This is a genomic window from Pseudomonas sp. yb_9 (assembly GCF_043103635.1).
GTDB classification, from domain to species: domain Bacteria; phylum Pseudomonadota; class Gammaproteobacteria; order Pseudomonadales; family Pseudomonadaceae; genus Aquipseudomonas; species Aquipseudomonas monteilii.
Map to the genome: position 1 here is coordinate 1 of NZ_JBICKA010000010.1, position 87279 is coordinate 87279.

Sequence of the window (87279 nt, forward strand, 5' to 3'; positions counted from 1 at the left end):
ACACAATGCTACCGTTTCATGCACCGCTGGTAGCGCTCATCCACCCGCCCGGCAAACCACGCCGTGGTAAGCTTGCGGGTGATCTTTGGGCTCTTCAGCTCGATCCCAGGCAACACCGCCCGTGGCACCGGCTTGCCAGCCTTGGCATCTGCCAAGGCAAATACCCCGCTGTACAGCTTGCTGTCCTCGAACGCCAAACGGTCGCCCTCTTCCAGCTGGCTGCGAATCTGCGGATTACGCAGCCCCAGCTTCACCCCCAGCTTGCGCGCAGCCAGTTCAGTGCTCCCCGGCATGATCGCCCCCGGCGCAATAAGGTCGCCATCCAAAGCCAGCGTCACGCCAGTCGCCTTGCTCAGTGCCGCCTGGAAGGCCGCGTTACGGCTGGCGTACCAACCGGCGTTGAAGTCGGCAAAACGGTAAAGCTGGCGCTCGTAGTTGACCGGGTAGCCCAACAGGTGGGCAATACCGAAGTACATGCCGCCACGCCGGCTGAATACCTCCTGGCGAATACTGCCATCGTGGCTGTAGGGGTAGCCCTGCGCGTGCTTTTCGGCAAAATCGATGCTGACCTGCATCGGACCACCGGTATGCACCGGGTTGAGCCCGCCCAGTAACGTCTTGCCCAACGGCACACGGGCTATCACCTCGTCGTACAGCTCGCTCAACTGCTTCTCGCTGCGCACCGCCTGCAAGCGCTGCTGGTAGCTTTGGCCGTTGCCCGAGGGTGTCTTCAGCGCACCGTCGACCAACAATTTGGGGATATGCAGGCGCGCGGCACGGCGGTCGATTTCCTCGCGCGCGATCCGCCCCAGGTTGGGTACCTGCGGGTCGGCGCTGAAAGTGGATTCCTGTTCAGTCACGGCCAGCACCGCGCACAGGTTGCTTTTGCTTGGGGTAATGCGCTGGGTTTCGAACGCCACCTGAATGTCCCTGGCCCAGCCCTCGCGGTCCTTGGTCTGGGCCGGCAGTAGCCGCAACAGTTGCGCACGGACCTTGGCCGGGTCCGCCTCGGGCGCTTCCTCACGGTGCCCGACGCAGCCTTGCAGCAGAGCCAGGGCCATCAACCCGGCACCCAGTAACCGGCCGTTCAGGGCTGTTCACCGACCAGCAGTGCGGCCTTGTGTGGATCGATCAGCATTGTCTGCCCCTTGCCTGGAAAAAGGCCTAGCCTCCCCCAGGCAAGCGGCAACGTCAATCAGGCAGACAGCCGAAGCGGCTGCAGTGCTGCGGTCAACGCGTCGAGCACGGGGTCTTCGTGCTCATGGATGAAGAAGTGGCCACCCGGGAACATCTGCAGCGAGAAGTCACCCTGGGTTTCCTTGCGCCAGGCCTGCAACTGCTCTTCGCTGGCCCGGTCGTCCGCGCCGCCCAGCACGTGCAGCGGGCACTGCAGGGCCGGCCGCTGACGGTAGGCGTAAGTACCACAAAGCAGAAAATCCGCGCGCAAGATCGGCAAGGTCAGGCTCATCAGCTCGGCGTTGGCCAGCACTTCCTCGGGCGTACCCTGAAGCTCGCGTAACTCGCTCATCAGCTCGGCGTCGCTCTTGGGCTCGCGCCAGTCCTTGCCATCGTAATCCTCGCGCCGGGTCGGCGCTGCGGTACCGCAGGCAAACAATGCCAGTGGCGACGGACAGCCCAGCGCTTGCAGTTCATGAGCCAGCTCGAAGGCCAGCAACGCCCCCAGGCTATGGCCAAGCAACGCATAGGGCCCATTGGCCGCCAGGCGCTGCTCGGCGGCCAGTTGCCGGGCCAGCGCCTGCATGTCGGTGTGCAACGGCTCGGCCAGGCGTGCGCCACGCCCGGGCAGCTCCACCGGGCGCACCTGCAGCCACGCCGGCAGCTTGCGCCGCCAGCGGCTGTAAACCATGGCGCTGGCCCCGGAATACGGCAGGCACAGCAGGTTCAGTGCGGTCACTGGGCGGCGGCTTCGGCCATTTTCTTGCGCAGGCTCAGTGGCCGCATGTCGGTCCAGACCTCATCGATGTAGGCCAGGCATTCCTTCTTCAGGCCGCTCTTGCCCACGGCACGCCAGCCGTTGGGGATGGCCTTGTAGTCGGGCCAGATCGAGTATTGCTCTTCGTGGTTGACCACTACCTGAAACTGGATATCGTCGCGGTCGAAAACGGAAGTCATTGTCTGTCTCCTTGAATGATGGATGCCGCTGTGCACGTGGTGCAGGGGGGCTTTCAAGTAGACGTAGGGCGCTGCGGGAAAATTAGTGCGTTCAATGCAGAGAAATGATCGCGCAACCTTTCAGGTTTTGTGCAGGACACGCGCCCGGCTATCGCGCGACATTGGCGCCATCAGCCACCCTGCACTAGCGTTGTGCTACCAGCCAGCCCCAACGTTCATGTGGAGCCCTTACCCATCATGCCGGACCTGCGCCCGAACCCGACGCTGTGCCTGGAGTACCGTGCCGAGCAGCCTATTCACCACGCGTTCCTCGAGCAGGCCGGTCGCTGCCCGGATGCCACCGCCATCATCGCCCAGTACACCACCTGCAGCTATGCACAACTCGCGCAGATCAGCCAGGGCGTTGCCGCCTATCTGGTAGAAAACGCTGCCAGCGGCACCGATCGTGTGGTCATCGTCGCCAGCCGCAGCGCCGCCCTGGTATACGCCATGCTCGGCTGCCTGCGGGCTGGCCTGGCCTTTACCGTGGCCGACGCCGCCTACCCGCCTGCGCGTGTTGCACAGATCGTCCGCACATTGGGGCCGGCCGTGGTCCTGCGCTGTGGCGAGGCAACCGTCGATAGCGACGGCTCTCTTGTCGTTACGGTGCCGCAAGCCCCCGCAGACGCACTGCAAGCCTTCCCCAACCTGCCTGTGGCGCTGCCCGTCGTAAACCCCGAACACCCCGCCTACATCACCTTCACCTCGGGCAGCACCGGCGAGCCCAAGGGCATCGTCACCCATCACGCACCGCTGGTGCACTTCATCGACTGGCATGTACGCCAGCATGGCTTCACCCAGGCCGACACCTTCTCCCTGCTTTCCGGCCTGGGCCACGACCCGGTGTACCGCGACGTGTTCACGCCTCTGTCGATTGGCGCGACCATCGCCTGCCCTGCCCAGTCAACCCTGACCGACCCGTCCCGGCTGGCCAACTGGATTCACCAGCACAACGTGAGCGTGATCCACCTCACCCCGCCACTGGGCAAGCTGATCGAAACCGGCGCACACCTGAATGGCCAGGTACTCGACCGGCTACGCTTCCTGTTCTGGGGCGGCGATGCGCTCAGCCCGGCGCTGTACCAACAGATCCGCGCCATTGCGCCCAACGCCGTCAACGTGAACTTCTACGGCACCACCGAAACCCCCCAAGCAATGGCCTTCCATACGCTTGATCCGCACGCCGACAATGCGCGTGTCCCGTTGGGCAAGGGCATCGCCAATGCACAGTTGCTGGTGGTCAACCCGGCCAACCAGTTGGTCAGCGAAGGGGAAACGGGCGAAATCCTGATCCGCAGCCCGTACCTGTCCCAGGGCTACTGGGGCGACCCGGCACTGACCGAGGCCAAGTTCGTCACCAACCCGTTCACCGGCGACCCAAGCGACCGCTGCTACCGCACGGGTGACCTGGGCACCTACCTGGCCGATGGCAGCGCCCGTTTTCTGGGACGCGGCGACAGCCAGGTGAAAATCCGCGGCCATCGCATCGAGCTGGCGGAAATCGAAAACGCCATCACCCGCCACCCACACATCGGGCAATGCGTGGTCGTGGCCAATCACGACAGCGCCTCGATCCGGCTGGTTGCCTATTGCGTCAGCCGCAAGCCCACCACCGCCGATGAACTGCGCCAGGCGCTCAGCGGCCAACTGCCGGACTACATGGTGCCGGCGCTTTTCGTGTTCCTCGATGCCCTGCCGCTCACCCCAAACGGCAAGCTCGACAAACGCGCCCTGCCTGCGCCCTTTGACGACACGGCCAACGTGCTCCTGTCCCCACTGGCGGAAAAGCTGAGCACCGCCTGGGCGCGCATCCTCCAGGTGCCACGCCTGGACGCCAGGTTGAGTTTCGTCGAGCTGGGCGGCGACTCGCTGTCGTTCGTGCAGGCCTCACGCGTGCTGGAGGAGCTGATCGGTCACCTCCCGGAACGTTGGGAAACCCTGCCGGTGTGCCAGCTGGCCGAGCTGAGTGCACCGCCCAAGGGCCCTTGGCGGGTGATGGAAATGCCGGTGTTCGTGCGCATGCTCGCCATCATCCTGATCGTGGTCGGCCACCTGAGCGCGCTCGACCACTGGCTGATCGTGGGCGAAACGTCGGTGCTGTTCCTGGTTTCCGGCATCAGCCTGGCGCGGTTCCAGCTCAAGGCCATTGAGGAACGTGGCGATGCGCGCACACTGCTCAGGTCGCTGGCAGCCATCGTGGTGCCAACGGTGCTGTACACCGCGCTGATCCAGCTGGTGTTCGACCATCTGCACTGGCAATCGCTGCTGCTGGTTTCCAACTGGTTCCCGGCCAGCGAGGTCAGTGTGTTCAATTACTGGTACATCGAAGTGCTGGTACAGATGATCCTGATCATCGGCCTGGTGTTGTCGATCCGGCGTGTACGCCAGGTGGTCCTTGCCGACCCGTTCCGCTACCTGATCATTGCGACCTGTGCGCTGGTGGCAGTGGATGTGCTGGTCAGCCGCTTCGTGTTCGACGCCGGTGCGCTGTTCAACCGGGTACCCCAGCACTTCCTGGCCGTCATGGTGTTGGGCATGGCGGTGCACCATGCCGACACTACCGCGCGTAAATGGGTGGCCAGCGCGGTGGCGGTGCTGGTGGTCGGCGAGCTGGACCTGATGGCAATTGCTGGCGTGGGCTGGCAGGCGTTCTCGCGCTATATCGACATTGCCCTACCGGCGATGCTGACCCTGATCTGGGTGCGCTCGGTGCCAGTGCCTGCCCTAGTGGCGCGGGCAGGGGCGTTGATTGCCTCGTCAACCTTGTATATCTACCTGACGCATTTCCAGTTCCAGTCGCTGGCAGACCGTATTTTCAATCATCCTCTGTTCGAGGTAACCCTGGCACTGGCCGGCGGAGTGCTTGTGGCGTACTGCTGGAATACCCTGTTGCGCCTTCTACTCACCCGCAGGAACAAGCAGGACCCGGCCCGCAGAGCAGATGCGGCCGAGCGCGCCACCTCCGCTTGAGCTGACGCACCCGGGGGCTGCTGCGCAGCCCCAGTTGCTCAAACGGTTTACCCCGCCTGCACGATGATCTGGCTCTGCAGGTCGCGGACCATCGCCTCCAGCGCCGGTTTCATGGCCATGAAATCCTCAGGCGTACATACCAGGTCCGGCCGGCTGAACCTGAAACGCCGCTCCACCACCACCGCATTGCCCTCCTGGGTGTAGCGAGCGCTGTAGTCGACGTTGCCCTCCTGCAACTTCACAGGTTTGGGAATCGCCAGTACATTGACCTGGGCCGGGAACTCGAAGCGCGAAGTTTCCACCACGTCGTTGGAAATGCACACGAAGCGCTGGCTGCGTTCCTTCTCCAGCGTGAAGCTGTACACGCTCTGCGAAATACCGCCCGCCAGGCTGGTCAGGGTCGCCACGCCCACTGGCCCTGGCAGGTTGACCAGGTTTTCAGTGTGCCCGTCCACGGTGCTGACAAAGTCGCCGTTGGCAGCAGGCGGTGCAACCTTGAACGAACCACTGCCACGCTGGCCATAAGCAGCCAGTACTCTTTCCACCAGCATGTCGCGGTCTGCCGGCTTCATCAGTTTCACGCCAAAGCGGCTCATCTCGCTGGCCCATCCCTTTACCGTCGACACGTGGGTGAAGTCGGCGGCGCCATCAGCCTTTACCTTGAACAACAAGTCACTGGAAACCTGGTTCAGCTGCATGGCCGGGGTTTTGCCAAACTCGCCGGTGGCCGTCAGCAGCACACGCTTGTTCAGCACGGTCAGCGGCAGGTAACCCGCTGCTATCGACGGGTCGGTCGAGTCGAGGTACAGGTCCAGGCTCGGCACATAGGTGATCACATGGTTCAGTACACCCAAGGTCGGCACTTTGGGAAACACGTAGGCATTTCCCTGGTTCACCAGCGCAGGTGTGCTCTTGAGACCCGCCGCGCTCAACAGCGCTTCCAGTAACGCGACATGGTCCTTGCAGTCACCGTAGCGGTTGTCCAGCACGGTTTGCGCGGCATGCGGCACTACCCCGCCAGCACCGACATACACCGCCACATAGCGGATGTTCTCGCGCACCCAGTCACTGAGGACAAGCGCCTTTTCCCGCGCAGTGGGCAACCCCGCTGTCAGGCGCTTCGCCAGATCGTTGATCGGTGGGGTGACCTCGACCGTAGCTCTGGCCTGATACGCCTGGGCGAAATCCTTGAAGCCGGAGAAGGTCGACACCGCCAGGTAGTAGCCGTAGTCCAGGTACGACACCGCCCCGGTCTCGATCCGCGCCCGCGCAGCCGGCACATAGTCCCAGCGATGAACCGTGCGCCCTTGCCCGGTGGCAGGTGACGATGCCTCGAAACCGCGGGCATCGGCCTGCAGCGGCATATCCTGCGGCAAGTCATAGGTCAGCGAAAACTGCCCGACCGGGTGAAACGGCGGCGCAGTAATGTCTTCGAAGTGCCCTGGGAACAGCGGTGTCGTGCGGTTACGTTGATAACGCAGCACCAGCCGGTCGCCCACCGCCACCTCGGGGAAGATGACCACCTTGTTGACCGAGTCCTGGAACATCGGCGCCTGCGCAGAGGCGCGCTCCTGCTGCTCCTTGATGTGCGCGGCATCCACCTGCACCTTGCGGCCGTCGGGCTTTTGCGTGTACGCCTCCAGCACCTCCAGCGTTTCTAACGAACGGTTGTAGCTTAACGGCTGTTCGGCATTGGCCTTGATGGCGCGCTCTTCGTTGATCAGCATGACGCTGTCTACGTCCACACGGTAGCTACCGTCCTTCTGCACCACGAATGTCTGCGCGGTCTTTTCCAGGGTGACAGAACGGTCAATGCCATCGGTAAAGGCATGGGCAAGGCTGCCCCAGAGCATTGCAACAGGCAGCAGGACAGCTGCCAGGTAAGGCTTTTTCAGCATGGAGATCCTTCTCGATCAACGGGCAACAATCGACAATGATAATCATTGGCGCCCATTGGTGGCAAAGTGATTCCATTCGTCAGGCCTGTCCGGCCTGTCCGGCCAGTTCGGCCAGTACTTCTACCGAGGTGGTGACTTGGCGGAAGTGATGCTGCCACAACGCGATGCCCAGCTTGCCCGAACGGTCCAGCGAAGAGCCTACGGTCATGTCCGTCACCAGGGTAGGCGTCAGCCCCGCATCGAACAGGGCAAAGCCAGCGGCCAGCACGCAGGTTTCGGTCTGCAGCCCGCACACCAGCACCCGCTCTACACCCAGCTGCCGAATGTACGCGATAGCTTCGGCGCTCTGCCCGTAGCCATGCTTGATAAAGACCTGGTCGGCCTCGACCAGGCTCTCGTCCTCAGCCGCCGGGTGCCAGCCGAGTTGCCGCTCGAACGGTGTGACCTGTTCGTCATGCAGCTCGACCGAGGCAATGGTAGGGATATTCGCTGACAACCGCCGCAAACCATCGACCAGCCACTCGGGCGGGCTGAAGGTGGACTGGACATCGACGATGAGCAAAACCTGGCGCATAGCGTACTCCGGCCATTGGCAAAATGGCGCGGAGTATAACGCGTGGCCAAATCGGAAACCCTAGGCCCCAATACTTCTGTTCATGCCCTGGGCCCACGCTGCGGCCATCTTCTCCCCCAAGCACTCAAATGCCGGATGGCTGTTGCGATAATCTGATAGCTCCGCCATCGCACGGTTGATGCCGACTTCGACTCTGTTGAGCAACTCATCGCAGCGCAATTGCGTAAGGTTGCAGGCGGTGCGCCCGAACTGCACCAGCATCTTGCGTTTGGGCCAGGCCTTGGAGCCGCCCAGCAACAGCCCCATGATGTCATGGCTGTTGTACACCGTCGTGGTCACCAGATCGTAAGCGGGTGCAAGCCGGATGTCGGCATCTTGCGCACAGTTCTCGTACAGCAGGCCGAAGTTCTTCAAGTGAGCATCGCCGTTCTGGATGCCCGCACAAAGCGCTACCAGCGTGAAGAAGCTTTCCAGCGCGTCCGGTACCCGGCCGGGGGTGACATAAAGCTTGATCAGTTGCGCGCAGCCTTGGTAACTGCCGTCGTACTTCTTGCGCGTCCCCCACCCGGACAGCACACACATGTCTTCAAACCCGAGGTAGCCGTCGCAGCCGATATCGAAGCGCTTCACAACCAGAAATTGCCCATGCTGGCTCAGTTGAAATTCTGGTACTTCAAGGCCACAGTGCAAGGCCGCCCGCATGCAGAAAAACTCGTTGGCGGCCAACTGGGGAAACTCTGCTTCATTGAACGCTTTTACTAAGTGCGTAGCACCGCGATGCGTGAACCGGCCACCTTCGGCGCCAGGTTCGTCGATATCGCGCACCAGCACCTTGGGCTGAACACCCGATACCCCAGAGTAGATCGCGTAGGTACTCATGAGGTCATTGAACAGCTCTTTGGCACCGTCGTGTATAAGCAGATTGGCGAGGTTGATGCCAGGTAACGGCTGGTCGCTGGCTTGTTGGGCAGTACTGATGCGGCCAAGCTGGTGCGGACCGACAATCCCCAGCAGGGCAAAATCGTCAAAACCCCGCACCGACTTGCTGAAACGGCGCATCAATTCCTCTTTGAGGTGCCCTTCCGGGATATGCATTTCGAACAGTGGGTGTATGCCGTACTCCCACGTGTAGCTTTCAAGGCGCACCGGCATCGTCAGGGAAACAGCCTGTTCCTCAGTGACCGCCGCGTTGTAAACAAAGACCGAATCACGCAGGTTATCCTCGCTGCGGCCAAATGTTCCGACAGCCTCACCGCTGGCGCCAATGTACAAACGATCACGCTGGCTGGTCATGGATACCCCCGGCCTTCAACTCGTCAAGGGTCTTGCGCCGACGCCTGGGCGTTGCCGTCAACTCGTACCCCAGGCCCTCAAGGATTGCGGCGACCTTGCGGATCCCGACTTCGGGAATCGTGTTGTTCTCGATGCCCGAGATGGTCGCCCGGCTCATACCATGCCGCTGCGCAAGTTGTGCCTGTGACAGGCCAGCCTCCTTACGCAGTTTTTTTATCAGATTGCCTAGTTCATTCATTCTTTAGTGCATCGAATACAGTGCAAAAATAGAAAAACCTTAAAAATGCATCGTATTCAATTCATTGTGCGTTGTTTACGGCACTACATGCCGGCGCACGCTTCCCGCTGCTGGGTGAGATGGAAGGCATCCTCGAAAACGCCACCAAGGAAGCCACCATTCAGGGGCCGTTGCGCCACAACGCAGTGGGAACCTTCATCGAGAAGAACACCGGCACCAACACCGGTTCGAAAATCCCGTGGCTGGACTGGGAGATCATCCCTGATGCCGATCACTGCATTGTCGATGTGTACATGGCCGGTGGTGGCAGGACCTTGGCATGCCGGAGCCCCTCTGAGTGAACCGTGTGCGTGAGTTCGGGGCGGTGATCGACAAGATCAACAGCCAGGTGCGGTTCATCACGTAACCGAAATCTGTGCGGCCATTCGCTCCCACAACATTTCCATGAGGTCAGCACTCTATGCTTTTGTCAGTTCGCCTATCTTCTCCAGCCGCGCCCGCACGATATTGCGGCTGATGTTCAGCAACCGCCCCGTCTGCAACTGGTTACCGTGGCAATAGCGGTACGCCGCCCTGAACACTGTCTCCTCGATATGCTCATACAGGTTTGGCACATTCTGCTCGAACAGCGCCAGCAATGCGCTTTCCAGGTCGGGCGGGGCCGCACTCGCTGCCGGCAAGTAGGCCTGTGGCACGGGCGCCGCTACCTGTGGCCGCATATCGACCAGGTGCAAGTCCGCTGGCGCCACCACCTGATACCGGCACACCAGCAACGCATGGTGAATGGCGTTCTCCAGCTCGCGAATGTTGCCCGGCCAGCTATGCGCCAGCAGTTTGCGTTCAGCATCCGGGCTGAGCGAAGCGCTCTCGTACCCCAAACGCCGGCAATGCTCTTCGATGAAAAATTCCGCCAACGGCAGGATGTCCCCCGGCCGCTCGCGCAGCGGCGGCAGCCGGATGGTCGCGACGTGCAGGCGGTAGAACAGGTCCTCGCGGAAATGCCCCGCCACCACCGCATCGGCCAGGTTGACGTTGGTTGCCGCCACCAGCCGTACGTTGATCGGGATCGGCGTGCGTGAGCCCAGGCGCACCACTTCACGCTCCTGCAGCACCCGCAGCAACTTCACCTGCATGTTCAGCGGCAGGTCACCGATTTCGTCGAGAAACAGCGTGCCGCCATTGGCCGCCTCGAACCAGCCGGCCTTGTTGCTGGTGGCACCGGTAAACGCGCCTTTCTCGTGGCCGAACAGCTCGCTCTCCACCAGGGTTTCGGCAAAAGCACCGCAGTTCACCGCCACGAATGGCTCACGCCCACGGCGGCTGAGGTGATGGATGTGGCGGGCGACCAGCTCCTTGCCGGTGCCGGTTTCGCCGATGATCAGGGTATTGGCCTCGCTGGGCGCCAGGCGCTCGATACGGCTGAGCAGTTCCTGGGAGCGCGGATCCTTGAACACAAGCACGGTGGCACGTACCGACTTCGTCAGCTCGCGGGCATTGGGGTGGGTGATCAGCGACATGGGGGCATTCCTGGCAGTTGACGCGCCAGCCAATAGTGCATGAAACAAATTAGATCAAAAAATTATTAATTAGTATTTATATATTCGAATTGGAAATATTCAATATTTCAACAGTCAACTGCTGCTACAGCAGCAACCCGCCAGCACTCCCCTGCACGCCGTTCAGCAAGCCAACCCCTGCCCGTTTCAGCAACACCTGATCCAAAGCCCCGTCAACCTTGGCCTGCAGGCCATTTTCAAATGGCTGGCATGCATTTCGCTCCAGGCCTGTCAAACCTTTGCCTGGAGCCGCACATGAACAACCCCTGGCGTCATGCCCTTACCCTGCTGCTTGGCCTGTTCACCAGCCTGGCTGCACTGGCGGCGGAGCAACCGGCGGCAGTGCGCATTGCCATTGTCGCCTTCACCCAAGGTGGTGCGCCGGTGTTCGGCGGTATCCCCGGGCGGGTGATCGAGGAAGGCTGGCTGGAACAGCAACTGGCCGCTCGCGGCGTGAAACTGCAATGGACCGCCCTGCCCCATGCCGGCGCCGGGCCGCAGATCAACGAAGGCTTCAGCAACGACAGCCTGGACTTCGCCGTGCGCGGCGACCTGCCCTCGGTGATCGCCGGGGCCGGCCAGGTGCCGGGCAAACTGGTAGTGCCCGGTGGCAGCGGCAACAACATCTACCTGGTGGTGCCAAGCACTTCCACGGTCCGCAGCATCCAGGACCTCAAGGGCAAACGCCTGGCCCTGCACCGTGGCCGGCCTTGGGAGTTCGCCTTCAGCAACTTCCTGCAAAGCCAAGGCCTGCAACTGAGCGACTTCAAGATCGCCAACCTCAACCCGCAGGTCGGTGCCGCTGCGGTGTCCGCCGGCAAAGTGGACGCCGCCGTGCTGCTCAACGAAGCCTATGCCCTGGAAGACAAAGGCGTGGCACGCATCCTCTGGTCGACCAAGCAAGGCGCCAATGACTGGCGGCTGGTGTCGGACCTGTGGGGCACCGACCGCTTCGTTCAAGAGCACGCCGACCTGACGCAACTGGTGGCCACCGCCTGGGTGCGTGCGGCCTGGTGGATCTCCCAGGAGCAGAACCGCGACGCGTACTACGCGCTGTCATCGCGTGCGGGCGTCAGCGAAAGCGTATTGCGCCGTGACGACCAGGACGACCCGGTGGCGTGGAAAGCGCGCTGGGCACCGAAAAGCGACGCCCAGCTCAAGGCCCACTACGACGCGCTGGGCCAGTATGCCCTGGCCAATCGCCTGATCCGCGCGCCCTACGACATCACCCACGACCTGGCCACGGGCTTCACCCGCCAGGCCCTGATCGACCTGCAGCTGACCCACTACTGGCCGTCATCAGACGCTCAACTTAGCCAACAACCTTGAGACCCTGACTCATGAATCTGCCTGCATCGCTCATCTTCGGCCTCAGCGCCCTGGCCTTGTCCATCGGCGCCATGGCAGCCGAAACCTACGCACCCAAGCCCGACCCGCAACAGGGCGATGGCCGCGTGTCAGCCTTCTACACCTGGACCAAGGCCATCCCCGCCACGCCCGGCAAACTGTTGCGCAGCGAGCCGCTGGAACAGGCCTTGAGCCTGCCCAACGCGGCCAGCGCCCAACGCATCCTCTACACCTCGCTGGACGGCATCGACGGCAAGACCCCAGTGGTGGTGTCCGGCGCGCTGTTCATCCCCAAAGGCAAGGCGCCAGCAGGTGGCTGGCCGGTCGCCAGCTGGGGCCATGGCACAGTCGGCGTGGCCGATATCTGCGCGCCGTCCTGGGCCGGGCGCAGCTACCGCGACGTGCGATACCTCAACCGCTGGCTCGAAGAAGGCTACGCCATCGTGGCCACCGACTACCAGGGCCTGGGCGTACCCGGTGGCCATCCGCTGCTGAACAACCGCATGGCCGCCTACGGCATTCTCGATGCAGCCAAGGCCGTTGTGGCCGGCGTACCGGGGCTGGCCGACAAAGTGCTGATCATCGGCCAGTCCCAGGGCGGTGCCGGGGCGTTTGCCGCTGGCGCTTACGCGGCCACCTATGCGCCCAAACTGGGGGTCAAGGGCAGCATCGGCACTGGCGTGATTTATACCATCGGCGCGAAAAATGTCGGTGAGCAAGACCAGGACAAAGTCGACCCGGCCTTGGCCTATGGTTTCTACACCCTGCTCGCGGCCCAGCAGTACGACCCGAGCATCGACCCACGCGACTTCTACACCGACAAAGCTCTGCCGTTGTTCGAACAGGCACGTACCAGCTGCCTGTCATCGCTGGTCAGCGACGTGGTCGGCACCGGCCTGACCCCGGCCAATGCCAAGAAAGACTACAAGGGCGACAAGCTCAAACCATGGCTGGCGCAGGTGTCGTACCCGACCCTGAAGCTGGCCCAGCCAATCTTCATCGGCACCGGCGCCGAAGACAAGACCCCCGCCGCCGCCACCCAGGTGGCGCTGATGCAGGACGCCTGCAAGGCCGGCTCCGTGGTGCAAGGCCACTTGTACAAGGGCTTGGGCCACAGCGAAACGGTGAATGCCTCGCTGAAGGACTCGATCCCCTTCGCCCGCCAGGTCATCAGCGGCCAGCCGGTCACCCCCAATTGCAGCCCAAGCGTCCAGTAAGGAGGCCACCCCATGAGTATCGAATTCTTCACCCGCCTGCCGTTGCACGGCGAAACCCAGTTCCTGCCCGGCGACCCGCGCAACCGTGGCGACTGGCATGCAGGCGGGGCTAGCACCGGGGCGGTGTCGGGGTTTGCCGTAGGTGATCACTTCACCTATATCGACTACCTCGGCCAGATCGCCCGCGCGGCGGAAATCAACGGTTTCGGCGGCGCGCTGATGGTCAACGCGCCGACCGGCGAAGAACCGTGGACGGTGTGCTCGCTACTGGCCCGGGAAACCCGCACGCTGAAGTTCGTCACCGCGTTCCAGCCCTACCATTACACCCCGTGGGTGGCCATGCAGCAGGCCGCGACCTACCAGCGCGCCACCGGCAACCGCCTGGTGTGGAACATCATCAACGGCGGCTCGGATGCCATCCAGCGTCAGGTCGGCGACTTCGAGGGCCATGACGAACGCTACGCTCGCGCCACCGAATTCATGGACGTGGTGCGCGGCTATTGGCACAACGAGCAGTTCCACTACGAAGGCACCTATTACCGTGCCGAAGGCGGCGGCCTTCGCGGCCCACTGAAAAAGGCCGAACTGCCGCTGATCTGCACGGCCGGCTCGTCGGTGGCTGCGCGGGAATTTGCTGCCAAGCACGCCGACTTCTACCTGATGCGCGCCGAACACCCGGACGAGATCGCTGCGCTGATCGCCGACATCCGCGCCCGCGCGCTGAAGTGGGGACGCACCGATATCCGCTTTGGCCTGTCCATCGACGTCATTGCCCGCGACACTGAAGAGGCGGCGTTGGCCGAGGCCAAGCGCTTCTTCGACGAAGGCGTGGCCAACGGCACGGTCAAAGCCCGCGCGGCTCACGCTGGCCTGCGCACGGCACGCAAGCTGAGCTACGAACATGGCTACAACGACAAGGACGAGCAACAGGCCTTCGACGACTTCTTCATCCACCCCAATGTGTGGACCGGCTTCGGCTACATCGGTATACCGCCGGGCTGCGCGCTGGTAGGCAGCTACACCAACGTGGTGGCGCGCATCCACGAGTACCACGGCATCGGCATCGACCTGTTCTTCCTGGCCGGCTACCCGCACCTGGAAGAGGCCTACCGCATCGGCGAGCACATCCTGCCGCACTTCCATGCGCAGCGCGCAGCCCTTGCCCGCCCGGCAACCGAACCCGTGCAACTGCACGCCAGCACCGGAGCCTGACGCCATGGCCAGGGACGGTTACCCACTGAGCCGGCGCAGCTTCCTTGGCCACGCCGGCGTGCTGGCCGGCGGTTTGCTGGCCGGCTGCGGCCCCGCCGACAGCCCGAGCCATGCCGTGGCCGACCAGCCGCGCCATGGCGGGCGGCTGCGTTTAGGCATCATCGACGGCAACCAAAGCGGCAACCTCGACGCCCACAAGCCCATCGGCAGCGGCATCGTGCGGGGCTTTGCGCTGTATAGCAAGCTGTGGGAATGGGACGAGCAGATGCAGCCGCGCCTGGCCCTGGCCGAGTTCGCCGAGCCCAACGCCGATGCCAGCAGCTGGACCCTGCGCCTCAAGCCCGGGCTGGAGTTCCACCATGGCAAGACCATCGACGCCGATGACCTGATCTTTTCCATCCGCCGCCTCACCGACCCTCAGCTGGCCTCGCCCTACGCGGCGCTGCTGCACTGGGTGGACCGCGACAACCTGGTCAAGCTTGACGAGCGCACCGTACGCCTGAGCTTTCGCGAGGGCCGCAGCTACCTGCCGCTGCCGGAGACCTGGGTCAACTTCGGCGGCATCGTGCCGGTGGACTACCACCCGGTCACCAACCCGGTCGGCGCCGGGCCTTACAAACTGAAAAGCTTCACCCCGGGCCAGCGCTCGCTGTTCACCCGCTTCGACAACTACTACAAACCCGGCAAGCCCTACGCCGATGAACTGGAGATCATCGACTTCAAGGACCAGACTGGCCGCCTGGCGGCACTGCGCGCCGGGCAGATCGACATGGCCAACGTGATGTCCACCGAGCACCTGCAGGTGCTGCAGGCCGACCCACGGTTGCGCCTGCTGAAGTCGGTGAGCGGCAACTGGCTGTCGTTCGACATGAACACCGCCAAGGCCCCGTTCGATGACCCGCGCGTGCGCGAGGCGTTCCGCCTGCTGGCCGACCGTGACGAGCTGGTGCGCCGTGCGCTGAATGGCCAGGGCCGGGTGGCCAATGACCTGTATGCACCGTTCGACCCCACCTTCGACCACAGCATTGGCCCACGCCCCTATGATCCGCAGCGTGCAGCGCAGCTGCTGCGTGAAGCCGGCCACGAGCAGTTGCAGGTGGAGCTGGTGACCACGGCCGGGCCGGGGCTGGCTTCGGCACTGGTGCTGGCCGAGCAGGCCCGGCGCATCGGCGTGACGATCAACGTGCGCCAGGTTGACCTGGCTACCTTCCAGGGCCCGCAGCGGGATGACTGGACCCTGAGCACCGGTGGCAGCATCGGCGCGCCGTTCCTGGCCAGCGCGATTCATACCGACGCGCCGTTCGCCGTGGCCAACAAGACCCACTTCAACGACCCCGAATTCAGCCAGGCTTTTCTCGCCGCCATGGCCCAACCGGACCTGGAAAAGCGCAAGGCGCTGGTGCACCGGGCGCAACGCATCCAGTACGCGCGTGGCGGCATGCTGATCTGGGGTTTTGCCGACCTGCTCGACAGCGTCAGCACCCGCGTGGGTGGCGCGCAGGCAGAGCAGTCGCTGTTCAGTACCTGGCGGTTCGAGAGTTTGTGGCTCAAAACCTGACTTTGTAGCGCCATACACCTCCCACTGAGACCGCATCAACCCATAACCGCAGGCGCGGCTGCGCCCTCGCTTTTCCCAATTCCTACTGTCGAACGAGGCCCAGCCAATGCCCCGCGTTACCTTGCTGCACCCAAAATTCCAGCCCAGTGCCCTTGCGCTGGCGATTCTGGCCACCAGCACGTCATTGGCCCACGCCGAGGACACCCAGCTGCAAACCGTCACCGTGCAGGCCGAGCAGAGCGACGACGACGCCCTGCCCACCCGCCCGCCCGCTTCGATCTATGGCGGCCTGGAAGCCAAGGTGCTCGACACCCCGCGCTCGGTCACCCAGATCAACGCCGAACAGCTGGCCAACGACCCCATCCGCAGTTCCGACGACCTGGTCAAATACGCCCCCGGCATCACCCGAGGCGGTGGCCAGAACGCCGGGATCGCACCGCAGATGCGCGGGCAGAACACCGAGGTGTTCCAGGACGGCCAGCGCGCCTACGGGGTTCGCCACCCCGCCAACTTCAACGCCTACGAAGGCGCCGACATCGTCGCCGGGCCGTCGTCGGTGACCTATGGATCGGTCAGCGGCAGTGGCGGCTACGTCAACTACCTCAGCAAGAAACCCGACTTCAACCGATTCCGCACCAAGCTCAGCGGTGAGATCGGCAGCTGGATCCCCGATGGCGAATCACGCGATGCCACCAAATTCAGCATCGACAACACCGGCCCGCTCACGGACAACCTGGCCTACCGGGTCAGCATCACCCGCCAGCGCCAGGAAGACTTCTACGACAACGTCGAGAACAACTTCGACGCCTTCTACGGCGCGTTGGCCTGGCGCAACGACAACGTGCGGGTGGACTGGAATGCCGCCTACGACGACTACTACGACTACAACATCACCCACGGCTGGAACCGCGCCACCCAGGACCTGGTCGACCACGGCAAGTACTACGCCGGCCACGCCACGCCGATCATCCAGAACGGCAACACCCTGTGGTCGCCGGTGCTGTCCTCGGGCGCAGCCGACGCCCAGGTGCTCGGCTGGGTGCAACGCCAGCGCAATGCCCAGGGCCAGTACGCAGTGGTGGACGGCAGCTTTCAGGGCGCTTCGCCCAATACCCAGGACAACCCCGGCAGCCTGCGCGGCTGGGTCTACGACCCGTCGTTGGCAGGCAATGGCCTGACCTCGTTGTCGTCACAAACTGGCCAGCGTGCACAGGATGAAAACCGCTCACGGCGCTTTACCACGCAACTGCGCGTCGAAGGTGACCTGACCCCGTCGATCACCCTGGCCAACAGCACCTTTTACCAGCACTCCACCGACACAACCGATGCTGTGGGTGCGTTTCAGGTGCAAGGCAAGGACGATATCTTCGACAACCGCTTCGAGTTCCGCGCCCGTGGCCAGTGGCAGCTGGGCGACCTGACCCTGGTCGACGACAGCAATACCGGGCTGATCTACCGCCGCGAGCGCAACGAGTCGATCGCCGCCAATAACAGCTTCGGCAGCACCATCAACGCCTATGACCTGACCCTCGACCCCACCTTGAAAAACCCAGGTGACCTGCTCGGGCTCACCGGCCGCAACCCCGCAGGCGGCAACGCTGCGTGGATCGGCCAACCCGGCGTGCCGCAGTTCTCCAGCTACTACGGCTGGCTCAACCTGCCGGCCATGTACCCGGCCGGGCATGGCCTGTATGCCGAGTCGGTGGCGCCGTACACCGCCGACAGCACCTGGACCACCAAGACCCTGTTCAGCCAGCACAACCTGCGCCTGGGCGAGCGCGTGGGCCTGAACGTGGGCGCCAGCCGCAGCTGGATCGATGCCCGTATCGAAAACCCCTTCGTGCTGCCCGGCGGCAACCCACGCAAGGACTCGGACAACTACCGGCTGTTCTCGGTGCAGGTCAGCCCCTATGTCAAACCCACGGAAAACAGCACGCTGTACTACACCTTCGACCGCTCGCTGGCGGTTAACACCGGCTTCTTCACCAACGGCCTGGGCTGGGGCAGCGGCACGGGGGCCAACCAGCTCAACCCGCTGGCCTTCGAGAGCCTGAGCGTGTTGCATGAGGTGGGTTTGAAAGTGGAGGCCGTGCCCGACCAGCTGTTCCTCACCCTCGCTGCCTACAAGCAGGCCCGCGACCAGTCGCCGGACAGCAACAACAACATCGCCCGGTTGATCGTCAAAGGCTGGGAGGCAACGCTGCGCTACCAGGACCAGCACCTGCGGGGTGGCCTTAACCTCAGCCGCATCAGCGCCTACAACGAGTTCACCAGTCAGGCCGGGTTCGCCTCGGCCGGGTTCATCCCCGACAACGGCACGGTATTCGGCGACAACAACAGCCTCAACCAGCGGCCATCCGGCAAGTTCGATGCGGTGCAGATCCCCGAATACAACGCAGGCGGCTATGTCGACTACCGCTTCGATTCAGGGTTTGGTGTGGAATTGTCGGGGTGGTGGACCAGCAGCTGGTACCTGAACCTGAGCAAGACGGTGAAAGTGCCGGACGAATACAACCTTGACCTCGCCGTTTACTACCGCCAGCCGCAATGGGGCGTGACGGTGCGCATGCTCAACGTCACCGACGAGCTGAATTTCGTCAGTGGCCTGGCCGGCTCTACCAACACCTTCCTGCAACCGATGCCGGGGCGGACCTTGTTGGCGCAGGTGGATTATCAGTTTTAGAGGTTTGTTGTCTGGGAGATCGAGCGCCGCGCGGGTGGCGCTCGATCTCACCAGGCGCCAAACTTCTTCAGACAAACCACCATCAAAACCGGGCAAGGCTCGGCGAGTGCGCCACCAGGTTGCGGGTATAGGCGTCCGCCGGCCGCTCCAGCACCTGCCCGGCACTGCCCTGCTCCACCACCCGCCCCTGGCGCAACACCAGCACGCGGTCGGCTATCGCCCGTACCACGCCCAGGTCGTGGGTCACGAACAGCAACGTCAGCCCCTCGCCCTGCAAGCGCCGCAGCAAGGCCAGAATCGAGGCCTGCACCGACACATCCAGCGCCGAGGTAATCTCGTCACACACCAGCAACTTCGGTTCACAAATCAACGCCCGGGCAATCGCCACGCGCTGACGCTCGCCGCCGGAAAGCCCCTGCGGGTAAAGGTCGGCTACTCGCGCCGGCAATGACACCCGCGACAACACGGCTTCGACCCGCTGCCGGGCCTCGGCACCCCGCACGCCAAAAAAGTGCGCCAAGGGCGCACTCAAGGTTTGTCCCACCGTCTGCCGTGGGTTGAGTGCACGGTAAGGGTTTTGGAACACATACTGAACCTGGTGCCGCAACCGTGCATCACGCTGCCGGGCAGCGAAAGCCAAGGGTTTCCCGGCATAGCGCATTTGCCCCTGCACGTTCTCGCCCAGCCCGGCAATGGCTCGGGCCAGGCTGGTCTTGCCCGAGCCGGACTCACCGACCAATGCCAGGCATTCACCCTGGCGCACCTGCAGCGACACATCGAACAGCACCTGGCGGTCATAGGCGACGTCCAGACCCTGCACCTCCAGCAGCACGTCGCCGGGGGCGGCCAGCGCTTCGGCCTGCACCTCACCCACGGCCGCATGTGCGTGCGCTGGCACCAGGCACGCCACCTGATGGCTGTCTGCATGCGCCAGTAGCGACGGCGCAATCACTGAACACTCGGCACGGCGCCGGCCGCAGCGCGGCGCAAATGCACAGCCATCCGGGCGCTGCCCGGGTGCCGGTGCATGCCCGGCAATCGCTTGCAACGGCTGGCGCCGGGCTATGTCGGGAATCGCGGCGAGCAAGGCGCGGGTGTAGGGGTGCGCAGCCGTGCGGAACAGCACCTCGCGCCCGGCCACTTCCACCAACCGCCCGGCGTACATCACCATCACCCGGTCGACCAGGTCACGCACCACTGCCAGGTCATGGGTCACGTACAGTGCCGCCACGCCCTGGCCACGGCACAGACGCTTGAGGGTTTGCAGCACATGGGCCTGGGTGGTCACGTCCAGCGCGGTGGTGGGCTCATCAAGCACGATCAGCTTCGGTTTCAAGACGAACGCAAGGGCCAGCATGACCCGCTGTTGCTGCCCGCCAGACAGTTGATGCGGGAAACGCCGCAGGAAGGCGTCCTCATCGGGCAAGCCCACATCCCGCAATGTTTCGCCGACACGCAAGCGCACGGCGTCACGCGACAGTGCAGGCTGATGCGCCAGCAGGGTCTCACCCAGCAAGGCACCGATGCGCAGCGCGGGGTTAAGCGCCGTGGCCGGGTCCTGGGCCACGTAACCGACCAACCCGCCACGGGCAAGGCGCAACGCCTCACCTTCCAGTTCGAGCAGCGATTGCCCGGCCACCACTACTTGCCCACCCACAATGCGTGCCCCCTGCCGGGCATGGCGCAGCAAGGCGGTGGCCAACGTGGTCTTGCCCGAGCCGGACTCGCCCACCAGGCCAACGATTTCCCCAGCCGCCAGGCTGAAAGAAACTTCGGCCAGCACATCGACCTGCCCGGCCAGTTCTACCCGCAGGTCACTGACCCGCAACACTTCACTCGCAACATTCAACGGCACGTTCATGGCTGCTTCTCCCCTATCCGTGCGCTGGCCCGGCCAATGCCTTCGGCCAGGATGTTGGTGCCATAGGCAAACACCCCGATGAGCAAGGCAGGTGCCAGTACGGCCCAGGGCTGTACCAGCAGGCCTGCCTGGTTTTCGTTGATCATCAGGCCCCAGTCCGCAGCAGGCGGCGCCACCCCGTAGCCCAGGAAACTCAGGCCCGACAGCATGCCCACCGCCCAGGTGAGCATGTTGCCGAAGTGCACCAACAGCGGCGTGAGGATGTTCGGCAGGATTTCCTGAAAGAGGATGCGCCAACGTGGGTAACCCATCATCTGCGCCGCCTCGACGAACTCCTGCCCCGCCACCGCCACCGCGCTGCCACGGGCCAGGCGGATGACGCCGGGGGTGAAGGCGATGGCCACGGTCAACACGATCAGCCACGGCGCCCGGCCGAGCATGGACACGATCAGCAGCACCAGGATCAGGTCCGGGAACGCCAGCGACACGTCGGCCGCCCAGCTGATGGCCTGGTCCAGGCGCCTGCGCGAGAACCCGGCCAACAGGCCCAGGCTACCGCCGACCAGTAACGCGAGGGTGGCCGCCGCCACCGACATCCACAACACCGACAGGCCGCCACTGAGCAACCGCGACAACAGGTCATGGCCCAGAAAATCATGCCCCAGCGGTGCCCCGGCAGCTGGCGGGCCATACACCGGCCCAACCATTGCCGTGGGCGCATGCGGCACCAGCCAAGGGCCGAGTGCTGCCAGCAGTGCCACCAGCAACGTGATCACTGCGCCGCGCCGCACCTGCGGGTCGGCCAGCCAACGCGATTCAATCATGGGTCGCCTCCTGGGCCAGGGTGCTGCGTGCACGGCGCCACCACGGGCGGATACCACGCCGGACACGGCGGATCATCCGCACCCGGCGTGCAGTGCGCAGCTTGGGGGTGAGCAATACCGTCAGCAGGTCGGCCAGCAGGTTGATCAGCACCACCGCCAGGGTGATGACCAGCACCACGCCCTGGATCATCGGCAGGTCGCGCATCTGGATCGCCGCGTTCAGCGCGGTGCCAATGCCCGGGAAACTGAAAATGACCTCGGCCAGCAGCGCACCACCGACCAGCGTGCGCAGGGTCAGCGCCACGCCTTGAATGGCCGGGGTCAGGGCATTGGGTAACGTATGCCGCCAGACAATGCGCCGCTCGGGGATACCGCGCAGGCGCGCGGCAATCACATACTCGGACTCCAGCGCCTCGATCATCGAAGCGCGCACCATGCGCGTGAGGTACGGCAGTGCCGTCAGGCTCAGGGCCAGCACCGGCAGCACCAGCGACGGCCACTGCCGCCACAACGGCAGCTGCGGGTCGAGGATCGATACCGCCGGCAACCAGCCCATGCCGGGCATGGAGAACAGCAGCACCAGGCCGATGGCCAACAGAAAGCCCGGTGTGGCCTTGAGCAGGATCAACGCCGACAGGCTCCAGCGGTCCAGCCGGCTGTCGCGGCGCAGGGCCAGGCTCACGCCCAGCAACAGGGCCACCGGCACCACCAGCGCCAGCACCCCGGCCAATAAGGCCAGGGTGTGGCCCAAGCGGCCGAACAACAGCTGCGCCACCGGGACCTGGGAATCCAGCGATACCCCCAGGTCCCCGCGTAGCGCAGCGCACAACCAGCGCAGGTACTGCACCAGGATCGGCTGGTCGAGGCCCAGCTGGCGCTGCAGGGTGAGGATGCTTTCCAGCGGCGCATCCGGGCCAAGGATCACCCGCGCCGGGTCGGAAGGCAGGGCCTGGGTGGCAATGAACACCACCAGGCTGATCACCCAGGCCGTCAGCAGCCCGTAACCGAGGCGGCCGATGAACCAGGCCAGCCAGGCCGGTGTGCGGGGCGTGTGTCGAGTATCAGGCATTGGGGTTCAACCAGAGTTCGTCGAAGCGCCAGGAGGCAAAAGTGGTCTGTTCCGGGGTGAGGCCACCCACCTTGGCCGACGCGGCATCGAGCACGTCGGAAAAGCCCCAGATCAGCAGCCCGCCACGTTCGTGCTGGATGGCCTGCGCTTCATGCACCAAGGCCTTGCGCTGCGCCAGGTCGGGCTGGGCCAGGGCCTGTTGGTAGAGTTCGGTAAAGCGCGGATCATGGAAGTTACTGCGGTTATAGATGGCCTGCGGCGCATCGTTGTGCAGCGCCGAGGCAAGAAAACCGCGCGCCGGGGTCGAGCCTGGCGACAGTTGCCATTGCTCACGTTGCGGGCCGTTGAAGACAGACCCGTCCACCTGATTGACCTTCACTTGCACCCCGGCCTTCAGCGCCTGCTGGGCAAACACCAGCGCAGCGTTTACGCCGGGGCCTGGCGTGGTGGTGAGTTCGACGCGCAAGTCCTGCTGCCCGGCCTGGCGCAGCAGGGAACGGGCCTGGTCGAGCTCGTACGGGCGCTGGGCAATACCGTGGTTGTAGGTGGGATCGTGGGGCGAATACAGGTCGTTGGCCACCCGGCCAAAGCCATTGAGCCCACGCGCCACCAGCTCCTGGCGGTCAGCCAGCAGGCGGAACGCCTGGCGCACACGCACATCTTGGAACGGTGCCTTGGCCAGGTTCAGGTTGAAGCCGGTGAACGAGGTGGTCGGCGAGGCATACAGGCGCAGCCGTGGGTCGGCCTTGAGCAACGCACTGTGCTCGGCCTGCACGCCACTGGCCACGTCGATCTGCCCGGCGCGCAGGGCGGCGGCACGCGATACCTGGTCTTTGAATTCGATGATTTCCAGCTCGTCCGCATAGGGGCGGTTGGGCTTGTAGTAGTTCTCAAAGCGAGTGTAGAGCGAGCGCTGGCCGGGGATGAAACTTTTCAGCCGGTACGGCCCCGCGCCCACCGGGTTGTTGACCGGGTGGTAGTCGGTGGGCACGATGCCGCCGAAGCTGATCAGCGTTTCATCCAGTGGGTAGAAGCTTTGGCCCTGTTTAAAACGGATCTCTATAGTGCGCTCGTCCAGCTTGCGCAGGGCCTGGCGATCGATGGAGCCGACCAGCCCGGCAAATGGCGATGCCAATTGCGGGTTGGTCAGGCGCAGGATCGAGAACAGCATGTCGTCGGCAGTGATGCTTTTGCCGTGATGGAACTCCAGCCCCGGCTTGAGGCGGATGGTCCAGGCGCTGGCATCGGCATTCGGCTCGGCGAACTCGGCCAGTGCCAGGCGCGTGCTGACATCGGCATTCCATTCCCAGAACTTGGCGTACAGCGCCCAACCTCGAATAATGCCACCGCCCACCGGCTTGTGCGCATCGAGGTTGCCGGCCTGGTCGCCGTCGATAATACCCACGCGCAAGCGCCCACCGCGCACCGGCGTGCCCGGCAACGCCGCACTGGTGGCTGCCGGCACGCCACTGTCGCAACCGCTGAGCAGCCCGCCGCCGAGCAGCAGGCCGCCACCGACGGCCAGGCTGTTGCCGAGAAACACCCGGCGCGAAAACAGCTCGCTCATCACCCTCTCCTTATGCCGGTTGCGCCACGACCGGCTTGCTCGCCGCGCCCAGGCGCGGTACGTCGAAGCCGTGGTCCAGGTCCAGCAACGGGAACAGCAGGTCGGCCACCCGGTGCGCCTCGTCGATCAGCGGGAAGCCCGACAGGATGAACGCCGACGTGCCCTGGGCTTCGTACTCGCGGATGCGCTCAGCGACCTGCGCGGCGCTGCCGACCAGGTAAGTGCCGGCAGCCGGGCCGAGCAGGTTGAAGCCGAACAGGCTGGGGCCCAGCCAGACGTTGGGGTAGATCTCCAGCTCGCGGGCCGTGGGCAGGCGCCCGGCGCGGATGCTGTCGAGGTTGCGTTGGATGCGCGGGTCGTCGCTGACATAGCTGTCGAAGGTCTGGCCGGGAGGCAACTGGCGTTCGATGGCCGCGCGCGCGGTGGCCAGCGAGGTGCGTTGCAACAGGCGCTCCGCGTGGGCCCAGGCTTCCTCCTCGGTCTCGCGCACGATCACCTGCAGGCGGGTGCCGTAGGTCAGCTCGCGGCCGATCTTCGCCGCCTCGGCACCTACCCGGCGGAACTTGTCGCCCAGCTTTTGCGGGGTGTCGGCGAAGCTCAGGTACACATCCAGCAATTGCACCGAGTGGGCTACGCCCGGTGCCGAGGTACCTGCGCCCCACAACGGTACGCCGGGCTTTTGCTTCGGTGGGTGCCAACCGCCCAGCGGGTGACGGGCAGCGGCTGGCGAGCGTGGTGACAGCTTGACGTAGCGGCCATCGTAACCGGCAGTTTCACCTGCGTAGAAACCCTGGAAGGCGCGCCAGTACTCCAGGCTGAAATCGTAGCGTTCATCGTGCGGGTAATGCACGCCCAGGGTAGCTAACCCTGCGTCGTTGCCGTTGACCACGTTGAATAGCAGGCGGCCGTTGGAAAACTGGTCGAAGGTGAGCGCCCACTTGGCCAGCACTGCCGGCGACAGCTCGCCGGGGTGCTGGGCGACCAGGAAGCGCAGGCGCTTGGTGGCGTCGATCAACGCTGCCGACACGGCCAGGCTTTCGTTAGGGCTGGAACCGAGCAGCGAGCCGTAGAAGCCCAGGCGGTCGGCGGCGATGGCCAGTTGCTTGAGGTGTTCGAAATCGGTGTGCCAGCGGCCTTCGGGTTCCCAGGGATAGGGGCCGTCGGGGGCGGTGAGGTACCAGAGGATTTTTACTGCCATTGGGTGGGGTCCTTATCTTGGGGTGGAGTGCAGGGGCGCACAGCGCCCCAAAGATCAGCCGCGCCGGTCGATGCCTGGCACCAGGCCCAACTCGGTTGCGCGCTCATACAACCCGCTCATCTTCCACTGCTGGGTCAGCACTCCTGGCCCGTAAGGGCGCGACCCACCCAAGGCATCAGCCAGCAATTGAATTTGCGCCCCCTCTTCCAGCAACAGGATGAACTCCGCCGTGGCGCGCAACCCCTGCTTGCCCCACACGGTGGAGCCGCCGTTGGCTTCCAGGATCGCCAGGTTGAACGGGTTCTCGGCAATTTTGTCGAGGATGAAATCCACCTCGGCCTGACGCCGGTCGATGTACACCGGCAACTCGCGGGCCAGCTGGTAGCGCTGCACCGGCACGTAGTGGAACGGCAAGGTGCGGTGGGTTTGCGCCCAGGCACCCAGGTACGGGCTGTGCACGTGTGACACGGTGGTGACATCGGCATGGGTCTGGAAAAGCTTGGTGTAGCGGCCCAGGCCACCTTTGCCCTTGCCGACGATGACGTTGCCGGAAAAATCAGTGACGGTCGCCTGCAACGGCTTGCGGTGGTTCCATGGCCCGCCGTAGTTCACCGATACCAGCAGCTCTTCACCGGGCACGCGCTCGATGAAGCCGACGGTGCCATTGGCGGTGATGGTGTTGGTTTCGCGAAATACGCTGAAGGCCGCTTCGGCTTCGGCCACCACCTGGTCGATGAAGGCTTGCAGTTCGGCAGTGACGGGGCGTTCGTTGATCAGTACGGTCATGTTCAATCTCCAGTCAGGTCAGGCGCGGCGCTGGGCCAGCAGTTCATGGGCAGCTTGCAGAGGCCGCGGGTCGACCCAGTCGGCGATGTCGAAATCGGCTTCGAGGAAGCCGTGCAGGTACAGAAAATCTTTTTGCGTGCCGAGGAAGGCCAGGCGTTGCGCGGACAGGTCCGGGGCCAGGGTGGTGTGGAAGTCGCCGCGATAGGCCTCGGCTACGCCCTGGCTGCCGGCGCGGGTTTCTTCTTCGAGGATGCTGTTGAGCGCGGCGCGGTTGCCGGCGGCCCACTCGGCGGCACGCAGCGTTTGTGCAAGGAAACGCACCACCAGGTCGAAATGGTTGTCGAGCAGGCGCTGGTGCACGGTGATTGGCCGCGGCGTGCCGTTGTTGATGCGGTGGCGCGGGTCGGGCAGCAGGTCGAGGTCGACGCCGACCACCAGCCCCAGCCGGCGCGCGGCATCGGCAGCGGCCGCGCCCTTCACGTACACCGCATCGACTTCACCGCGTGCCAGGTACTCAAGCCCCGACCACAGCCGTTGCAGGCCCAGTTGCGGGGTGGCGGCCCCGGCCTGGTCGAGCAGCGCTACCTCTACCAGTTGCACGTCATCCAGGTGCAAGCCTGCCGAAGCCAGCGCGCCTTTGTACCCATGCAGGCTCATGGCACGGGCAATGCTGCCAGGCCGGGTATCGCCCCAGGCCGGCAGCGCCAGGCGCTTGCCACGCAGGTCGGCGGCGCTGCGAATGCCGGAATCCGGGCGGACCAGAATGGTCTGCCACTCCTCGATCCAGGTCAGGCCGATCAACCGGCTTGGCGAGCCGGCCGCACGGGCGGCCAGCGCCGGCACGTTGCCGCCTTCACGAAACAGCCCGGGCAACTGATGATCGTAATGGTGGTGGCCAAGCTGGCGGGCCTCCTGCAGGGTCGAGACTGGCAGGCCGTCGGCAGCGAACTCCTGCTCCAGCCAGCCGAGCTTGTAAGCGATGCCTGAGGCAGTGGGCACGGGGCAGCGGGTGAACCAGATACGCTCCAGGGCGGACGGGTCGTCTGCCAGGCGTTTTGCGATGGGGGTTGCGAGGGTCATGGGGTGGCTCCTTGGGCGTCGTGAAGGCAGCATTGCAGTGTGCGTGCCAACCGCTGGAGACCCTGATTTACACGGAGTTTGCCTTTGGTTGCGGGCGCTGTTTGCTGGGCTGGGAGCAGGATTGCGGGCGGGGTGCTGCCAGATCAGCAGGGCGTGTGTTGCTGGGGCAGCAAACAGTCTTGGAAGCCACGCAGGATGGGGCCTACAGAGGGGTGGCAAAGATATTGCTCAAGGGGTTGGGACCGCGGTGTGGCCATTCGCGGGCATGCCCGCTCCCACAAGGGCCAGCACAACCCTCAAGGGCAGTGCAGGTCCTGTGGGAGCGGGCAAGCCCGCGAAGCAGGCGCACTGGCCCCATCAGACAAACCGAGCCCCCTCAATGAGTGCACTAGAAACCTCCCCCGCCCGCCGCCTGACCAGCGAAGCCGAGGCCATCGAAACCGCCCGCCAGGTCGCCGCGCGAATCGCCGAACTGGCCGCCGACCCAAGCAACAACGGCCAACTCCCCCGCCGCCAGGCAGAGCTGTTGTCCAGCAGCGGCCTGACCGCGATCGCCGTACCCGCCCAGTTCGGCGGCCTGGGTGCCTCGGTGCAGACTGTGGTCGAAACCGTACGCCTGGTCTCCACTGCCGACGGCGGCGTCGGCCAGCTGCTGCAGATTCACAACGTGATGCTGCGCGGTATCTTTGCCGGCTACCCGGATGACGTGCGCGACCGGCTGATTGCCGACGTGCTGGCCGGCAAGCGCTTCGGCAACGCCTTGGCCGAAGTCGGTGGCAAGAACAAGTTCGCCCTCAAAACCCGCGTCGAGCGCCGCGCCGATGGCCAGTGGGTGCTCAACGGCAGCAAGTTCTACTCCACCGGTTCCTACCTGGCCGAATGGATCTCGCTGACCGCCGCCAGCGAAGACGGTGGCGTGGGCGTGCTGTTGCACCGCGACACCCCAGGGCTGACCCTGGTCGATGACTGGCAGGCCTTTGGCCAGCAGAACTCGGTGAGCGGCACAGTGAACTTCGACGACATCGTGCTCGACGAGCGCTACCTCACCCGCCGCAGCGGGCCGATGAAACGCACCGGCCTGACCTTCCCGCAAATCCTCCACGCCGCCATCGACACCGGCATCGCTGCGGGCGCCTTGCAGGCGGCTGTCGAGTACCTGCGCGAGCATGCGCGGGCCTGGGTGGAGAGCGGCGTCGAACGCGCCAGTGACGAGCCGCATGTGATTCGCCAGATTGGCGAGTATGCCGTGGCGCTACGCGGCGCCGAGTCGGTGTTGCGCGAGGCCGCGCGGGTGTTCGACGACCACGAGCGCGACCCGGAGAACAAGGCGCTGCAGGATGAGCTGATCTTGTCGGTAGCAACGGCCCGGGCACATTCCGATGCCGCATCGCTAAAAATTTCCAGTGATCTGTTTTCGCTGCTGGGGGCCAGCGCTTCGCTGAGCAAGTGGAACCTCGACCGCTTCTGGCGCAATGCCCGGGTACACACCACCCACGACCCGATCCGCTGGCGGCTGCACAACGTGGGCAACTACTACCTGAACGGGGCTGACCCGGGTGAGTACACAGCGGTGCTCAATGCCAAGGAAACCCAGGGCGCTACTCGCCGTTAAAACCCCATGCGGCCCAATCGCCGGCAAGCCAGCTCCCACAGGACCACATCAGGCCCAAGGCCAGCGCTACCTAAGGAAATGCTCTCAGGATGGCAACAGGCTCAAGGGCACTGCTATCACTGTGGGCGCTGGCTTGCCTGCGATGGGCTGCGAAGCAGCCCCCTTTGAGTGATCTACATGAACCACCCGCTCCTTCGGGCATTGGCCATCTACCGCCAAATGCCTTGGCGCTTCGCCTTGGTCACCGCCCTTTATATCGCCGGCAACCTCGGCCTGGCCTGGCAGCAGTGGCTGATCGGCCATGCGGTCGATGATGTCAGCACCGGCCGCGCCGTGCAGCGCCTGGCCGACGGTAGTCTGGACGCCAGCGTGGGCTGGCACTGGCTGTGGTTGCTGCTGGCCATCGCCCTGGGCCGTGGCCTGCTGCAATATGCCGCCGCCATGCTGTCACTGGTACTCAGCCAGGCCCTGCTCACGCGCCTGCGTGAACGCATCCTCCTGCAGGTGCAGCGCCTGCACCTGGGGTATCACTGGCAACACGGAATGGGCGAACTGGTTACCCGCACCACCCGCGATGCCGACAAGGTGCGCGACGCGCTGATCACCTTCTGGCGGCAGATCATCGAAACGCCGCTGGTGGTGGTCGCTGCCGTTGGCCTGTTGAGCTGGTATGACCCGTTGCTGGGCCTGATACCCCTGCTGCTGACCGGCGCCGGGCTGTGGCTGTTCGTGATACAGACCGATCGCTTGGTCACGCTGGACCGCGCCGTGGCCGCCGCCTACGACCAGGTCAGCCAGGACCTGGCTGAAGGCATCGGCGGGGTGCGGGTGATCAAGGCGTTTGGCCTGGAACAACAACGCATCGCCCGCTTCGCCAGCCAGGTCGACTTATTTAGCGGCCACGCCCGCGCCGCCCTCGCCTACGCCAGTTCACGTATTCCGCTGCCACAGGCCGTAGTGGCGCTGGGGCATGTGTGGATCCTGGTGTACGGCGCCCATCGCGTGGCGGCCGGCGCCCTGGGCATCGGCGAGCTGGTGACCTCGCTGCTGGTGGCGACCACGCTGGTGTTTCGCATCGAGGGCATTGGTCGGGTGATGCAGACCTTCGCCGATGCCCGGGCCAGTGCCGAACGCATCTGGCAACTGCTGGACGAACGCCCGGCCATTGTTGGCGGCCACGCAACTCTGCCTGCCGGGCCGCTGGGGCTGAAGCTGAACCGGGTGCAAGTGGGTGCCGTTGAAGCTGGCCGGCCTGTCCTGCAAGGCTGCTCACTTACCCTGAGGCCCGGTGAAGTGGTGGCACTGGTAGGCGCCACTGGCACCGGCAAGAGCCTGCTGGCCAGCCTGCTGCCGCGACTGACCGATGTGCAGCGCGGCAACGTGCAGGTTGGCAGCGATGCCGGCGGTTGGCACGACGTGCGCGACCTCGACCTGGCCGACCTGCGCCGCCGTGTGCAGGTGCTGCCGCAAGAAAGCTTTCTGTTCTCCGACAGCCTGGCCGCCAACCTGCGCATGGCCGCGCCGCAGGCCAGCGACGCCCAGTTGCGTGAAGCGTTGCGCCTGGCCGCCGCCGAGGACGTGCTGGAGCGCCTGCCCCACGGCCTCGACACGCCACTGGGTGATCGTGGCGTGACGCTTTCTGGCGGCCAGCGCCAACGCCTGTGCCTGGCCCGGGCACTGCTTGGCGCGCCCGACATCCTCTGCCTGGACGACGCCACCAGCGCCCTGGATGCCCTGGGCGAACGCCAGGTGCTGCATAACATCCGCCGCCTGCACAGCACAGGCAGCCAGGGCCCGACCTTGCTGCTGATTACCAGCCGCCTTTCCACGTTGCTGTTGGCCGACCGCGTGCTGATGCTGGAAAACGGCCGCATCAGCGCCAGCGGCAGCCATGCCGAGCTGAGCGCGCACAACGCCCATTACCGCGACCTGCTGGGGATCGACCATGACTGATGTGCAGCACTCCCCTGCCAGCGATATCGACATCGAGCAACGCCTGGCTCGCCAGGCGCTGGACCGGGGCATGTTCCACCGCCTGTTGCCGCTACTGCGGCCCATTTGCCGGCAAATCGTGGCAGTGATCGGCATCGAGCTGCTGCTGGTGTTCACGGTTTTCCTGCGCCCGTGGTTCGTGCGCGAACTGCTGGACCGGGGCCTGGTGCCCAGCGCCGACCACTGGCTGCTCGACGAGCGCCTGGTGCTGTGGCTGGGCCTGGGGCTGGCAGCCAGCTGGCTGGGGCGATTTCTGTTGGCGGGCGTGTCGCAGTTCATTGCCGGGCGTGCGGCAATCGGCGTGCTCAACAACCTGCGGGTTAACGTGTTCGCCCATGTGCAAGCACTGTCGGTGAGCTACTTCGACCAGACCCGCGCCGGGCGCATTATCGCCCGTGCCGACCGTGACGTGGATGCGCTGGAGCCCTTGCTGGTGCAAGGCCCGCCCGAGCTGCTGGGCGCCCTGCTACGCTGCGGCCTGGCGGCAGTGATGCTTTGGCGCATCGAACCCGGCTTCTTCTACAGCCTGGCGGCCACGGTACCCCTGCTGGCCGTGGCCACCTGGCGCTTCAAGCGGGTGTCGCAGCGCAACTGGGCCAAGGTGGCCGAGCAACGCAGCCGCTTCACCGCGCACCTGGTGGAAAGTGTCAGTGGCGTGCGGCTGATTCAGCAATGCGGCCAGGAGCAGATCAACCAGGCCCGCTATCGCCGTCTGCTGGAAGACTTCAACCAGGCACTGATACGCGGCAGCCTGCGCGCGGGCTGGTTCGCGCCGTTCACCGTGTTGCTGAGCACCGCCGGCATGGCCGTGCTGTTGCTGGTCGGCGCCCATGGCCTGGCGGAGGGCAAGGTTACGGTTGGCCAGGTGGGTGAGAGCCTGTTCTATGTGTTCCTATTCCTTGGCCCACTGCAGGAGCTGTCGGACCTTTTCGAACGCTATTCCACCGGCAGCGCATCCGCCCAGCGCATCTTCCTGCTGCTCGACACGCGGCCACAAGTGCTCGACCCGTCCGCGCCACACCCACTGGCCAGGGCACGTGGCCAGGTGGACTTTGACGCGGTCGGTTTTGCCTATGTGCCGGACAGCCCCCGGCCAGTGATCGACGGGCTGAACCTGCATATCCGCGCCGGTGAAGTGCTGGCCATCGTCGGCCCCTCGGGGCATGGCAAGAGCACCCTGGTGCAGTTGCTGACACGCTTCTACGAAGTGCAGCAGGGCGCCGTGAAACTGGACGGTATCGACCTTCGTGCGCTGGCCCAGCACGACTTACGGCGCAACGTGGGTGTGGTGCTGCAGGACAATGTGCTGTTCAGCGGCAGCATCCTCGACAACCTGCGCCTGGCGGCACCGGCTGCCGACGATGCGCAGTTGGTAGCTGCAGCCCGCGAGTTGGGCGCCGACGAGGTACTGGAACGGCTGCCGCAGCGCTACCACACCGAAGTCGGCCCGCTGGGCGCGCACCTGAGCCATGGCCAGCGCCAACTCGTGTGCCTGGTGCGGGCGTACCTCGCCGACCCGGCTGTGCTGGTGCTGGACGAAGCCACCTCGGCGGTGGACGTGCACACCGAACGGCGCATACAGCGTGCGCTGCGCCGGCTGTGCCAGGGGCGCACGGCTATCATCATTGCGCACCGGTTGGCGACTATTCGCGATGCGGACCGGATTGCCGTGGTACGGCACGGGAAGGTGGTCGAGCAGGGGCCGCATGCCGAGTTGATCGGGCAAAGTGGTGCTTATGCGGCGCTGTACGACGCGTATCTGCGCAGTGCCGGAGAAGTTGCATCCGAGGAGGTCAAGATCTGACTTACCGGCCTCTTCGCGGGCAAGCCCGCTCCCACAGGTTTGGCGCCAACTTCCAATCCAGCGCTGTACCTGTGGGAGCGGGCTTGCCCGCGAAGAGGCCGGGCCTGCTCATGCTGCTCTCCCAGCATCCACTGCTGCCCGATTGCTGCCTCAGCAGCACCCCATCACATGCCGACCCCGCAAACCACCACCCCACAGGCCCTGCGCCGTCCATGGCATAGCCGTTGCACCACCCTCCCCACTCGCACACTCTCCCCCTTCAGGAGCCCCCATGACCACCGAATTCTTCTGGCGCCTGCCGCTGGGCACCGACGGTCCGCAGCTGTCCACCGATCGCCACAACCGCGGCAACCCCGTGCATCGCCCCGGCAACATTGCCCCCGGCCGGCTGTCGGGTGGCCAGGCCGACGGTTTCACCTACATCGACTACATCGCCCAGGTAGCCAAGGCTACCGAACTGGCCGGCTTCGAAGGCGCACTGCTGCCCACCGGCCCGGAGCCATGGATCGCCGCCGCTGCGCTGGCCCGCGAAACCCGCCGCATCCGCTTCCTGATCGCCTTCCAGGCCACCTGGACGCTGCCCGCCTATGCCGCGCAGCAGGCAGCGATCCTGCAAAACCTCAGCGGTGGCCGCCTGGACTGGAACATCATCACCGGCGGCAACCCGGCCAGCCAACGGGCCAATGGCGACTTCCTGGAACACGACCTGCGTTACAAGCGCACCGGCGAATTCCTCGACGTGATCCAGGGCCTGTGGCAGAACGACACGTTCTCCTACGCAGGCGATATCTACCGTCTGGAAAACGGCAGCCTGCCGCCGGGCCTGCAACACGAACGCAAACCGGGTGTGTACTTCTCCGGCTTTTCCGATGCTGCGTTGGACGTGGCCGCGCTCCATGCCGATGTGTACCTGAACTGGGCCGAGCCGATTGACAAGCTCAAGCCGCACATCGAACGCGTACGCGAGCTGGCCGACAAGCAGGGCCGCACCGTGCGTTTCGGCCTGCGGGTCGACCTGTTCGCCCGCGAGACCGAAGAACAAGCCTGGCGCGAACTGCGCCAACAGTTCGAGCGCCTGGAAGGCAAGGCCAGCGCCTCGGCCAAAGGCTTCATAACCGGCTCGGACTCCGTCGGCGGTGCACGCCAGGCAGCCTATCACCAAGGTTTGCAGGGCTTTGAGGAACTGGTCCTGGCACGCAACCTGTGGGCCGGTTTCGCCAAGGCCAAGCCTGGCCCCACCGTAGGCCTGGTGGGCAGCCACCAGCACATTGCCGAACGCCTGGCCGAATACCGCGATGCCGGTTTCAGCACCTTCATCCTCGCCGCCAACCCGCACCTGGAAGAAGCCCTGCGCATCGGCCAGGAAGTGCTGCCGCTGGTGCAGCAAACCACCCCAGCCCCCTTGCAGGCCAGCGCCTGAACCTACCGGAGCACACCATGAGCCAACCCCTCGATACCCTGTGGTACACGCGCTGTCCGGTGCCCACCGGCCTGGGCATCGCCGTGCAGCAAGGCTGGCTGCAGGACGACCTGGCCAGCCTTGGCACCCAGGTGCAGTCCTTGCGCGAAGCCGACCAGCAGGCCGTGCGCGAATCGCACTTCGACCACAGCTTGCTCAATTCGGTACGCCACGGCGGCAGCATCCCGGCCATCTGGGCCCGCGCCCAAGGGCGTGACACCCGTGTGATCGGCCTGTCGTGGGCCGATGAAGCGCAGTTGATCCTGACGCGACCAGACAGCGGCATCCACACCGTAAAAGACCTCAAAGGCCGCCGCTTTGGCCTGCCTGACTGGGCCTCGGCACAGATCGACTTTACCCGCGCCCAGGCCCTGCGCGGGCTGGAAAATGCCCTGAAGCTCGAAGGCCTGCAAGTGGGCGACGTGGAGCTGGTCAACTACCGCTACGACGGCACATTCAGCGACCGCCCGGTGCGCAACGTGGCCGGTACACCGGTGTCCAGCACCCAGAGCGAAGGCCGCAACCTGGAACTGGCCGGCCTGCTGCGCGGCGAGGTGGACGCCATCTTCCTCAAGGGCGCCAGTGCCGCGCAACTGGCCCACGCCTTTGCCCTGCGCACGGTGATCGACACCGGCAGCCACCCCGACCCGCTGATCCGCAGCAACAATGGCACGCCGCGCACGCTGGCGGTAGACAGCCACCTGCTTGAGCAGCATCCGCAGGTGGTGCGTACCTTGCTCGGCTCGGTACTGCGCGCCGAACATTGGGCCCACCAGCACCCGGATGAAACCCGCCGCTACCTGGCGCGGGAAACCAACAGCAGCGAATACTGGGTGCAAGTGGCCTACGGCGCTGACGCCCACCTGCGCCTGAGCACCCGCCTGGACGAGCAGGCCATCGACGCCCTGCAGGACTTCGTCGAGTTTCTCAAGCGCTGGCGCTTCATCCCTGCCCGCTTCGAGGTGCGCGACTGGATCGCCCGCCAACCCCTGGACCAGCTGCTGGCCCCCCTTCCCATGGACAGGAAACCCGCGACCCCATGACCAAGCCCCTGGAAACCCTCTGGTACACCCACAGCCCCGTGCCCACCGGCCTCGGCATTGCCGTGCAGTCAGGGCGACTGGCCGAGGCCTTTACGCCGTTCGGCACCAATATCCAGTCGTTGCGTGAGTCCAGCGAACGCGAAGTACGCGAAGCCCACTACGACCACCACCTGCAGAACTCGGTACGCCATGGCGGCAACATCCCGGCGATCTGGGCCTACGCCAGTGGCGTCGAGACCCGTGTACTGGGGCTGTCGTGGAGCGATGAAGTGCAGCTGATTCTCACCACCGAAGAAAGCGGTGTGCGCAGCATTCGCGACCTGAAGAACCGCCGCTTCGGCCTGCCCAAATGGGCCAATGTGCAGATCGACTTCACCCGCGCCCAGGCCCTGCGCGGGCTGGAGAATGCCCTGAAGCTGGAAGGCCTGGCGGTGGCCGATGTCGAGCTGGTCGACTATCCCTACGGCGGCACTTACAGCGACGATGCCAAGCAGCACCTGTATGGCGCCGAAGTGAGCCTGGACACCAGCCGCTTCAGCCGTCGCAACAACGAGCTGATCGGCCTGCTGCGTGGCGATATCGATGCCATCTTCCTCAAGGGCGCCCATGCGGTGCACCTGGCCCACGAGTTCGGCCTGCGCGTGGTGGTCGACACCGGCAGCCATCCCGACCCGCTGATCCGCAGCAACAACGGCACCCCACGCACCCTGACCGTGGACCGGCACTTGCTGGAAAACCACTTCGATGCCAGCTGTACCTTGGTCGATACGGTGCTGCGCACCGAACAGTGGGCCTGGGCCAACCCGGAAGAAACCCGGCGCTTTCTGGCGCGCGAGCTGAACACCAGCGAGTACTGGGTGGCGGCGGCCTATGGCGACGATGCGCACCGGCGTTTGCGCACGACGCTGGACAGCCGCTCGATCGAAGCGCTACAGGACTTTACCGAGTTCCTGTTCAGGTGGGGGTTCATACCGCGCCGCTTCGATGTCCGGGAGTGGATTGATTTTCGGGTGCTGGAGCATGTGATCGGCTCGACGTCTCGGTTGGCGGTTTGAATGCCGGGGCGCGCCTTGCGCCCCTAAGCCACACACGTGCGCGCCAGGCGCGGGTCAGTGCGCCAGTGCCTGGCGGAACCGTCGGGTGCTGGCAACCGCCAGCACCAGCCCGATGACTGCCACGCTACCGCCCACAAGGCCGATATCCGCCACGTCCATCTGGCTGCTGACGATACTGCCCAGCAGCGCGCCACCACCAATACCGATGTTGTAAATGCCCGAGAACAACGCCATGGCCACATCGGTGGCGTCGGATGCCAGCTTCAACGTCTTCGACTGCAACGACAGGCTGAAACTGAGAATCGCCACACCCCAGAACATGCTCAGTACCGCGAACGCATAGAAGTTGCCCGACAGCGGCAGCAACAACAGCAGGCACGCTGCCAACAGGCCGATCGAACCCACCAGGAAACCATGGGGGAAGCGGTCGCTGTAGCGGCTGAACAGCAACGAACCGAACACCCCGGCACTGCCAAACAGCAGCAGCAACAGCGTGGTGCGCTCACCGCCAATCTGCGCCACATGCAGCGCGAACGGCTCAATGTAGCTGTAGGCGGTGAACTGCGCCGTGATCACCAGCGTCACCAGCGCATAGGTAATGACCAGCGCCTGGCGCTTGAACAGGATCGGCAGGCTGCGCAACGAGCCGGAGTTCTGGCTGGGCAGCAGCGGCAGCGATTTCATCAGGCACAGCATGGTGGCCAGCGCCACCCCGGCAATGCTCAGGAAGGTGATGCGCCAGCCCAGCGCCTCACCCACCACGCGGCCCAGCGGAATGCCCAGCACCATGGCCAGGGTGGTGCCAGTGGCCAGCAGGCCCAGCGCCTTGGCCTGCTGGCCCGGTGGTGCCACGCGCACCGCCAGCGAGGCCGTGATGGCCCAGAACACCGCATGCGCCAAGGCAATACCGATACGGCTGACCAGCAGCATGGCAAAGCTCTGCGACAGCCACGACAACAAGTGGCTGACAATGAACACCAGGAACACGCACAGCAACAAGCGCCGCCGTTCGACGTTACGGGTCAGCAGCATCATCGGCAGCGAGGCCAGCGCCACCACCCAGGCATAGATGGTCAGCATCAGGCCGACCTGGGCAGTGCTCATGTCGAAGCTGCGGCCAATGTCACTCAACAACGCCACCGGCACGAACTCGGTGGTGTTGAAGATGAAGGCTGCCAGGGCCAGGGCGATGACGCTCAGCCAGCTGCCGCCGCCCGCCGTGGGTGGCTGGTGGGTGGGTATGGGTCCGTTCATGGGTGCAAACCGCTTCTCCGCAGACAAGGCAACAGGTCGCACGCCAGCCACCCGCTTGCAGGGGCGCCGACGCACGCTTTGTTATTGATAGGAATGCCCGGCATGGTACGCGTCAAGCCGGAGCCTCACAACCGCGTGGTAGGCAGAAGGAGTACCATGCGCGTTTTGTGTGAAACGCGCGTGCAACAAGGAGCCCGATCCGCTCATGGACAAGCAGCACCCCCAGCAGCAGTGGCAGCAGGCGGTAACTGCCTACGCCCAAGCCGTCAACGACTACGTCGCGCAGGGCCGTGCGCAAGGCTGGGATAACCTGGAAGCGCCACAGGCGCCAGCCACCGGGCACTTGCTGGACGCCTGGCTGGCTGCCCTGCAGGCCGCCAATCGCCCTGGCGTCGACGAACAGCAGCGCCGAGCGTTTCGCGAGGCCTGGCCACCCGCACACCACCCCTTGGCACCGTTGCTCGATGACCACGGCCAAGGGATCAGCCATGTCCTGCTGCTGGAGGACGGCAGCCTGCTGGCCCGCATCGGCATGCCTTACGACAAGGGCCAGATCGTGCGTATCGACTGCCATGGGGTGACGCCGGTGATCGGCATCGAGCACTTCGGCCGCTGCCCGGCCCGCCGCTACTTCGCCCTGGCTAATGCCGAGGGCGTGCGTGTGACCGACGGCTGGGGTGGCCCGCAAGTACAGCGGTTGGCATGGCCAAGCGGGCTTGAGGGGTTGCCGTCGGGGTACCCGTTCGAGCCGTTCGACCTGCCGCCCGCGCCAACCGCGCTGGTCCCCTTCCCGGATGGCCAGCGCGTGCTGCTGGTAAGCGCCGAAGGGATCTTCGTGCTGACCACTCAAGGTGCGACTCGCCTGCTGCCGCAACAAACGCGGGTGCTCGACGAGCTGGCCGAAGGCACCGACCCGGACGACATCAGCCTGAGACTGAGCATGGAGCATGGTGCGGTATCGGCGGATGGCCAGCTGATCGTGGTGGGCGAGCAAGGCACCCGCCACCAGGTGCTGGATGCCCAGCTCAGGCCGGTTGCCGAGATCGGCCCAGGCAGCGAGTACCCGCACTTTGCGTTGTTCAACCGCACGGGTGACCAGTTGATCGTCAATGCCTGCCATTTCCATAGCGGTGCAACGCTGGCAGTGAAGGTGGCGGACTTGCCGGGGCTGGATACCGATTACTACAGCCAGGACCCGCGTACCCCGCTGGTGCAGGACGGCGCCAGGGTCTATGCCGGGGTGGCGCGCGATGGCGAGTACATTGTAGGGGATGCCTATGGCTACCTGCGGGCGTTCGGCGAGGATGGTACCGAACATTGGCAGCATTACCTGGGGTCGACCATCAGTGCGATGGATATCAGCGCCGATGGGCAAACGCTGGTGGCGGCGAGCCATGCGGGGGTTGTGTCGGTGATCGCGCTGGACAGCGGGCGGCCTGAATGGCAGATCGGCACCGGGGCGCATGGCGAGGTGCGGCGGTGGTTGTTCTGGAAAGGTTGGGACAAGGCGATGGCCTGGTAACGGCTCCAGCCGCTTTATTGCCTGTACTGGCCTCTTCACGGGCAAGCCCGCTCCCACAGGGACCGCACAGACTTTGAAAACTGTGCAGTACCTGTGGGCTTGCCCGCGAAGAGGCCGGTACAGACAACCGAAAATAATCAGCCCTGCAAAGTGGCCATGTCGATTACGAACCGGTACTTCACATCACCGGCAATCATACGCTCGTACGCCTGGTTGATATTGCGAATATCCAGCATCTCGATATCGCAACGGATGTTGTGCTCGGCGCAGAAGTCCAGCACTTCCTGAGTCTCGGCAATGCCCCCGATCAACGACCCCGCCAGCACCCGGCGCTTCATCACCAGGTTGGCCGCGTGCACCGCCGGGTCGATCGGTTCGATCAGGCCGACCAGAATGTGCACACCGTCGAACTTCAGGGTTTCAAGGTACGGGTTGAGGTCGTGCTGTACCGGAATGGTGTCCAGCAGGAAATCGAACCGGCCGGCAGCAGCGTGCATCTGCTCGGCATCGGTGGACACGATCACGTGATCGGCGCCTTGGCGGCGGGCCTCTTCGGCCTTGGCCTGGGACCGGGTGAACAGGGTCACTTCGGCACCCAGGGCCTTGGCCAGCTTGATGCCCATGTGGCCAAGCCCACCCATACCGAGGATGCCGATTTTATGGCCCGGGCCGACGCCGTGGTGCTTGAGCGGCGAATAAGTAGTGATGCCGGCGCACAGGATAGGCGCCGCGCTGGGCAAGTCCATGCCAGCCGGAATGCGCACCACGAAGTGCTCGCTGACCACGATGCTGCTGGAATAACCGCCCATGGTGTTGCTGCCGTCGACCCGGTCCGGGGTGGCGTAGGTCATGGTCGGGCCTTCCAGGCAATATTGCTCCAGGTTCTTGGCGCAGGCTTCACAGTGGCGGCACGAGTCGACCATGCAGCCGACGCCCACCAGGTCACCGACCTTGTGCGCAGTCACCTGGCCGCCCACCGCCGTGACGCGGCCGATGATTTCGTGGCCGGGCATCAGCGGGTACACGGCAATGCCCCATTCGTTGCGCGCCTGGTGGATATCGGAATGGCACACGCCGCAGTAAAGGATTTCGATGACGACATCGTCCGGGCGTGGGTTGCGGCGCTCGAAGGTGACAGGGGCCAGGGGGCTGGTGGGGGTTTGGGCGGCGTAACCGATGGCGGTATACATGCAGGGCCTCGCAGTAAAGTGAAACGATTCAGGCGGCGCATTTTGCGCGCCGTTTGCTGCCTCGCACACGGCTGATTCTCCGGCATGCATGCCTGATTCTCCGAAGATTCCCCCCAGCATCTGGCGCTACACCTTCAATCTGCGATGATTAGGCTGTCCGATTCTCTGCCCCTGGTTCACCATGCAACTGACCCGCCACGTCGACGCCAACGCGCCGCTCTGCGCGCTGATCCGCAGCCTCGCCACGCGCCCTGGCTTCGTCCCCACGCACCTGCCCCAGGTACAGGTGCTGAGCTGGGACCACTATGTGGCCAGCAGCCCTCAGATCTACGAGCCCAGCCTGATGATCCTGGCCCAGGGCAGCAAGCTGGCGCGCCTGGGGCCGCGTACCCTGGAATATGGCGCCGGGCATTACCTGGTGCAGGCGTTGTCGGTCCCGTTCATGTGTGAAACCTTCGCCACACGTGAAGCGCCCTTGCTGGGCGTGGCGGTAGACATCGACCGTGGCGTGCTGAGTGAACTGGTGCAAAGCATGGACCTGGCACCGGACGCTGCAGTGCAGGCACAAACCCCGCAATCAATGACTTCGGCAGCGCTGGATGCGCCGATGCGCGACAGTGTGGAGCGGCTGCTGCACTGCCTGCAGGACCCGCTGGATGCCAAAGTGCTGGGCCCGGCGCGCGTACGCGAAGTGCTGTACACCGCCCTGCGCGGCCCACAGGCCGGTGTGTTGCGGGCACTGGTGGAGCAACAGGGGCACTTCGCCCGCATCGGCGCCGCCCTCGCCCACCTGCGCGCGCACTACAGCGAGCCGCTGAGCGTGGAGGCACTGGCTGCGCGGGCAAACATGAGCGTTTCGACCTTCCACGAACACTTCAAGCGCTGCACCGACATGGCACCGATGCAGTACCTCAAACGCCTGCGGTTGTTAAAGGCGCAGCAGATGCTGATCGGTGAAGGCCTGGGGGTGGCACAAGCTGCGCACCGGGTGGGCTACCAGAGCACCTCGCAGTTCAGCCGCGAGTACAAGCGCCAGTTTGAACGCAGCCCGGGGGATGAGTCGCCGTATCAGAGCTTGCCGGTGTAGCAGACCATCACCGCGTTTAGAGCCATGGCATTGATTGCGGGCTTGCGCGCAGCTTTGCCCAGCGTCAACTCGAAAGCGGCCACTGTTCCAATGGCCAGTAAGATCCCTTACGCGACTCGTATAGCGTGAAGTGGCGTGCCGAGAGGTAGAACTCCGGCGCGCTGCAGGCTTCGGGCGGTTGCCCACGGTAATCCCTGGACAGCGTCAAGTGCGGGCGATATTCACGGCTGGCGGCCTCCACCCCCAACGGCAGCAACGCCTGCTGCAACCCGTACACCAGTTGCAACAGGGCCGGCGGTGTCTGCTGTGCCTCCAGCACCAAAGCGCTGGCCCGCTGCCACACCTGCAAACGGTCGAGCAACAGCCGTGGCGGCGCAGTCGGCAGCGCCAGTTGATCGACCGCCGCACAGATCGCAGGCACCTGCGCGGCATCCACGTCACCAAGAAACAGCAACGTGACATGAAAGTTGGCCGCCGACACCGGTTTGCCGCTGCGCAGGTTCAAACCCCGGCGCCACTGCGCCAGGGCACGGCGCTGTACATCGCTGACCGGCAGGGCGAAAAACAGCCGTTTGAAGGGGCTACCGCTGGGTCGTGCATCCTGAACCATACAAACTCCCGAACATGAAACGTTTGCGCAAGACTGTAGGGCATTACACCAATGTCGCCCCGTCGTTTCGTAACAATAAGTACAAACTGCCCCCATGATTGTTTATGCTGGCTGGCTTATGCCATGGCGCATGGCCATTTTTCGACAAGTAAACGTCCATGAAAATTGCACTCGTACTTATCTTCGTCCTCTCGATCGCCTATGTTCACCTTCGCGGTCGGGTTCGTCACAAGCTGACCCGCCAGCTGGGCGACCATTCCAGCTTCCTGGCCCCGGTCAACAGCTTCCTGTACCTGTTTTCCAAGCTGCCGGCCAAGCCTTACCTGCCGGTCGAGGCCTTCCCCGAACTCAAGCCGCTGCAGGACCACTGGCAGGAAATCCGCGAGGAAGGGCGCCAGTTGCTGCATGTGGGCGAAATCAAGAAGTCCGACAATTACGATGACGTCGGTTTCAACTCGTTCTTCAAGACCGGCTGGAAGCGCTTTTACCTGAAGTGGTACGGCGAAAGCCACCCGTCGGCAATGGCCCTGTGCCCACGTACCACCGAGCTGCTGCAAGGCATCGGCACCGTCAAGGCCGCCATGTTCGCCACCCTGCCGCCGGGCGCCAAGCTGGTGCGCCACCGTGACCCGTATGCCGGCTCGTACCGCTATCACCTGGGCCTGGATACGCCAAACGACGACGGTTGCTACATCGACGTGGACGGCGAGAAGTACTCGTGGCGCGACGGTGAGGGGGTGATCTTCGACGAAACCTACATTCACTACGCGGCCAATACCACCGAACACAACCGCATCATCCTGTTCTGTGACGTCGAGCGCCCGCTCAAGTACCGCTGGGCAACGGCGTTCAACCGCTGGTTCAGCCGCAACGTCATGGCCGCCGCCGCCGCGCCCAACGGTGACGGCGACAAGACCGGTGGTATCAACCGGCTGTTCACCCGCATCTACAAGATCCGCGAGCGTGGCAAGGCACTGAAGAAGCGCAACCGCATGCGTTACTACCTGGAAAAATGGGCCGTGGTCGCGGCGTTGGTGCTGGTGTTCATCTACATCTGACCGGTTTATGCAGGCCCTTCTACCATCGGCCTGCGTACACCCACCAAAGTACAAGCCTCACACTTGCCACACTTCGACTAGCCTGAAAGCTCCACTCGCAACCACCCCAAGGTGAAGACGATGAGCATGATGGACTGGGACGCCTACCGTAAGCAGTTGATGGCCGGCATCGGCGATCTCAAGCAACTCTCCCCCGACACCGTGGCCGGCTACATGACCGCCAGCGGTGCGGGGGCCAAGACCAACCACCTGGACGCCAAGACCCGCGAGCTGATCTCTCTGGCGGTGGCTGTGACCACCCGCTGCGACGGCTGCATCGCCGTGCATTCGCAGCAGGCGGTCAAGCATGGCGCCAGCCGCGAGGAAATTGCCGAGGCCCTCGGCGTGGCCGTGGCCATGAATGCCGGTGCCGCGCTGGTCTACTCGGCGCGGGCCATGGATGCTGTGGGCAAGGCCAACGGCTGAGCACAAACGGCGCCGCCGCCCTTGCGCGACGGCGCCGCGCGACCCAGACTGGGCGGCTTAGCCCGCGCAGGAACCCGCATGATCCACATTCGCCCCATGACGCCCGACGATTTCGATCGTTTCTGGCCCACCTTCCAGGCCATTGTCCAGGCCCGTGAAACCTATGCCTTCGACCCCGCCCTAAGCTTCGAACAAGCCCGCCAGTTGTGGCTGGAACTGCCCTTGCACACGCTGCTGGCCGAAGAAGATGGCGAGCTGCTGGGTTCGTATTACCTCAAGGCCAATGCTGCCGGGCCTGGTGCGCATGTGGGCAATTGCGGCTACATGGTCTGCGAACAGGCGCGTGGCCGTGGCGTGGCGCGCCTGATGTGCGAGCACTCGCAGAAGCTGGCACGTCAGGAGGGCTTTCTGGCCCTGCAGTTCAACTCGGTGGTGGCCAGCAATGAAGTGGCCGTGGCGCTGTGGCGCAAACTGGGCTTCGAGACCGTTGGCCGCTTGCCCAAGGCTTATCGCCATGCCCGCCTGGGGCTGGTGGACTGCCTGGTGATGTACAAATGGCTGGCGGACGAGCCGGTGGTGGAGAAGCCGCCATTGCTGATCGGGCGCAAGAATATCGAAGCGCGGGTGTCGCGCCGGCGCGGGCGCTGATCGGCCAACCGCGCTCACCCACACCGCGCATTTGACGCCCCGGCGTTTCAATGGTCAGATGCGCGCCAGTTTCAGGTGCCCTGTACCGCCGCGTGCAGGGTGAAACGGGAAGCCGGTGCGTCGTATCGACCACGACAAGTCCGGCGCTGCCCCCGCAACGGTAAGCGAGCGAACCCTTCGACATACCACTGTGCATGAGCATGGGAAGGTGAAGGTTTCATGCCCCTCGCAAGCCCGGAGACCGGCCTGGAGCTTCACTTGGCAACCCGCGGTGGGCGGGCGCAGGCCGGTATCCGTGCGCGCGCCTGCCTGCACGGTGCGCCTTTGCGTGTTTTCCACCGGGATCCATTCATTCCTGCAGCAGTGGAACGACATGTCCCGTATGTTCAAGCTTCATCCCCTGGCGGCCTGCCTGGCCGTCGCCCTGCCAGCCCTGGCCGATGACCAGGACCGACAGCCCCTGGCCCTGCCCTCCACGGCCATCACCGACACCCTCGACAGCCACGCTATCGACCTGGTCACGCCGACCCAGGCCGGCTCGCGCCTTGGCCTCAACGCCCTGGAGACGCCGGCCAGCACCAGTAGCATCAGCACCGAGCAGATCCAGCAGCGCAACAACCTCACGGTGCAGGACGCCGTGACCCGTTCGCCGGGCATCACCTTTGTCGGCTCCCCGGGCGACGGCGGCACGGGCCTTTCTGCTCGCGGCTTTGCCGGGCACAGCTCGGTGATGACCCTGTTCGACGGCGCACATCTGTACACCGGCGCCGGCACCCAGACCTTCCCTGTCGACCCGTGGATGGTCGAGCGCATCGACGTGATTCGCGGCCCGGCTTCGGTGCTGCATGGCGAGGGCGCCACCGGTGCGGTGGTCAACGTGATCCCGAAAAAGCCGTTTGCCGGCGAAGTGCGTAACCACCTGCGCCTGGGGTACGGTTCGTGGGACCGCCAGCAGCTCGGCCTGGACAGCGGTGGCAGCCTCAGCGAACGCCTGAGCTACCGCCTGACCCTGAACCAGCAAGGGGGCAATGGCTGGGTCGACCGCACCCCTTCGCGCAGCCTGGCCCTGAGCGCCGCGCTGCGCTTCGACGCCAGCGACGACCTCAGTTTCACCCTTGCCCACGACCGTGGCGATGCGGAGCCAGCCAACTACTACGGCACGCCACTGATCGATGGCCACTACCGCAGCAGCCTGCGCAAAAAAAACTACAACGTGCAGAACGACGTGCAGCACTACGTCGATGAATGGACCCGGCTGAACACCGACTGGACGCTGAACGACCACCTCAGCGCCAGCAACCAGCTGTACTACATCAAGAGCCGCCGCCACTGGCGCAACGCCGAAGACTACAGCTGGGACGCCGAGCGCCAGCAGTTGCAACGCGGCAGCTACCTGGAGATCAAGCACAACCAGGAGCAGTTCGGCGACCGCCAGACCTTTACCTTCGACCACACCCTGTTCGGCCTGGCCAGCAAGACCGTGGTGGGCGCCGAGTACAACAAGGTGCGTTTCAACGTCGACAGCAATGCCCCCTACAACGACGTGGGCGGCGACTACATCGACCCGTGGCAGCCGCAACCTGGGTGGTTCCACAGCGCCTCGCCCCTGCGCCCGCAAACCTTGTCCACCACCCACACCTTCGCCTTGTTCGCCGAGAACCGCCTGCAGCTGAGCGATCGGTTGTCGTTGGTCACGGGCGTGCGCCGCGACCAGAACCACATCGACCGCGACAACCTGGTCGATGGCAGCCGCAGCGACCACAGCCTGCAAGGCGGCAACTGGCGCGTCGGCCTGGTGTATGCGTTTACCGACGACCTATCGCTGTACGGCCAGTACTCCACCAGTGAGGATGGGGTGAACAACCTCATCAGCCTCAGCCCGGCCCAGATGCGCTATGACCTGACCGAGGCGAAACAGACCGAGGTGGGCCTGAAGCAACGCTTCTGGGACGGTCGCGGTGAATGGACGTTGGCGGCCTACCACATCGTCAAGAAGAAGCTGCTGGTTGACGACCCGATCACCCACGAGAGGCAGCAGGCCGGGCAGCAGACGTCTGATGGCCTGGAAGCAACCCTGGAACTGGCGCTGGCGCATCAGTGGCAGGTGTCGGCGAACGCATCGCTGGTGCGCGCCAAGTATGATGACTTTGACGAAATGGTCGGTGGTGCAGCGCAGGACCGTGCGGGCAATCGCCCGGCCAATGTGCCACGGCGGACTGCCAACCTGTGGCTGAGCAAAGGCTTCGGGCAGCAGGTGGAGGCCGGCATTGGTGCGCGTTATGTGGATGAGCGCTTTGCCAATACTGCCAATACCCAGAGCGCGCCTGGGTACACCGTGGTCGATGCCAGTGTTGCCTGGCAAGTGCTACCGGACGTGCGGCTGGGGTTGCAGTTGAACAACCTGTTTGATCGTGAGTATGTGCAGTCGGCGTTCAGTGGGCAGCAGTGGTTGATGGGGATGCCACGATCGTACTTTGCGACGGTGGATTACAGCTTCTGATTCAGGTTGCCTGTACCGGCCTCTTCGCGGGCTCGCCCGCTCCCACAGGGATATCACAAACATTGAAAACTGTGGTGTACCTGTGGGAGCGGGCAAGCCCGCAAAGAGGCCGGCACAGGTAACACAAAACCCTCTACCAACCTCTAACCAATTAGCTATAAGATAACGTTTTACATGACATTCATTCCTATCAGCGACCCTCCATGACAAGCGCCAGCGCCACCCCCACCCTGCTCACCCAGCGCCTGCAGAGCATCGACGCCCTGCGCGGCCTGGTGATCCTGTTCATGCTCCTGGACCACGTCCGCGAAACCTTCTTCCTGCACCGTCAGGTCAGCGACCCGATGGCTATCGACACCACCGAGCCGTCGCTCTTCATCAGCCGCACGCTGGCCCACCTCTGCGCGCCAGTGTTTGTCCTGCTGACCGGCCTTTCGGCCTGGCTGTACGGCGAAAAGCATCAGGGCCGTGGCGATGTGTCGGCGTTCCTGTTCAAACGCGGTCTGTTTCTGGTGGCGCTGGAGTTTACGCTGGTCAACTTCGCCTGGACCTTTCAGCTGCCGCCCAGCGTCATCTACCTGCAAGTCATCTGGGCGATTGGCATCAGCATGATCGCCCTGTCGCTGCTGGTATGGCTGCCACGCGCCGCCCTGCTGACCCTGGGCGCAGTCATCGTCGCCGGCCATAACCTGCTCGACGGCCTGCACTTCGGCGTGGAATCGGCCTTGCATGTACCGTGGGCGATCCTGCATGACCGTGGCTGGCTGGCGTTTTCCGATACCCTGCGCCTGCGCACGTCCTACCCGGTGCTGCCGTGGATCGGCGTCATCGCCCTGGGCTACGGCCTGGGCCCGTGGTTCGCCCGTGGCAGCGAGGCCGGCGAACGTCAGCACCGCCTGCTGCTGGCCGGGCTGGTCGCGTTGCTGGGCTTTGTCGTGTTGCGAATGTTCAACGGCTATGGCGAGGCGCCCTGGAGCGGCTACCCAACCTTCACGCAAACCCTGATGAGCTTCTTCAACATCACCAAATACCCGCCGTCACTGCTGTTCCTGGCACTGACCCTGGGCTGCGGCCTGCTGTTGCTGCGCGCCTTCGAGCGCGCCGGCCAGGCCCGCTGGATCAGCGTGCTGGCGGTGTTTGGTGCTGCGCCGATGTTCTTCTACCTGCTGCACCTGTACGTGCTGAAGCTGCTGTACCTGGCCAGCGTGGCGCTGTTCGGCCTCAACCATGGCGACTATTTCGGTTTCGATGGTATCGCCGCCGTGTGGCTGGGTGCCGTCCTGCTGGCCGCGTCGCTGTACCTGCCGGTGCGCAAGTTCGCCCGCCTGAAAGCGCGCCGTCGCGACATCACCTGGCTGAAGTATTTCTAGCTGCAAGAGGTGGCAGCGTACGCCTGCTCGCTTCTGCTTGAAGCTTGAAGCCGAAGGCGTCTAAGATGCGGGCCGCCGGTTTCCACCACGGAATTAATAGGGAATCCCAGGCCCGCCAACACGGGCCAAACGGAACTGCCCCCGCAACTGTAGGTGCCGAGCCTGCTCCATCGATGCCACTGGGCGTAATAGCCCGGGAAGGCTGGAGCCGGGCCATGACGCACCAGTCAGGAGACCTGCCGGCCTACTTATACCAACCGGCGGGGTGTCCGGGATTGGCCATCTGTGTTGCCCCTGCCAACGGCGGGGCGCGGCGATGCCTGTCCGTGCGTTCCTCACCCGAACTGTCCGATAGGAGATCGCCCAGCATGCTGCCCCGTTTCGCCACCCTGCTCGCCGGCCTCGGCCTGACTGGCCTGGCCCAGGCCGCCGCCACCCATTACCCGCTTACCGTCGAGAATTGCGGCAGGCCGCAGACGTTCGCCCAAGCGCCGCAACGCGCCGTCACCATCGGCCAGGCCGGCACTGAAATGCTCTACGCACTGGGCCTGGGTGACAAACTGGCTGGCACCTCGTTGTGGTTCAACAACGTACTGCCCGAATACAAGGCGCAGAACGACAAGGTGCCGCGCCTGGCCGACAACGACCCAAGCTTCGAGGCGGTAGTGGGCAAGCGCCCGCAACTGGTCGCGGTACAGTTCGAATGGATGGTCGGCGCCCAGGGCGTAGTCGGCACCCGCGAACAGTTCGACGAACTGAAGATACCCACCTACCTGCTGCCGTCGGACTGCGAAGGCAAGGACAACCTGGTCGGCGCCGACGGTACTCGCCTGCAAGCGTTCCAGGTAGGCAGCATCTACAAGAGCGTCAGCCAGCTGGCCGAGATCTTCGATGTGCAAGACCGCGGCACTGACCTGAATGCCGAGCTTAAAGGCCGCCTGGACAGCGCCAAGGCACACCTGGCGGGCAAGGACCTGTCCGCCACCTCGGCACTGTTCTGGTTCTCCAGCGCCGACCTCGACATCGACCCGTACGTGGCCGGCCGCCAGGGCGTCGCCGACTTCATGCTGCGCACCCTGGGCGTGCGCAACGTGGTCGAGTCCACGGAGGAATGGCCCACCGTAGGCTGGGAAACCTTGGCCAAGGCCAACCCCACCTGGCTGATCATCGCGCGCATGGACCGTCGCCGCTTCCCCGCCGACGACTACCAGAAAAAGCTCGAATTCCTGCGTAGCGACCCGGTTACCCGCAACATGGACGCGGTGAAGCATGACCGCATCATCATCCTCGACGCCGACGCCATGCAGGCCGGCATCCGCCTGTTCAGCGGCCTGCAGACGTTGTCTGCCGCCTTTGCCAGCGGTAAAGCGGCCCAGTGATGATTCGCCTGTTACCTTGCATCGCGGTCGCCCTCGCAGCCCTGCTGGCCGCCTTGCTGGCCGGCACCGCCATGGGTGAAACCAACCTGTCGCCCCGTGTGGTTGGCCAGGTGCTGGCCAACCACCTGTGGCAGGCCGGCTACCCGGTCGACCCGATCGACGCCGGCATCGTCTGGAACTACCGCCTTACCCGCACCCTGGTCGCCGCTGCTTGCGGTGCCGGCCTGGCGACGTGTGGCGTGATCCTCCAGGCGCTGTTGCGCAACCCCTTGGCCGAGCCTTATCTGCTGGGGCTGTCTGCCGGCGCCTCGACCGGCGCGGTGCTGGTCGGCCTGCTGGGGCTGGGTGGCCTGGCATTGAGCATGTCCGCCGGGGCGTTCATCGGCGCACTGGCCGCATTCACCCTTGTTCTGGTACTGGCCCGCGCGGCCGGCCCCGGCAACAACAACGCCCAGGTCATCCTTGCCGGCATTGCCGGCTCGCAACTGTTCAACGCGCTGACCGCCTTTCTGATCACCAAGTCGGCCACTGCCGAACAGGCACGCGGCATCCTCTTCTGGCTGATGGGCAACCTCAGCGGGGTACGTTGGCCATCGGTGTGGCTGGCGGTGCCGGTGGCACTGTTCGGCCTGGTGGTGTGCCTGTTGCACCGCCGCGCGCTGGATGCTTTTACCTTCGGCGCCGATTCGGCTGCTTCGCTGGGCATCCCGGTGCGGCGCACCCAGCTACTACTAATCAGTTGCGCGGCGCTGGTGACGGCGGTGATGGTGTCCATCGTCGGTGCCATCGGTTTTGTCGGGCTGGTGATTCCCCATGCCCTGCGCCTGCTGCTCGGCCCCGGGCACAGCCGCCTGCTGCCCGCCAGCGCACTGGGCGGCGCGCTGTTCCTGATTGCCGCCGACGTGCTTTCGCGCACCTTGATTGCAGGCCAGGTGATCCCTGTGGGAGTGGTCACCGCGCTGATCGGGGCACCGGTCTTCGCGCTGATTCTGGTTAGCCGCCGGGGGCGCTCATGACCGTCATGACCGCTGTACAGGTTTCGCCCCTGAGTTGCCAGGGCCTGGGGTTGCAACTGGCCGGCAATACCGTGCTCAGCGGTATCGAGCTGAGCGTTGTCGCGGGTGAAACGCTGGGCATTGTCGGCCCCAACGGCTCAGGCAAGTCTTCGCTGCTCAAGTTGCTGGCCGGGCTGCGCAAGCCGGCCAGCGGCAGCGTGCAACTGCTGGGCGAACCGCTGGCACAGCTGCCCCGCCGCCGTGTGGCGCAGGCCCTGGCACTGGTCGAACAACAGGCCGACACCCTCGATGCAATCCGTGTGTTCGACGCCGTGGCCTTGGGCCGTACACCTTGGCTGTCAGCACTGGCTCCGTTCTCACAAGAAGACCGTGTCATCGTCGAGCAGGCGCTGGCTGACCTCGACGCCCTGCACCTGCGCACACGCCTTTGGGGCACATTGTCCGGTGGCGAGCGCCAGCGCGTGCACATCGCCCGCGCCCTGGCGCAACGGCCGCAAGTACTCTTGCTGGACGAGCCGACCAACCACCTGGACATCCAGCACCAGCTAAGCCTGCTGCAACAGGTTCAGGCCCTGCCGGTCACCACCCTGGTAGCGCTGCACGACCTCAACCAGGCGCTCACCTGCGACCGCGTGGCCGTACTCGACAAAGGCCACCTGGTCGCCCTGGGCAAACCCCTTGAAGTGCTCACCCCCGAGCGCCTGCTGAACACCTTTGGCGTTCACGCCCATTACCTTACCGACCCCTTCGACGGCGCGCGCATCCTGCGCTTTCGCGCCCCCTGAACCAGGACGTTCACCCGATGCCGCTGCGCCCTCTCGCCTTGCTGCTTGCCAGCACCCTGCTCGCCCCGGCCGCGCTGGCCGACGTGTACGAAGTGAAAATGCTCAACCGTGGCAGCGAAGGCGCGATGGTGTACGAGCCGGACCACTTGCGCATCGCGCCCGGCGACACCGTGCGCTTCCTGCCCACCCAGAGCGGGCACAATGCGGCCAGCGTGGCAGGCCTGCTGCCCACCGGAGCCAAGCCCTTCAAGAGCAAGCTGAACCAGCCGTTCGAACAGACCTTCAGCGAGCCGGGCATATACGGCATCCAGTGCATTCCGCACCTGGCGATGGGCATGGTGATGGTCGTTCAGGTAGGTGACGCATCGGCGACCGAACTGCCCGCCAACTTGCCGGCGCGGGCCAAGGCCCGCTTTGCTGCCCAGTTGCAGAAGCTTGAGGCCGCGCAATGAGCCGGTTGTTGTTGGCGCTGCCACTGCTGGGGCTGGCGCCCTTCGCCCAGGCCGACTCCGCACAGTCGCAAAGCAACGGTTTTGTCGAGGATGGCAGCTGGAGCATCCTCAACCGCAGCGTGTTCGACCAGCGCGACTACAAGCATGGCGGGCGCAACAGTTCCGCACGAAATACCGACAAGCCACGCAGCGAACGCAGCGGCAAGGCTGAAGAATGGGCCTAAGGTTTGATGGGTACCTTCCAGTCTGGCTTTACTCAAGGCCTGATAGGTGTCGGCGTAGATGCCCACGCCTACCTGGGCGTGCAACTGGACAGTGGCGGCGGCCGTGCGGGCAAGGCGCGCTTGCTGGGGGTCGATAACGACGGGCACCCAAAGAACGAATACAGCCGCGCAGGTGCGGCATTGAAACTGCGCATGGCCAATACCGTGTTGTCCTACGGTGAGCAGCGGATCAAGAACCCGGTGTTCAGCTCTTCCGACAGCCGCCTGTTACCCGAAACCGCCACCGGTTATTTCCTTACCAGCAACGACTTCAACACGCTCAAGCTGGTGGCCGGGCACTTCAACGAGAGCACCGACCGCAATGCCACAAGCCACGATCAGGGCTTTGTGGTGAACTACTCCAACGGCAAACAGGGCAACAGCTTCGACCTGGCCGGGGTGGTCTGGAACCCGGGCGCCCGCTTCAGCGGCAGCCTCTACACCTCGCGCTACGAGGACAGCTGGAACCAGCATTACCTGGGCAGTACCCTCAGCCATGCGCTGGATAACCGCCGCAGCGTCAGCCTGGACCTCAACCTGTACCGCACCACCGACACCGGCAAGGCGCTGTCCGGGCGCATCGATAACACCACCTGGAGCCTGGTATCGCGCTACAACCAAGGGCCGCACGGGTTCAGCCTGGGCTGGCAACAGGTAGACGGCAACACGCCGTTCGACTATGTGACGCGTGGCGCGATCTTCATTGCGAACGCGGTGCAGATGTCGGACTTCAACGCACCCAACGAAAAGTCATGGCAGGCACGCTATGACCTGAACATGGGGGCCTATGGGGTGCCAGGGTTGAACCTGACGGCGCTGTACGTGCGGGGGTTCGATATCGACGGCACACATGTCGACCCGACTGGCGGGTATGCGTACCTGGGGTATGCCAAGGGTGGCAAACATTGGGAACGCGACCTGGAGGCGCGGTATGTGGTGCAGAGTGGCAAGGCCAAGGGCACCACGTTCTCGCTGCGGCATAACATGCACCGGGGGAACACGGCGCAGGCGGAGCTGGATGGTGACCAAATTCGCTTGGCGGTGGAATGGCCACTTTCGGGTAGTTTCTGAGGTACGGTGTTGCCTGGATGGGGGCCGCATAGCGGCCCCAGTAACTTTCAGGCAACCGAGCTGCCTGCAGGCAGCAACCCCCACTCCACCCGTTCCTGAACGCTCATCGTCGCCAATACCTCGGCAAAGGTCTGCTCAAGCTCCGAACTGACATTGCCAAATACCCGGTAGTTGGTCAGCAGGTAGCGCTTCACCGTCCTCGGCCAGCGCCGTTCCTTGTGCGCCGCATTGATGATGCCTTTGGCATCATGCCGCGTCGCGCCACGCCACAAGTCCATCAACCTGTTCTCGAAATCGCCGAAGGTCCACAGGTCACTGCGGTCCTCGAACTCGTCCAGCAGTTTAAGTTTGTACAGGGCCATGTGTGGCATCGTGAGCCTCCCTCGGTGCAGTGAAAAAGCCTTGCATGAGGGAAGTTAATCAAGCCGGGCCGTCCTGGAAATGAACGCGTCGATCACGCAGAAAAGGCCGCTGTAGGGGCTTTCCCACAAATCACCGCAGCCGCAGCTGCATGTGCGTGGTCTGCCAGACCGGGGCTTGCTCCACGTCCACCACCGCAAACCCATGCCGTTCCCAGAACGTAATCGCACCCGGGAGAAACGGATGCGTATGCAGGTACAGGCAATCGATACCCGCCTGCACCGCCTGCTCGCGCAATGCACTGAACAACGCGCCAGCCAGCCCCTGCCTGCGATAGGCCGGCAGCACGAACAAGCGTACCACCTCCACTACCCGCTCGGCGTGATAGTCAAGCTGGGCAAAACGATGGTCATAGGGCACATAGCCGATCACCGCGACCAGCCGACCGTCATCGCGGGCTTCAAGAAAGCACCCCGCGCCGTCCAGGTAGGTTTCGGCAAAGTGCGCAAGGTCGTGCGGCAAGGGGGCCGCGACAAGCATCGGGAACAGCTCGCGGCGGGCGCTTTCGACAAACGCCACGACTTCGGCAATGGCGACGCGCGGTACAGGTTGCAGGGTCCGGTTCGGCATGGGGCTGCTGGCAATGGTTGGAGGGCTGGGTTCTACACCAGCGTGCCGGTCAAGGCAAATCACGGGGCTCGTCGCGGCCATGCGGACATCGGTATAATCGGCAGTCTTCACTGCCCGACCAGGCCACGCCATGCCTCGCTTCCAGAAGTTGCTGTTGCCCCTGCTGCTGACTGCCGCCCTTGCCGCCTGCGACCAGAAGCCCACCCGTGAACAACAGATAATCGCCCAGCTACCGCTGCAGGATGCCTACACGCACAATATCGAGCGCATGGCCACGCTGCTCGGCCGCACTCACCCGCAGCTGTCGCAAGCCACCATCCAGGGCGTACTGCGCAAATACCTCACCGTCGAGGACCAGCACCAGGACCTGTTCCGCCTCTACAGCGAACAGAATTTCAGCGACGCCGAGTTCGCCACCATCGTCGATGCCACCCAGGACCCGGCCAAGGCCCGCGCGCTGGAAGACACCGAAGCCGGCCGGCGCCTGAGCGAAAAGGTCACTGCCCTGATGCGCGAAACCGCCCGCGATGTGAAGGTGCAGGCGCTGGTCGAGCGACGCATGCAACAGGTGGAAGACGAGCTGAATGCGCTAGACAGGGCAGGCTCCTGAATGCAGCGCCCGTTCACGCGCTAGTGCATATGGCTGTTCCCATTTCTTAGCTATCTTCAAAGCCCGAGGTCAGGATTGCCACACGCCAAGCACGGATTGCGCCTGGATCTACGAACACTCATTCTGGTGCTCTGCGCCCTTACGGCCCTGGTCATGCTGTGCGCCAGCTATTTCGCCAGCTACCGCGTGCAGCGCCAGCTGCTGATCGACCACGCCCTGGAAGCCAACCGGGTGTATGCGACGAAACTGGCGGCCATCACCGAGACCTTCATCGGCAACGCCTTGCAGCAGCTTTCATTCAGCGCCGGTGTGCAGGGCCACCAGTTGAGCGACGCGGCAGCACTGCAGGTGGAGACCGACCGTGTACTGGGCCAGAGCATGGCCTTCAACTCCACGTTCGTGATCGATGCCAACGGCGTGCTGCTGGCGATTTCCCCAGCCTCGCTACGCCACTTTGTCGGCACCCGCATGCAGTCGCCGGGTGTGCAGGAAGCCCTGCACGAACGCCGCCCTCTGGTTTCCACACCCTACCTGTCGGCGGCCAACAACCTGGTGGTGGTGTTGTCGCACCCCATTTTCGACAGCAACGGCCGTTACCTCGGGTACGTGGGTGGCAGCCTGTACCTGCGAGAACGCAACATCCTCAACAGCCTGCTGGGCGAGCACTTCTACAAGGACGGCTCGTACCTGTATGTGGTTGACCGCAACCGTCGCCTGCTCTACCACCCCAACAGCCAACGGGTAGGCACCGTGGTGGAAGGCAACGCGCTGGTCGACCAACTGGCAACACTGGACAGCGGTACCCGGCAACTGACGAACAGCCTGGGCGTGGAAATGCTGGCCGGGTACGCTACCGTGCCCAGCGCCGCCTGGGGCGTGGTGGCGCAGCAGCCGCTGGCACAGACCGTAACGCCGCTGAGCCACCTGATTCTCAACGTAATCGGCACCTCCGCGCCCTTTGCGCTGGTGGGCAGCCTGCTGCTGTGGTGGCTGGCCCTGACCATTGCCCGACCACTCTGGCAACTGGCCGCCGGCGCCCGTTCGATGGACCGTGCCGGTACAGCCGAACGCTTGCACCGGGTACCCGCCTGGTACTTCGAGGCGGCCGAGCTCAAGCGTGCGCTGTTGTTCGGGCTGAACCTGCTGCAAGAACGCATCGGCAGGCTTGACCGTGATGCCCAGACCGACCCGCTGACCGGCCTGGGCAACCGCCGCAGCCTGGAACTTAGCCTGTCGTTGCTGGAAGCCGAAGGGCGGGCATTTGCGGCCATCGCGCTGGACATCGACCATTTCAAGCGGGTCAATGACAGCCATGGGCACGAGATCGGTGACCAATTGCTGCGCCAGCTGGCCGAGCTGATGCGCCGGTGTTGCCGCGAAGGGGACCTGCTGTGCCGCACCGGCGGCGAAGAGTTTCTGATGATGCTGCCGGGGGCCAGCCTGGAGGTGGCCGCTGTGGTGGCTGAGCGGTTGCGGGTTACCGTGCAGGATACGCCGCTGGAACCTGTGGGGGCGGTGACCATTTCGCTGGGGGTGGCGCGCTGGGGTGGCGAGGCAGGCGGAGAGCCTGTGGAAACACTGAGCGAGGCTGACCGGGCGCTTTACCGGGCCAAACAGGAGGGGCGCAATCGGGTGGTCATCGCCTGACCTGTGAGGCGGCAAAGATGAAACATGCAGTTGTAACAATGTCTGTCATAAAAATGTCGTGTTCCCGTCATAGGATTGACCTCAACCTGACATTTTCACTTCATGGATGAGCGTCTCATGCGTCGTGTGGTTTTCAATCAGAAAGGGGGCGTCGGCAAATCCAGCATCGCCTGCAACCTTGCGGCTGCCAGTGCCGCGGAAGGCTACCGGACATTGCTGGTCGACCTCGACCCACAAGCCAATGCCACCTACTACCTGACCGGCCTGGTGAACGACGACATTCCAGCCGGCATCGCCGACTTCTTCCGCCAGACCTTGTCACCGGTCACGGCCGCCGGCAAGAAGCACCGCGTGGCAATCACCGACACCCGCTACAGCAACCTGCACCTGGTCACCGCCAGCCCCGACCTCAGCGACCTGCAAAGCAAGCTGGAGAGCAAGTTCAAGATCAACAAGCTGCGCAAGCTGTTGGTGGAACTGGGCGAGGACTACGAACGGATCTATATCGACACCCCGCCAGCGCTGAATTTTTACACCTTCAGTGCGCTGGTGGCGGCCGAGCGTCTGCTTATTCCGTTCGATTGCGACAGTTTCTCGCGCCAGGCCCTGCACTGTGTCATGGCCGAGGTCGAGGAACTGCGCCAGGACCACAACCCGGCGTTGCAGGTAGAAGGCGTGGTCGTCAACCAGTTCGCCGGGCGTACTGCACTGCACCAGACCCTGGTCGACCAGTTGCGCGGCGAAGGCATGCCGGTGTTGCCGGTGTACCTGAGCAGTTCGATCAAGATGCGTGAATCGCACCAGGCGTCGGTGCCGTTGGTGCACCTGGCACCACGGCACAAACTGGCGATGGAGTTTGTCGATTTGCTGGATGTGCTGGAGCGGGCCGCCTGACAGACCTTGGGGGCTGCTTTGCAGCCCCAAAAACTCGCAGCAAAAGACCTACCCGACCATTCATCCGAATGGTAGATTCCTCGCCATGAAAACCACCCGACACATACGCACGCTGACGGCCTGGACGCTATACGCCAGCGTCCTGTTCAGCCTGCTGCTGTGCGGCCTGCACCATGGCCAGATGGGCGGGCTGCGCCTGGCCGGGCTGGAGGGCGGCTTCTGCTCGGTGAACAGCGAACACGGCGTGGCCATCGACCTGGACGGCGCCGGCGGTGACCAGCACATGGCCCAGCTGGACTGCCCGGTGTGTTCCTCGTTCGGCCTGGCGGTACCGCTCAGCAGCGGCGGCTGGTCGTTCACCGCGACGCAAGCCGTGGCCACCTCGCCCATCGTCGTGCGCAGCTGGGCACAACCGCCGCCGCGCTACCAACGCCCCGCCCTCAATCCCCGCGCCTCCCCCGCCGTCTTCCCCGCAGCCATACCTCATTACGCCTGACATCAGCCGGGTGCGGGTGCGCCTGCGCGCGCGCTCGCCGTCAGCCATGACCTTTGCGTGGAAGACACACAAACATGCTTCGCAAGACCTCTCTGGTGCTCCTCATGGGCACCTGCAGCTTCGCCTGCGCCGAAATCGCCCCCGTTGAACTGGGCGCCACCACCATCGACGGCGAACGCGATGCCGCCAGCGGTGTGCAACTGGACGAACCGATCCGCACCGGCTCGCGCCTGGGCCTCACCGCACGGGAAACACCCGCCTCGGTCAGCGTCTCGGACCGCCGCCTGATCGAAGAACGCGGCGCCAAGGACAGCCAGGACGTGATCAACGCCATGACCGGCGTGAACGCCTCGGCCAACCCAGGCTTTGGCGGCTTCGTGGCCTACCGTGGCTTTACCCAGAACCAGGTCACCCAGTTGTACAACGGCATCAACCTGGGCTACAGCAGCGCCACCCGGCCAGTGGACGCCTGGGTACTCGACCGCGTCGAGCTGATTGGCGGGCCGTCTTCATTCCTGCATGGTGCCGGTGCCGTGGGCGGTTCGATCAACTACATCACCAAACTCGCCAGCCGCGACCAGCAGACCATTGACGGGCGTATCCGCTATGGCAGTTTCGACGACAGCGAGGTGGCGTTCGGAATCAACCAGGCGCTGGCCAGCAAGCCCGCTGACGCCCGCCATTTCATGCGCCTGGACTTCAGCCGCGGCCAGGGCAACGGTTACGTCGACCGCAACGAACGGCACACCGACAGCCTGGCCTTTTCGCTGCTCAGCGACCTGGCCCCCAACCTCACCCACACCCTGGCGCTGGAGTACCAGGAAGACCGCGAAGACAGCCCCTACTGGGGTTCGCCGATCCTGCCGGGGCGCAGCACGATGAAGATCGACAACAGCCGCCGCTTCGAAAACTACAACGTCGCTGACGGCCGCTATGAGCAGCGCGTACGCTGGCTGCGCTCAATCCTCGACTACCAGGTCAGCGACAGCACCAGCGTGCAAAACACGCTGTACCACTACAACGCCCAACGCGACTACCGCAACCTTGAACGCTATGCCTACACCCCCACCGGCCAGGTGCGACGCAGCAGCCCTTACCTGCAGCGCCACGACCAGAACCTGCTGGGCGACCGCATCGAGCTGCGTCACGACAACCAGCTGTTCGGCCTGGCCAGCCAGTGGTCATTGGGGCTTGAATACTCACGCATGCGCCAGACTCTCTACCCCACTTCCGGCAGCTGGAGCGACGTGGTCGATGCCGAGCACTTCAACCCTGGCAGTTTCGATGACATCCCCGGGGTGAATGCCGGCCTGACCAAACTACGTCGCCACGAGGTGATCAACCGTGCGGTGTTTGCCGAAAACCGCCTGCAACTCACCGAGCGCCTGGCCCTGCTGACCGCCTTGCGCTACGACTACCTGGACATGGAAGTCACCAACTACGGCGCCGTGACGCCCACCTCGCCGGCCTATTTCGAACGGCGCTGGGAGCCGCTGTCCGGGCGTATCGGCCTGACCTATGCACTGACGCCTTCGGCCAGCCTGTATGCGCAATACAGCACCTCGGCCGACCTGCCCGCCGGCTCGCTGGCAGCCGCGACTTACTCCAATGTGGGGTTGTTCGACCTGTCCAAGGGCGAGCAATGGGAAGTGGGCAGCAAGTTCGACTTCCTCGACGGGCGCGGTGCGGCCACCCTGGCGCTGTATCAGATCGTGCGCAAGGACTTTGCCGTGCGCGACTCGAACGACGCCAACCTCACGGTCCAGGCCGGGCAGCAGACTTCACGCGGGGTGGAGCTGTCCGGGCGCCTGCAGGTAACGCCAAAACTGCTGGCCGAAGCCAACTACGCCTACGTCGATGCGCAGTACGACGAATTCAACGAGGCCGTCAACGGGGTATCGGTCTCGCGTAAGGGCAATGCACCAACCAACGTACCGGCCAATGTCGCCAACCTGTGGCTGACCTACAGCCTGTCGTCGGCGTGGTCGGTGGGCGCGGACGGGCGCTACGTGGGTTCGGTGTATGCCGACAACGCCAACAGCCTCAAGGCCCCGGCCTACACGCTGTTCGGCGCGTTTGCCCGCTACCGGCTGGACGAGCACACCACGCTGACCGGGCGGGTGCGTAATCTGACCGACGAGGTGTATGCCAAGCAGGCCTACAACAGCCAGTACTACATGGGGCCGCCGCGCACCTTCGAGCTGGCGTTGGACATGCACTTCTGAGCCAATGGCCTGTCTTGCATGAACATCCCGGCCTGAATTGGCTCTTGTGTGCGGCCTTGCGAACCACTCGCGGTTGATTCAGGTATCCCGAGGTCGCCCTCGATAAAGCACGCTCCAGCGCCCGGCGATCTACTGGCAAGCACAACAATGAGGGCGCGGCCCGACCGCGCCACGTTCATCATGCCTGCCAATGGAACCGGAGAGCACTCGCATGTCCGCACCTCATGAGGTATCCCCCGCCACCCTGCGCAGGGTGATCGCCGCCTCGGCCATCGGCAATTTCGTCGAGTGGTTCGACTTCGCCGTCTATGGCTTTCTCGCCACCTTGATCGCCAGTCAGTTCTTTGCCAGCGAAGACGCCGGCGTGGCCTTGCTCAAGACCTTTGCAGTCTTTGCCGTGGCCTTTGCCCTGCGCCCGCTGGGCGGGATCGTGTTCGGCGCGCTGGGCGACCGCCTGGGGCGCAAGCGCATCCTGTCGCTGACCATTTTGCTGATGGCAGGCTCCACCACCCTGATCGGCCTGCTGCCGACCTACGCCAGCATCGGCTTGGCCGCCCCTGCGTTACTGACCTTGGCGCGCTGCCTGCAGGGTTTTTCTGCCGGCGGCGAGTATGCCGGGGCCTGCGCGTACCTGATGGAGCATGCGCCCAACGACAAGCGCGCCTTCTATGGCAGCTTCGTGCCGGTCTCGACCTTTTCTGCCTTTGCCTGTGCAGCGGTCATTGCCTATGGCCTGGAGGCCAGCCTGTCGAGCGAGGCGATGAATGCCTGGGGCTGGCGCATTCCGTTCCTGATCGCCGCTCCGCTGGGGCTGGTCGGTTTGTACCTGCGCTGGCGCATGGAAGAAACCCCGGCGTTCCGTGAAGCCATCGCCCAGGGCAAAGCGCACGAGCATTCGCCTCTCAAGGAAACCCTGCGCAATCATGGCCGGGCCATTCGCAACCTGGGGGCGTTCATTTCGCTGACTGCGCTGTCGTTCTACATGTTCACCACCTACTTCGCCACCTACCTGCAACTGGTGGGCAACCTGACCCGCGCGCAATCGCTGCTGGTGACCACCGTGGCGCTGCTGTTCGCCGCCGTCGGCTGCCCGTTGGCCGGGGCGTTCTCGGACCGGGTGGGGCGACGCAAGACCATCGCTTTTACCTGCCTGTGGGTGATGCTGTGCGTGTTCCCGGCGTACTGGCTGGCCAGTTCGGGCTCGATGTCCGGCGCGCTGATCGGGGTGATCCTGCTGGCGGTGGGGGCGTTGTGCAGTGGTGTGGTTACCGCAGCGCTGCTGTCGGAAAGTTTCCCTACCCGCACCCGCTATACCGCTTCGGCAATTACCTACAACGTGGCCTACACCCTGTTTGGCGGTACGGCGCCGCTGGTGGCAACCTGGCTGATCGGGCAGACCGGCAGCAGCCTGGCACCGGCCTTTTACCTGGTGGTGATTGCGCTGGTGGCGTTGGTGGGGGGGTTGGCGTTGCCGGAGACTTCACGGATTTCGTTGCATGATGAAGTGGGAGCCGACCGCGTGCAGCCTGAAGCCCGTAGTACCGTTTGAGATATGTGGGGCTGCTTTGCAGCCCCAAATTTTCAGCCTTCCTGCACCTCTTCACGCCGATACGCCCACTGATACAACGCCGGCAACACCAGCAACGTCAAAGCAGTCGAAGACAGAATCCCGCCAATCACCACCGTCGCCAGCGGCCGCTGAACCTCCGCCCCGGTCCCGGTCGCCAAGGCCATCGGAATGAACCCCAGCGACGCCACCAGCGCAGTCATCAAGACTGGCCGCAAGCGCGTCAGCGCGCCCTCTTCCACGGCCGCCCGCAGGGTACGCCCTTCTTCGCGCAACCCACGGATAAAGGCAATCATCACCAGCCCGTTGAGCACCGCCACGCCTGACAGCGCAATGAACCCCACACCCGCCGAGATGGACAGCGGAATGTCCCGCAACCACAGCGCCAGCACCCCGCCGGTCAAGGCAAACGGGATGCCGGTGAACACCAGCAGGCCATCCCTGAGGTTGTTGAACATCATCAGCAACAGCGCCATGACCAGCAGCAATGCCACCGGCACCACCACCTGCAAGCGCTCGGCCGCCGACTGCAGCTGCTCGAACTGGCCACCCCAGCGCGTCCAGTAGCCCGGTGGGATCTGAACCTGGCCAATAAGTGTCTGTTCAGCCTCTTCGACAAACGAGCCCAGGTCGCGCCCACGCACGTTGGCACTGACCACCACCACGCGCTTGCCATCCTCGCGGCTGACCTGGTTCGGCCCCAGTTGCAGGTTCAACGTGGCCACCTGCGACAGCGGAATAAAGCCGATTTGCGCAGCGCCGGCTGTGGCACTGGCCGGCACCGGAATCAGCAGGCTGCCCAACCCGTCCACATCGGTGCGCAAGGTTTCGGGCAGGCGCACCACCATATCGAAGCGGCGGTCACCTTCATACAGCGTGCCTGCCGTGCGCCCCCCTACGGCGATGGCGATGGCGTCCTGCACGTCACCCATGTTCAGGCCATGGCGGGCGGCCTTGTCACGGTCGATGTCGATGGTCAGCACGGGCAGGCCGGTGGTCTGCTCAACCTTCACCTCAGACGCACCCGGCACGCGCTGCAGGCTGCTGGCGATTTGCGCGGCGGTGCGGTTGAGCACGTCCATGTCGTCTCCGAACAGCTTTACCGCCACATCGCTGCGCACCCCGGAAATCAGCTCGTTGAAGCGCAACTGGATCGGCTGCGACAGCTCGTAGTTGCTGCCCGGTACGCTGGCCGCCGCACGTTGTACTTCGGCAATCAGCTCGTTACGCGGCTTGCCCGGGTCCACCCACTGCTCGCGTGGGCGCAACATCACGTAGACGTCGGAAATGTTCGGGGGCATCGGGTCGGAGGCGATCTCGGCGGTGCCGGTGCGGGCAAACACCCGCTCCACTTCCGGCACCTGGGCGATGATCGCCTGCTCCAGGCGCTGTTGCATGTCCACCGACTGCGACAGGCTTGTACCCGGCACGCGAAGGGCCTGCAAGGCAAAGTCGCCCTCGCTGAGGCTGGGGATGAACTCGCTGCCCATGCGGCTGGCCATTACACCGGACAACAGCACCAGAGTGGCCGCTGCGGTAAACGCCAGCTTGCGCCGGCCCAGCACCCAGGCCAGCACCGGGGCATAACGCTGGCGCGCCGTGCGCATCACCAGGCCTTCTTCTTCCTTGACCTTGCCGGTGACGAACAGGGCGATGGCCGCCGGCACAAAGGTGACCGAGAGAATCATCGCACCCAGCAGGGCCATGACCACGGTAAAGGCCATGGGGTGGAACATCTTGCCCTCGACCCCGGTCAGGGCAAAGATCGGCAAATAAACCACCATGATGATCAATTGCCCGTAGATCAGCGGCCGGCGCGCTTCGCGGGCGGCGGCAAACACCTCATGGAAGCGCTCGCTGCGGGTCAGCATGCGGCCATGGCGTTGCTGGGCGTGGGCCAGGCGGCGGATGGCGTTTTCCACGATCACCACGGCGCCATCGACGATGATGCCGAAGTCCAGCGCGCCCAGGCTCATCAGGTTGGCGCTGACCTTGTTGCTGAACATGCCGGTGAAGGTGAACAGCATCGACAGTGGGATGACCATGGCGGTGATCAGCGCAGCGCGGATGTTGCCCAGGAACAGGAACAGCACGGCGATGACGAGAATGGCGCCTTCAACCAGGTTTTTCTTCACCGTGGCGATGGCTTTTTCCACCAGGTTGGTGCGGTCGTACACGGTCACCGCCACCACGCCCTTGGGCAGGTTGCGGTTGATCTCGACCAGTTTGGCGGCAACTGCCTGGGACACTGTGCGGCTGTTTTCACCGATCAGCATGAACACCGTGCCCAACACTACTTCACGGCCGTTCTCGGTGGCCGCGCCCGAACGCAACTCTTCACCCAGGCCAACCTCGGCCACATGGCTGACGCGGATCGGCGTGCCGTCCACGCTGGATATGACGATATTGGCGATGTCTTCGGCCGAGGCCACCTGGCCCGGCGCCCGGATCAGCAACTGCTCGCCATTGCGTTCGATGTAACCGGCACCCACGTTGGCGTTGTTGCGCTCCAGCGCGCCGATCAGGTCGTTGAGGGTGAGCTTGTAGGCCGCCAGCCGCTTGGGCTCCGGTGCAATCAGGTACTGCTTGGCATGGCCGCCGATGCTGTTCACTTCGGCCACCCCCGGCACATTGCGCAGCTGCGGCTTGATGATCCAGTCCTGGATCACCCGCAGGTCGGTAGGTGTGTAGGGCGTGCCATCCTCCTTCAGGGCGCCCTGTTCGGCTTCCACGGTCCACAGGAAGATCTCGCCCAAGCCGGTGGAAATTGGCCCCATGCCCGCCTCAATACCCTCGGGCAACTGCTCGCGGGCCACTTGCAGACGCTCGTTGACCAGCTGGCGGGCGAAGAACAGGTCGGTGCCGTCATCGAAAATGACCGTGACCTGCGACAGGCCCGAGCGCGACAGCGAACGGGTCTGCTTCAGCCCTGGCAGGCCCGCCATGGCCGTCTCGATGGCAAAGGTAATGCGCTGCTCGGTTTCCAGCGGCGAGTAGCCGGGTGCGGCGGTGTTGATCTGCACCTGGACGTTGGTGATGTCCGGTACAGCGTCGATCGGCAGTTTCTGGTAGCTGTGGATACCCACCGCGGCCATCAGGACCACGGCCAGCATCACCACCAGGCGCTGCTCGATGGCGAATTGGAACAGGCGTTCGAACATGCAGGCGTCCCCGTGATCAGTGGCTGTGCTCGGCCGAGCCTTTGCCCAGTTCCGACTTGAGGACAAAGCTGCCGGCGGCGGCCACCTGGGTACCGGCGGCAAGACCGTCAGTGATTTCTACCTGGCCAGCGTCGCGTCGGCCGGTTTTCACCGGGCGAGCCTCGAAACCTTCTTCAGTGCGGGCAAACACAACGGTTTGCTCTTCCCAGGTTTGCAGGGCATTTTCCGACACCACGACAGCAGCATTGAAGCGTTCGACGCTGACAGCCACATTGACGAACAACCCGGGGCGCCAGGCGCCGTTGGGGTTGGTCAGGGTGGCACGCACAGTGGCGGCACGGTTCTGCTCGCCAAGCAGGCTGCCAACGTAGTTGACCTTGCCCTCGACCTGGGCACCCAGGTCCGGTGCGCTGACCGTGACATTGCGGCCGGTCACCACCTTGTCCAGGTCACGCGGGGCCACGGCGAAGGTAGCCCACACCCGGCTCAGGTCAGACAACGTGAACGCATTGCTGGTCTCATCGACCACTTCGCCCACGGTCAGGTGCTTTTCCACCACCACCGCATCGAACGGGGCGCGCAGCTCATAGCGGTTGCCAGCGCCAGCCGGGCCCACGGCGGCGACCTTCTGCCGGGCGTTGGCCAAGGCGATCTCGGCCTCCTGCAACGCCTGGCGTGCCTGCAGGTAATCCTGTTCGGCGCTGATGCGTTCCTGCCACAGCTGCTGTTCGCGCTGGAAGGTCAGGCGCGCCAATTCCAGGCGGCGCTGGGCGGCCTGCTGCTCGCTGCGCAGGTCCGAAATCTGCTGGCTGGCGATCACCGCCAGTACCTGCCCGCGCTTGACCGCCTGGCCCAGCTCGGCCTGCACCGCCTCGACCACGCCGGGTACACGCGGCACCACGTGGGCCGTACGGTCTTCGTCGAAGCGGATTTCCCCCGGAAAACTGATAGCGGTACCCAGTGCCTGAGGGCCGGCGGTAACCAACTGCACACCGGCGGCCTCGATCTGGGCGATGGACAGGTGCAACTGGCCCTCTTCTTCGCCGTGGCCCTCCTCTTCGTGGCCTTCGCCGGCTTTCTCGGTGCCATGGCCGTGGTCGTCTTCGCCGTGGTCATCGTGCCGGGCCTCTGTTTTCGACGCCTGGCCGAGGTTGCCGGTCCAGGCCAGGCCGCCCAGCCCGAGCGCGGCCATAGCGGCAACCAGAAGGGCTATCTTGCGTGGGTTAGTCATTGTTGCTCCTGCTGTTCAAGGGGGTGCTCAGGCCATCGATGTCGCCATAGATCCGCTCGACCTGCGCCCGTGCATCGGTCGCCGAGGCCAGTGCTTCGAGGTACAGCCCCCGTGCCTCGATCAGCGTGCGCTGGGCGTCAAGCACATCGAGGAAGGCGAACTTGCCCATCTCGAAGCCACGGGTGGCGGTGTCCACGGCCTGCTGCGCAGCCGGCAGAATGGTGCGGTCGTAGGCGTCCACCTCCTGCATCGCCGTGTGCCACTGGCTGACAGCGCTACGGGTTTCACTGCGCAGGCGCAGCTCCACGGCGTTACGCAAGTCACGCGCCTGGTCGGCGCGGCGTGCGGCTGACATCACGTTGCCCTGGTTGCGGTCGAACAATGGCAAGGGCATCGACAGACCGACCACGTTGACGCGTTCGCGGTCCTCGCGGCTGTACTGGCTGCCGAGGCTGACGGTGAGGTTGGGAATGCGCTGGGCCTTTTCCGATCCCAAGGCGGCTTCACCACGCTCGACCTGGGCGGCGGCCAGGCGCCATTCGACCGTTTGCTCGACCCGGTCGAGCAAGGTGTCGGCCCTGGGCGCAACGCCAGGTGAAAGGTTGGCGGCCTGCAACCGGTCGAAACCTGCCAACGGGCTGCCGGTCAGGCGTGCCAAGGCCTGGTAGGCCACACCGCGCTGGGTTTGCGCGCGCCGCACTTCGGCCTGGGCCTGGGCCAGTTGCACCTGGGCACGGGTGGCCTCTACAGGTGATGACTGGCCAGCGGTGACCCGCCCCTGTACCACCCGCAGCCCGCGCTCGGTCAATGCCTGCGACTGCTGCGCCAGTTCCAGCGCGGTCTGCGCCCGCAAGGCGGCATGGAAGGCCTGCACCACATCAGCCCGCAGGCCATTGCGCTGGCGCTCCAGGTCGAGTTGGGCAATGGCCTGGCCGGCACCGGCCACCGCAATACGTGCGCCGCGCTTGCCGCCCAGCTCCAGCGGCTGGCTGAGGGTGACGGTGGTGGTGCTAGTGTCGCGGCGAGTGTCTTCGACCTCCCAGGACAACTCAGGGTTGGGGATCAACCCTGCCTGGCGCCGCTCGCCGTCGGCAATGCCGACTTCGCGGCCGGCGGCGGCCAGTTCCGGGTTCTGGGCAAAGGCGGCGGCAAGCGCCTGGGGCAGGCTCAGGCTCTGGCTGGCCTGGGCGCTGGTGGCGCTGGCCAGCAACAGGCAGAGCAAGGCGATCTTGCGGGGGATGGGCACGAACAAATCCTCGTCGACGCGTGTAGGCGAGGGACTGTAAAAAGCCGTGCTTATCGAGGCGGTGTCGGGAACATTACAATTTTGTAAGGTTTGGCTGCGTTCGATAATCGCCCACTTTCCCGGTGCGACGGTCTCGCCCAATTGACGGAACTAACCAGTCAGTACAAAACTACGCGCATCCAACAACAACAAAGCGACGCCCGTCATGAAGCCCCTTATTCTTGTGCTCAACGGCCCTAACCTGAACATGCTGGGCACCCGCGAGCCTGCCCAATATGGCCACGAAACCCTTGCGGATCTGGCGCAAAGCTGTGCCGATACTGCCCATGCCCACGGCCTGGAACTCGAATTCCGGCAAACCAACCACGAAGGCGAACTGATCGACTGGATTCACGCCGCCCGCAACCGCTGCGCCGGTATCGTGATAAACCCCGGCGCCTGGACCCACACCTCGGTGGCCATCCGCGACGCCCTGGTGGCCAGCGAACTGCCGGTCATCGAAGTGCACTTGTCCAACGTGCACAAGCGTGAGCCGTTCCGTCACCTGTCGTTCGTATCGTCCATCGCCGTCGGTGTCATCTGCGGCCTGGGCAGCCATGGCTACCGCATGGCCCTCAGCCACTTCGCCGAACTGTTCCAGGAGCGCATGGCATGAGCCAGCACGCCATCCTCGCCGGCCTGATCGGCCGTGGCATCCAGCTGTCGCGTACCCCTGCCCTGCACGAACACGAAGGTGATGCCCAGGCTTTACGCTACTTGTATCGGCTGATCGACGCCGACCAGTTGCAGCTGGACGACAGCGCCCTGCCCGGCCTGCTCGATGCCGCGCAGCACACCGGCTTCACCGGGCTCAACATCACCTACCCGTTCAAACAGGCGATTTTGCCGCTGCTCGACGAGCTGTCGGACGAAGCCCGGGGCATCGGCGCGGTGAATACCGTGGTGCTCAAGGACGGCAAACGGGTCGGCCACAACACTGACTGCCTGGGCTTTGCCGAAGGCTTGCGCCGTGGCCTGCCCGACGTGGCACGCCGCCAGGTGGTGCAGATGGGTGCCGGCGGCGCCGGTTCGGCGGTGGCCCATGCCCTGCTGGGTGAAGGGGTCGAGCGGCTGGTGCTGTTCGAAGTGGACGCGGCCCGTGCGCAGGCACTGGTGGACAACCTGAATGCCCATTTCGGCGCAGGGCGCGCCGTGGTTGGCAGCGACCTGGCCGCGGCTTTGGCCGAGGCAGACGGACTGGTCAATACCACGCCGGTGGGCATGGCCAAACTGCCAGGCACGCCGCTGCCGATCGAGCTGCTGCATGCGCGCTTGTGGGTGGCTGAGATCATCTACTTCCCGCTGGAAACCGAACTGCTGCGCGCGGCCCGGGCGCTGGGATGCCGCACGCTGGATGGCAGCAACATGGCGGTGTTCCAGGCGGTGAAGGCGTTCGAGCTGTTCAGCGGGCGCCAGGCGGATGCGGCACGGATGCAAGCGCACTTTGCCAGTTTTTCCTGACTGATCGGTGTTGGCTGCTTCGCGGGCTTGCCCGCTCCCACAGGTATTGCGCAAAATTCACTGATTGCGCATGTCCTGTGGGAGCGGGCAAGCTCGTGAAGAGGCCGGCACAGGGCCAGTCACCCTTTCTCATCCAGCAAAGCCTGTATCACCCGTTCCTGCCCGCCATAATCCCCTTCGCCAAAGTGCACATGGCGCACCTGCCCCTTGCGGTCGACAAAGTAATGCGCCGGCCAGAACTGGTTGCCCCAGGCATTCCACACGTCGTAATCGTTGTCCACCGCCACCGGATAACCGATCCCCAGCCCGGCCACCTTGTCCCGCAAAGTGCCTACATCATGCTCGTAGTCGTACTCCGGCGTATGCACGCCCACCACCACCAGCCCCTGGTCGGCATAGCGCCGCGCCCAGTCGTTCACATGCGGCAGGCTGCGCTGGCAGTTGATGCAGTCCCAGGTCCAGAAGTCCACCAGCACCACCTTGCCCTTGAGCGCCGGCCCATCCAGCGGTGTCGAGTTGATCCACTGGCTGGCCCCCGACAGCGACGGCATCGCACCGTAGCTGTCGCGGGCCATCAGGTGCCCGGCCAGACCAAGTCCCGTCAGTGCCAGGGCAATACCCCCCACCTTCAGCATCAGGCGGCGATCAATTCTCATGGCAACCGCCGGTGGCGTAGGTGCGGTACTGCACGCTTTGCTGCTGGCCCTTGGAGTCGAGGTAGTCCATGCGGGTGTTCACCAGGCCGCAGGCGTTGCTCTGGTCATCCTGCACCGAGAGCACTTTCCTCACATCCAGGTGGTCGCCGTAGCGGTACTGCATGGCACCGGCATCGCCCATGGGGGCGGTGGCGGCCTGGGCGGCGATAGCGCCGAAGCTGAGCACGGCGAACAGGCTGGCGCTGGCGAAGGTCTTGACGTTCATGGCATCTCTCCTGAGTAACACTTGGGTATGGGAAGTTGTGCTTCCCGGTCGAGAGCCATTTCACGCCTGCCAGGTATCCCGTATGTGTCGTCCGAGGCTGTGATGTGCTTCCTGCTGTATCTGTACAAGTGCCAGATACACTGCAATACAAAACCCGGCAGGCAAGCGCGAACGCGCTCGGTACACTGCGCCCCCCCCCTTTACACAGGAACGCTGCGCATGGAACACGTCGATCACATCCTGATCGTCGACGACGACCGCGAGATTCGCGAACTGGTCGGCAACTACCTGAAGAAGAACGGCCTGCGCACCAGCATCGTCGCCGACGGCCGGCAGATGCGCGCCTTTCTGGAAGCCAACAGCGTCGACCTGATTGTGCTCGACATCATGATGCCCGGTGACGACGGCCTGCTGCTGTGCCGCGAGTTGCGCGCCGGCAAGCACCGCAACACCCCGGTGTTGATGCTCACCGCACGCAACGACGAAACCGACCGCATCATCGGCCTGGAAATGGGCGCCGACGACTACCTGACCAAACCGTTCTCCGCCCGCGAGCTGCTCGCCCGCATCAACGCCGTGCTGCGCCGCACGCGCATGCTGCCGCCCAACCTGACCATCAGCGAAAGCAGCCGCCTGCTGGGTTTCGGCCAGTGGCGCCTGGACACCACCGCGCGCCACCTGCTCGACAGCGAAGGCACCCTGGTGGCCCTTAGCGGCGCCGAGTACCGCCTGCTGAGGGTGTTCCTCGACCACCCTCAGCGGGTACTCAGCCGCGAACAGTTGCTCAACCTGACCCAAGGCCGCGAGGCCGACATTTTCGACCGCTCCATCGACCTGCTGGTCAGCCGCCTGCGCCAACGCCTGGGCGACGACGCCCGCGAGCCCAGTTGCATCAAGACCGTGCGTAGCGAGGGCTATGTGTTCTCGTTGCCCGTGCAACTGCTCGAGTCGCCATCATGAAGTGGCCACGCACCCTGGCATCACGCCTGGCGCTGATCTTCTTCACCGGCCTGGTGCTGGCGTACGGCCTTTCGTTCGGCTTGCAGGCCTACGAGCGCTACATCAGCAGCCGCTCGATGATGCTCACCAACCTGGAACAGGATGTGGCCACGTCGGTCGCCATCCTCGACCGCCTGCCCGCAGCCGAACGTGCCGCCTGGCTGCCACGCCTGGAGCGGCGTACCTACCGCTACCGCCTGGACCACGGCCTGACAGGCGAGGCGATGCCTAGCAGCGACCCGCCCATGGCCGCCGAGTCGATCGTGAAGGCCATTGGCAGCGACTACCGCCTGACCTTTCAGGAAATACCTGGGCCGAACGCGCACTTCCAGGCGCACCTGAGCCTGGCCGACGGTGCGCCGCTGACCATCGACGTGACCCCGTCGCCGGTCCCGGTGGCCCGCTGGCTGCCCGTGGTATTGCTGATTCAGCTGGCCGTGCTGCTGCTGTGCACCTGGCTGGCAGTGCGCCTGGCCATCGGCCCCCTCACCCGCCTGGCCCACGCCGTGGACAACCTCGACCCGGACAAACCCGGTGTGCAACTGGATGAAAGCGGCCCGCGCGAGGTGAAGTACGCCGCCGTGGCCTTCAACGCCTTGCAGGCGCGCATCGCCGCCCACCTCAAGGAGCGTATGCAACTGCTGGCAGCCATTTCTCACGACCTGCAAACGCCGATCACACGCATGAAGCTGCGCGTTGAAGTGATGGACGATGGGGTCGAGAAAGACAAGCTGTGGAGCGACCTGGGTGAAATGGAGCACCTGGTGCGCGAAGGCGTGGCCTATGCCCGCAGCATGGACACCAGCACCGAAGCACCCTGCCGGGTCAACCTCGATGCCTTTCTTGATAGCCTGGTGTTCGACTACCAGGACAGCGGTGCCCAGGTCGAGCGCCACGGCAGCACGGGCAGCCTGCTGGAAACCCGCCCGCATGCACTGCGCCGGGTGCTGGTGAACCTGGTGGACAACGCCCTCAAGTTTGCCGGCGCCGCCGAACTGGAGGTGTGCCGCGAGGGCGGCACGACCGTAATCCGTGTGCTCGACAACGGGCCAGGGATTCCCGGCGGCGAACTGGACGAAGTGCTCAAGCCGTTCTACCGGGTAGAGGGTTCACGCAATCGCAGTACGGGGGGTACCGGGCTGGGGTTGGCCATTGCCCACCAGTTGATCCAGGCGATGGGCGGCCGGCTGACCTTGAGCAACCGAGAACGTGGCGGATTGTGCGCGCAGATCGAACTGAAATGACTGGCTTTGGTGGGGGCGGGTGTCGCCTGAGGCTTCGGTACAAACCGATACACAACCCCATCACCCCCGACACACTGCAGATACTCCACCCCCACACACTCCCAGCCACATAACCTGATTCTGGGAGCCCCTTGATGAAAGCACTTACTTTCGCCACCTTCGACCGCTTCGGCACCTGGAGCGCCGACCTGCCACTGCGGCTGTTCCTGGCTTGGGAGTTTTTTGAATCCGGCCTTGAGAAGTTCAATGGCAACAACTGGTTCGCCGACCTGCAAGGCCGCTTTCCGTTCCCCTTCAACCAGCTGCCCGCCGAGCTGAACTGGCAGCTGTCGATGTGGGCCGAGCTGGTGCTGCCGTTGCTGCGATGCAGCTCCACTGTGGTTGGAAAGTGGAGCCATTAAGCCGTTGCGGTTTGTCGTGAATGTATCGCGCCAGGCGCGCTTTTGTATGGGAGCGGGTCTGCAGCGCGGGCAGATACAGTGGGATACACAACGCCCGGTAACGGGCCCCAAGCTACCTTGGGGCCAGGACGCGTGTTCAGTCTTCCAGCGGTTTGGGTGGGGCCGCCGGTTTGGCTGGCTTGGCCGGTTTGCTGTCCTTGGCCTTTGCGTCCGGCGCCGCGGCCACAGGTTCGGGTGCGGTCACCGCCTTTTCGCTGGCGGGCAATTCATCGACCGCCTTGAAAATCGCCTGCGGGTCGATAGGTTCACCGCTTTCGTCATCCTTGAGCATGTGCCGTTCGCCGTCCTTGCCCACCAGAATCACCTTGGTGCCCTTGCTCGCGCCCAGCTTGAGCTCGCGGATCAGGGCCATGGTGGTCTGCTGCTCGAGGTTTTTGTCCTCGCGCTTGCCCATCATGTTGGCGACGCTGTAGAGCACCAGGTTGCGCTCTTTGAAGGCGGCCTGGATGGCCGGGTCTTCCAGTGCCTTGTTCAACCCGCGCAAGGTCGGGTCGGCAGTGCTCGGGGCAATCACCACCAATGGCCTGGCCTTGCCCAGCTCCTTGGCCAGGGGTGCATCACTGTCTGCGGCAAACAAGGGGCCGGCAACAGCTAGCAAGGTAGCGAGAGTCAGTGACCGGACGAGCATGCGTATCTCCTTATTGTCTCGATATACCAATGACTACAGATCACGGAGAAAAATCCGACAAGGAGCCTAAACCACTTCACTCAAGAACGGGCCGTGGAAAAGTAACTGTCGATTTCCAAGTGTTCTGAAGCCAAGGCGACAGAGCGGACACAAGCTCCTGTCACCTTGACTGAGCATAGCCCAAAGCCGCTTCGCACAGGGGCAGGCCACCCCTGCATTGAGCCGCCATCAGCGCACATGAACGCCTGGGTCTTCTGGCCCCACTTCCATGGCACGAATGGTCAACTCCAGCATCAGCCCCCTGCGTGCAGCACGCTGGGCGTCACGAATAGCATCTGCCTGCTCGAGCATCTCACCCTCAGGGAGCGCTTCATCGTCAAGGACCGTTTCAAGCTGCCGCCTGAACGGCCGGTCAACTTCGGCGAACCGGTCAGGATAAGTACGCTCCAGGTGCGCCTGCCAAAATTCACGGTCAACCATCGAGCGGGCGAGCTCATCCCGGGTTTCGGCATCCAGCACTGCCGCTTGCGCCGCCGCCAGGTCCGCCTGGAGAACCCCTGAAATAGCATGGAAGCTCATATCACCCACCTGCAGGGGCAAGTCGAGCGGTTCCCTCAGCCCAACCCTGAAGGCCAAACCGACCTCACTTCCCTCTTGCTCCCTGCCATGTTCGAGTGCCCATCGGGTAGCAAACCTGTCGACCGCATCCTGGCGCCATAAACATCTTCCCAGCCGAAGCAGGGCGCGTTCGTCCTTTCCTTGAGCGGCATGTTCAACTTGCCACACGAGCAGGTTCAGTTCGAGATTGCTCAAGCACCAGGTTGCACCATCCTGGCCCCCCCATTCATCATTGGCCACGGACAACAGGTGCTCCCGCAATTCCGGCGTGATGGCCATCGCTTGCAACACCGCCATCACCCGATTACCCATCGCCCGCGCATTGACGCGAAAATCCTCGGACATCAACAGTTGCCTGAGGACGCGGAAAAACCGCTCGGACTCCGTCCCTGCATCCAGGGAATCCCAGGCTGCGAGCATCAAGCCGCGATGCTCCGGGGCCACCGCATCCCCCCATACTTCACGCGCGTGATCCAGCCGCAGCAGCGCTTGCTCCTCGTCGACGACAAGTTGCTCGCTCCTCAGCGAAGCCTGCAACCGCTCTGTCTGTGCTTCACCCAAGGGGTTGCCACTCAGGCGGATCCTTCGACGGCGCCATACGGGTAACTGGTAGTAATGCTCCGGCACCTGCCGGATCCGGTTTTCCCGCAAGTCAACAGCCACCAACTGATCGCGGTCGAAAATGCCTGGGGGAAGCTGGGTGATTTGTGTGTCGCGAAGGCTCAGCCAGCGCAGTTCGGTCAACCCGGCCAACGTGAACCCCCGCCGCAGTGGATTGTGGGACAGGTCGAGGGATTCCAGGCCAGTACAACAGGCCAGTGTGGCGGCTTGCTGCAGGTTCAGGCCAATGCGGTTGTTGGTAAGGCTCAGGTGCCGTAGCTGCGTGAACTGCAGCAACGGTTGCGGCAGCCGCGTCAGTAGGTTGCCACCCAAATCAAGGGTTCTGAGATTAGGGAAGGCCAACAAGAAACTGTCAGGTATTTCCATGAGGTCAAGGTGCAGCAACGACAGGCTGCTCACCCCTCTGAAGGTGACCTGCGCGGGCAGGCTGGGCAAACCGCCCGACCTGAAATTGCAATACATGACATGGAGGTTTTCTTGTGCGTCGATGTGCAGATCGCCCACCCCCACCGACCGTCTCCAGCAATTGAACAACGTCTGGCGCAAGGCATCGCGGTCCTCCCGAACATCGCTCTGTTCCTGTGCTACCCAGGTTTCCAGCGTGTTGCGAAGCACCGTGAATTCAGTGCTCAGGTCCCTCAGTAGCCCTCTGAGCTGACGCCCTGAACGTCTCGCGTCATCGACCAAGGTGTCAATCTGTTCGTCACTCAACCAAGGGAAGATATCGCGCAATTCCGCCCTAAAGCCATTACCTCTTGACGCGAAACCGCTCACGCCTGCACCCCCCAGCGGGTAGCCCAAACGCCCGTCGGCCAAGCGCATCGGCGCTCGAAAAGCCCGCGGGCTTACCACACCTAGCAGACGACTGATCTGGTCACGGTGTCTCACCGCCTCGCGCCCAAGCATCACCCGGAGGTTGTGCGAGAACGGGTCACCGACCCCCATCATTTCCCGCTGCGCCTCGGTATAAGCTGACGCGATGACTTCAAACAGCTCACCTGCCTCACCGATCGCCTCACCCTGATCATCGAGCAGCTGGAACACGCCGTTCCGGTGCACCAGGTCAAATGCTGCCCGCCTTGACTGCACTGCGCCGGCATCGGCCCGCCCCGATAGCCCTCGTACAAGCGCCAGCGCACACCTTGCTCGCCCCCAGGCAGCTCCTGCAACAGGCCCAAGGCCACCCGTGCCAGGTCCGCATTCTGCGGCGTGTCGAGGTACAAGGCTTCCAGAACCCGCGTTTGGCGGATACCCGACAGGCTGGCCCTGGCCGCTTCGGCCAGGTCGAGTGCGACCCTGCCGCTGGTCAACAAGCGCCTGCGATCAACGCCGCTGGCGGCCGTTACCAACGCTTGCGCGGTGCGTGTATGCAGCCCGGGGAAGACCCGGCGCAGCGCTGCACTCCCAGGGCTGTCGGTGGGTTGCAACGCATCGTACAGGTACTGCAGCAATGGCCGGCATTGTGTCCACGCCAGCTCAGCCAGTGCCTGATCTGGCAGGCCATTGGCACCTGGCAACCGCCGAGCGTGATCAAGCACGGTCGTATCTTCTACCGGCTCGCCGCTGCGCAAGCGGCCAATCATGCCGCGAATGCGCTGATCGAGCCCGACCCGCTGTACGCTGTCGAGCATACCTGGGCTGAGCGCCTGGGCATGAACATGCAAGCCTCGCACGTCATCGCCATCGAGCCCATGGAATAGCAGGACCTGATCGATCTGTTCGTCATCCAGCCTGTTGAAGGGTTCGCCCAGGCGACGAAACATGCGATAGCTATCCCGCCACAGGGCCGGTTGTTCATTCCATAACCGCCAGGCGCCAGCGCCATTGTGACGCAGCCTGGGACCATGGCCGGCAACGGGGCACAGTTGCCACTGGCCGTCCCCGGCCGATTCGGTCACACGATAATGATGGCCGTCCATCTCGATCCAGGCCTGCCCGCCCAGACCTCGGATGCCAATGGCGTCGCGGCTTGCGCCGGCATCGGGGGCCTGCCCTTGAAACGGGGTCAGATCCTGTTGCCAGAGTTTGACGGTGCCGTCTTCCAGCCGAGCCGGAACCATGGCATCGACCCGCACGGAGCGCGCCCAAAGCCGTCGGGCCACACCAACCCCCGCCACCGTGGTCGCAAGCACGGCAAGGTCGGTGGCAACATGGGTCAAATGGTCGAGCGCCTCTCGGCGATCCCCCTCATGCCAGGCTTCAAAACCATGGTACACCTCACCCAGCAGCTCCCACGCTGTCACGGCAAGCAGCGCCAGGCCAAGGCCCGGTACAAAGAAACTGGCCAGGTTAAGCAACGCCCATCCCTCGGCGGCCAGGCGCTGGTCATGCTGGCGCTGCACCTCACGGTCCAGCCTGGCCACAGGCACCGCGATCATCGCCGCATCCTCCTTGATCTGGCGAATACGCGCCTGTGCCAAACCATTGAACAACGGTTGCGAATAACCCTGCAAATGCGGCTCGAGATCGCGGAACGCCCAGTCCGCCAGGTCATCGAACAGCGCCGAAACCTGGGCAAAGAAAGCCTGGCTGTCACGTCGCAGCACGAAGCGGCTGAAAAAACGCTGGTAGGCTTTGTCTCGCAGGCGACGACCCAACTCGCGGTTCAACTTGTCGACGTTCGCGAATGCGCGCCAAGGCGACACAGGGTCGCCTGGCACGTAGAGCAACACACGGCGGGTGGTGTTGAAAAGGACACCCTGGTCAATCACCTCGAACACGATCACCTGCTCAATCCGGCAACCCAGCAACTTCACTTGCCTGGCCTGCACAAGGTCACCCGCCAGGCGCAGCAGCTTGCCATACTCGCACATAGCCACCACCCACTTGAGCTCGCTGTCATCCAGCGTCGCTTCCTGCCTGGCTTTGTAGGCGTCTACCAGCATGGCGTGGCGACTGGCATCTACAAGGCAGGACTCCACGCGCCCTGCATCACCTGCGGGCTTTAGAGTGGAATCCAGATGACGTTGATAACCCTCACCCAAATCCAGCTCACGGCAAAGCGCAGCAAGCTCGATGCATGTGGGCGGTGCAAGCCTGCCCTGGCGCGGAACCAGCAGCCGATTACCGCGCGGCTGTCCACCGGCCTAGGCCTGCTCGGCAGTGAAGTTGCGCAGTGCCACCTCAAGCAGCGGCTTTTCTTCATAGACCACCTCGGTGAGGTGCGCGCCTACCGGCTGGCTGTTGATGACAGGCTCGCGACGGCCCTCCAGAAACTTCAGCGTGCGCGCGTTGCCGCCAAGCCCGAAACGCGCGTCAAGGGCCTTCTCCAGGCCCGCCGCAACAAAGCTGTCGATACCTTCGATACTCCGCAGCAGCGCATTGACTTGCTCACGGCTGCGAAGGCTGTTCGCCAATGCCTTGCCGACCTCAGGCAGTTGCCCTGGGGGTGTCTGACGCAACCAGAGCGGCAGGCGCTGGCTGATGATGCTGTCCTGGAACGCATCGATGGCTGCCTGTGCGCCTGAGGGCGGAGTAGTGTCCATTGCTCGAGGCCTCTTCACGAAAAGAGGCCAGACTAGGGAGCAGGCTCGGCACCGGGCACTAGATAGCTAACGCCTGCGCTCAGAACAGCTGTAACTGGCGGCCAGTCAGCGTGGCAAAATCATCGCCAACGAACGGCAAAATGGCATCTGCAACCGGCTGCAACTGCCGGCTGAGGTAGTGCTCGTAATCGATCGGCGATTGAAGGTTTTCCATCGGCTCGGGGCCGGCGGTAGTGATGACGTAACTGATCCAGCCGCCGCGCTGATACTGGCGAGGGCGACCGAGTCGGCTGTTGTATTCATCGGCCTGGCGCGCAGCCCGTACATGGGGTGGCACGTTGCGCTGGTAATCGGCCAGCGGCCGGCGCAGGCGCTTGCGGTACACCAGCAGGTTGTCGAGTTCGCCCGCCAGGGTCTGCTGCACGTAATGGCGCACGTAGTCGCGATACGGCTGGCCACGAAAGATCCGCCCGTACAGCTCCTGCTGAAACTGCTGCGCCAGTGGTGACCAGTCGGTGCGCACCGACTCCAGCCCCTTGTAAACCACATCCTCGCTACCGTTTGGGCGTTGTACCAGCCCGGCATAACGCTTCTTGCTACCCTCGTCGGTCCCACGGATGGTCGGCATCAGAAAACGCCGGTAATGCACTTCGAACTGCAATTCCAGTGCGCTTTCCAGGTTCATCTGCTGGCGCAGGTGCTCGCGCCACCACTGATTGACGTGGGCGACCAGTTCTCGGCCGATCTGTGCCGCAGCCGCTTCACCATGGGCGCCCTTGAGCCAGACGAATGTGGAGTCGGTATCGCCATAGATGACCTCGTAGCCCTTGGCCTCGATCAACGCCCGGGTCTGGCGCATGATCTGGTGACCGCGCATGGTGATCGACGAGGCCAGGCGCGGGTCGAAAAAACGGCAACCGCTAGAGCCCAACACACCGTAAAAGGCATTCATGATGATCTTCAGCGCCTGGGACAGCGGTGCGTTGCCTTCACGCTTGGCCGCCTCCCGCCCTTGCCAGACGCGCTCGACGATAGCCGGCAAGCAATGCTGGCTGCGTGAGAAACGCCCACCCCGGAAGCCTTCTACCGAGTGCTCATCGTCGGGCAAGCGCAGGCCCTCGACCAGCCCTACCGGGTCGATCAGGAAGGTCCGGATGATCGACGGGTAGAGGCTCTTGTAGTCCAGCACCAGCACCGAGTCGTAAAGGCCTGGGCGCGAATCCATCACGAAACCGCCGGGGCTGGCTTCGTCAGGGCGGCTGCCCAGGCTGGGGGCGACGAAGCCCAGGCGGTGCATCTGCGGGATATACAGGTGGCAGAAGGCGGCCACCGAACCCCCACTGCGGTCTACCGCCAACCCGGTGACAGAGGCGCGCTCCAGCAGGAACTCGAGCAGGCGGGTATGGGCGAAAATGCGCGTGACCAGCTCGCAATCCTTGAGGTTGTAGCGTGCCAGGGCGGGTTTGTCCTCGGCGAAACGGCGGTTGATTTCGTCCATGCGCTGGTACGGCGTGTCGATGGCCTTGCCTTCACCGAGCAGGGTTTGCGCGACATTTTCCAGGCTGAACGACGCAAAGCTCCAGGTTGCCGAGCGCAACGCTTCGATGCCGTCGATCAACAGCCGCCCCGGCGCGTCGGCGAAGACATGGCCGCCACTGGCGTGGCTGCGCAAGGTCATGGGGGCGCCGTTGCGGCCCAGTGTCAGCGTCACTTGCAGCAGCTTGGCGTGCTCGTGCAACAGGCGCAGGTCGAACTGGATCAGGTTCCAGCCGATGATTGCATCCGGGTCGTGCTCCGCCATCCACTGGTTGAGGCATACGAGCAACCCGGCACGGTCATCGCAATAGTGCAGGTCGAAGTCGAGGCCCTCAGGGTCGCCGTTGGCCGGACCGAGCATGTACACCTGACGCTGGCCGCAGCCTTCCAGGGCAATGCTGTACAGCTCGCCACGTTCACTGGTTTCGATATCCAGCGACACCAGACGCAGCGGTGGGCGATAGCCCGGCAGGGGCTTGAGCTGGGCATCGCAGATCACGCCCTGGTCATCGGGCTGCCCGGTGAACTGCACCGGCGCGGTGACGAAGCGCTCCATCAGGTAGCGCTCAGGCGGGCGGATATCCGCTTCGAATACATCGATGCCGGCATTGCGCATGCGCTGCTCCAGCTGCATCAATTGCCGGTGCTGCCGGCAGTACAACCCCAGCACCGGGCGCTGGTCGAAATCCCTCAATTGCAAGGGGCGTAGTTCGACCTCAGGCTCGTTGGCCAGCAACACGCGGGCATGCGCCTCATGTACCTGAGGGATAAACGCCACCGACACCTGCGGCGCCAGGCGAAGCTGTCGCGGCCCCTGGTCGGTTGCCAGCCAGAACTCCACGCAGGTGCCTTCGGGCGTGTCATGCCAATGCCGGGTCAGGACAAAGCCCTGCTGCAACTCCACTGCGTCGACCTCTGAATCGTTTGTTGTGTTGATTGCGGCGATTCTAACGCCGACGCACCGAGGGAGCGCATCTTCCGTAGGACATTTCTGAACATGAAGAAGATTGTTCCCGACCCACCTCGCCATTTCCTGAGCCATTCCCCGCTCTTCGCAGTCAAATCAGACATCAACCATCTCCACGCCCTCGCCCATGCCATCGATCTGGTGCTGACCAAGAATACCTTGCGCTGAGGTCTGTTCTTGCTGGGGTAAAGGCCCTGACGGAAATGGGGTTAGGGCCTGCAGGTGCCTGCCGCAATATTTTCAGGGCCAGTGAGATCGAGCGCCGCCCGCGCGGCGCATCGCGAGCTGCGCTCGCTCCTACGTTTGTTTCAGGCCAGTAACGCTTGTGACAGGCGCGCGCGACCGCCTTGTTTGTACGACTCGATATCACGCCATGCGCCAAAGCGTACGCGCGTAAATCCCACAGGACTGACTGGCCCGAAACAAACGTAGGAGCGAGCGCAGCTCGCGATGCGCCGCGCGAGCGGGTGTTCAACCGTACAGGTAGTTGATGTCCTTGCAGGCCAGCGGCGGCACCTGGCCGAGCAGGAAGTCACGCAGCTTGTGCATTTGCCGCGCCTTGGGGCTGGCCTTGAGCCAGGTCATGTAGTAGCCGTCGCCGGTGGCCACGGCGTGCTTGAACGGTGTGACCAGGCGCCCGGCCGCCAGGTCGGCGCTGGCCAGTACCAGGTCGACCACCGAAATACCCAGGCCTTGCTGGGCGGCTGAAATACCCTGGTCGAGGGTATCGAACACTTGCCCCTGATCGATGCTGATATCCAGCGCATCCATGCGCGCCAGCCACCGCCGCCAGTCACGGCGGTCCGGGGACGGGTGCAGGAATTCGCACTGGGTCAGGTCGGCCAGGGCCGGCTGCGCTTGCGCCATGTAGTCGGGGTGGCACACGGGGATTAGCCATTCATCGAACAGCTTGAAGCTCTCGATATCGGCGGGAAAGCGCCCGTTGGCCAACAGGATGGCGCAGTCGTAGGGCTCGGAATAGAAGTCCACGCTGTCGATGTCCATCCACACGCTGGACAACTGCACGCTGCAGTTGTCCTCGTGCTTCTTGAAGGCATCCAGTGCCCGCAGCAGCCACCGCACAGTGAGCGTGGACGGGGCCTTCAGGCGCAGGCCATAGCGGTCCTGGCGCAGCAATGCGCAGGCGTTTTCGATGATCTTGAAGCCCACTTTCAGCTCTTGCGCCAGCAGGCGGCCGTGCTCGGTCAGGCTGAGCTTGGGGCCACGGCGTTCGAACAGGTCGCAGCCGAACATGGCCTCCAGGGTCTTGATGTGATGGCTGACCGCACCCTGGGTCAAGGCGAGCTCTTCCGCAGCGCGGGTAAAGGAGCCATAGCGAGAGGCCACCTCGAAGGCACGCAGGGCGTGCAAGGCCTGAATCCGTTCCGACATGGCGACGTCCCGAGCATGAGTAAGACTAATAGTAGGTCATAGTTCCACGCGTTTTACAACGTCAAGAGCGTCTCGGAAAATGCAGGTAAATAATAAACATAACCAAGATCCTGCCTGCATGTGGCTTAAACGTTCATTAAATTTACGCCTGGGGAAATCATGTTTACGGGATATGGAAATTGCTATCGCCTGGATGCGCTAGAGCTGGCCGATGAACATGTCTGGAACACGCAGCACTGGACTTACAAGACCATAGAGCATTTTCGCAGTATTCTCGCCAACCCTGACTTCCCCTGCCTGTTCGGCCGCAAGGCGGTCAACGGCGAAACCTGCCATATTCTTTTCGCCGGCGCCGAGCAGCTGGCCGATAACATCGCCCAAGGGCTGGCCGACTACGTGCGCACCGTCACGCCGATCAAACCCAAACAGCGCATCAGCAGCCCACTGGTGGTGTTCCTCGAAACGGCAGCGGGCAGCACCCTGGCCGAACAACAGGCGCTGGCCTGGAAAGTGTTGCGTGGCGTACATGCGCGCGACCCACACCCGTGGCCGCAAGGCATTCCCACCGACCCCGACGACACCGCCTGGTCGTTCTGCTATGCCGGCATGCCCCTGTTCATCAACATGAACTTCCCCGGCCACCAGCAAATGAAAAGCCGCAACCTGGGCCAGCACATCACCTTCGTCATCAACCCACGGGAAAACTTCGACGAAGTGGCCAACGCCAATACCGAGAGCGGCAGGAAAATCCGCGAGCGCATTCGCGAACGCGTGCACCATTACAACGACGGTGTCGTACCTGACACCCTCGGCTTCTTCGGCGATGCCGACAACTACGAGTGGAAGCAGTACCAACTTCAGGAGGCGGGGTCGCTCAACCCGTCGCGCTGCCCATTCCACGCCCATGCCGCACACCCGGCGGCAACCGACATACTGATCGAGAACTGACCGTGAATACCGCACTTACCGCCACCTATGCCCTCACTGTCCTGCTGCTTATCGCTACCCCCGGCCCGGTGGTGGCACTGATCGTCAACACTGCGGCCGCCTCCGGTTCGCGCAAGGCCATGTTTACCGCCGTCGGCACCAACTGGGCGTCACTGGTGCTGATCGGTGCAGCGGCCTGGATCATTCTCACCAGCGCCGCCATCGACAAGGCCTGGCTCAGCACCATGAGCCTGCTGGGCTGCCTGTTCATCGGCTACATCGCGGTGGGCACGTTGAGGGAAGCCCTGAAGGCGCCTGCCCCGGAAGCGGCGAGCGAAGCCCCCAAGGCTGGGCGTGGCGGGCTGCTGCAAGGGTTCATGGTGGGTATCTCCAACCCGAAGGACATCATTTTCTTCATCGCCTTCTTTCCGCAGTTCATCCAGATCACCGAGTCGTTCGGCAAAAGCATGGTGGTCCTGTCGCTGCTGTGGGTGGCCATCGATTTTGCCGTGCTCAGCCTGTACATCTTCGCCATCGGCAAGATCGCCTCGCAGCGGAGCAACCGCATGATAAGCCTGGCTTCCGGTGTGGCCCTGCTGCTGATCGCCGCCGGTGGCCTGCTGTACAACCTCAAGGAGCTGGCAGCCTGAACGTGAAGCGCAACACTCGGCGCAACCGAAGGAGCGACCATGGCCGTGACTGACATGAACGCATCTCCTTCACCGTTGCAGCAGGACTACCAACGCTTTCTGCTGCTGGGCAGCCGGCGTGCCCCGCTCACCGTGCATGTACACGAAAGTGGCTACCGCTCTGGCACCATCAATACCGATGCGCTCGGCCTGCGCTACAGCCATTGCGCCGGCAAGCGCTTTTCCGCAGCCGAGCGCGGCGGTGCTTCGCGTATCAACCTGCTGGTCGGCGGTTCCACGGCCCTGGGTATCGGCGCCAGCTCCGACGAGCACACGGTGGCCTCGCACCTGTCGATGCTCACCGGCGAAGTCTGGCTGAGCCTGGCCGGCTGCGGGCTCAACGCCAGCCAGGAGCTGCTGATGTTCCTGACCCACCAGCACCGCCTTGGCCAGCTCGGCCACGTGGTGGTGCTCAGCGGCCTCAACAGCCTGGCCCACGAAGCCCTCAGTGAAGTCCTCGCCAACCTCAACGGCCCGCAGCACGCCAAGGCCTACCAGGACTTTCTCAACAGTTTCAGCGAAGGCATGCAGCCCGCCGCACCACCCCGTCGGCAGTCGCTGTGGCGGCGTATCCGTCAGGCGCTGGCCACCCCTGTGGTCGCCGCCCCGGTCAGCTGGCCGCTGTCGCCCCCGGAAAAGCGCCTGGCCCGTGCTGCCGATAACATTGGCCGTACCTTGCGCCAATGGGACCGGCTACTGGCAGACAGCCACGCCACCCTCACCTTCATTCTGCAGCCGTTGCTGCCCTGGTGCCGGGATACCCTGCCTGCCGGTGAACAGGCCATGCTGACCGCGCTGCAGCAAAAACCGGCGAACTTCGACCGGCTGCTGGAGGGTGCATTCGACAGCCAGTTGCATTCGGCGTTTTTCCGCCGCATCAAGAGCCAGGCCGACCCTGTGCCTTGCTACGACATGAACTGCATGCTCAACAGCTCACCCGTGTTCGGGGCCGACCTGTTCATCGACCGCCTGCACCTGAACGATCTGGGCAACAATGCCCTGGCAAAGGTGATCACCGCGAAACTCGGTCTGGCCCAGGAAAAACACGCCCTGCGCAAGGTCACGCCGATCAAGCTCGTCTGACAGTTGCCAGGTGGTCTTCCGGCCGCCCGCCTGGGTGGCTAGAATACGTCGTCGTTCCGATTTGCCGAGGCGCACGCTTGACCGCCATGAACATCGAAGCCGTCCATCCTTGCCTGGCCGCCCATGGGGCTTGCCTGTGAGCCGCATGCGACGCCTGCCCCCGCTGTTGATCGCCCTAATGCCGCTGGCTGCGCACGCGCTGGAGGTGCGCATCGACCCTCATGCCGACCTGCTCTACCGCCAGGCTTTGCCGTTGCTGGAGCAGGCCGACAACCAGAGCGACAACGCCGATACTCTGCGCACAGCCGTTGGCGGCGACCCCGAGCTCAGCCGCCAGGGCCAGGCCCTGGCCCACACCTTGCCGACAGCGGTAGCCCTGCTGAAAAAATCGGTCGAGCTGGGCCACCCGGTCGCGCAGTACCGCCTGGCGCTGTACTACATCACGTACCTGCCCGTCGCGCAAATTCCGGATGCCGCCTGCCCGTTACTCGTGGCCAGCCTCCAGCAGGGGTTTGCCGCACCCGCGCCGGCCATCGCCACCTGGTGCCGGCCCTACAACGTCAGCAGCGAGTACCGCGCAGCGCTGGAAGCCATCCCCAGCATGGCCACCGTGTACGCCCCCTACTACCCGCAACCGGCCACCCGCCTGACCTGCAACCGCAGCCGGCCACAAGGCCTGGACATGCTGTGGGGGCGCCAGCGTGACTACCAGGCCGAAGTGTACCGCCTGCTCGGCGACCTCGACCCGCAGCACCGCCTGACCCTGCTGCAGAAGGCCGTGGACATCAATGGCTGTGTGACAGCACAACAGCATCTGACCCGCCATCCATAATCCACCGAGCTAACGCGCTGCTACAAGGGACTGCGCGCGGCAGGCGATAGACCAGCAAGATCGTTCAAGCCATGCTCCTACCCCTTCTGGCATGCTGGCCTACCACGTAAAGCATTGCAGCCATCATGCCCCACATCGCCCGCCAAGCCTTTCTCCACGGCGCCATCGCCATTCTTCCCCTGTCCCTGGCCGTCGCCCCCTGGGGGCTGCTGGCCGGCTCCATGGCCATCGAAGCCAACCTCACTGCCTGGGAAGGGCAAGGGCTGTCGGCCATCGTCTTCGCTGGCGCCGCGCAACTGGTGGCCATCGGCATGCTCAAAGGCGGCGCCAACCTGGCGTCGATCCTGCTCACCACCCTGCTGCTGACCTCGCAGCACCTGCTGTACGGCCTGTCGATGCGCCCGGTACTGTCCAGCCAGCCGCTGCGCTGGCGCCTGGGCCTTGGTTTTCTGCTGACCGACGAATTCTTCGCCCTGACCAGCCAGTACGACCAACAGCAGTTCAACCGCTGGTACGCCCTGGGGGTGGGCCTGACCTTCTATATTGCCTGGAACCTGTTTACCCTGGCCGGCATCCTGCTGGGCAAGAACATTCCACACCTGGACCAGTTCGGCCTGGACTTCTCCATCGTCGCCACCTTCGTCGCCCTGATCGCACCGCTGGTGCGCAACCTGCCCACGGTGGTGTGCGTAGCTGTGTCGTTGTTCTGCTCGGTATTGTTCAGCCATTGGCACTGGGAGACCGCCCTGGTGGCCGCAGGCCTGCTGGGTATGGGCGCCGGGTTCATCTGCCAGAAATTTGCCGGAGCCCGAGCATGACCTGGATCCTGATCTTTGCCATGGGCGCCATCGTGTTCCTCAACCGCTATGCATTCTTGGAGCCGCGCCTACCCTTGCGTCTGAGCTCCAACGCCAGGCAGTTCCTTGGCTTTGCCGTGCCGGGCATGCTCACCGCCATCTGCGGCCCGATCATCTTCATGCCCGAGCACCAGCTCAACCTGAGCCTGCTCAACCCCTACCTGCTGGGCTCACTGGTGGCCATCGCCCTGGTGCTGTTGACCCGCAGCGTATTGCTGAGCATGCTGGTGAGCATGTTGATCTTCTTCTTCCTGCGCAGCTGGCTGGCATGAGCACGCCCCTGCGCGAGCAGACACACCTCTGGCAGGCGCCGGCACTGGGCGACGTCGAGATGCTGCACGCGCGTTATTTCCAGCAGCGTTTCGCCCCGCATGTGCACGAAGGCTATGTGTTCACCGTGATCGAATCCGGGGCGCAGCGCTTCTGGCACCGAGGCAGCGAGCACTTGGCGCCGGTTGGCAGCATGGTGCTGATCAACCCTGACGAGCTGCATACCGGTGCCACAGCCCATGAAGCGGGCTGGCGTTATCGCGGTTTCTACCCCGAGCACGAGCGGGTAACCGGCGTGCTCGACGAGCTGGAACTGGGCCGTCACGGCATGCCCAGGTTCAAGGACAGCGTCATCCAGGACCCTGCCCTGGCCATCGCCTTCAGCCAGCTGCATCAGCTGTCCGAAGCCGGCGCCAGCGCCCTGCAGCAACAGACCGCCTGGCGCCAGGCGGTGCTGGCCCTGGTGCAGCGTCATGGGCAATGCGCCGAGCCTTCAGCCCCCGGCCACGAACCCCTGGCCGTGGCCCGCGCCCGCGAACTGCTGGAAAGCCAATTGGCCGACCCACCCTCGCTCGAAGCGCTGGCCGCCGCAGTCAACCTGTCACCGTTCCACTTCGCACGGGTATTCCGCCAGGCCACCGGCCTGCCGCCACATGCCTGGTTGAAACAACGCCGCCTGGCCCGCGCCCGGGAAATGCTGAAGAGCGGCCTGGTCGGTTCGGAAGTGGCGTTTGACCTGGGGTTTGCTGACCAGAGCCATTTGAGCCGGCAGTTCAAGCAGGCGTATGGGGTGACACCGGGGGCGTATCGGCAGGCTTGTGCTCAATCTTCAACACCCGCCTGAGGCATCGCAATACCCGCTCAAGCCTACCTCCACGTGCCACTACCGAGCGTCGCGTTACGCCGTATTGTCGGTATCAAGGGCACGTCCTTTCAGGTTCCAGCGTACCGGTGCGATGAACAGCATGAGCGTCATCCAGATGAAGGTTGCTGACCCCGCAAGCAGGAAGACCATGCTGGCAACCAGCCCTGAAACAGCATCCCCAATGACGGCCGTGAAGTAATAAAGGGAAAAGTTCCTGCCAACTTCGTGCTCATTCGACAAACACTGGATGTTTGTCACGATAGCGATATCGACAAATGCTCCGATGAAGCCAACCAGGAAGAGGATCAGCAGGAACAACCAGGTATTGAATTGCAGCGCTACTGCAGCCGAAAAAAACAGTGCGCCGTAAACCACCCAATAGCGCAGCACCAACCGTGCAGTGGTGCGCGGATTGAAGCGCGTGTAGAGCACGCCCCCCAGCACGGTGCCTGCCGCAAGCAGTGAAAATACGTAACCCACCGCAGCCTCAGAGGCAAAGTGTTCCAACACCGCCGCCGGGAGGATGAAGCGAATCACCGATGTGGCGAACATCGCACAGAGCGTAGTACAGCCAATAAC

Annotated in this window: 70 protein-coding genes, 4 pseudogenes and 2 riboswitches; of the genes and pseudogenes, 44 read left to right on the forward strand and 30 right to left on the reverse strand. The window is 64.1% G+C overall.

Annotated features, from left to right (window positions below):
* Positions 1-8 precede the first annotated feature (8 nt).
* The 3 genes from ACF8MI_RS02975 to ACF8MI_RS02985 form a co-directional block, all read right to left on the reverse strand.
* Positions 9-1061 carry a DUF1615 domain-containing protein gene (locus ACF8MI_RS02975; RefSeq protein ID WP_060501567.1) on the reverse strand — a complete coding sequence of 351 codons (1053 nt, stop codon included), beginning with the start codon at positions 1059-1061 and terminating at the stop codon, positions 9-11.
* A 134-nt stretch (positions 1062-1195) separates the two neighbouring features.
* Complete coding sequence (locus ACF8MI_RS02980; protein ID WP_060501570.1) at positions 1196-1915, reverse strand: thioesterase II family protein; 720 nt, start codon at positions 1913-1915, stop codon at positions 1196-1198.
* Positions 1912-2133 (reverse strand): MbtH family protein, encoded by a 222-nt coding sequence (locus ACF8MI_RS02985; protein ID WP_060501572.1) that lies wholly within the window; start codon positions 2131-2133, stop codon positions 1912-1914. The genes ACF8MI_RS02980 and ACF8MI_RS02985 overlap by 4 nt, the downstream gene beginning before the upstream one ends.
* Before the next feature lie 237 nt (positions 2134-2370).
* On the opposite strand from ACF8MI_RS02985, the gene ACF8MI_RS02990 reads away from it, so the two are divergent.
* Positions 2371-5142: an amino acid adenylation domain-containing protein gene (locus tag ACF8MI_RS02990; RefSeq protein ID WP_200929328.1), complete on the forward strand. Its 2772-nt coding sequence runs from the start codon at positions 2371-2373 to the stop codon at positions 5140-5142.
* A 47-nt stretch (positions 5143-5189) separates the two neighbouring features.
* Here the strand turns inward: ACF8MI_RS02990 and ACF8MI_RS02995 are convergent, their stop codons facing one another.
* From ACF8MI_RS02995 to ACF8MI_RS03010, 4 genes are all read right to left on the reverse strand, one after another.
* Complete coding sequence (locus ACF8MI_RS02995) at positions 5190-7040, reverse strand: DUF3857 and transglutaminase domain-containing protein (RefSeq protein ID WP_200929327.1); 1851 nt, start codon at positions 7038-7040, stop codon at positions 5190-5192.
* A 79-nt stretch (positions 7041-7119) separates the two neighbouring features.
* On the reverse strand, positions 7120-7614 hold the full coding sequence (locus tag ACF8MI_RS03000) for an isochorismatase family protein (protein WP_104835096.1): 495 nt from the start codon (positions 7612-7614) through the stop codon (positions 7120-7122).
* Positions 7615-7674: 60 nt separating this feature from the next.
* Positions 7675-8907 (reverse strand): type II toxin-antitoxin system HipA family toxin, encoded by a 1233-nt coding sequence (locus ACF8MI_RS03005; protein ID WP_200929326.1) that lies wholly within the window; start codon positions 8905-8907, stop codon positions 7675-7677.
* Positions 8891-9145 (reverse strand): helix-turn-helix transcriptional regulator, encoded by a 255-nt coding sequence (locus ACF8MI_RS03010; RefSeq protein WP_104835098.1) that lies wholly within the window; start codon positions 9143-9145, stop codon positions 8891-8893. The genes ACF8MI_RS03005 and ACF8MI_RS03010 overlap by 17 nt, the downstream gene beginning before the upstream one ends.
* 83 nt (positions 9146-9228) lie before the next feature.
* Between ACF8MI_RS03010 and ACF8MI_RS03015 the strand changes: the two are divergent.
* Positions 9229-9462, forward strand: a pseudogene (locus ACF8MI_RS03015) (fumarate hydratase); the annotation flags it as partial.
* Between the two features lie 141 nt (positions 9463-9603).
* On the opposite strand, the gene ACF8MI_RS03020 reads toward ACF8MI_RS03015, so the two are convergent.
* Complete coding sequence (locus tag ACF8MI_RS03020) at positions 9604-10662, reverse strand: sigma-54-dependent Fis family transcriptional regulator (RefSeq protein WP_104835100.1); 1059 nt, start codon at positions 10660-10662, stop codon at positions 9604-9606.
* A gap of 294 nt (positions 10663-10956) precedes the next feature.
* Between ACF8MI_RS03020 and ACF8MI_RS03025 the strand changes: the two genes are divergently transcribed.
* The 5 genes from ACF8MI_RS03025 to ACF8MI_RS03045 all read left to right on the forward strand — a co-directional run bounded on the left by ACF8MI_RS03025 (position 10957) and on the right by ACF8MI_RS03045 (position 18718).
* Entirely contained in the window at positions 10957-12030 is a 1074-nt protein-coding gene (locus ACF8MI_RS03025; protein WP_060501582.1) for an ABC transporter substrate-binding protein, read from the forward strand.
* An 11-nt stretch (positions 12031-12041) separates the two neighbouring features.
* Positions 12042-13265 (forward strand): lipase family protein, encoded by a 1224-nt coding sequence (locus tag ACF8MI_RS03030; protein ID WP_200929325.1) that lies wholly within the window; start codon positions 12042-12044, stop codon positions 13263-13265.
* 12 nt (positions 13266-13277) lie between these two features.
* Positions 13278-14477, forward strand: coding sequence for an LLM class flavin-dependent oxidoreductase (locus tag ACF8MI_RS03035; protein ID WP_200929324.1), 1200 nt, complete (start codon positions 13278-13280; stop codon positions 14475-14477).
* A gap of 4 nt (positions 14478-14481) precedes the next feature.
* Positions 14482-16035: an ABC transporter substrate-binding protein gene (locus tag ACF8MI_RS03040; RefSeq protein ID WP_060501588.1), complete on the forward strand. Its 1554-nt coding sequence runs from the start codon at positions 14482-14484 to the stop codon at positions 16033-16035.
* 106 nt (positions 16036-16141) lie between these two features.
* On the forward strand, positions 16142-18718 hold the full coding sequence (locus ACF8MI_RS03045) for a TonB-dependent siderophore receptor (RefSeq protein ID WP_104835102.1): 2577 nt from the start codon (positions 16142-16144) through the stop codon (positions 18716-18718).
* A gap of 82 nt (positions 18719-18800) precedes the next feature.
* Here the strand turns inward: ACF8MI_RS03045 and ACF8MI_RS03050 are convergent, their stop codons facing one another.
* From ACF8MI_RS03050 to ACF8MI_RS03080, 7 genes are read right to left on the reverse strand one after another with little or no spacing between them, the layout of a single operon-like run.
* On the reverse strand, positions 18801-20579 hold the full coding sequence (locus tag ACF8MI_RS03050) for an ABC transporter ATP-binding protein (protein ID WP_200929322.1): 1779 nt from the start codon (positions 20577-20579) through the stop codon (positions 18801-18803).
* Positions 20576-21403, reverse strand: a complete 828-nt coding sequence (locus ACF8MI_RS03055; RefSeq protein ID WP_060498208.1) for an ABC transporter permease — start codon at positions 21401-21403, stop codon at positions 20576-20578. The genes ACF8MI_RS03050 and ACF8MI_RS03055 overlap by 4 nt, the downstream gene beginning before the upstream one ends.
* Positions 21396-22472: an ABC transporter permease gene (locus tag ACF8MI_RS03060; protein ID WP_060498209.1), complete on the reverse strand. Its 1077-nt coding sequence runs from the start codon at positions 22470-22472 to the stop codon at positions 21396-21398. The genes ACF8MI_RS03055 and ACF8MI_RS03060 overlap by 8 nt, the downstream gene beginning before the upstream one ends.
* Complete coding sequence (locus ACF8MI_RS03065) at positions 22465-24039, reverse strand: ABC transporter substrate-binding protein (RefSeq protein WP_104835103.1); 1575 nt, start codon at positions 24037-24039, stop codon at positions 22465-22467. Before ACF8MI_RS03065 ends, ACF8MI_RS03060 begins: the two co-directional genes overlap by 8 nt.
* Positions 24040-24049: 10 nt before the next feature.
* Positions 24050-25237 (reverse strand): LLM class flavin-dependent oxidoreductase, encoded by a 1188-nt coding sequence (locus ACF8MI_RS03070; protein WP_200929321.1) that lies wholly within the window; start codon positions 25235-25237, stop codon positions 24050-24052.
* 54 nt (positions 25238-25291) lie between these two features.
* Entirely contained in the window at positions 25292-26023 is a 732-nt protein-coding gene (locus tag ACF8MI_RS03075) for a class II aldolase/adducin family protein (protein WP_060498212.1), read from the reverse strand.
* Between the two features lie 18 nt (positions 26024-26041).
* A complete protein-coding gene (locus ACF8MI_RS03080) occupies positions 26042-27103 on the reverse strand; it encodes an ABC transporter substrate-binding protein (RefSeq protein WP_104835105.1) in 1062 nt (353 codons plus the stop codon).
* A gap of 379 nt (positions 27104-27482) precedes the next feature.
* Between ACF8MI_RS03080 and ACF8MI_RS03085 the strand changes: the two genes are divergently transcribed.
* The 6 genes from ACF8MI_RS03085 to ACF8MI_RS03110 all read left to right on the forward strand — a co-directional run bounded on the left by ACF8MI_RS03085 (position 27483) and on the right by ACF8MI_RS03110 (position 36068).
* Entirely contained in the window at positions 27483-28715 is a 1233-nt protein-coding gene (locus tag ACF8MI_RS03085) for an acyl-CoA dehydrogenase family protein (protein ID WP_182408591.1), read from the forward strand.
* 177 nt (positions 28716-28892) lie between these two features.
* A complete protein-coding gene (locus ACF8MI_RS03090) occupies positions 28893-30668 on the forward strand; it encodes an ABC transporter ATP-binding protein (RefSeq protein WP_233458221.1) in 1776 nt (591 codons plus the stop codon).
* A complete protein-coding gene (locus ACF8MI_RS03095; RefSeq protein WP_200929320.1) occupies positions 30661-32511 on the forward strand; it encodes an ABC transporter ATP-binding protein in 1851 nt (616 codons plus the stop codon). The genes ACF8MI_RS03090 and ACF8MI_RS03095 overlap by 8 nt, the downstream gene beginning before the upstream one ends.
* A 271-nt stretch (positions 32512-32782) precedes the next feature.
* Complete coding sequence (locus tag ACF8MI_RS03100; protein WP_200929319.1) at positions 32783-33931, forward strand: LLM class flavin-dependent oxidoreductase; 1149 nt, start codon at positions 32783-32785, stop codon at positions 33929-33931.
* Positions 33932-33948: 17 nt separating this feature from the next.
* A complete protein-coding gene (locus tag ACF8MI_RS03105) occupies positions 33949-35013 on the forward strand; it encodes an ABC transporter substrate-binding protein (RefSeq protein WP_164524383.1) in 1065 nt (354 codons plus the stop codon).
* The gene (locus ACF8MI_RS03110; RefSeq protein ID WP_104835112.1) at positions 35010-36068 is read left to right on the forward strand and encodes an ABC transporter substrate-binding protein; all 1059 of its coding nucleotides are present in this window, start codon (positions 35010-35012) and stop codon (positions 36066-36068) included. The genes ACF8MI_RS03105 and ACF8MI_RS03110 overlap by 4 nt, the downstream gene beginning before the upstream one ends.
* A 54-nt stretch (positions 36069-36122) precedes the next feature.
* On the opposite strand, the gene ACF8MI_RS03115 is transcribed toward ACF8MI_RS03110, so the two are convergent.
* Positions 36123-37322 carry a sugar transporter gene (locus tag ACF8MI_RS03115; RefSeq protein ID WP_200929318.1) on the reverse strand — a complete coding sequence of 400 codons (1200 nt, stop codon included), beginning with the start codon at positions 37320-37322 and terminating at the stop codon, positions 36123-36125.
* A 205-nt stretch (positions 37323-37527) separates the two neighbouring features.
* Here ACF8MI_RS03115 and ACF8MI_RS03120 point away from each other — a divergent pair, with 205 nt between their 5' ends.
* Positions 37528-38844, forward strand: coding sequence for a hypothetical protein (locus tag ACF8MI_RS03120; RefSeq protein WP_156868027.1), 1317 nt, complete (start codon positions 37528-37530; stop codon positions 38842-38844).
* 137 nt (positions 38845-38981) lie between these two features.
* Here the strand turns inward: ACF8MI_RS03120 and calA are convergent, their stop codons facing one another.
* Positions 38982-40034, reverse strand: a complete 1053-nt coding sequence (gene calA, locus ACF8MI_RS03125) for a vanillin reductase (protein WP_104835115.1) — start codon at positions 40032-40034, stop codon at positions 38982-38984.
* 181 nt (positions 40035-40215) lie between these two features.
* Here calA and ACF8MI_RS03130 point away from each other — a divergent pair, with 181 nt between their 5' ends.
* Entirely contained in the window at positions 40216-41121 is a 906-nt protein-coding gene (locus ACF8MI_RS03130) for an AraC family transcriptional regulator (RefSeq protein WP_060498223.1), read from the forward strand.
* A 64-nt stretch (positions 41122-41185) separates the two neighbouring features.
* On the opposite strand, the gene thpR is transcribed toward ACF8MI_RS03130, so the two are convergent.
* Positions 41186-41731: an RNA 2',3'-cyclic phosphodiesterase gene (thpR, locus tag ACF8MI_RS03135; RefSeq protein ID WP_060498224.1), complete on the reverse strand. Its 546-nt coding sequence runs from the start codon at positions 41729-41731 to the stop codon at positions 41186-41188.
* A gap of 158 nt (positions 41732-41889) precedes the next feature.
* Here thpR and lpxO point away from each other — a divergent pair, with 158 nt between their 5' ends.
* The 10 genes and pseudogenes from lpxO (at position 41890) to ACF8MI_RS03185 (ending at position 52738) form a co-directional block, all read left to right on the forward strand.
* Positions 41890-42789 (forward strand): lipid A hydroxylase LpxO, encoded by a 900-nt coding sequence (lpxO, locus tag ACF8MI_RS03140; RefSeq protein ID WP_060498225.1) that lies wholly within the window; start codon positions 41890-41892, stop codon positions 42787-42789.
* 120 nt (positions 42790-42909) lie between these two features.
* Positions 42910-43254, forward strand: a complete 345-nt coding sequence (locus ACF8MI_RS03145) for a carboxymuconolactone decarboxylase family protein (RefSeq protein WP_013973174.1) — start codon at positions 42910-42912, stop codon at positions 43252-43254.
* Positions 43255-43332: 78 nt separating this feature from the next.
* Entirely contained in the window at positions 43333-43902 is a 570-nt protein-coding gene (locus ACF8MI_RS03150; RefSeq protein WP_104835118.1) for a GNAT family N-acetyltransferase, read from the forward strand.
* Between the two features lie 56 nt (positions 43903-43958).
* A riboswitch (cobalamin riboswitch) is annotated at positions 43959-44167 on the forward strand.
* Positions 44168-44275: 108 nt separating this feature from the next.
* Positions 44276-46402 carry a TonB-dependent siderophore receptor gene (locus ACF8MI_RS03155; RefSeq protein WP_200929317.1) on the forward strand — a complete coding sequence of 709 codons (2127 nt, stop codon included), beginning with the start codon at positions 44276-44278 and terminating at the stop codon, positions 46400-46402.
* A 203-nt stretch (positions 46403-46605) separates the two neighbouring features.
* The gene (locus ACF8MI_RS03160) at positions 46606-47772 is read left to right on the forward strand and encodes a DUF1624 domain-containing protein (RefSeq protein WP_060498227.1); all 1167 of its coding nucleotides are present in this window, start codon (positions 46606-46608) and stop codon (positions 47770-47772) included.
* A 59-nt stretch (positions 47773-47831) separates the two neighbouring features.
* Positions 47832-48031: riboswitch (cobalamin riboswitch) on the forward strand.
* Positions 48032-48140: 109 nt separating this feature from the next.
* Complete coding sequence (locus tag ACF8MI_RS03165) at positions 48141-49151, forward strand: ABC transporter substrate-binding protein (protein ID WP_060498228.1); 1011 nt, start codon at positions 48141-48143, stop codon at positions 49149-49151.
* Positions 49151-50167 carry an iron ABC transporter permease gene (locus ACF8MI_RS03170; RefSeq protein ID WP_164524379.1) on the forward strand — a complete coding sequence of 339 codons (1017 nt, stop codon included), beginning with the start codon at positions 49151-49153 and terminating at the stop codon, positions 50165-50167. Before ACF8MI_RS03165 ends, ACF8MI_RS03170 begins: the two co-directional genes overlap by 1 nt.
* Entirely contained in the window at positions 50164-50952 is a 789-nt protein-coding gene (locus ACF8MI_RS03175; RefSeq protein WP_164524378.1) for an ABC transporter ATP-binding protein, read from the forward strand. Before ACF8MI_RS03170 ends, ACF8MI_RS03175 begins: the two co-directional genes overlap by 4 nt.
* A gap of 17 nt (positions 50953-50969) precedes the next feature.
* A complete protein-coding gene (locus tag ACF8MI_RS03180; protein WP_060498231.1) occupies positions 50970-51404 on the forward strand; it encodes a pseudoazurin in 435 nt (144 codons plus the stop codon).
* A pseudogene (locus tag ACF8MI_RS03185) lies at positions 51401-52738 on the forward strand (OprD family porin). Before ACF8MI_RS03180 ends, ACF8MI_RS03185 begins: the two are co-directional and overlap by 4 nt.
* 47 nt (positions 52739-52785) lie before the next feature.
* On the opposite strand, the gene ACF8MI_RS03190 reads toward ACF8MI_RS03185, so the two are convergent.
* Together ACF8MI_RS03190 and ACF8MI_RS03195 are read right to left on the reverse strand one after the other, a co-directional pair.
* Positions 52786-53109 carry a hypothetical protein gene (locus tag ACF8MI_RS03190; protein ID WP_060498232.1) on the reverse strand — a complete coding sequence of 108 codons (324 nt, stop codon included), beginning with the start codon at positions 53107-53109 and terminating at the stop codon, positions 52786-52788.
* Between the two features lie 121 nt (positions 53110-53230).
* On the reverse strand, positions 53231-53728 hold the full coding sequence (locus ACF8MI_RS03195; RefSeq protein ID WP_392517363.1) for a GNAT family N-acetyltransferase: 498 nt from the start codon (positions 53726-53728) through the stop codon (positions 53231-53233).
* 130 nt (positions 53729-53858) lie between these two features.
* On the opposite strand from ACF8MI_RS03195, the gene ACF8MI_RS03200 reads away from it, so the two are divergent.
* The 6 genes from ACF8MI_RS03200 (at position 53859) to ACF8MI_RS03225 (ending at position 61149) form a co-directional block, all read left to right on the forward strand.
* The gene (locus ACF8MI_RS03200) at positions 53859-54338 is read left to right on the forward strand and encodes a hypothetical protein (RefSeq protein WP_104835122.1); all 480 of its coding nucleotides are present in this window, start codon (positions 53859-53861) and stop codon (positions 54336-54338) included.
* Positions 54339-54413: 75 nt separating this feature from the next.
* Entirely contained in the window at positions 54414-55985 is a 1572-nt protein-coding gene (locus ACF8MI_RS03205) for a sensor domain-containing diguanylate cyclase (RefSeq protein WP_060498235.1), read from the forward strand.
* 117 nt (positions 55986-56102) lie between these two features.
* A complete protein-coding gene (locus tag ACF8MI_RS03210) occupies positions 56103-56879 on the forward strand; it encodes a ParA family protein (protein WP_060498236.1) in 777 nt (258 codons plus the stop codon).
* Between the two features lie 85 nt (positions 56880-56964).
* Entirely contained in the window at positions 56965-57375 is a 411-nt protein-coding gene (locus ACF8MI_RS03215) for a DUF2946 family protein (RefSeq protein WP_060498237.1), read from the forward strand.
* A gap of 74 nt (positions 57376-57449) precedes the next feature.
* Complete coding sequence (locus tag ACF8MI_RS03220; protein ID WP_200929315.1) at positions 57450-59600, forward strand: TonB-dependent siderophore receptor; 2151 nt, start codon at positions 57450-57452, stop codon at positions 59598-59600.
* A 211-nt stretch (positions 59601-59811) separates the two neighbouring features.
* Positions 59812-61149 (forward strand): MFS transporter, encoded by a 1338-nt coding sequence (locus ACF8MI_RS03225; protein ID WP_104835127.1) that lies wholly within the window; start codon positions 59812-59814, stop codon positions 61147-61149.
* A gap of 32 nt (positions 61150-61181) precedes the next feature.
* Here the strand turns inward: ACF8MI_RS03225 and ACF8MI_RS03230 are convergent, their stop codons facing one another.
* The 3 genes from ACF8MI_RS03230 to ACF8MI_RS03240 are packed head-to-tail and all read right to left on the reverse strand — an operon-like array spanning position 61182 to position 66805.
* Positions 61182-64328 carry an efflux RND transporter permease subunit gene (locus ACF8MI_RS03230; RefSeq protein WP_392517364.1) on the reverse strand — a complete coding sequence of 1049 codons (3147 nt, stop codon included), beginning with the start codon at positions 64326-64328 and terminating at the stop codon, positions 61182-61184.
* 16 nt (positions 64329-64344) lie between these two features.
* Positions 64345-65559: an efflux RND transporter periplasmic adaptor subunit gene (locus tag ACF8MI_RS03235; protein WP_156868033.1), complete on the reverse strand. Its 1215-nt coding sequence runs from the start codon at positions 65557-65559 to the stop codon at positions 64345-64347.
* Complete coding sequence (locus ACF8MI_RS03240) at positions 65552-66805, reverse strand: TolC family protein (RefSeq protein WP_104835130.1); 1254 nt, start codon at positions 66803-66805, stop codon at positions 65552-65554. Before ACF8MI_RS03240 ends, ACF8MI_RS03235 begins: the two co-directional genes overlap by 8 nt.
* 205 nt (positions 66806-67010) lie before the next feature.
* Between ACF8MI_RS03240 and aroQ the strand changes: the two genes are divergently transcribed.
* On the forward strand, positions 67011-67460 hold the full coding sequence (aroQ, locus tag ACF8MI_RS03245; protein ID WP_104835132.1) for a type II 3-dehydroquinate dehydratase: 450 nt from the start codon (positions 67011-67013) through the stop codon (positions 67458-67460).
* Positions 67457-68305 (forward strand): shikimate dehydrogenase, encoded by an 849-nt coding sequence (locus ACF8MI_RS03250; RefSeq protein ID WP_200929313.1) that lies wholly within the window; start codon positions 67457-67459, stop codon positions 68303-68305. Before aroQ ends, ACF8MI_RS03250 begins: the two co-directional genes overlap by 4 nt.
* A 119-nt stretch (positions 68306-68424) precedes the next feature.
* Here ACF8MI_RS03250 and ACF8MI_RS03255 read toward each other — a convergent pair whose 3' ends face one another.
* Both ACF8MI_RS03255 and ACF8MI_RS03260 read right to left on the reverse strand, forming a co-directional pair.
* Positions 68425-68940 (reverse strand): thioredoxin family protein, encoded by a 516-nt coding sequence (locus tag ACF8MI_RS03255; RefSeq protein WP_060498243.1) that lies wholly within the window; start codon positions 68938-68940, stop codon positions 68425-68427.
* Between the two features lie 10 nt (positions 68941-68950).
* Entirely contained in the window at positions 68951-69226 is a 276-nt protein-coding gene (locus tag ACF8MI_RS03260; RefSeq protein ID WP_060498244.1) for a DUF2790 domain-containing protein, read from the reverse strand.
* A gap of 219 nt (positions 69227-69445) precedes the next feature.
* On the opposite strand from ACF8MI_RS03260, the gene ACF8MI_RS03265 reads away from it, so the two are divergent.
* The 3 genes and pseudogenes from ACF8MI_RS03265 to ACF8MI_RS03275 form a co-directional block, all read left to right on the forward strand.
* On the forward strand, positions 69446-70186 hold the full coding sequence (locus tag ACF8MI_RS03265) for a response regulator (protein ID WP_003250463.1): 741 nt from the start codon (positions 69446-69448) through the stop codon (positions 70184-70186).
* Entirely contained in the window at positions 70183-71469 is a 1287-nt protein-coding gene (locus ACF8MI_RS03270; RefSeq protein ID WP_104835133.1) for a HAMP domain-containing sensor histidine kinase, read from the forward strand. Before ACF8MI_RS03265 ends, ACF8MI_RS03270 begins: the two co-directional genes overlap by 4 nt.
* Positions 71470-71603: 134 nt before the next feature.
* Positions 71604-71831: pseudogene (locus ACF8MI_RS03275) on the forward strand (DoxX family protein); the annotation flags it as partial.
* Between the two features lie 175 nt (positions 71832-72006).
* On the opposite strand, the gene ACF8MI_RS03280 reads toward ACF8MI_RS03275, so the two are convergent.
* From ACF8MI_RS03280 to ACF8MI_RS03290, 3 genes and pseudogenes are all read right to left on the reverse strand, one after another.
* The gene (locus ACF8MI_RS03280; protein WP_392517365.1) at positions 72007-72558 is read right to left on the reverse strand and encodes a DUF4174 domain-containing protein; all 552 of its coding nucleotides are present in this window, start codon (positions 72556-72558) and stop codon (positions 72007-72009) included.
* Positions 72559-72786: 228 nt separating this feature from the next.
* A pseudogene (locus tag ACF8MI_RS03285) lies at positions 72787-77282 on the reverse strand (NEL-type E3 ubiquitin ligase domain-containing protein).
* 79 nt (positions 77283-77361) lie between these two features.
* Complete coding sequence (locus tag ACF8MI_RS03290; RefSeq protein WP_060498251.1) at positions 77362-79722, reverse strand: DNA polymerase II; 2361 nt, start codon at positions 79720-79722, stop codon at positions 77362-77364.
* A gap of 93 nt (positions 79723-79815) precedes the next feature.
* On the opposite strand from ACF8MI_RS03290, the gene ACF8MI_RS03295 reads away from it, so the two are divergent.
* Positions 79816-79953 carry a hypothetical protein gene (locus tag ACF8MI_RS03295; protein ID WP_156342102.1) on the forward strand — a complete coding sequence of 46 codons (138 nt, stop codon included), beginning with the start codon at positions 79816-79818 and terminating at the stop codon, positions 79951-79953.
* Between the two features lie 303 nt (positions 79954-80256).
* Here the strand turns inward: ACF8MI_RS03295 and ACF8MI_RS03300 are convergent, their stop codons facing one another.
* The gene (locus tag ACF8MI_RS03300; protein WP_060498253.1) at positions 80257-81177 is read right to left on the reverse strand and encodes a LysR substrate-binding domain-containing protein; all 921 of its coding nucleotides are present in this window, start codon (positions 81175-81177) and stop codon (positions 80257-80259) included.
* Positions 81178-81336: 159 nt separating this feature from the next.
* Between ACF8MI_RS03300 and ACF8MI_RS03305 the strand changes: the two genes are divergently transcribed.
* The 7 genes from ACF8MI_RS03305 (at position 81337) to ACF8MI_RS03335 (ending at position 86679) form a co-directional block, all read left to right on the forward strand.
* Positions 81337-82125: a YqcI/YcgG family protein gene (locus tag ACF8MI_RS03305; protein ID WP_060498254.1), complete on the forward strand. Its 789-nt coding sequence runs from the start codon at positions 81337-81339 to the stop codon at positions 82123-82125.
* 2 nt (positions 82126-82127) lie between these two features.
* Positions 82128-82754 (forward strand): LysE family translocator, encoded by a 627-nt coding sequence (locus tag ACF8MI_RS03310; RefSeq protein ID WP_060498255.1) that lies wholly within the window; start codon positions 82128-82130, stop codon positions 82752-82754.
* Between the two features lie 39 nt (positions 82755-82793).
* The gene (locus ACF8MI_RS03315; RefSeq protein ID WP_060498256.1) at positions 82794-83876 is read left to right on the forward strand and encodes a hypothetical protein; all 1083 of its coding nucleotides are present in this window, start codon (positions 82794-82796) and stop codon (positions 83874-83876) included.
* 136 nt (positions 83877-84012) lie between these two features.
* Entirely contained in the window at positions 84013-84708 is a 696-nt protein-coding gene (locus tag ACF8MI_RS03320; RefSeq protein ID WP_060498257.1) for a sel1 repeat family protein, read from the forward strand.
* A 125-nt stretch (positions 84709-84833) separates the two neighbouring features.
* Positions 84834-85526 (forward strand): AzlC family ABC transporter permease, encoded by a 693-nt coding sequence (locus tag ACF8MI_RS03325; RefSeq protein WP_060498258.1) that lies wholly within the window; start codon positions 84834-84836, stop codon positions 85524-85526.
* The gene (locus tag ACF8MI_RS03330) at positions 85523-85837 is read left to right on the forward strand and encodes an AzlD domain-containing protein (RefSeq protein ID WP_104835140.1); all 315 of its coding nucleotides are present in this window, start codon (positions 85523-85525) and stop codon (positions 85835-85837) included. Before ACF8MI_RS03325 ends, ACF8MI_RS03330 begins: the two co-directional genes overlap by 4 nt.
* On the forward strand, positions 85834-86679 hold the full coding sequence (locus ACF8MI_RS03335; RefSeq protein ID WP_060498260.1) for an AraC family transcriptional regulator: 846 nt from the start codon (positions 85834-85836) through the stop codon (positions 86677-86679). The genes ACF8MI_RS03330 and ACF8MI_RS03335 overlap by 4 nt, the downstream gene beginning before the upstream one ends.
* Before the next feature lie 54 nt (positions 86680-86733).
* Here ACF8MI_RS03335 and ACF8MI_RS03340 read toward each other — a convergent pair.
* A partial coding sequence (locus tag ACF8MI_RS03340) for an MFS transporter (protein WP_392517366.1) occupies positions 86734-87279 on the reverse strand: 546 nt, incomplete at its 5' end.

What these genes read in the sequence shown, in the direction of transcription:
- ACF8MI_RS02975 (WP_060501567.1), bottom strand. Translation starts at nt 1,061, where the DNA reads ATGGCCCTGGCTCTGCTGCAAGGCTGCGTCGGGCACCGTGAGGAAGCG.
- ACF8MI_RS02985 (WP_060501572.1), bottom strand. Translation starts at nt 2,133, where the DNA reads ATGACTTCCGTTTTCGACCGCGACGATATCCAGTTTCAGGTAGTGGTC.
- ACF8MI_RS02990 (WP_200929328.1), top strand. Translation starts at nt 2,371, where the DNA reads ATGCCGGACCTGCGCCCGAACCCGACGCTGTGCCTGGAGTACCGTGCC.
- ACF8MI_RS02995 (WP_200929327.1), bottom strand. Translation starts at nt 7,040, where the DNA reads ATGCTGAAAAAGCCTTACCTGGCAGCTGTCCTGCTGCCTGTTGCAATG.
- ACF8MI_RS03000 (WP_104835096.1), bottom strand. Translation starts at nt 7,614, where the DNA reads ATGCGCCAGGTTTTGCTCATCGTCGATGTCCAGTCCACCTTCAGCCCG.
- ACF8MI_RS03005 (WP_200929326.1), bottom strand. Translation starts at nt 8,907, where the DNA reads ATGACCAGCCAGCGTGATCGTTTGTACATTGGCGCCAGCGGTGAGGCT.
- ACF8MI_RS03010 (WP_104835098.1), bottom strand. Translation starts at nt 9,145, where the DNA reads ATGAATGAACTAGGCAATCTGATAAAAAAACTGCGTAAGGAGGCTGGC.
- ACF8MI_RS03020 (WP_104835100.1), bottom strand. Translation starts at nt 10,662, where the DNA reads ATGTCGCTGATCACCCACCCCAATGCCCGCGAGCTGACGAAGTCGGTA.
- ACF8MI_RS03025 (WP_060501582.1), top strand. Translation starts at nt 10,957, where the DNA reads ATGAACAACCCCTGGCGTCATGCCCTTACCCTGCTGCTTGGCCTGTTC.
- ACF8MI_RS03030 (WP_200929325.1), top strand. Translation starts at nt 12,042, where the DNA reads ATGAATCTGCCTGCATCGCTCATCTTCGGCCTCAGCGCCCTGGCCTTG.
- ACF8MI_RS03035 (WP_200929324.1), top strand. Translation starts at nt 13,278, where the DNA reads ATGAGTATCGAATTCTTCACCCGCCTGCCGTTGCACGGCGAAACCCAG.
- ACF8MI_RS03040 (WP_060501588.1), top strand. Translation starts at nt 14,482, where the DNA reads ATGGCCAGGGACGGTTACCCACTGAGCCGGCGCAGCTTCCTTGGCCAC.
- ACF8MI_RS03045 (WP_104835102.1), top strand. Translation starts at nt 16,142, where the DNA reads ATGCCCCGCGTTACCTTGCTGCACCCAAAATTCCAGCCCAGTGCCCTT.
- ACF8MI_RS03050 (WP_200929322.1), bottom strand. Translation starts at nt 20,579, where the DNA reads ATGAACGTGCCGTTGAATGTTGCGAGTGAAGTGTTGCGGGTCAGTGAC.
- ACF8MI_RS03055 (WP_060498208.1), bottom strand. Translation starts at nt 21,403, where the DNA reads ATGATTGAATCGCGTTGGCTGGCCGACCCGCAGGTGCGGCGCGGCGCA.
- ACF8MI_RS03060 (WP_060498209.1), bottom strand. Translation starts at nt 22,472, where the DNA reads ATGCCTGATACTCGACACACGCCCCGCACACCGGCCTGGCTGGCCTGG.
- ACF8MI_RS03065 (WP_104835103.1), bottom strand. Translation starts at nt 24,039, where the DNA reads ATGAGCGAGCTGTTTTCGCGCCGGGTGTTTCTCGGCAACAGCCTGGCC.
- ACF8MI_RS03070 (WP_200929321.1), bottom strand. Translation starts at nt 25,237, where the DNA reads ATGGCAGTAAAAATCCTCTGGTACCTCACCGCCCCCGACGGCCCCTAT.
- ACF8MI_RS03075 (WP_060498212.1), bottom strand. Translation starts at nt 26,023, where the DNA reads ATGACCGTACTGATCAACGAACGCCCCGTCACTGCCGAACTGCAAGCC.
- ACF8MI_RS03080 (WP_104835105.1), bottom strand. Translation starts at nt 27,103, where the DNA reads ATGACCCTCGCAACCCCCATCGCAAAACGCCTGGCAGACGACCCGTCC.
- ACF8MI_RS03085 (WP_182408591.1), top strand. Translation starts at nt 27,483, where the DNA reads ATGAGTGCACTAGAAACCTCCCCCGCCCGCCGCCTGACCAGCGAAGCC.
- ACF8MI_RS03090 (WP_233458221.1), top strand. Translation starts at nt 28,893, where the DNA reads ATGAACCACCCGCTCCTTCGGGCATTGGCCATCTACCGCCAAATGCCT.
- ACF8MI_RS03095 (WP_200929320.1), top strand. Translation starts at nt 30,661, where the DNA reads ATGACTGATGTGCAGCACTCCCCTGCCAGCGATATCGACATCGAGCAA.
- ACF8MI_RS03100 (WP_200929319.1), top strand. Translation starts at nt 32,783, where the DNA reads ATGACCACCGAATTCTTCTGGCGCCTGCCGCTGGGCACCGACGGTCCG.
- ACF8MI_RS03105 (WP_164524383.1), top strand. Translation starts at nt 33,949, where the DNA reads ATGAGCCAACCCCTCGATACCCTGTGGTACACGCGCTGTCCGGTGCCC.
- ACF8MI_RS03110 (WP_104835112.1), top strand. Translation starts at nt 35,010, where the DNA reads ATGACCAAGCCCCTGGAAACCCTCTGGTACACCCACAGCCCCGTGCCC.
- ACF8MI_RS03115 (WP_200929318.1), bottom strand. Translation starts at nt 37,322, where the DNA reads ATGAACGGACCCATACCCACCCACCAGCCACCCACGGCGGGCGGCGGC.
- ACF8MI_RS03120 (WP_156868027.1), top strand. Translation starts at nt 37,528, where the DNA reads ATGGACAAGCAGCACCCCCAGCAGCAGTGGCAGCAGGCGGTAACTGCC.
- calA (WP_104835115.1), bottom strand. Translation starts at nt 40,034, where the DNA reads ATGTATACCGCCATCGGTTACGCCGCCCAAACCCCCACCAGCCCCCTG.
- ACF8MI_RS03130 (WP_060498223.1), top strand. Translation starts at nt 40,216, where the DNA reads ATGCAACTGACCCGCCACGTCGACGCCAACGCGCCGCTCTGCGCGCTG.
- thpR (WP_060498224.1), bottom strand. Translation starts at nt 41,731, where the DNA reads ATGGTTCAGGATGCACGACCCAGCGGTAGCCCCTTCAAACGGCTGTTT.
- lpxO (WP_060498225.1), top strand. Translation starts at nt 41,890, where the DNA reads ATGAAAATTGCACTCGTACTTATCTTCGTCCTCTCGATCGCCTATGTT.
- ACF8MI_RS03145 (WP_013973174.1), top strand. Translation starts at nt 42,910, where the DNA reads ATGAGCATGATGGACTGGGACGCCTACCGTAAGCAGTTGATGGCCGGC.
- ACF8MI_RS03150 (WP_104835118.1), top strand. Translation starts at nt 43,333, where the DNA reads ATGATCCACATTCGCCCCATGACGCCCGACGATTTCGATCGTTTCTGG.
- ACF8MI_RS03155 (WP_200929317.1), top strand. Translation starts at nt 44,276, where the DNA reads ATGTCCCGTATGTTCAAGCTTCATCCCCTGGCGGCCTGCCTGGCCGTC.
- ACF8MI_RS03160 (WP_060498227.1), top strand. Translation starts at nt 46,606, where the DNA reads ATGACAAGCGCCAGCGCCACCCCCACCCTGCTCACCCAGCGCCTGCAG.
- ACF8MI_RS03165 (WP_060498228.1), top strand. Translation starts at nt 48,141, where the DNA reads ATGCTGCCCCGTTTCGCCACCCTGCTCGCCGGCCTCGGCCTGACTGGC.
- ACF8MI_RS03170 (WP_164524379.1), top strand. Translation starts at nt 49,151, where the DNA reads ATGATTCGCCTGTTACCTTGCATCGCGGTCGCCCTCGCAGCCCTGCTG.
- ACF8MI_RS03175 (WP_164524378.1), top strand. Translation starts at nt 50,164, where the DNA reads ATGACCGTCATGACCGCTGTACAGGTTTCGCCCCTGAGTTGCCAGGGC.
- ACF8MI_RS03180 (WP_060498231.1), top strand. Translation starts at nt 50,970, where the DNA reads ATGCCGCTGCGCCCTCTCGCCTTGCTGCTTGCCAGCACCCTGCTCGCC.
- ACF8MI_RS03190 (WP_060498232.1), bottom strand. Translation starts at nt 53,109, where the DNA reads ATGCCACACATGGCCCTGTACAAACTTAAACTGCTGGACGAGTTCGAG.
- ACF8MI_RS03195 (WP_392517363.1), bottom strand. Translation starts at nt 53,728, where the DNA reads ATGCCGAACCGGACCCTGCAACCTGTACCGCGCGTCGCCATTGCCGAA.
- ACF8MI_RS03200 (WP_104835122.1), top strand. Translation starts at nt 53,859, where the DNA reads ATGCCTCGCTTCCAGAAGTTGCTGTTGCCCCTGCTGCTGACTGCCGCC.
- ACF8MI_RS03210 (WP_060498236.1), top strand. Translation starts at nt 56,103, where the DNA reads ATGCGTCGTGTGGTTTTCAATCAGAAAGGGGGCGTCGGCAAATCCAGC.
- ACF8MI_RS03215 (WP_060498237.1), top strand. Translation starts at nt 56,965, where the DNA reads ATGAAAACCACCCGACACATACGCACGCTGACGGCCTGGACGCTATAC.
- ACF8MI_RS03220 (WP_200929315.1), top strand. Translation starts at nt 57,450, where the DNA reads ATGCTTCGCAAGACCTCTCTGGTGCTCCTCATGGGCACCTGCAGCTTC.
- ACF8MI_RS03225 (WP_104835127.1), top strand. Translation starts at nt 59,812, where the DNA reads ATGTCCGCACCTCATGAGGTATCCCCCGCCACCCTGCGCAGGGTGATC.
- ACF8MI_RS03230 (WP_392517364.1), bottom strand. Translation starts at nt 64,328, where the DNA reads ATGTTCGAACGCCTGTTCCAATTCGCCATCGAGCAGCGCCTGGTGGTG.
- ACF8MI_RS03235 (WP_156868033.1), bottom strand. Translation starts at nt 65,559, where the DNA reads ATGACTAACCCACGCAAGATAGCCCTTCTGGTTGCCGCTATGGCCGCG.
- aroQ (WP_104835132.1), top strand. Translation starts at nt 67,011, where the DNA reads ATGAAGCCCCTTATTCTTGTGCTCAACGGCCCTAACCTGAACATGCTG.
- ACF8MI_RS03250 (WP_200929313.1), top strand. Translation starts at nt 67,457, where the DNA reads ATGAGCCAGCACGCCATCCTCGCCGGCCTGATCGGCCGTGGCATCCAG.
- ACF8MI_RS03255 (WP_060498243.1), bottom strand. Translation starts at nt 68,940, where the DNA reads ATGCTGAAGGTGGGGGGTATTGCCCTGGCACTGACGGGACTTGGTCTG.
- ACF8MI_RS03260 (WP_060498244.1), bottom strand. Translation starts at nt 69,226, where the DNA reads ATGAACGTCAAGACCTTCGCCAGCGCCAGCCTGTTCGCCGTGCTCAGC.
- ACF8MI_RS03265 (WP_003250463.1), top strand. Translation starts at nt 69,446, where the DNA reads ATGGAACACGTCGATCACATCCTGATCGTCGACGACGACCGCGAGATT.
- ACF8MI_RS03270 (WP_104835133.1), top strand. Translation starts at nt 70,183, where the DNA reads ATGAAGTGGCCACGCACCCTGGCATCACGCCTGGCGCTGATCTTCTTC.
- ACF8MI_RS03280 (WP_392517365.1), bottom strand. Translation starts at nt 72,558, where the DNA reads ATGCTCGTCCGGTCACTGACTCTCGCTACCTTGCTAGCTGTTGCCGGC.
- ACF8MI_RS03295 (WP_156342102.1), top strand. Translation starts at nt 79,816, where the DNA reads ATGAAGAAGATTGTTCCCGACCCACCTCGCCATTTCCTGAGCCATTCC.
- ACF8MI_RS03300 (WP_060498253.1), bottom strand. Translation starts at nt 81,177, where the DNA reads ATGTCGGAACGGATTCAGGCCTTGCACGCCCTGCGTGCCTTCGAGGTG.
- ACF8MI_RS03305 (WP_060498254.1), top strand. Translation starts at nt 81,337, where the DNA reads ATGTTTACGGGATATGGAAATTGCTATCGCCTGGATGCGCTAGAGCTG.
- ACF8MI_RS03315 (WP_060498256.1), top strand. Translation starts at nt 82,794, where the DNA reads ATGGCCGTGACTGACATGAACGCATCTCCTTCACCGTTGCAGCAGGAC.
- ACF8MI_RS03325 (WP_060498258.1), top strand. Translation starts at nt 84,834, where the DNA reads ATGCCCCACATCGCCCGCCAAGCCTTTCTCCACGGCGCCATCGCCATT.
- ACF8MI_RS03330 (WP_104835140.1), top strand. Translation starts at nt 85,523, where the DNA reads ATGACCTGGATCCTGATCTTTGCCATGGGCGCCATCGTGTTCCTCAAC.
- ACF8MI_RS03335 (WP_060498260.1), top strand. Translation starts at nt 85,834, where the DNA reads ATGAGCACGCCCCTGCGCGAGCAGACACACCTCTGGCAGGCGCCGGCA.